Raw genomic sequence first — 114,249 nt, forward strand, 5'->3', positions numbered from 1 at the left:
TTACCTGCCGTCGCGTCGCCGTCGAGCCGCCGCCGAGCTGGCCGACTGGCTGGAGTCCGAAGCGGGCGCGCGGACCCCCTTGGCCGACGTGGCGCGGTCGCTGGCCAAGCGCAGCCACTGGCGTTCGCGCGGCGTCGTGCTCGCCAAGACGCACGACGAGGCGGTCGCCGGACTGCGCGCGATCGCGGCGGGCAAGCCGGGCCCCGGCGTGTTCACCGCCGACGCGCCCGCCGCCATGGGCCCGATGTGGGTGCTGGCGGGCTTCGGTGCGCAGCACCGCAAGATGGGCAAACAGCTCTATCTGGAGAACTCGATCTTCGCCGAGGCCGTCGACGAGGTCGACGAGCTGGTGCAGGACGAGGCCGGATACTCGGTGCGCGAGATGTTCCTGGACGACAGCCAGGACTACGACGTGGGCACCTCACAGGTCGGCATCTTCACCATCCAGGTCGGTCTGGCCGCGCTGCTGCGCGCGCACGGAGCGGAACCCGAGGCGGTGGTGGGCCATTCCATGGGCGAGGTCGCTGGCGCGTACATCTCCGGTGGACTGAACCTGGAAGACGCCGTCCGTGTGATCTGCGCCCGCTCCCGCCTGATGGGCGAGGGCGAGCAGATGATCAGCGACGACGACGTGCGCAACATGGCTCTGATCGAATACAGCGCCGAGGACGTCGCGAATCTGCTGCCGGAATACCCGGATGTCGAGGTCGCCGTGTACGCGGCGCCGACCAACACGGTGATCGGCGGCCCGCAGGAGCAGGTCGCGGCGATCGTCGCGCAGGTGGAGGCGGCGGGCAAGTTCGCTCGTGTGCTGCAGACCCGCGGCGCGGGCCACACCTCGCAGATGGATCCGCTGCTCGGCGAGCTGGCCGCGGAATTGGCCGGCATCGAGCCGACCAGGCTGAAGACCGGCCTGTACTCCACGGTGCACAAGGAAGAGTTCTTCCGCCCCGGCCACGACCCGATCCACGACGAGGCCTACTGGGTCAAGAACATGCGCCACAGCGTCTACTTCACCAACGCGGTGAAACTCGCGGTGGACGCGGGCCACACCACGTTCCTGGAGCTGGCGCCGAATTCCGTCGCGCTGATGCAGGTGCTCGGCACCACCTTCGCCGCTGGCGTGCACGACGCGCAGCTCATCCCGACCCTCAAGCGCAAGGAGGACGAGTCCGCCGGCGTCATCGCGGCGCTCGCCCAGCTCTACGTGCACGGGCACAAGGTGGATCTGCCCTCGCTGCTGAGCGCCGGTGCCTACGCCGACATTCCGCGAACCACGTTCCTGCGCAAGGAGTACTGGCCGAAGGCCAGGATGTCCGCGGGTGGCAACGGCCGGATTCCCGGTGCGCACGTCGCTCTGCCGGACGGCAGGCACGTCTGGGAGGTGCAGGCGTCCGCGGTGACCGATCTCGCCGCGCTGGTGCATGCCGCCGCGGCGCAGGTGCTCAGCGACGTGTCGCTGGGCGCGTCGATCCCGCACGCGTCGATCCCGGCCGCGGGCACCCTCACCACCACGCTCACGCCACACCCCGGCGGCGCCTCGGTGCAGGTGCACGGCAAGGAGGGCGAGAGCTTCCGCCTGGTGTTCGACGCCGTGGTGACCTCCGGCGCACCGCTGCCCGAAACCGGGGTGGCCGAGCCGGTTCCCGCCGTGGCCGCGGTGACGCAGAGCGACGCAGACATCGAGATCGTCGAGACCTTCGGCGAGCGCTGGGATCCGAACGGCACGCAGACCGTCGAGGAGCGGCTCGCGCTGATCGTCGCGGAATCCATGGGCTACGCGGTCGAGGACCTGCCGATGGAGATCCCGCTGATGGAGCTCGGCTTGGACTCGCTGATGGCCATGCGCATCAAGAACCGGGTCGAGTACGAGTTCGACATCCCGCAGTTGCAGGTCCAGGCCGTGCGCGACGCGAGTTTGCACGAGGTCGGCAAGGTGCTGCGCTACGCCATCGAGCACCGCGACGAGGTGCAGGCGATGGCCGACCAGCAGGCCGCCGAGAAGGCCGCGGGCGGCTCCGGTGAGCTGACCGTGGACCCCGACTTCATGGCCGCGGCCCGGGAGGCGCTGGCCACCGGAGCCGACCCCCTCGCCGCGGTGAAGGACACCGCGACCGCATCGCCGGATGCGGGTACGCCCGGCACAGCTGCACCGGAAAGCGCTGTGCTCGAGACTGATTCGGCTCGCGCCACGGATGCCGCGCCCTCGGAACCGTCTTCCGAAGGTGACTCGGCTCCGGCCGCGCGACCGGTTGCCGAGCCCGCGCCGGTCGCGGCGGCTCCGGCTACACCGGCCGCGGTCTTCGGCGGCCAGCCGTCCGCCGACGCCGAGGACGACGTCCCGCCGCGCGACGCCGCCGAGCGCCTGACCTTCGCCACCTGGGCGGTGGTCACCGGCAAATCCGCCAAGGGCATCTTCAACACCCTGCCGATCCTCGACGAGGACACCGCGGAGAAGCTGGCCGCGCGCCTGACCGAGCGGGTCAAGGCCGAGGTCACGGTCGACGACGTGCTCGACTGCGAGACCATCGAGCAGCTCGCCGACATCGTCCGCACGCTGCAGGACAGCGGCGCGGACGTGGATGGTTGCGTCCGGCCGCTGCGTGCGCGTGCGGAGGGCTCGAACGCCGTGCCGGTCTTCGTGTTCCACCCATCGGGCGGCAATACGCTCGTCTACGAGCCGTTGCTGAAGCGGCTGCCCGCCGACACCCCGATGTACGGCTTCGAACGGGTCGAAGGGTCGATCGAGGAGCGGGCGCGTCAGTACCTTCCCGAGTTGCGCAAGATTCAGGGTGACGGTCCGTTCGTGCTCTACGGCTGGTCGTTGGGTGCGGTACTGGCCATGCAGACCGCACAGCTGCTGCGTGCCGAGGGCGCGGACGTGCGCGTGGTCGGCCTGATCGACCTGGCCATCCCGACGCAGGGCGAGGACAACAGCCCCGAGGAACGGGTGCGCCGGATCGAGCGCTACCAGGCGTTCGCCAAGAAGACCTACGGCGTCGACGGTGAGTTGGACCGCGAGCAGTTGGAGACGCTGGCGGCGGCCTCCGACGAAGAGCAGTTCAAGATGATCAGCGATCTGATCAAGATCAGCGGCGCGAAGATCCCCGGTGGCGTGCTCGAGCACCAGCGCACCTCATGGATCGACAGCCGCCACCTCGCCCGGACCCAACCGTCCCACTACGACGGCAACGTCGTGCTCTACCTCGCCGATCGCTACCACGACGGGATGATCGAGCTCGAGCCGCGCTTCGCCGACCGCGAGCCCAACGGCGGGTGGGACGACTACCTGACCAACCTCGAGATCGTCCACATCCCGGGCGATCACTTGCAGATCATCGATGAACCGCGGATCGGGAAGATCGGAGCCGACCTGACCGCGAAGCTCGCCGCGATCGAGGCGAAAGGGGCCAAGTGAGCACTACTGCCGAAAAACTCGCCGACCTGCGTAAGCGACTGGAATTAGCGCAGGAGCCGGCGGGTGAAGCGGGGGTGGCCAAGCGGGCGAAGAAGGGGATCCCGAGCGCCCGCGATCGGATCAACATGCTGCTGGATCCGGGTACCTTCGTCGAAATCGGTGCGCTGGTGCGCAAACCGGGCGATCCTTCCGCGCTGTACGGCGACGGCGTGGTCACCGGGCACGGCTTGGTCGAAGGCCGGCCGGTCGCGGTGTTCTCGCACGACCAGACCGTCTACGGCGGCTCGGTGGGTGAGATGTTCGGCCGCAAGGTGGCCGGGCTGCTGGAATACGCCGCCAAGGTCGGCTGCCCGGTGGTGGGCATCAACGACTCCGGCGGCGCGCGCGTGCAGGAGGCGGTGACCTCGCTGGCGTGGTACGCGGAGCTGGGGCGGCGCCAGGAGCCGCTGTCGGGTCTGGTCCCGCAGGTCTCGATCATCCTCGGCAAGTGCGCGGGCGGCGCCGTGTACGCCCCGATCAACACCGACGTGGTGGTGGCGACCGAAGAGGCGTACATGTTCGTCACCGGCCCGAAGGTGATCCGGGAGGTCACCGGCGAGGACGTGAGCCTCGAGGAGCTGGGCGGCGCGCGCAGTCAGGCCGAGTACGGCAACATCCACCACGTCGCCAAGGACGAGGCGGCCGCGTTCGAGTGGGTGCGCGAGTACCTGAGCTTCCTGCCGACCAGCTGCCAGGAGCTGGCGCCGATCGTGAATCCCGGTTTGGAGCCGACGACCACCGACAGCGATCTGGAGCTGAATTCGATCGTCCCGGACTCCGACAACGCCGGGTACGACATGCACGACATCCTGCTGCGGATCTTCGACGACGGCGCGTTCCACGAGGTCGGCGCGTCCGCGGGCCGCAACATCATCACCGGTTTCGCCCGCGTCGACGGGCGCAGCGTCGGCGTGGTCGCCAACCAGCCGATGGTGTACGCGGGCGCGTTGGACGCGCGGGCGTCGGACAAGGCGGCGCATTTCGTGCGCCTGTGCGACGCGTTCGAACTCCCGCTGGTGTTCGTGGTCGACACGCCCGGGTTCCTGCCGGGTGTGGAGCAGGAGAAGATCGGCGTCATCAAACGCGGCGGCCGGTTCCTGTTCTCCTACGTGGAGGCGTCGGTGCCGAAGGTGACCGTGGTGATCCGGAAGTCCTACGGCGGCGGCTACGCCGTCATGGGATCCAAGCAGCTCGGCGCCGACGTGAACCTGGCCTGGCCCACGGCGCGGATCGCGGTGATGGGCGCCGAGAGCGCGGTCAGCCTGATCGGCGCCAAGCAGATCGAGGCCGCCCCGGAGGAGCAGCGGGCGGCGATCCGCCAGCAGATGATCGACTTCTACAACGCCACCGTCGCGACGCCGTGGGTGGCCGCCGAGCGCGGATACATCGACGCGGTCATCGAGCCGTCGACCACCCGGCTGGAGTTGCGCCGGGCACTACAGCTGTTGCGGGACAAGGCGGTTGCCCGCAACCCGCGCAAGCACCACCTGTTGCCGCTGTAGCGATGTGAGAACACGATCGGGCCGCGCCCTTTGGGGCGCGGCCCGATTCGCGTTCGGCGTGCCGAGAGATCAGCTGACGCTTGCGGATTCGATGATGACGTCCTCGACCGGCACATCCTGGTGCATGCCAGCGGAGGAGGTCCGGACGCCCGCGATCTTGTCGACCACGTCGGTGCCTTCGGTCACCGCGCCGAAGACGGCGTAGCCCCAGCCGGACGGGGTCTGGGCGGAATGGTTGAGGAAGTCGTTGTCGGAGACGTTGATGAAGAACTGGGCGGTCGCCGAGTGCGGATCGTTGGTGCGCGCCATCGCGACGGTGTACTTGGTGTTCTTCAGGCCGTTGTTCGCCTCGTTCTGAATCGGGGCCTTGGTGCCCTTCTGGCGCAGGCCGGGCTCGAAGCCGCCGCCCTGGATCATGAAGCCGGGGATGACGCGGTGGAAGATCGTGCCGTTGTAGTGGCCGGAGTTCACGTAGTCCACGAAATTGCGCACGGTGTTCGGCGCTTTCTGATCATCCAGTTCGAGGACGATCGATCCGTAGTTCGTCGAGAGATTCACCTTGGTCATACCCCCACCTTTCCATCGTGGCCGCCGGAGGTCAGCAGGACGGGGGTCGGTCGGCCGGATCGCGGCGATTTCGGGGCGAATTTTTCTCGCCGATCGGCCCAACATTCCCGCACTCGGCTCCGAACTCTCAAAGAGCCCCGAATTCTCCGGCGTACGCTCTGCCCGCTCGGACATGTGTGCCGCTAGCATTGCGAATCGTGCCCGACGCCGCTACCGCTGTTCTGACGAAACCCCCCGCCGCCCCGGCGGTGAAACCGAACGATTTCCGGACCGCGCGCCTGATCGCGCTGGTCGCCGGGGTGCTCGGCGCGCTGTTCGCGCTGGCGACGCCGTTCTTGCCGGTCACGCAGACGACCGCGGTGCTGAACTGGCCGCAGGGCGGCACGCTCGGCAACGTGCAGGCGCCGCTGATGTCGCAGGTCCCGATCGACCTGACAGCGACGATTCCGTGCGACACGATCGCCCAGCTGCCCGAGCGGGGCGGCATGTTGCTGGCCACCGCGCCGCCGCAGGGTGACCGCGCCGCGCTGGAGGCCATGTTCGTGCGGGTCTCGGAGAACTCGGTGGACGTGGTGGACCGCAACGCGGTCGTGGTGTCGGCCGACCGCGCGCGGATGGGCGAGTGCACGTCGCTGAGCATCAGCTCGGACGCCGATCGCACCTACGCGGTGTTCAACGGGCTCACCAAGCAGGTCGAGCGGCCGGTCGAGGGTGGGGCGCCCGAGACGGTCACTGCGCCGGTGGAGGGCCAGCTGAGCGGCGACCTGCGGCCGCAGGTGGTGGGCGTGTTCTCCGACCTGAAGGGCGCGGCGCCCGCCGGGCTGGGATTCCACATGACCGTGGACACCCGCTTCTCCTCCAGCCCCACCGCGATCAAGCTGATCGCGATGCTCGCTGCGGTGCTGTGCACGCTGGTGGCGCTGGCGGCGCTGGCCCGGCTGGACACCAGCGACGGGCGCGGGCACCGCCGGTTCCTCCCGGCGAACTGGCTGAAGCCGACCTGGGCGGACGGCGCGGTGGTCGGCACGCTGCTGCTGTGGCATTTCGCTGGCGCGAACACCTCCGACGACGGCTACATCCTCAGCATGGTGCGGGTGGCCCCGCACGCGGGCTACATGGCCAACTACTTCCGCTGGTACGGCGTGCCGGAGGCGCCGTTCGGCTGGTACTACTACGTGATCCAGGTCTTCTCGGAGATCTCCACCGCCAGCCCGTGGGTGCGGCTGCCCGCGCTGGCCTGCGCGATTCTGTGCTGGCTGGTGATCAGCCGCGAGGTCGTGCCGCGGCTGGGCCGGGGCGTGCGCACCAGCAAGGTGGCGCTGTGGACCGGTGGTCTGGTGTTCCTGGCGTTCTGGCTGCCGTTCGACAACGGTCTGCGCTCGGAACCGATCGTCGCGCTCGGTGCGCTGCTGACCTGGGTGTCGATCGAGCGGGCCATCGCGACCGGTCGCCTGCTGCCCGCGGCGGTCGCCGTGCTGGTGGCGGCGTTCACGCTGGCCGCCGCGCCGACGGGTCTGATGTGTGTGGCGGCGCTGCTCGCTGGTATCCGGCCGCTGGTGCGCATCGTGGTGCGCAGGCACCGGCGGTTCGCCGCCGAGGGTGTCGGTCGATGGGGTTCGACGCTGCCGCTGCTCGCGCCGATCGCCGCGGCCGGTGTGCTCGTGCTGACGGTGGTCTACAGCGACCAGACTTTCGCCGGTATCCAGGAGGCCAACCGGGTGCGTCAGGTGACCGGGCCGAACCTGGCCTGGTACGAGGACTATCTGCGCTACTACTACCTGTTCGTGGAGACCGTCGACGGCTCGCTGTCGCGCCGCTTCGCGTTCCTGGTGATGCTGCTGTGCCTGTTCACCACCATGCTGGTGCTGCTGCGGCGCAGGCAGGTGCCTGGCATCGCGAGCGGGCCGACCTGGCGGCTGATGGGCGTGGTCTTCGGAACGATCTTCTTCATGATGTTCAACCCGACCAAGTGGACCCACCACTTCGGCGCGTACGCGGGTATCGCGGGCTCGCTGGCGGCGGTCACCGCGGTCGCGGTCTCGGCGAGCGCGCTGCGGGCACGCAAGAACCGGGCGATCTTCCTGGCCGGCTTGCTGTTCGTGCTCGCGGTCGCCTTCTCCGGCATCAACGGCTACTGGTACGTGTCCAGCTTCGGCGTGCCGTGGTTCGACAAGCGCGTGTCGCTGCACGGGTACCAGTCGAACACGTTGATGCTCATGCTGTTCGGCTTGGCGCTCGCGCTGGTCGCCTGGTACGCGCTGCGAGAGGACTACACCAAGCCGCAGCCGTCGGCGAAGACGGCCCGGGGCAGGCGGATTCGCCGGTTCGCCGCGATCCCGCTGACCGTGGTCGCCGCGGCGATGGTGGCGCTGGAGGTGCTGTCGCTGGTCAAGGGCGCGGTGTCGCAGTACCCGGCGTACTCGCTAGCCCGCTCGAACATCGACGCGCTCGGTGGCAGCACCTGTGGCCTGGCCAACGACGTGCTGGTGGAACCGGACCCGAACGGCGGCAGGCTGGAGCCGATCATCGATCCGGCGCATCCGCCGACCGATCCGCTGGCCGGCGTCGACCCGGTCGGTTTCGACCCGAACGGCGTGCCGAACGATCTGTCCGCCGACAGCGTCGAGGTGAAGCCGGGCACCGGCAACACCTCCACCCAGTCGGTCGGAGCGGCGTTCGCCGAGGGGCAGAGCGCGGGCACCGGCGGCGGTCAGGGCGCGCGCGGCGTCAACGGCAGCACCGTCGCCCTGCCGTTCGGCCTGGACCCGGCGACCACGCCGATCCTCGGCAGCTACCAGACCGGTGTGCAGCAGCCCGCGAGCGTCACCTCGAGCTGGTACCAGCTGTCCGCCCGTTCGGAGGACACGCCGCTGGTCGTGATCTCGGCCGCGGGCCGCATCCTCTCCTTCGACGACACCGGCGCGATGAAGTACGGCCAGTCGCTGACCGTCGACTACGGCAAGCGGCTGCCCGACGGCAGCGTGCAGAAGCTCGGCACCTACCTGCCGCGCGATATCGGTCCGTTCCCGTCCTGGCGCAACCTGCGGGTGCCGCTGGATGAGATCGCGCCCGATGCAGACGCGGTGCGCATCGTCGCCAACGACCCGATCCTGATCGGTGACCAGTGGCTGGCGTTCACCCCGCCGCGGATGCCGAAGTTGCAGTCGCTGGGCAGCCTGCTCGGTTCGCAGCAGCCGATCCTGCTGGACTGGGCGGTGGGCCTGCAATTCCCGTGCCAGCGGCCGTTCGACCACCAGAACGGCGTGGCGGAGGTGCCCGGGTACCGCATCCTCCCGGACCGTCCGCTGGCCATCAGCTCCACCAACACCTGGCAGGCCGAGGAGTTCGGCGGTCCGCTCGGGTTCTCGCAGATGCTGGCGAAGTCGGTGACAGTGCCCAGCTACCTGAAGAACGACTGGGCGCGTGACTGGGGTTCGCTGGAGCGCTACGACCAGTACGACCGCAACGCGGTCCCGGCCAAGCTGGACACCGGTACGGCGACCAGGTCGGGCCTGTGGTCGCCGGGCCAGCTGCGGGTGTTCTGACCGCTGACGAACACAGGGTCGCCGCGCAGGCAACAATCCTGCGCGGCGACCCTGCCGTATCCGGCGGTGACGACAGAGATTCGGACGTGCCGATCCCCATCGACGTCGCTTCAGCGAGCTGACTACGGGTGGGAAACCCGCTGCCAGACACAGGGCCGCCGCGCAGACGATTCTGCGCGGCGGCCCTGCCGTTTTGTTTCCGGTGCGATGCCGGGCGCTCAGACCTTCAGGCGAAGACCGAGCTCGCGCCGGAGCACCTCTTGCGAGGGGAGGCGGTTGAGCACACGCAGCACCGCAGGCCGCAGCTCCCGTTGTTCCTCTTCGCTGAGCAGTCCGACAAGATCGCGCAGATCCATATCATCGAATGCCGTTGTCATGAATCTCAGATTAAGGCCAATGGCTCGATTCGTCCTGCGATGCATCGCCACAGGTGGGAGCACGTTTTTCAGACCGTACAACCGGTTTTGTCCACGCTGCTGTCATAGCGCGCCCGCGCGGCGAGCACGTCATCCATCCGCGCCTCCGCCCAGGCTTTGACGGCGCTCATCACCGGCTGGAGGCTCTGGCCGAGCGGGGTGAGTTCGTAGTCCACGCGGACCGGGACCTCGGCGGTGACCCGCCGCTCCACCAAGCCGTCGCGTTCCAGGCCGCGCAGGGTCTGGGTGAGCATCTTCGGGCTCACGCCTGCGATGACCCGATTCAGCTCGGCGTAGCGCCGCGGGCCGTCGGCGAGCGCGGCCAGCACCAGGCTGACCCATTTGTCGCTGATCCGGTCCAGCAACTGCCGGGTGGGGCACTCGGCCACGTACGCGTCGTAGTGCTGTTTGGCCAGGTCGCGGCGCTGCGCCGCAGTCATCGTCGCCATCGAAGTACCTCGACACCCCTAACGCACTCTCAGGTAACTACTACCCAGCAGATAGTAGCTCCTCATAGGTTGGACCGGCATTCAAGAGGAAAGGAACGTCATGCGTGCAGTAGTAGTCCGTCATCCGGGTCCGGACGGCGCGGTGGAGATCGTGGAGGTGCCTGTCCCGCAGCCGGGTCCGGGCACGGTCCGCATCGCGGTCGCCGCGGCGGCGGTCAACCCGGTGGATCTGATGGTGCGGGCGGGTGTCGGCGGCACGCCGTTCGCCGCGCCCCGTGACCAGTGGGGCGTAGGTTGGGATGTCGCGGGCACCGTGGACGCGGTCGGCGCGGGCGTCACGGGATTCACGGTGGGGCAGGCGGTGATCGGTATCAGTGACCGGCTCGACGTGTCGCTCGGCGCGCAGGCGGACTACGTGGTGCTGGAGGCCGGAAATATCGCCCCCGCACCGGTTTCCGTGCCGCCGGTGCAGGCGGCCACCATTCCGCTCAACGGCCTCACCGCGACACAGGCGCTCGCCGCGCTGGAGTTGGCGTCCACCGACACGCTGCTGGTCACCGGCGCGGCCGGTGGGGTCGGTGGTTTCGCCGTCGAACTCGCTGCCGCACAGGGCGTCCGGGTGATCGCCTCCGCCTCACCCGCCGACGAGGAAACGGTCCGCGCGCTCGGCGCCACGGATTTCGTTCCCCGCCAGGCATCGCTCCCCGATGCCGTCCGGGCCCTGATCCCGGGTGGCGTCGACGCCGCGCTGGACGCGGCCACACTCGGCCCCGCGGCACTCGCCGCGGTCCGGGGCGGCGGCCGGTTCGTCTCGGTGAGCGTCCCGGCCACGCCGATTCCATTGCGTGGCATCGACGTGCGAACGGTCCTGGTCCGAGCCGACCGCAACCAACTCGACGACCTCGTCACCCGAGTCGACGCAGGCCGACTCACCCTCCGCGTAGCCGAAACCTTCCCCCTCACCTCCGTCACCGCCGCCCACGAACGCCTGGCCGCAGGCGGCCTGACCGGCCGCCTGGTCCTCCTCCCCTAACCACTCGACGAGTGGCACATGGCTGCGGAGAACTCCGAGATGACCTCTCCACCATGTGCCACTCGCGGACGAGGTTGGGGTTAGCGGATGCGGATGGGGTCGTCGGTGGAGAGGCCGGTGCGGGTTTGGGGGGTGGTGGTGATGGTGGCTGGGTGGGCTTGGGGGTCGTAGGGGGTGAACTTCTCGAGGGAACCCCAGTCGCGGGACCAGTCGCGGTCGAGGTAGCTGGGGACGGTTTGCGACTTCAGCAGCAGGCCGGTCCAGCCGAGGGGGCCGCCGCCGATATCGTCCTGCCAGGCGTTGGAGGCGTCGGAGCCGACGCGGTCGGGCAGGATGCGCCAGTTCGGGATCTCGGCGACGCCGTCCTTGTGGTCGAACGGCCGCTGGCACGGGAAGGCCAGGCCGACGTGCCAGTCCAGCAGCACCGGATCCTGCGACCCGACCACCGAATTGAGCGTGGCCAGTTTGGGCAGCCGGGGTGGGGTGACGGCCAGCCACTGCTTGGGCGTGATGTCGTTGTCGACCGCGACCAATCGCACGGCGTTCACGTCGGCGGGCAGTCGGTCCAGCGGCACGCGCAAGTTGCGCCAGGACGGCGCGGGTCCGATGTCGAGCGGGTCGATGGAACCGAGTGTGCGCACGTCGCCGTTCTGGTCGCGGACGCCGTATTCCAGATGCAGCTCCTGACCGTAGGTGAGCACGCCATCGGCGTCGATCGACCGGATGCGCCCGGCCGCGGTGATCGCGAGCACCTGGTAGGCGGGGTCGTTGCGCATGCTGTCGGTCAGGTCGAGCCGGTACCACTGCGTGATCAGCTTCGCCTGCTGCTGTTCGCCCTCCTGGTAGCTGCCCAGCACCGGGGTCTTGGCCGGGTCGAGGCCGAACGGCAGCGCGACGGTGCTGCCGTTGAGCCCCGCCTGCTCGGTAGTGCCGCCACCCGTGCCCGCGCCGGTGGTCTTCGTGGTCTTGTTCTCGGAGTCTTTCTCCACCGAGTTCGCCCCGCCGCTGACCGTCTCCTCGGCGTCGGCGGTGAGGTCGCGGGCGACACCGTTCGGCGTGAAACCTTTGTTCTGCGCGGCCAAACCGTCCGCGGGTGCGCCGGTATAGGGCTGCAACAGCGAGTCGGCGGTGTCGGTCTCCACCAAGACGTCGTTGGCCAACGCGCACGAATCGCCTTGCACCGTCTCCACGTTCGATTTGGTGATCGAGTACGCGGGATACTGGGTGGCCGCGGCCTTGGCCAGCGAGGCGACCTCGAAGATCACCAGCAGGGCGGCGGCGATGGTCAGCGGAGCCGAGGCCCACCGGTCGAAACGCCGTGGCGCCGCGGTGCTCTCCCGCCGATACGGCTCGCGATAGTGCTGCCAGATGGCGACCAGCAACGCGACGCCGCTGAGCCCAAGGAACAGGGTGGACAGCCCCTTGCCCGCGATCAACGGCGCCTTGTCCCACCACGGGACGCCGTAGCTGGAGACGTACCACCACCCGTTCGGACCGGTGAAGGTCACCGCGAGCAGGAACAGCACCGCGGCGGCGAACAGCGAGCGATTGCGCGGCGAGCGAATGCCCGTGGTGCCCACCGCGACCGCCGCCAGCGCCGCCAGCGACCCGGCCAGCCCGGCGTACACGCCGAAGTGATGTGTCCACTTGGTCGGGGTGAACATCATCAGGAACAGTGACGCGAACACGATGCCGAGAATGCGCACCGACGGGCCGCGCGATGTCCCCGGGATCCGTCCCTTGCGCAGGACCTGCAAGACGCACACCAGCAGGCACAGCAGCATCACCAGCACGCCGAAGCGCCGCGCCAGCGAGCCGTCCGGTGAGAGCATCAACAGCGAGTCCCAGCGGGTGCGCTCGTCGAACCACGCCACGTTCGGGCCCACGATCGTGCGCACCCTGGTGGCCTCCAGCACCGTCGCCAGCGTCTGGTCGGCGAAGATCACCACCAGCACCAGCGTGCCCGCGGCCAGGCCCGGCGCGAGCAGCGCCGCGAATCGGAACACCGTGCCCGCCCGGGACGGCTTGCGCACGTCCACGGGGGCGTTCACCGCGGCCGCGGCGTCCGCCGAACCGGCGGCGGCCGCATCCGCGTCCGGTCCGGTCCGCGTCGGGACGGCCCCGCGCGCACGCTTGATCAGGATCAGCAGCACCGGACGCGAGCCCGCGATCAGCGCCGCGATGCAGATGAGGCCGGTCGGGCCGGCCGCGAGCGAGAACGCGGCGATCAGGACGGCCACCGCGGCGGGCAGCAAGCGGCCGGTCGCGATGGCGCGTTCGATCGAGCACCAGGTGAGCAGCGCGCCCGCCGCGATCAGCGGCTCGGGACGCAGGCCGTTGTCGTAGGGCAGCCAGAACGCGAGGAACACCAAGCCCGCGGTCCACAGCGCCACCTTGTTGCGCCGTACCCGGGCGCCGAGCCGCGGCAGCACTTCCCGGCTGATCACCAGCCAGCAGATGATTCCGGCCGCCAAGGTGGGCAGGCGCATCCACAGGCTGGCGTCGGAGATCCGGGCCATCCACGCCAGCACCTCGTAGGACCAGCCGAACGGCGCTTCGGGCACCGCGAACCATCGGTAGTAGTTCGCCATGTAGCCCGCGTGCTCGGACGCGCGCGCCATGTTCAGGATGTAGCCGTCGTCGGAGGTGTTGGCCCCGATGACGTGCCACAGCGCCAGCGTGCCCAGCACCGCGCCGTCCGCGGGCGTGACCCGCCACCAGTGCGCGGGCAGGAACCGTCGCGGCCTGCGGCCGTCGCTGGTGTCCAGCAGATGCAGTGCGATCAGGGCGATCAGTGTGAACACGGCGGCGGCGATCATCGCGGCCAGCTTGAGCGGCGTCGGCGTGGAGGAGAATCGCGAGTCGATGTCCGCGTGCACCCGCGCGCCGTCGAGGCGACCGGCGTCCAGATCGGTGAACACGCCCACCAGTTGGGGCCGGATGTCACGGCCGACCGTGGCCCGGAAAGGCGTGCCGTCCTGCCTGGATACACCGGTGAGTTCCGCGGTGGTGGCGGCAGCGGTGGACTCGATGGTGAGCGCCGCGCACGACCCGACCTCCGACAGCGGCGCCGACAGCAGCGGGATGTCCCGCAGCACCACCGAGAGCACGCCGTCGGCCACCGAGACCACCAAGCCCTTGGTCGCGGCCTGGCCGGACGCCACCGGAACGGTGGACAGCACGGTGCCCGCCGCGACCGATCCGGTGAGTGAGCAGGGCAGCGTCGCGTCGAACCGCAGGGGCTCGTAGGACACCAACGGCGCCGCGACGCTCGTGGCGCCGGACTCCGGCCAGTCCAGGCTCGCCCGATCCTGCCGTACCGGCAGCAGCGGGGTCAGCACCGCCAAGAGGAAGCCGAGGAGCCCTGCGACGAGGGCGATCAATCGGTTACGGGTGAACGCTCGTGAAGCTCGGTCCGGTCGCACGGTGGTTGATGCTAGCTACCGCTCGGTGTGACCCGGACTACCGCAGCATGTGAACGTCCCACAGCCAGACGTCCTCGACCCGGGTCGGTGCGAATCCGAACAGCTGGGTGACGGTTTCCCGCAGCACGTCGCCGTGCTCGGTCGGCGGAAGCACGACGACGTCGGCATGCCAGAACCGCAGGTCGGTCAGCGCGCGGGCGCGGGTGTCCGCATCGATCCGCGGCACCACGCCGGTGTCGCGCGCCTGCACCAGCAGCGCGGTGGTGGGGCGGGTCTCCGGGCCGTAGATCCCTTTCTTGGTTGTGCCGGTCGGGCCGACGAAGTAGCCGCCCGCCAGCGGGAAGGCGAAATCGGCTTCGGCCTGCCAGCGCAGCGCCCGCGCGTCCGGCGGTCGCGGAGGCGGCACAACGACCACCGAGCCAGTTCCGACGTAGCGCCGGACCGTGCGGTCGGCGAAGAAATCCGGTGTCGGCGCCCGCTCGATCACCGGGAGGATGGTGGGCGTCAGCGGCAGCAGGGCGCAGATGACCGCGGTGAACCAGGCCAGCGGTTTCCAGTCCGCCTCAGATTGCCGCCAGCTGGTCACCGCGCGCTCGGTGGCCAGCGCGAGCACCGCCGCGATGGCCGGGATCGCGGCCATGCTCAGCCTGCTCTCCAGCACCGTGTTCAGCAGCGGTACGTGTTCGGCCCATCGCCACGGCAGATCGATGCCGGTGGGCTGCTTGCCGATGGTGACCACCCCGCCCAGCGACAGCACGCCGAAGACCGCGATCACCATGCTGGCCGCCCGCACCACCCGGTCACGCCACAGCAGCACCACCGTGACGACGACCAAGAGCAGCAGCGGCCACCCGAAGTACGCGTTCTGCTCAGTGGGATTGATCGCCACGTTCTTGCCGGGAGCGAAGACGCCGCCGAGCGATTCGGACGGGAACTGCACCAGCGCCTCGAGGTCGTTGCCCATCGGACCGTGGTCGATCGAGCGGTAGCTCTGCGGGCCGAAGAACTGCCACCAGAGCGGAATCTCGGTGAGCGCCAGTGTGATCACCGCGGCCAGGGCGAGCGTGGGTGCGATCCCGCGCACCACGCGCAGCCCTGCGCGCGGTGTGCGCAGGTGATAGACCACGGCGAACAGGCCGAAGGCGAGGGCGAAGATCAGCAGCGGTTCTTCGCCGAGCGCGATTTGCAGCGCGACCAGCAGTCCCAGCGCCAGTGCGTTCCGAATCCGTTCGTACGGCCGATCCGGTCCGATTCCCTCCGCCTGCCGCGCCATCCGGATCACTCGTCCCGCGATGACCGGAAGCAGCGGCAGGACGACGAAATTCGGGTGCGCGTTCGCGTGCGAGATCATCCCGGGGGCGAAGCCGCAGAACAGGCCGCCGATCACCGCCGCGACCCGCGCGTCGACGAGTTCACGGCCGAACAGCCGATACCAGGCGAACGCCGTCCCGGCCAGGCCGATGGTGAGCACCAGCACGAACGTGACGGTGGGCCCGAAGAGCAGGGTGACCGGTGTGAGCGGCACGCCGACGCCGAACATGGCCGTGTTGGCCATCATGTTCACCCCGGCGGGGAAGTTCTGCAGATCGGTGCCGAGCGGGTTGTGCAGATGGGCTACCGCGTGCGCGGTGACCGCGAAGAACCATTCCCACATCGTCTGGTCCTGACCGCTTTTGATCAGGTACCCGCTGTCGGTGTTGCGCCACTGACTCGATAGCACGGTGGCCGCGAGCGCCAGATAGCCGACCGCGACGAGCAGGTCGGCGCCGCCGAACCGGATGCGACCATCGCGGACGGACCGGGGGAGCAGGCGCGGGCGCGCGGGTCCGGTGAGCATCCGTTCTGCTGTGACGACCGCGACCGCCGAGTCCGCCAGTTCGGCGGTTTCGACGTCCTGTGCCTGTTTCACCCGCACATCTCTCCTCACCAGCGCTGAAGCAGCCGCCCGCCGTAACCGACCACGCCGCGCGTGGACTCACAAACGGAGGGGTTATCCACTGCGCGGCGGGTTCAACCTCCGCGCGTCGGCCGGGCGCGTGGCGTGGAACCGGTCAGCGGCGGACGGTGACGAGGGTGAACGGGCCGATATCGGTCGTGGTGAAGCGCGGGTCGGCGAACAGCTCCTTGGGGAAGCTCACCGTGTAGCGCGCCACGTTCGGGTCGTTCGGGTAGACGTCCTTCGCCAGCCGCAGCGTGTAAGCGTCGCCACTGCGCCGGAACAGGAAGGCGTCCGGCGCGCGCCACGGACTCGTCGCCAGTGCGTCGTGCAGCTCCTGCGGCGTCTTCAGCTTGCTCCACCGCTCGATCGTCGTGGCGCGGCCAGCGAAATCGGCGAGCGGGTTGGCGTAGTGCGAGGTGAGTGCTTGGAAGCCGAAGTAGGGGTAGAAGGACAGGAAGCTGGTGTCGGCCGTGAGCACCACGGTGTCCGAGCGCGGGCGTCCGGTCTGCGCGGTGAGGGCCGCGTCCACGTCACGGTAGAACGAGACGGCCGAAGGCGCCCGCTGGTCGGCGCGGCGTCCGTCGCCGTCGGTGTCGGTGTAGGCGGTGGTGATCTCCGCCGCGAGGACGTGCGGGATGTCCTGGGTGAACGCCAGCGCACCGACCGTCGCGACGACGATCACCACGAGCCGGAACCGGGCGGGCTCGTTCAAGGCCTGGTAGATCGCCCGCGCGCCCTCCACGAACCCGAACGCGCCCGCGACCGCGAGCAGCACCAGCAAGACCGGCTCCAGCCGGAACGACAGCAGCGTGGTGCCCGCCGCCGTGGCCGCCATGGACAGCAGCGTCCACAGATAGATCGCGGCCACCCCGATCCCCAATGCCTGCGCCCGCCGCGACGACGCTGCGCGCAGCACCAGCCACACCGTGCCGATCAGGCAGAGTGCCCCCAGCAGGGAGAAGTCGAACATCGGCAGCGGCAGCTGCGAACCCCCTTCCGGCAGGTAGTGCAGCGCGGTGCCGGAACTCGCGGTCGTGGTGCGCAGCGCCTTCGCGAGATACGGCGCCCACACGACGAGCGCGACCACTCCGGCGATCACCCCGATCACCACCAGACGCACCAGCGGCGGCACCGCCGCGCGCCAGGAACGACCGGCGCCGCTCGCGGCGCTGGCACGGCGTGGACGGTCGGCGGCACGCTGTTCCCGCGCCGCGAGCACGGCCGCCAGCAGGCCCATCAGGCCGACCGCGAAAGCGGCCACAAGGAAGTAGAGGGTGTAGAAGGTGGCCGCCCAGCCGAGAAACAGCCCGGTCCCGATGACCGCGCCCCAGCCACCAGCAGTGCGCTGCTCGGCATCCCCCGGCGTCGTGCCCGACCGGACGTCCTCCAGCGGCCGGTACAGCGCGCCCCAGGCCAGCACGAGCGCGGGCGGAAGCAGCAGCACGATGACGGCGCTGTAGGCCTCCGGCGCGGCGTAGGCCACCGTGACCGCGGTGCTCGCCGCCGCGACGCCCGCGGCCCAGTCCGCACGGATCAGCTTCGACCACAGCACCAGCGCGACGACCGCGGCCACCGCGAGGAAGCCGATCGCGTACGGCTTGAAGATCTCCCAGCCGTCCATCCCGAGCAGATTCGCCACCCGTCCACCGATCCAGAACCAGCCAGCGGGGTAGAACGACGGCAGATCCGCGTACGTCATGTCGCGCAGTGCGGCGGAGTCGGTGAGCCGGGTGAGGAACTCGGTGCGGAACTCCTGATCCACCGAGACGCCGAACAGATACAGCTCGGTCGCCGCCAATGGCATGCCCAGCGTGACCGTGACGAACGACGAGATCCCCACCCAGGAAAGCAGTTTCGCGACCCAGGGCCATTTGCGCAGCCGCAGCAGCGCGATCGCGACCGCGAGCAGGACCGCCGCGCCGACCTGCCCGACCGTGGTCAGCGCCCGCGTGACGTTCGAGGAGTTGAAGGCGGGCCACTGCACCATGGAGAACGCCAGCAGCCCGACGGCGGCCACCACGATCGCCACGACCGCCGCGAGCGTGGCCTCCGCGAGCCCGGAGGCGATCTGTCGCACCAGCAGCGCTGTCCGTCCCGGCACCGGGGCGGGATCAGTGGGGCGCGACGGCGCCTGGCCCGTCGCGGTGACCGTGCTCAACGGACCGCTCCGCGCTCGTCGCACTCGATTACTCGCATGGCGCCTCCGGATTCACTCGGGTCGACTCCGTCAGACGATAGGTGCCCGCGTGATCGAGGATCACGCGGGCACTGAGTCCGAGCCCGATCGGCGGATCAGATGGGCAGTCGGCGGAAGATCGAACGCGGGATGTGCCGCAGGATCATCATCACGTAGCGGAAGGTGCCCGGCGCCCAGACCAGTTCCTTGCCCTTCTGCGAGGCCGAGACCGCCAGCAGCGCGACGTCTTCCTTGTCGACGGTGAGCGGGGCCTCTTTGACGTGCGAGGAGAACTTGGTCCGCACCATGCCGGGCCGGATCACCAGCACGCGCGGGCCGTGCGGGCGCAGCGCCTCGCCGAGTCCGAGGTAGAAACCGTCCAGACCCGCCTTGGTCGACCCGTAGACGAAGTTCGAGCGCCGTACCCGTTCACCGGCGACGGAGGACATGGCGATGATCCGCCCGAAGCCCTGCGCCTTCATCTTCTCGCCGACCAGCACGCCGACCGAGACCGCCGCGGTGTAGTTGATCTGGGCGACCTGGACGGCCTTGCGCTGGTTCTGCCACAGCTGTTCGGGGTCGCCGTCGAGGGCGAAGGCGACGATGGCGACGTCCACGTCGCCCCCATCCCACGCGGCGTCGATCACCTTCGGGTGACTGTCGGTGTCCAGCGCGTCGAAGTCGATGACATCGACCTGGCTCGCGCCCGCGGCCTTCAGCTGGGCGACCGCGTCCTCGCGCAGCGGATCGCCGGGCAGCGCCGCGAGGATGATGCGCGCGGGGCCTTTCTTCAGGTACTCCGCGCAGATTGCCAAGCCGATCTCCGAGGTGCCACCCAGCAGCAGAATCGACTGCGGGTTGCCAACGGCATTGATCACTGCAGCTCCAGCCTTCTCGCCATGTCGGACATGAAAACGCCTGTGGGATCGACGCTGCGGCGGACCTTGATCCACTCGTCGATCCGGGGATACATCTGGTGGAACGTCTCCGCGGTGGTCCGCGAGTCCTTCGCGGTGTACAACCGCCCACCGAACTCGAGCACCCGCCGGTCCAGCTCGCTGACCAGATCGTTGAGGCCCCGCTTGATCGGGAAGTCGACGCAGATGTTCCAGCCCGGCATCGGGAAGCTCAGCGGAGCCTGGTTGCCCGGGCCGAACAGCTTGAATACGTTCAGCGCCGAGTAGTGCCCGGATGCCTGGATATCGATGATGATCCGCTTGAACTCCTCGACCGCCTCGGTCGGCACCACGAACTGGTACTGCAGGAAGCCGTTGGAGCCGTAGCCGCGGTTCCACTCCGCGATCATGTCCAGCGGGTGGTAGAACTGCGTCAGGTTCTGCACCTTGCCGGTGTAGTTGCCGCCCATCCGGTAGTACGCCTCGCCGATGGACATCAGCGTGAGCTTGTTCATCGTCCAGTTCGGGAAGATGTCCGGGACGGTCATCAGCTGCGGTGCGTCGAACTTCAGCGGCTTGCTGCGCAGTCGCTTCGGCAGCTCGTCCAGCTTCGCCAGCCTGCCGCGGGTGATGGTGGCCCTGCCCAGCTTGGGCAGCGGGCTGATCACGTCGAACCAGGCGCTCGAGTAGGTGTAGTTCGCCTCGCTGCCGTCGCTGTGCGCGGCGATGGTCTCGTCGAGCGTCGTGGTCTTCACGCCGTCGTTGATGAAGTAGGCGGTCTCCGTCGGCGCCATCTCGATGGTCGCGCGCAGGATGATGCCGGTGAGGCCGTTGCCGCCGACGGTCGCCCAGAACAGTTTGGCGTTGCGCTTCGGCGTGATGTGCTGCACCTGCCCGTCGGCGGTGAGCAGATCGATCGAGCGCACGTGGTTGCCGAAGCTGCCCTCGCTGTGGTGGTTCTTGCCGTGGATATCGGAGGCGATCGCGCCGCCGATGGTCACCTGGCGGGTGCCGGGGAGCACGGGTACCCAGAGGCCGAACGGCAGCGCGGCCTTCATGAGCTGGTCCAGGCTGACGCCGCCGTCCACGTCCACCAGCCGGGTGTCGCGGTCGATCCGGTGGATGTGGTTCAGGGCGGTCATGTCGACGACCAGGCCGCCGGCGTTCTGCGCGTGGTCGCCGTAGGAGCGGCCGAGGCCGCGGGCGATCACACCGCGCCGCAGGTGGGCGGGCTTGCCGTCGTTGTCCTCGGCGACCATGGCGACTGCCTTGGCGATCAGTTCGGGATCGCTGGTCGAGAGCACTTCGGAGGAGGTGGGTGCGGTGCGACCCCACCCGGTCAACGTGCGGGTGCGCGTCGGAAGAGTGAACGCGTTCCCCGCGGCCGGGCCGTCGTTCGTGACGCCGGCGCCGTTGTCGTTCCCGGTTGTCGTGGTGGCGGTCGGAGCTTTCGTGGACATCGGCATAGAGGCTACAGGTATGACGCCGGATCCGGTCGGGCTCGCTGTACCCACGGGTAGTGACGTACACGTCGGCCCGGTCGGCGCTACGCTCGTCGGCGTGCAAGCCGAACCCCACCTGCCGCTTCCGGTCGAGCTGCCGCTGGTCGACGAGCCGGGCGGCACCGATGTCGACCTCAAGACGCAGATCGTCCGGTTCACCCTCACCGGCGGGTTCTCGGCCGTGGTCGACTACGGGCTCTACAGCCTGTTGCTGAACCTGGTCGGCCTACCGGTCAGCGTCGCCAAGTCGATCGGCTTCGTGGCGGGCACCACGACCGCCTACCTGATCAATCGCCGCTGGACCTTCCAGGCCCCGCCCAGCCGCGCCCGCTTCCTGGCGGTCGTCGTGCTCTACGCGGTCACCTTCGCGGTGCAGGTCGGCATCAACGCGGTGCTCTACCACGCCTTCGACGCGGTGTGGTGGCGCCAGCCGCTGGCCTTCGTGGTCGCCCAGGGCACCGCGACGGTGATCAACTTCGTCGTCCAGCGCCTGGTCATCTTCAAGATCGGGACGGATCGATCGGACGCGTCCAGCGGGCGCGGGACCGGGGCCGAAGCGACGGTCAGCGGCTGAGCCGGGACGCGGTCGGCCGCACGGCTCTGCGCTTTGGCGCCGAAGTAGTCCCCGCCCTTGGCGCGCATGTTGTCGGTGCCCCATTCGCGGTGTTCCCGTGCGGCGGGGACCAGGTGCGGGATGTGCTTGCGGCAGTGGATGTATGCCTCTTCGACGTGCACCACCACCCAGTGCTGCGCGACGCGGCCCTGGTGGTTGGCGGGTAGGTCGGGCACGGCGGCGCGCAGCGCGGGGTCGGCGACGATGCGCGCCGAGCCGTTGATGTGCAGTCCGATGAGATCCCGCACGAAATCGATCAGCAGAATGCCGACGTGCGGGTTCTCCAGGATGTTGCCGAGACTGGCCATCACGCCGTTGCCGCGGTATTCCGGGTAGGCGATCGTGTGTTCGTCGATGACGTGGAGAAAACCGGGCGGTCCGGCACGAAAACTCGCGTCGCATTCGCCGTGTTCGTCCGCTGTGGCGATGAAGGCCATCTCCATGCGGCCGATGAATTCGATCATCGCGGCATTGAGCCGGTCCAACATCTGATCGTCGTAGAAGCGCTGGGCACGGTCCTGGGTGCCGTACCTTTCCTGCAGTTCGCGCTCGCCGACACTGCCGTTGTGTGTACCTCGCATCGCCGCCCCTCTGATCGTCGGAATCAGGATCCACGAGGCTCGACGTTGAACCGCGGTCGCACCGGAAATCCCGTCCATTTTAGATGAATACCGCACGGCAAAACTTCGAAATCAACGTTGAGAATGCACTGAATCGACCCGTGGCGCAAGGGTTTCCAAAAATTAGCTACAAAGCCGACCGTCCGGAATCTTACGGCGCGATCCTTTTCCGTCCGCTGCGCAGATCTGGGATCTCCTGTGTACCGCGACACGCAACACATCGGCCACACTCCGCTTTTGGAGCGCAGCGAGACCGCGCAATGTCCGTTCGCGGCCCGGCTCGCGTCCCAGTGGCCGACCCGCAAGCGACGAAGTCGCAAGCGGCGGTCGCTCGGACGCGAGCCGCACACCGCGAACACCCAGCGCCGCAGGCGCTGCGAATCACACACAGCTCAAGGTGACCGGGACCCCGTTGAAGACGGCGTTGCCAGACGGTACGTCGACCACCGAATCATCGGTCAGCACATTGGCGTTGACCCCGGCGTGTGCGCGGGCCACGGTTTGCGTCGCGCTGTCGGCGTGGCCCCAGCCGTGCGGCAGACTCACCACCCCGGGCATGATGGCGTCGGTCGGCTCCAGCGGAACCGTCAGGGTCCCGGCGGCGGACTTCACCACGGCGTGGTCGCCGAGTCCGAGCCGCGCCACGTCGGCGGGATTGATATGCAGTGTGCAGCGATTCGATCCGCTGACCAGGGGTGCGATGTTGTGCATCCAGCTGTTGTTGGACCGCAGTTGCCGTCGCCCGATCAGCACGATCTCCGGTGCCGCGTCGTCGAGCCTTTCCCGCATCCGCGCCACATCGTCGAGCAGCGGCCGCGGCGCCAGATCGACCTGCTTGGAGGCCGTCCGCAACACGCCGGGCAGCCGCGGCCGCAGCGGGCCGAGGTCGATGCCGTGCGGGTTGTCCAGCAGTACTTGCAGGTTGAGCGTGCCGCCGTTCCATTCCCCGTACGGACCGAGTCGCAGCATCAGGTCGATGCGCTGTTCGGTGCTGTTCTCGCCGATCAGCTCGCCGCGCCGGTCCGCGAGCCCGGCCTTGTGCAGCAGACCCGCGATGACCAGTTCGTCCACGGCGGTGAGCGGGTCGACGCCGTCCGATCCGTCGTGCGGTCGGCCGGTCAGCGCCGCGGCAAGGCGGGCCAGGACGGCGGGCTCCGAAGGCCGGTCGCCCAACGGCACCAGCGGACGCGAGTAGCGGGCGTAGTTGCGCACCGCGAACTGCAGCAACGCGAAGTCGTAGTGCGGCGATTGCGTCGGCCGCGGCGGCGGCAGGATCACGTCGGCGTGCCTGGTGGTTTCGTTCACATACCGATCCACGCTGACCATGAAGTCCAGCTGAGCGAACGCGGCGTCCAGGCGGGCGCCGCTCGGCGCGGACAGCACCGGGTTCCCGGCGACCGTCACCAACGCGCGGATCTGTCCCTCGCCCGGCGTGGTGATCTCGTCGGCGAGCGTCGCGACGGGCAATTCGCCCATGGTCTCGGGCAGTTCGCGCACCCGGCTGGTCCACCGCCCGGTGCGGAACGGCCTGGTGCGGGGGATGCCGCCCGCGGCAGCCATGGCGAACATCGCACCGCCGGGAGAGTCCAGATTGCCGGTCAGCGTGTTGACCGCGTCGACCAGCCACTGTGTGATCGTGCCGAACTCGGCGGTGCAGGTACCGATCCGGGCGTAGACCGCCGCGGTCGGCGCCGCGGCGAGCTCGCGGGCGAGGCGCACGATCGTCGACGCGGGCACCCCCGTGCGGGCCGCCACCGTTTCCGGGTCGAATGCCGCCGCGGCGGCGCGCAATTCGTCCAGTCCGGTGACCTCGACGCGGACGTCGGTCAGCTGCTCGGCGAACAGTGTGTGCACGATGCCGAACAGCAGGTACGCATCGCTGCCAGGACGAATGAACAGATGCTCGTCGGCCAGTTTCGCGGTGCGCGTCACCCGGGGATCGACCACGACGAAGCGGCCGCCCCTGCGCCGCAACGCTTTCAGCCTGCCGGGGAAGTCCGGTGCGGTGCACAGCGAGCCATTGGATTCCAGCGGGTTCGCCCCCAGCATCAGCAGATAGTCGGTGCGGTCCAGGTCGGGTACCGGCACGGTCAGCGGGTCGCCGAACATCAGCCCACTGGCCACCTGCTTGGGCATCTGGTCGGCCGTGCTCGCGGAGTAGATGTTCCTGGTGCTCAACGCGCGCAGCAGCATCGGTACGTACAGCGCTCCCGCGACGGTGTGCGCGTTGGGGTTGCCCAAGTAGGCCGCCGCCGACTGGTTTCCGTGCTCGGCCACGATGGCGGGAAACCGCTCCGCGATGTAATCGAAGGCTTCGTCCCAGGACGCGGTGCGCCAGGAATTGTCGGCGCGATCGCGGATCAGCGGTTCGGTCACCCGGTCCGGGTCCTCGTCGAGATGGCCGAAGCTGGCCCCCTTCGGGCAGAGGAAACCCTTGCTGAAGGGATCTTTCCGGTCGCCGCGGACCGCGGTGACGTGGTCGTCGGCGTCGAGGGTGAGTTCCAGTCCGCAGACCGCTTCGCAGAGCGGGCAGGTCCGCAGCAGGGTGCGCGATTGCGTGATCGGGGCCATACCCCATCTTGGCGTCCGGCGGTGGAACTGAAAAGAGAACGCTCGATATCCGCAACGCCGAACGACCGGCACCCGGCGGCGCTCTGGGGTGGGGAGCCAGAGCGCCGAGACGGATACCGGTCGCAAACAGGCCGGTCAGCGCGGTCCCGGCCCGCGATCAGCAGGTCTCGGACGCGTTCTTCAGCAGGCGATGGTCAGCTTCGCGCGGCGCGAGGCGCGCGCGGCGCGGACGGCGGCGGCGATCGCGACGACCGGCGGCACCCAGCGGGCCTCGGCGGGCGCGATACCCCAGCAGGCCGAACCGGCCGAGAGCTGGGTGGGCGGCAGCGGGATGCCCGCGCCGTCGCTGTACACGGTGGCACCGGCCTCGCGCAGCGCCTGCAGCGCCATCGCGGCCTTGCGGACACCGGTGACCAGGTGGATCTCGCGACGCTCCGCGCCGGGGATCTCGATCACCGGACCGGACAGGTTGTTGGCGCGCAGGAAGCGGCGGACCTCACCGGCCAGTTCGCCGGTGACCTCGATGCCGGACAGGTCGTCGTCGGTGATCAGGCTCAGACCGTTGGCCGTTTCGGCGACCGTCCACCCGCGCTGGTTGTAGTCCTGCGCAGCGGCGGTCATCTCGGCCGCCGAGACGGAAGTCGGAAACGTGGTGCGCACTGTCTTCTCCATTCCCCGGTAGATCTCTGGGTCCTGCGTTCATGGGTCGTATCGCCAGGGGCCGCCGGGAGCGTTACGCGATCTTCGGAACAAATTTCCGGAGTGTCGCCTAGGTCTCATTTTCGAGAGGATCGACCGTGTCCCGCCGAACGTCCCACGGTGGCTCGCAGTCGTTGCTACGCAGCCACTTTCGGCCGCCGACCTGAACACTCGGTGGGTCGAGGCTGTGAAACTGCTGGGGATGCTGTGATTGATGTTGCATGCGCGAAAACTTCCCGATCGCCCGTGTTCCGGGGCTGGATCGCGCCGCCGCGAACGAGGAGGATGCTCGGCATGAGCGTCAGGCCCGGAGGGGATGAATCGAACGACACCGGAGTGCCTGCCGGCGGCGGGCACGCGGAGGAATTCGAGGTCGAGTCGCGGTGGGTCGCGCGGAAGGTCTCCCGCGACGAGCCCGACGAGGAGCTCGCCGAGCCGTTCGGCAGCCCGCGGGCGTTCATGCGGTGGAGCGAGGCCGCCGCGCGCGCCCTGCTCGACGTGCAGTTCCATCGCCCGGCCACGCGCACGCTCCTGCCGCTCGCCTACGTCCTCGGGCTGGTGTTCGCTTGCGCCGTGCCGATCGCGCTGACCGTCTCGATGTGGCGGGTGTCGGCGGTGTTCGGCGTGCTCAGCGCGCTGCTCGCGGTTCCGCTCGGCCTGACCATCGCGGCCGCCGTGCGCCTGATGCTCGAATTCCTGGTGAACGCCTCGCGTCTGGCGACCAGGGTGGAGCACATCAGCGAGCTGGCCGACGATCTGTTCCAAGCGCTGGCCGATGTGGCGGAGCCGGTCAACCAGCTCTCCGAAGACGTTCGTGCGGTGCAGTTCTGGCGTTTCCGCAAGCGCACCGCGCGCAGGTAGGCGGCGCGAAACACAGTGCGCTGCGGCCGTTTGGCGTCGAAGTGACACCGACCTGGCTGAGACACGCACAGTGACCGGTGTAAGTTGCGCTGTGAACAATGCTGTTCGGATACCCCGGAATATCCACCGAGGGTTCCGAGAGGGTGGGCCGCGCAGCCGACCGGACGTGATCGGTCGCAGCGCGGTCGGTGTACGGATAGAAGGGGGGCAATATGGGCTTATCGCAGGGGACCACCGGTTCGACCATGCCGCGGCGGCAGCTCGGCCGCCAGCTACGCGATCTGCGCAACCGGGCCGGGATGACCACGCGGGTGGCCGCGCAGCAGCTGGAGTGGTCGGAGGCGAAGATCTGGCGGATCGAGACCGGGCAGACCTCGCTGCGCGGTCTCGACGTCGAGGCGATGTGCAAGATCTACGGCGCGCCACCGGAACTGCTCGAACCGTTGACGGCGTTGGCGCGCGACACCAAGGCCAGGGGGTGGTGGACCGCCTACGGCGACGTCATCCCGGAGGGGTTCGAGGTCTATATCGGGCTGGAGGAGGCGGCCGCCCGGCTGTCCACCTATGAGAACGAACTCGTGCCGGGTCTGTTGCAGACCGAGGGCTACACCCGCGCGGTGCTCACGGCGGCGCATCCGGAGCTGTCCGCCGACGCGGTGGACCGCCGGGTGCGGCTGCGTCAGGCCAGGCAGGCGCTGGTCACCCGCGCCGACGCGCCGCTGCGTTTGGATGCGCTGATCAACGAGGCGGTGCTGCGGCGGCGCATCGGCGGCCCGGCGGTGACCGCCGAGCAGCTCGACCACCTGCGCCGCATGTGTGATCTGCCGAACGTCCGAATCCGCCTGGTGCCCATGGATTCCGGGTATCACGAAGGGATGAGCGCGGGCCGGTTCGTGCTGCTGGAGTTCCCCGAGTTCGGTTCCGGCGAGCTACCCGAACCGCCCGTGGTGTACGTGGAGGCGTTCACCGGATCGATCTACCTGGACAAACAGCATGAGATCACGCGCTACCGCGCGGCTTTCGCGAGTATCGATGCGGTGACGGTCGACGCGCGCGCGGGCATCGAGGACCTGCGAGCGGCGCTCGGGTAGCGCCGCGGGTCAGCACTTCGGCGGGCCCGGCAACTCCCACGTGTCGTTCAGGACGGCCCGATGGGTGGGCAGTGCCTGCTCGTGGACCTCGCGGCCCTTGTCGGTCAGGCAGACGAACACGGCGCGGCGGTCTTCGGCGCACATGGTGCGCCGTACCAGGCCGTCGCGCTCCAGCCGGGCCACCGCGCGCGACAGCGCACTCTGGCTCAGATAGATGTCGCCCGCCAGATCGCTCATGCGGTAGTCGCCGCAGTTGGCGTCGACCAGCCGGTCCAAGGTCTCGAATTCGCTGAGTCCGATGCGATGCCGGCTCTGGAGCGCTTTCTCCAGCGCGCAACTCACCGCCGCGTGCCGGTCGAGCAGCGCGCGCCACTCGTCGACCAGCCCGGCTGGCGCGTCGGTGCGCCGGGCCGTGTGCACCGTGGACGGCTTCGACATGGCCCCATCCTAGTGACTCGCGCCATCCTATGCAACCGCATTAAATGTGTTGGCATTTAATGCATGCGCATGTAATGTCCTCCGCATGACTTCACCAGCAACGCTCTCGGCCGCCCCGGCGACCGATCCGACCAGATGGTCCACCCGGCTTTGGGGCATGCTGATCACGCTGTGCATCGTGCTGTTCCTCGACGGTCTCGACGTTTCGATGATCGGGGTCGCGCTGCCGTCCATCGGCGCGGAACTCGATCTGTCCACCTCCACCCTGCAGTGGCTGGTCAGCGGCTACGTGCTCGGTTACGGCGGTCTGCTGCTGCTGGGCGGACGCACCGCCGACCTGTTCGGGCGGCGGAAGGTCTTCCTGATCGCGCTCGCCGTCTTCGCGATCGCCTCGCTGGCCGGTGGTCTGGTCACTTCCGGCCCGCTGCTGATCCTCACCCGGTTCGTCAAAGGCCTCGCCGCCGCGTTCACCGCGCCCACCGGCCTTTCCATCATCACCACGAACTTCGCCGAGGGACCGGCCAGGAACAAGGCGCTGTCCATCTACACCGTGTTCGGCGCGGGCGGTTACTCGTCGGGTCTGCTGTTCGGCGGTCTGATGACCGGCGTCGGCTGGCGCTGGACCTTCCTGCTTCCGGTGCCGATCGCGCTGGCCGCGCTGGCCGCCGCCTACGTGCTGGTTCCGAAGGACAAGCCCGCCGAAGAAGGCGGCCACGACCTGTTCGGCGCGCTGCTGTCCACCGCCGCGATGCTGCTGCTGGTCTACACCGTCGTCTCCGCGCCGGAAGCGGGCTGGGCTTCGCTGCGCACCATCGGCTCGTTCGTCGCGGTCGCGGTGCTCTTCGCCGGATTCCTCGCGACCGAGCGGCGGGTGCGCTACCCGCTGGTGCGCCTGGGCATCCTGCGCAAGTCCTCCCTGGTGCGGGCGAGCCTCGCGATCATCGCGGTGGCCGGCTCCTACTTCAGCTGGCAGTTCATCGTGACCCTGTACCTGCAGGACACCCTGGGCTGGTCGCCGCTGAAGCTGGCGATGGCGCTGCTGCCGGTGGGTCTGCTGGTCGTGCTGTCGGCGTTCTTCTCCGACAAGCTGGTCGACCGGTTCGGCACCGGACCCGTGATCGCGATCACCATGGTCGTGATGGCCGTCGGCTACCTGCTGTTCCTGCGGCTGGACACCACGCCGTCGTACCTGACCATGCTGCTGCCCGCGGTGCTGCTCATCGGCATCGGCTGGGTCGGCTTCCCGGCCATCAACATCCAGGCCACCAACGGCATCGATGACGACGAGCAGGGTCTGGCGGCGGGCGTGTTGCAGACCGCCATGCAGGTCGGCGCGGCCATCGTGCTCGCGGTGACCACGGCGATCATCTCCTCCGGCGCGCACGCGGACATCTCGGCGGCGGGGATGCTCGACACCTACCGGCCCGGCCTGGAGTTCGTCGCGGGCGTGTCCATCGTCGGCGCGCTCGTCGCCCTGCTGGCCTTCGTGCCGAAGTATCGGGGGCAGCGGCAGGCGGCCGAGGCGAAGGAGCTGGAGCTCGTCGCCTGAGCGCCGCACGCCGAGCGCCGTCATCGCACCGGTGGCGGCGCTTCGGCGTTCCCGGCTGCCTCGCCTTCGCTCAGGAGAACGGCGGGGCCACAGTGTCTTTCGCGGAGCGGATGAAGGTGAGCTCCTTGCCGTCGCGACCCACCCGCGGCCACTCGATGCCCAGCGTGGGGTCGAAGGCATCGATGTCTCGGTCGAACTCGGGCTGGTATTCCAGCGAGCACAGGTAGGTGACCGTCGACCCGTCCTCCAGCGAGAGGATCGCGTGCCCAAGGCCTTCGGACAGGAATACCGACCGCCGGTCGACGTCGTCGAGCAGCACGCTGTCCCAGCGCCCGTAGGTCGGCGAGCCGCGGCGCAGGTCGACGACCACGTCGAGGAACGCGCCGCGCACACAGGTCACGTATTTCGCCTGACCCGGCGGATCCTCGGTGTAGTGGATGCCGCGCAGCACCCCGGCCGCCGAGACCGAGCAGTTCACCTGGCGCAGGTCGAATGCCCGCCCGGTCGCCTTCTCGAACTCCGAGGCCTTGAATCCCTCGAGGAACATGCCGCGAGCGTCGCCGTGCTGGCGCGGGGTTATCACCCACGCGCCGGGCACCGCGAGTTCTCGGAATTCCATGCTCACCAGTCCCGTCCGCGTTCGAGCAAATCGAGCAGGTAGCGACCGTAGCCCGAGCGGACCAGCGGTTCGGCGAGCGCGCGCAGCTGCTCGTCGTCGATGAAGCCCATCCGCCAGGCCACTTCCTCCGGGACGCCGATCTTCAGCCCCTGCCGCTCTTCGATGGTGCGCACGTAGTTGGCCGCGTCCAGCAGTGAATCGAAGGTGCCGGTGTCCAGCCAGGCGGTGCCGCGAGCGAGCACGTCCACGCGCAGCCGATCCTGTTCCAGGTAGGCGCGGTTGATGTCGGTGATCTCGTACTCGCCCCGCGCCGACGGACGCAGCGAACGGGCGATCTCCACGACGTCGTTGTCGTAGAAATACAGCCCGGGAATCGCGTAGTTCGAGCGGGGCGCCTTCGGCTTCTCCTCGATGGACACCGCGCGCCCCTCGGTGAACTCCACCACGCCGTAGGCCGTCGGATCCGATACCCAGTAGGCGAAAACCGCGCCGCCGTCGATCCCGTGGAAGCGGCTGAGGCTGGTGCCGAGCCCGGGGCCGTGAAAGATGTTGTCGCCGAGCACCAGCGCGGCGCACTCGGTGCCGATGTGGTCGGCGCCGAGGACGAAGGCCCTGGCCAGGCCATCCGGCTCGGGCTGGACCACGTAACTCAGGTCGAGGCCGAACTGGGCGCCGTCACCGAGCAGCCGCACGAACGCGTCGGCGTCTTCCGGTGTGGTGATCACCAGGATGTCCCTGATCCCCGCGAGCATCAGCGTGGAAAGGGGGTAGTAGACCATGGGTTTGTCGTAGACCGGGACCAGCTGCTTGCTCACCCCGCGCGTGATCGGGTGCAGCCGGGAGCCGGTGCCGCCCGCCAAGATGATTCCGCGCATGGTTGGAGTCTGCCAGTTTCGCGGCGCCGGGATTCGATGAGGTTCCGAGTAGTCGTCAATTCGATTACGGGCGTTTCACTTCCCCCTGCTTCAGGCGATTCTGTTGCGTAGGTCACTATGCAGGGTGTTCGGAACGGACACCGTGTGAGATGTCAGCGCCGACAGCTCGCCTGGGCGACCTCGGTCCGGTCGTGACTCGGCGCGCCAGTGTGAGGTAGGTGCGCGATGTCCGACCTTGATGCCCAGTTCGGACGGCATGCGGTGGCGGCCGCCGAGCCCGGTGCGGTGATGAATCCGGACGGACCCAGCGCGCAATCGCGCTTGCTGTTGGCGGCGTGCATGGGTGTGGTGCGCCCCGTCCTGCGGACGTTCCCGGTCACCAGGGCGACCATTCCGATCGGCGCCGCCACGGTGAACGGCCTCGCCTGGCTGCGGCCCGAGCCGCGTGGCATCGACCGAGAGCAGGTATCGCTCAATGGCTTCCACTTGGAGATCATCCGCCCGGCAGGCGCGGCGCGTGCGCTGCGGCACGGAGCGCTGCTCTACACGCACGGCGGCGGTTTCGCGATCTGCAACACCCGCAGTCACCGGCCGATCGCGGCGAGCCTCGCGCGCCGCACCGGACTCCCGGTGGTCAACGTCGAGTATCGCCAGTTGCCCGGTCGGCGCATCGAACAGTCGGTGCGAGACTGCCTGACCGCCTACCGATGGCTGCTGCGTCACGGTGCGAATCCCGCCCGGATCGTCTTCGCGGGCGACTCGGCGGGCGGATACCTCGCTTTCGCGACGGCACTGCGCGCGTTGGCGGCGGGACTGCCCGCCCCGGCGGGGCTGGTCGGGTTGAGTCCGCTGCTGGATCTGGACTACGGCGCGAAGCGGGACTACGTGAACGTCACGCGCGATCCGTATATCCCGCTGTCGGCGTTGGAGGCGGTGGTACGCATCGGCGCCGAGGTCGACGGTGTCCTCGATCCGGCCCTGTCACCGGTGAACGCGGCGCTGTCCGCGCTTCCTCCGGTGCTGTTGATCGCCGCCGAGGACGAGGTGCTGCGGTTCGACTGCGAGCTGATGACGCAGCGGCTCACCGCGGCGGGCGTGCCGAACGCGCTGGAACTGTGGCGCGGCCAGGTGCACGCCTTCATGAGCATGGCGCCGAACCTGCCGGAGAGCAGGGCAGCGCTGGCGCGGGTTTCCCGGTTCGTGCGGGCCCGCATCGAGGACGACCAGCAGGCTCGGACGGCCTGACCGCCCGGCCTCTCCGAGGCGAGCCCCGCCCCGCATCCGGACGGGACGGGGCTCGCGTCCGTCCGGGGTCGTTCTCCGCCCTGCGAGGTGCTCGCACGCGCGATTAATTCCGGATCGAAGTTATCCGACCGGGATAAGGCAGGTCAGCGGCGTGCAAATGGTCTTCGTTCCATATTTGTTCAGTATTTGTTCATCTTTGTCATAGCCAGGCTGAATACGCCAAGCCCCGCCACGGTCGCGCGGCGGGGCTTGGCGTTGTGCTTTCAGTTGTGCGCGTTCAGCCGTCGATTACTTCGCCGGGGCGAACGGCTGGTTGATCGTGGTGAAGTATTGGATCGCGGCGCCGATCGCCACCGGGGCGGTGATGAACAGCTGGCCCGCGACGGTGCCGAGAGCGCCGACGGCGATGATGCCGCCGAAGCAGCCGATGACCGCGGCCGGGATGAACGGGCCGAACAGGCCGATGATGGTCGCCGAGGCGACGGTGGCGCCGGCGATGCCGCCGAGCACGCAGCCGACGGCCGCGCCGCTCAGGCCGCCGACCAGGGTGCCGATGGCGGCGCCGGTCGAGATGGTGTCCTTCATGCGGTTGAAGGCCGCGACCTCACGGTCGTACTCGGACTTCCACGGCGCCTTGTCCTCGAACGGCAGCGCGACCGGCTTGTAGACCGCCTTCGACATGTCGAGCTGCGGGGTCAGGGTGGCGGTGCGGTCGGAGATGTCGGCCGCGATCGGGAACTCGAAGTCGTCCACCCGGAAGGTCAGCGGGGTGCCCGCGACGACGTCGCCGTTGGCGGCCTTGACCTTGAAGACACCGTCCTCGACGACCATCGAGCCGGCATCGGTGGTGATGATGGACTGGGTGTCGGTAGCGCGTGCGGTGAAGTTCACCGCGCCGCTCTCGGCTTCGGTGGCCGGAGCCGCGTTGACGGTGCCGGCGGTGACGCCGAGGGCGGCGATCAGCAGTGCCGAGGTCGCGGCGAATTTCCTCATCAGCATTTTGTTTGGAACCTCGATGTGAAGCGTTCGGAGGGGACTAGACGAGCAAAATCTAGACCAGCTAACGAGTGGTGAACCCGTTGTGACTGTTTATTCAAATTTTGTTCACCGCGCGGACCCGCGGCTTGGTGGGGTTGTGGAAATGTGGGCGCTGACCGGGGTTTTCCGCGCCCAACGAAACCGGCGGTTCTCATCGATGGGAAACGGATGAGACGAAGGTCACAGATTGAAAACCTGGAATGTCGCGCGGCGGGACAGGTTTCGAGTCCGTCGTCGGCGTGACCGTACCCCACGTAGAGTCATGGGGTGCGATTGCTCGTCACCGGCGGAGCCGGATTCATCGGCGCGAACTTCGTCCACCAGACCGTGTCCGACCATCCCGACACGACCGTCACCGTTCTGGACGCCTTGACCTATGCCGGGAACCGGGCGTCGCTGGATCCGGTGGCCGACCGGATCGATTTCGTGCACGGCGACATCGCCGACCTCGACCTGGTCGACGAGCTGGTCAGCGGTGTCGACGCGGTGGTGCACTTCGCGGCGGAGTCGCACAACGACAACTCCCTCGCCGAGCCCTGGCCCTTCGTGCAGACCAATATCGTCGGCACCTATTCGCTGCTGCAGGCCGTGCGCCGCCACGATGTGCGCTACCACCACGTGTCGACCGACGAGGTGTACGGCGACCTGACTCCGGATGCCCCGGCGTTCACCGAGACCACGCCGTACAACCCCTCCAGCCCGTACTCGGCCACCAAGGCGTCGAGCGATCTGCTGGTGCGCGCGTGGACCCGCTCGTTCGGTGTCCGGGCCACCATCTCCAACTGCAGCAACAACTACGGGCCCTACCAGCACGTGGAGAAGTTCATCCCACGCCAGATCACCAATCTGATCGACGGGGTGCGCCCCCGCCTCTACGGCGCGGGGAATCAGGTGCGCGATTGGATCCATGTCGATGACCACAACCGCGCGGTGTGGGAGATCCTCCAGCGTGGCCGGATCGGGCAGACCTATCTGATCGGCGCCGACGGGGAACTGGACAACAAGTCGGTGGTGCGGCTGATCCTGGCGGAGTTCGGCCGGGATCCCGACGACTTCGACCACGTCACCGACCGGCCCGGTCACGACCAGCGCTACGCGATCGACGCGACGCTGCTGCGCACCGAACTCGGCTGGCAGCCGCGCTACGCGGACTTCCGCGCCGGACTGGCGGCGACCATCCAGTGGTATCGCGACAACGAGTCCTGGTGGCGGCCGGTGAAAGCCGACACCGAGCGCGCCTACCGTGAGGCCGGCGAGCGGACGCTCAGCGCGGCCGGAGACTGAAACGCTCGGATGAGAAACCCCGCCCGGCGCGGATGCGCGGGCGGGGCTCCAGTTCGTTTCAATGGTGCGCCGAGTTGTGGATTACTTGGCCGGCGGGGTGAACGGCTGGTTGATCGTGGTGAAGTACTGGATCGCGGCGCCGATCGCCACCGGAGCGGTGACGAGCAGCTGGCCCGCGACGGTGCCGAGGGCGCCGACGGCGATGATGCCGCCGATGCAGCCGAGGGCCGCGGCCGGGATGAACGGGCCGAACAGGCCGACGATCGTGGCGGCGGCGACGGTGGCGCCCGCGATGCCGCCGAGGACGCAGCCGACGGCCGCGCCGCCGAGACCGCCGACCAGGGTGCCGATGGTGGCGCCGGTCGAGATGGTGCTGGTCAAGCGGGACCAGGCGGCCTGCTCACGGTCGTACTCGGACTTCCACGGCGCCTTGTCCTCGTAGGGGAGGGCGACCGGCTTGTGGACCGCATGGGCCCGATCGAGTTGCGGGGTCAGGGTGGCGGTGCGGTCGGAGATGTCGGCCGCGATCGGGAACTCGAAGTCGTCCACCCGGAAGGTCAGCGGCGTGCCCGCGACCACGGCGCCGTTGGCGGCCTTGACCTTGAAGACACCGTCCTCCACGACGAGGGAACCGGCATCGGTCTTGATGATGGACTTGGTGTCGATGGCATGTGCGGTGAAGTTCACCGCGCCGTTGTCGGCCGCGGTGGCCGGAGCCGCGTTCACGGTGCCGGCGGTGACGCCGAGGGCGGCGATCAGCAGTGCCGACGTCGCGGCGAATTTCCTCATCAGCATTTGTTCGGTACCTCGAGAACTGTTCGGGGAACTAGACGAGCAAAAACCTAGACGAAGAGTGGCTAAATCGTAATGTGTCCGTGATTGACTATTAATTGATCTTGTGCATTGAAAGCCGTCGAATTCCAACGCCCGCTTGAGATTCCGCGCTAGGTAACACGCCGTTCACCCGTGATAATGTGATGCATATCACAATGATCTTCGTTCGCATTCTGCGAACCAGCACTCCGGTCTGGCATAAGAGCAGGTCATCGGTATCGAGACACGGTTTTGTCCCGGACCCGACGATTCCCTCCACGCATGGCGAGGGCGGCGCTCGCCCTCCCCGTGCCTGAAAGTACTCGGCCGAGCTGCCGAAGCAATCGGGATCGGTCCTCGACGCTGCTGCGCACCGCACAGGCTGGCATCCACGCCGACTTCCGCACCGGACTCGCGGCGGCCGGATATCGGGACGACGAATCCTGCTGGCGGCCGGTGGAATCCGGGACGTAGCGCGCCCATCGCGCGGCAGGAGAGCGGACGCGCAGCGTGGGCAGAGAACGAAACGGCCGAATGACCTTGCCGCTCAGCCCCACACGATGGTGTAGTACTTCGCCGCCGCCGCGATGAGCGCCGCGCTCGTCGTCACCAGCACGGTGACTGCCGGACCCAGAGTCGGGGTCTTCCCCGCGGTATCGGTGAGCCGCAACGGCATCCAGCGCAGCAGCACCGCGAACGCGATGATCGCCAGCGGCACGAAGTAGCGGCCCTGCACGCCGTCGATGATGTAGTAGCCGACCGGCGTGAACGACATGTACAGCGTCACGTAGATCATCGCCACACTCGCCGCCACGGTGAGCGCGACGATCAGCGTGCGGCGGAAGGCGGGGGCGTCCATCCGCTCGGCGACGCCCAGGCTCACCGCGAACGCGAGCAGGCAGGCCAGCATCGAGAGCGCGGGCACGTCGACGTAGGCGAAGCCGAGCTCACCGAAGAACTGGCTGAACCAGCGCTGATCGCGCAGCGCGATGCTCTCGCCGAACACGTGCGCGAACTCCGGCGGGTCACGGAGGATGCCGCTGAGCTGATCACCGGGGCGCACCGAGTGCCACTGGTGCTGCGGCCGCATCAGGCCCATGCCGTCGCCGGTCGGCGCCGCGATCTTCATCCACACCGCGAAAGCGAGCGCTCCGGCGGCGGCGAAGATCCAGGGGATCCAGCGCTGCCAGCCGCGGAACCCGAAACGCTCGGCGGGCACCAGCACCACGAGCAACGCGAGCAGCACGTACGTCGGCTTGCTCACCGGGAGCAGGATCGTCGCGGCCAGCAGCGCGCCGATCTCCACCCCGCCCAGTCGCTCACCGAGGAACAGAGCCTTCACCAGCAGCGCCGAAACCAGGATGGCCAACGCGTTGGTCATGGTGTCGGCGGTGACCGTGCCCGCTTGGAACACCGCGATCGGCAGCACCGCCACGGTGAACGCCAGCCACTGCACCCGGTGCGCGCGCAGCGCGTACAGGCCGAATCCGACCACCGCGAGGTAGGCCGCCAGCCCGGCGAGCCGGGTGAGCAGGAGCAGGCCGCCGACATCGAGCCCGAACAGTTCGCCGAGCCGGATGCCGATCGCGGCCGGAATATAAGGCACCGGCGAGTAGGCGGCGGTGTTGGTGAACCACACCGGTTCGGTGGCGTCCGAGACCGCGGCGCTGGTCAACTGGTCGTAGCGGGCGGGGCTGTCCACCATGGGGTCCGGCTCGTCCGGGTTGGTGGTGTAGTCCTTCAGGGCGTAGCCCATCAGCACGGTGATGCTGGATGGGACATCGCCGCCGTAGGCGATGCCGCGGTCGTCGTGGATGCGCTGCGGCAGGAATCCGCCGTGCGCGACCTGATAGGCGCGGCCGAACTGGGTGATCTCGTCATGACCCCAGAACGGCGGGGTGAGAACGGTGAACAGAGCGCCGAAGATCGCCGCGAGAACAGTGAAGGCGATCGTGGCGGCGCCGAGACGCTCCACGGCTCGGCGCCCGAGGCTTCGCGCGGACTCCGCCGCCGGTGTCGGCCGGTCGGTCGCCGGTAGCGGCGCGGTGTCGGTCGCGGGGAGCGGCGCGGTGTCCGCTGGAGGGGTCAGATCATTCTCCGGCGTCGCGGTCCGATCCGCCGATGTAGTCAACGCCCGGCTCCGCCGTCGCGGGCGGCATCGCCGTTGTGGGTCAGGCGCTGGTCGTCCGCACCCACCGCCGCGTACCGCAGGTAGACCAAGCGCGCGGCTTCGTGCCTGGAACGCCGGATGCCGTCCAGGATCAGGCCCGCGGTCCAGGCCAGGCTGCCCAGCAGCAGCAGGGTGAAGCCGAGGAACAGGGTCGGGAACCGCGGCACCTCATGGGTGTTGTAGAACTCGACCACGATCGGGATGGTCAGGATGATCGAGACCAGCCAGCTCAGCGTGCCGAACAAGCCGTAGAACGCGACCGGCCGCTCATGCCTGGCCAGCCCGATGATCAGGGCGAGGATCTTGAACCCGTCGTGGTAGGTGCGCAGCTTGCTCTCGCTGCCTGCGGGGCGGTCCCGGAAGCCGACCGGCACCGCGGTCTGCGGCACCCGCAGGTGCAGTGAATGCACGGTGAGCTCGGTCTCGATCTCGAACTCGCGGGAGACCGCGGGAAAGCTCTTCACGAAACGGCGGGAGAAGACCCGGAAGCCGGAGAGCATGTCCTCGACGTTCTCGCCGAACACCTTCCCGACCACGCCGTTGAGCACCTTGTTGCCGGTCTCGTGTCCCGCGCGGTAGGCCGAGGCGCCCTGGTCCTGTTTGCGCACGCCGAGTACGTGGTCGTAGGGGCCGTCCAGCAGGGTTTTGATCATCAGCGGCGCGGCCGACGCCTCGTAGGTGTCGTCGCCGTCGATCATCAAGTAGACATCGGCCTCGATGTCGGCGAAGGCGCGGCGCACCACGTTGCCCTTGCCCTTGGTGTGCTCGTGCCGCACGATCGCACCGGCCTCGCGGGCCCGCTCGGCGGTGGCGTCCGTGCTCAGATTGTCGTAGACGTAGACGACGATGCCGGGCACAGCGGCCTGTAGGTCGGCGACGACCTTGGCGACCGAAGCCTCTTCGTTGTGACACGGAACCACGGCGGCAATACGAAGCTCGGTGGAGTCCACCCCGGTCAATCCTCGCGATCGGTGCTGAATGTGGGAACACGGGGAGGGTACAGGGAACCCACCGCCGATGCGTGGCCGACCTCACCCGGTGTGGGAGCGGAATTTCCCCTCGCGCCCGGTTCGGCCGGGCTGCGGTACCGTCGGGCCGTGCCAACCCCTGAGTCCACCGCACCCGCCGCCGAGCCCCTGACGCAGGAGACCGGATCGCTCGTACGCACGGTGCTCACCGCGCTGCGCCGAGGGGGCGCATTTCTCGTCGTCGGCGCGATCGGTTTCCTGGTGGACGCGGGCACATACAACCTCCTGGTTTTCTGGGGCGGCGAGGGCCTGCTCTATCACTACCCACTGCCGGCCAAAATCATCGCGATCGCGGTGGCCACGGTGGTGACCTACTTCGGCAACAAGTGGTGGACTTTCGCCCACAAGCAGACCGACAATCCCGGGCGCGAATATCTGCTGTACGCGGTGTTCAACGTCGTCGCGATCGGCCTGCAACTGGGCTGCCTCGGCTTCTCCCGCTATGTGCTCGACCTGTCCACTCCGCTGTCGGACAACATCTCCGGCACCCTCATCGGGCAGATCGTGGCGGTGGTGTTCCGCTACTGGGCCTATGACAAATTCGTCTTCACCGGGGTTCGCGAGGGCGCGGGCAACACCGCGGACAACGAATCGGCGAACGTTCAGCAATAGTTCCGACAAGGGACGGCGCGGCTGCACGCCGGGCAGGCGGGCAGGGCGGTTGATATCCTCACCCCCGCCGTGAAGGCATCCAGGGGCGTGTCTGTCCCGTCCGGCACAATGAGAATTTCGAGGATTTCATGGATCAGTCGGCTACCCAGGCCGTTACCGAAACAAACGATCGCTCGACGGCCGCTGACGCGCCTGCCGCACTGCGCGCCGACCATCGGGCGCCGGACCGTCTCGTGTTACAGCGCGGCATCTTCACCGGGCCGTCGGCCAGAGTGAGCGACGAGCTGTACGCCGTCGTCAAAGGCGGCGCGCATCGGGAACGCCTGACGATGCGGCTGGACAAGGGCGCGACCGCGCACACCAATACCTACTTCGGCCGGTTCGCCGCCAGCTACTGGCAGCGCTGGACCACGGTCACCGAAGTGCGGGCCACCATGGTGCTCGACGTCGTCGCGAAGGCGAAGATCCGGCTGGTCGCCTCCGACATCGCGGGCCACCGCAGGATCATCGACAACGCGCAGGTCGACGCGAGCGGCTCGGTGACCCTGACCGCCCCGCTCGACCAGTACGTCGACGGCGGCGCGCTGTGGCTGGAATTCGACGCCATCGGCGGCGCGCTCGGGATCGCGGAGCTCACCTGGACCGCCGTCGCGCCGGAGCACGTGCGACCGGTCGCGATCGCCATCTGCACCTTCAACCGGGCCGAGGACTGCGCCGAGACGGTCGCCGCGCTGTCGTCCGACCCGACCGTGCTCGCGGCGATCGACGCGGTGTACGTCGTCGACCAGGGGACCGATCTGGTCCAGGATCGGCCGCGCTACCAGGAGGTCGCGCCGGTCTTCGGGGACAAGCTGCGGTACATCCGCCAGCCCAACCTGGGCGGCGCGGGTGGTTTCACGCGCGGCCTGTACGAGGTGTCCGCCGTCAACGAGCACGCCGACGTCATCCTGATGGACGACGACATCCTGTGCGAGCCGGAGACGGTGCTGCGGCTCAACGCCTTCGCCAACCTGACGGTGGAGCCGACGTTGGTCGGCGCGCAGATGCTGTTCCTGCTCAACCCCGACTACCTCAACGTCGGCGCCGAGGAAGTGCACCTGCACCGGCTGCGGCACGGGCAGCGGGTGCCCAAGGCGCTGCGCAACACCAGCATGCTGAAGAAGAACCAGGAGCGCCGCGTCGACGCGGGCTACAACGCCTGGTGGACCTGCCTGATCCCGGCCGAGGTGGTCGCGAAGATCGGGTTGCCGATCCCGATCTTCTTCCAATGGGACGACGTGGAATACGGCATCCGGGCACGCGAGCACGGTTTCGTCACCGTCACGCTGCCCAACGCCGCGGTGTGGCACGCGGACTTTTATTGGAAGGACTACGACGACTGGGCGCGCTACTTCAGCACCAGGAACTCGCTGATCGTCGGCTCGCTGCACGCGGATCTGGACGCCAAGGAGATCACCCGCAAACTGTTCCGCGAACTGTCCGAGCAGTTGGTCGCGATGCAGTACGGCCTGGTGCACACCACGTTGCAGGGCATCGAGGACTTCCTGAAGGGGCCCAAGGTCTTGCAGGACGGCGGTATCGAGGCACTCGCCGCCGCGCGCACCAGCCGGGCCGACTACCCCGAGACGATCAAGCACCCGGCCGCGACGCCGCCGGTCCGCTCCGCCGACATCCAAGTGCGCCGCGCCGGTGGGGAGCCAAGCCGCGCGCTGCTGGTGCTGATCAAGCGTGCGATCAACCAGTGGTTCGGCCGCACCCAGCACGGCGTCATCGGCGTCACCAGGGAAGACGCCTACTGGTGGCATGTCTCGCTGTTCGACCACGTGGTGGTCACCGACGCTTCGCAGTCCGGCGTGCGGGTGCGCAAGCGGGACAAGGCCCGCGCCCGTCAGCTGCTGCGCCGCACCCTGCGCGTGTTGCGCCGTCTGCGCCGCGAACTGCCCGGCTTGCAGGCGCAGTACCGCGCCGCCATGCCGGAACTCACCAGCCGCGGCAACTGGGAGCGGTTGTACGGGATCGCGAATTCCAAAGGCGACAGCTGATTTGGCCTGGGTGGCCGCACACCTCGCCAGGTGTGCGGCCACCGATGCTCACAGGAAGAGGTCGGTGGTGAGTTCGGCGTCGCCGGGGGTGACGCGGTACTTGTCCAGGTCGGTGATGCCGTGCGCCGCGAGGACGTCGTCGTCGATGAAGAAGTTGCCGGTGGTCTCCTTGCTCGGCGAGGTGAGCACCAGGTAGGCGGCGTCGGCGTAGATGTCGGGGGTGCGCGAGGTGGCGATCATCTGCTCGCCGCCGAGCAGGTTCTGCACCGCCGCGGTGGCGATGGTGGTGCGCGGCCACAGCGAGTTGACGCCGATGCCGTCGCCCTTCAGCTCCTCGGCCAGACCCAGTGTGGTCAGCGACATGCCGTACTTCGCGATGGTGTAGCCCAGGGCCATGCCCGCCCACTTCGGGTCCAGGTTCAGCGGCGGGGACAGGGTGAGGATGTGCGGATTGCGTCCGGCCTTCGCCGATTCGCGCAGGTGCGGGATGCTCAGTTTGGACAACAGGAAGCTGCCCCGGCAGTTGATGTCCTGCATCAAGTCGTACTTCTTCATCGACAGCGCGTCGGTGGGTGACAGATCGATCGCCGAGGCGTTGTTCACCACGATGTCGATGCCACCGAACCGCTCGACCGTCTGGCGTACGGCCTCGGCCACCGACTCGTCGACGCGGACATCGCCGACGAACGGCAACACCTGCCCGCCCGCCTGCTCGAGTTCCGCGGCGGCGGTGTGGATGGTGCCGGGGAGCTTGGGGTGCGGCTGATCGGTCTTCGCGATCAGGGTGATGTTGGCGCCGTCGGCCGCGGCCCGCTTCGCGATCTCCAGACCGATGCCGCGGCTGCCGCCGGACATGATCATCGTCCGCCCCGCTAGCGGCTTGGATCCCGATTCCGTCATGTGACCTGCTCCTTCGTGTGTACCGCAGGCGGGACGCCCGCGGCTTCGCGCGCTTGCACACTAAGCGTAAACCTCGCAGGTATGCAATCAGTTGCATAGGGCGTGCGAAGAGAGGGCACCGGTTGACCGGTGCCCTCTCGGGTTCAGAGCGCCGCGAGCGTCAGGATGTTCAGCAGGATCAGCAGGCCGGTCAGTGCCCAGACGATGTACAGGAACACCATGCCCGGCGCCTTCTGCGGAACCGGGCCGATCGCGCCGTTGAGGAAGATCACCACGGGCGCCTTGTAGTAGAAGCGCGTGGCCTGTCCCTCGGTGATCGGCACCGTCACGGTGGCCGGGCCCATGTCGAACAGCCACGGGGTGGTGACCCGGACGTGGTACTGGCCGGGGCCGACCGGAATGTGGTTCGCGCCCCAGCGGGTGTTGGGCACCTGCTGGCCGTTGACCAGGATCTTCGGCTTGGTCAGCGCGAGCAGGAACGCCCAGCCCGAGTACGAGGCATCGATGGTGATGCCGGGCGGATCGGCGGGCTGGCCGTAACCCTGCTGCGGCCCGAACTGCCGCGGCTGACCGAACTGCTGCGGTTGTCCGAACGGCGCGGGTTGACCATACGGCTGCGGCTGGCCGTACTGCGGTGCGGGCTGGCCGAATTGGGGCGCGGGCTGCCCGGCCTGCGGTTGCACGAGGTGCGGTTGGCTCGGATGCTGCCCCGCGGGCGCCGGCGCGTACTGCGCGGGCGCCTGCGGGGGCGGGTACTGGCCGACCGGCGGCTGCTGACCGTACGCCGGCTGTCCGGGCCATTGCCCGGGCTGCTGGCCATGAGGCGGGTACCCGCCGGGGTGAGTCATCTATCCCTCCCAGATAGCGAACAGTGCGAGGGCGACCCTACCGTGCCTCGGGGCGATCAGCGCCGCGAGTTCCGCTCCCGGAACATCTTGCGATGCTGCTTGGTGATGTCCCGCCAGGCTCGCTCGCGTTCGGCCTGCAACCGCTTGTCGGTGCGCGCTTGCATCCACTCGTTCTCCCGCGCCAGCTTGCGGTAACTGTCCAGCCTGCGCTGGGTGAGCTCGCCGTTGTCGATCGCGTCCCGCACCGCGCATCCCGGTTCGGCGCGGTGTGCGCAATCGCCGAAATGACACTGCGCGGCAAGGGATTCGATGTCGCTGAACGTCTTCTCGATGCCTTCGCCCGCGTCCCACAGCCCGACGCCACGCAGCCCGGGTGTATCGATCAGCGTGCCGCCGCCGGGCAGCGGCCGCAGCTCCCGGTGCACCGTGGTGTGCCTGCCCTTCTTGTCCACGTCGCGGACCGCGTTCGTGGCGAAGATCTCCGCGCCGAGCAACGCGTTGGCGAGGGTCGACTTCCCAGCACCGGAGGGTCCGATCAACGCGACGGTGCCCTCCAGCATCGCGACGAGCACATCGAGCCCGGCGCCGGTATCCGCGCTCACCGCGAGCACGGCCGCGCCCGGCGCGACCGCGCGCACCTCGTCGAGCGGGAGATAGGCCGCCGCGTCGGACTTGGTGAGCAGCACGATCGGCGTAGCGTCGCTTTCCCAGGCCAGGGTGAGCATGCGCTCGATGCGGCCGAGGTCCACGTCGCCGTCGGCGGCGGTGCAGATCAGCACGGTGTCGACATTGGCGGCCAGTACTTGGCCCTGCGATCGGCCGGACACCGACGACCGCATGATCGCCGACCGGCGCGGAAGCAGTCGCCGCACCGCGCAATCGCTGTCGATGCTCACCCAATCGCCGGTGCACAGGCCGCTGACTTCGGAATCAGCGCGTGGGCAGCGCGCGCGAGCGAGCCCGCTCGGCGTGGCCACGTCGCATTCGCTGCGGTCCATGCGGATGATCCGCGCGGGCGCACAGCCTTCCTCGATCAGCGAGGCGTAACGGGTGGAAACGGCTTCGGTCCAGCCGTAAGGGACGAGAAGGTCGTAGTCGACCATGATGGAAGGAGTCCTTCGTCGGGCGCCGAACCCGACCAGGGTTCAGCTGAGGGAGAATGAGCAGGAGTTTCGTGTGGCCGCAGGCGTAACGCGCCCGGACACGACAATCCGCACGTTCCTCGTCACGGTCCACACCTCCTTGCCTCTCTCGCAGTCGACCTACCTTCGCACCAACAACTCACCCGCGCAACCGAATTTCCGGCCGCACGAGTCGGCGACTAGTCGGGCTTGCCGAATTGCTCGTGGCGGCCGAGGGAGCGGAGGTGGAACCACTCGCGCAGGCCCGCCGGGTCGCGCCGAGTGACCAGGAAGAACCAGGAGAAGCGGATCCACTCCTGGGGCAGCAGTTTCCGCATGCCGGGCTGGGACATCAGATAACCGCGGTTGCGGTAGGTGAAGTAACGCTTCACCGGGTCGTCGGGGTACTGCGTGTGCATCCGGCCGCCGAGAATCGGTTTGAACTCGGCCGCACCGTTGGGATGCAGGTACGCCGTCTGCAAACAGGTGCCGAACGGCAGGCCGGAGCGCACCAGGCGGCGATGCACCTCGACCTCGTCGCCGCGGACGAACAGGCGTAGGTCCGGCACGCCGATCACGTCGACCGCCTTCGCGGAGATCAGCGCGCCGTTGAACAGCGAGGCGATCCCGGGTAGGAAGTCCTCGTCGCCGAGTTCCGACCGCAGCCGCCGCCACACCACGCCCCGGCGCAGCGGGAACGCGAGACGGTCGGGTTCATCGATGTCGCAGACCACGGGCGACACCTCGACCAGCCCGTGCCGGTTCGCGCAATCCAGCAGGGTGGACAGCACGTCGGGACCTTCTGGCCTGCCGTCGTCGTCGGCGAGCCACACCCAGTCCGCGCCGATGCTCAGGGCGTGCAGCATGCCGAGCGCGAACCCGCCCGCGCCGCCGAGATTGTGCGCCGAACCCAGATAGGTGGATTCCACCGGTTGGTCGCGGACCAGCGCGGCGACCTCCGCTTCGTTGCCGTTGTCGACCACGATCAGGTGATCCACCGGCCGGGATTGGGACGCAACGACTTTCAGCGACTCGGCGAGCAGCTCGCGGCGCTTGTGCGTGACGACGACGGCCACGATGCGCGCGCCCGAGCCGGAGCCCGGTGCCGCGGAGTCCTCGGCGCCGCTCGGGCCGCCGACGCCTTCCTCCGGCGCGGAGCCGACCCGGGCCTGCGCCCCTTCGTCGATCGGGGTGTCCTGCCCGGTCGGCTCACTCATGCCTGATTCCGCTCCAATTCTCGCTCGGTTCCCGCGGCCCGTTCGGCCTCCATTTCGCGCAGCACGGTCGCCACGTGATTCCCCGCATCCGGCCCCTCATAGGCTCGCACCACTTCTTCGATACCGCCACGCAAGCGGATCTGGCCGTGGTCGATCCACAGCGCGGTATCGCACAGCTGCGCGAGGAATTCGTTGGAATGGCTGGCGAAAACCAGGATGCCGGACCGCGCCACCAGCGACTGCAACCGGAGCCGGGCCTTCTTCATGAATTCCGCGTCCACCGCGCCGATGCCCTCGTCCAGCAGCAGGATCTCCGGATCGATCGAGGTCACAACGCCCATCGCGAGCCGGACCCGCATACCGGTGGAATAGGTGCGCAGCGGCATGGACAGATATTCGCCCAGCTCGGTGAATTCGGCGATCTCATCGATTTTGGAGAGCATCTGCTTGCGGGTCTGCCCGAGGAACAGGCCGCGGATGATGATGTTCTCGTACCCGGAGATCTCCGGGTCCATCCCGACGCCGAGATCGAAGACCGGCGCGACCCGCCCGCGGATGCGGGCGCTGCCGCGTGACGGCTCGTAGATGCCCGAAAGCAACCGCAGCAGCGTCGATTTGCCCGCGCCGTTGTGTCCGACCAGGCCGACCCGGTCGCCCTCACGCAGCGAGAGCGTGATGTCCCGCAACGCCTCGACCACGACGACGTCGGACTGGTTGCGTCCGATCGCGCCGCCGGCCTTGCCGAGGAACGCCTTCTTCAACGACCGCGATTTGGCGTCGAAGATCGGAAATTCGACCCACGCCTCCTGGGTTTCGATACTCACACGGCTCATGGGGCGCTCCTATACCCAGTACGGTACGCGCGAACGGTACTGCTTCATGGCGAAGATCGCCGCGATCCAGCCCAGCAGGGTGATCGTGCCGACGACCAGCCAGTGCCGCAGTTCCTGCGGTTCGCCGAGCAGGGGCGCCCGGACGATTTCGAGATAGTGGAAGGTCGGCACGAGCTCGGCGAGCTTGGCGCGGTCACCGGTGCCGACCTGCGATTCCAGGGTCTTGGTCGTCCACATCACCGGCGTGAGCACGAACAGCATCAGCGTGGTGCTGCTGAGAATCGGCGCGATATCGCGGTAGCGGGTGCTGAAAATGCCGAACACGATCGACACCCACGCGCAGTTCAGGAAGATCAGCGCGATCGCGGGAATGGCCAGCAGACTCGCGGGCCCGAGATGGCGCCAGACGCCGAACGCGGCGAGCATCACCAGGTAGATAACCATGTTGTGGGCGAAGAACAGCAGCTGCCGCCACACGAGCCGGTAGACGTGCACGCTCAGCGCGGAAGGCAGCTGTTTGATCAGGCCCTCGTTGGCGATGAAGACCTCCGAGCCTTCCAGGATGCTCGCGCTGATGACGTTCCAGATGATCAGTCCGACCGTCACGTAGGGCAGGTACTCCCGCAGCGGCTGGCCGAGCAGCGCCGCATAGAGCACGCCCATCGCGATGGCCTGCAGGCCGGTGGCGATGGTGATCCAGAACGGGCCGAGCACCGAGCGGCGGTAGCGCTGCTTGATGTCCTGCCAGCCGAGCGACAGCCACAGCTCGCGCTGCGCGAATCCGCCCGCGAAGTCCTGGAAGGCGCGCCGGAACGTCTGCGAGTCCGGCACGATCTTCGCCACGGTCGCCCCGGCGCGCGCGGCCTCGGTCTCGGGCGTGGTCGCGCTCACCGCATCCTCCCGCGCCGCGTCGTCGCCGGAGCGCACGTCGTCGTTCGTGGAGGTCGGGGAGGTGTCGTCTGTACGCGCTTGGTCATCGGAACCAACTGAGCTCTCTTCAGGACGCGCCGCACTCGGGTCGGAAACGGAGTCGGGGCGAGCGGCAGCTGCGGGCACGGTGCACGAGACTACCCCTGCGGCTCGGCGCCGCCGCGTGGCACACGCGCGTCGCCGGTCTCACAGGTACTGGCCGGAACCGCCGGTGACCTGACTCGAATGGCCTGCGCGCGGGTCGGCGGCGTGGATGCCGGGGGGAAGGGCGCCCTGACGCATCTGCTCGAGCTGGGCGCGTGCGGCCATCTGCTGGGCGAACAGCGCGGTCTGAATCCCGTGGAACAGGCCCTCCAGCCAGCCGACCAGCTGCGCCTGCGCGATCCGCAGCTCGGCGTCGGACGGGACGGCGTCGTCGGTGAACGGCAGGGTGAGCCGCTCGAGTTCCTCGCGCAGTTCGGGGGCGAGCCCCTGCTCCAGCTCCCGGACCGAGGAGGTGTGGATCTCCTTGAGCCGATTGCGGCTGGCCTCGTCGAGCGGAGCCGCGCGGACCTCTTCGAGCAGCTGCTTGATCATGGTGCCGATCCGCATGACCTTCGCGGGCTGCTCGACCATGTCGGCGAGCGATTCGCCGGAGTCGTCGCGGTCGTCGGAGTCGTCCTTCTTATCGTCGGTCACCACCTGCGCGGTGTAGGGCGTGTCCGATCCCGGCGCCGCCGGGATGGCCAGCGGCCTGCCGTTGGGGCCAACGACGACGATGTGGTCCGGTGCCTCATCCGAGTGCGTCATGGTCCCTATCATGTCGCGTCCGCCGCGAACGCGCTAAGGCGGTGCTCCGTGGGCCCGGTGCGTGGAGCGCCAGGCCAGGGGTTGCCCGGTCGACGCCGCGGCGTGGCCTCGGCGTTCTATTCTGTTCGGGTCGTGTGGTTCGGATCTGTCGAAAGTCGGTCACCATGCTGAGTCCCAGGTCGCTGTGCTCCCACCAGGTCGCGGAGGGGAACGCGGTTACACAGGCTCGCCCGCTGCCCTTAGAGTGGCCAACATGACTTACGACGTCGCGAGGGTTCGGGGCCTGATACCGTCCCTGGGCGACGGCTGGATCCATCTCGACCCGCAAGCGGGCATGCTGGTTCCGGATGCGGTATCCCGTGCCGTCTCAACGGGTTTCCGAACTTCTTCCTTTTCGCATACCGGCCGCACCAGCGCCGCGGTGCGCAGCGCGGCGATTCTGGACGCCGCCCGCGAGGCGGTGGCCGACTTGGTCGGCGGTGACCCGGCGGGCGTCGTGCTCGGCCCCGACCGCGCGGTCCTGCTGGCCTGGCTGGCCGAGTCGCTGAGCTCCCGGCTCGGGCTCGGCACCGGCATCGTGCTGTCCCGGCTGGACGACGAGGCCAACGTCGCGCCCTGGCTGCGCATCGCCAACCGATACGGCGCACATGTGCGCTGGGCCGAGGTGGAGATCGAGACCTGCGAGATGCCGTCCTGGCAGTTCGAGGAGCTGATCGGCCCCACGGCGCGACTGGTCGCGCTCACCGCCGCCTCACCCATCGTCGGCTCGGCGCCGGCCGTGCGGGTGGCCGCGGATCGAGTGCACGAAGTGGGCGGCCTGCTGGTGGCCGACGCGTTCGGCGCCGCCCCTTACGCGCTGATCGACATCGACGATTTGAACGCCGACGTGGTCGCGCTGAGCGCACCGGCATGGGGTGGTCCGCAGATCGGCGCGCTGGTCTTCCGCGACCCGGCGTTCCTGGACCGGATCCCGTCGATGTCGCTGAACCCGTATGCGAAGGGCGCCGAACGACTGGAGGTCGGCGGGCATCAGTACGCGCTGCTCGCCGGGCTGACCACCTCGATCGACTTCCTCGCCGGGCTCGACGAGCGGGCGCGCGGAACCCGGCGCGAGCGCTTGGAAATGTCCATCACGTCGCTGCAGGACTATCACGACGAGCTGTTCGAGCACTTGATGGCCGTGCTGAACGCGATCCCGAACCTCACCGTGATCGGCCGCGCGTCCACCCGCATTCCCACCGTCAGTTTCACCCTCGCCGGTATGCAGGCGGAGAAGGTCGCGGCCAAGCTGGCCGACCACCGGATCGGTACGGTCAGCGGCGTGCACGGCGGCAGCAGGCTGCTGGACGCGCTCGGCGTCAACGACGAGGGCGGCGCCGTGACCATCGGCCTCGCGCCCTACACCACCAAGTTCGAGATCGATCAGCTCGGCAGGGCGTTGTTGTCGCTGGAGTGAGCGGGCCGAGCGGAGGCTGAGGCAGCCGCGTACAGGGCGCAGGCGAGGCAGCTGCTCAGAGTTCTTTCACCCGCAGCACCACTTTGCCGAACGCCTCCCCGGAGTCCAGCAGCCGATGCGCTTCGCCCGCCTCCTCGATCGGCAGCTCGGCGGCGACGACCGGGACGACGGTGCCGTCGGCGATCAACGGCCACAGGTGCCTGCGAACCTCTGCGATGATCTCGGCTTTGCCGCCGACGCCGGTCGCGGGCCGCGCCCGCACGTTCGTCGCGTGGACGGTGCCCCACTTAGCCAGGAGCGCGGCCAGATTCAGCTCCGCGCTCACACCGCCCTGCATGCCGATCACCACGAGTTTGCCGTGGGCGGCCAGAGCGTCGACATTGCGGCCGAGATAGGCCGCGCCCATGTTGTCCAGGATGATGTCGGCGCCGGGGCCGCCCGCGCCCGATTGCTCGGCGCGCACCGCGGTGACGAAATCGTCCTCGCGGTAGTTGATCAGCACGCTCGCCCCCAGCTCCGCGCAGCGCGCCAGCTTCTCGGCCGACCCGGCGGTCACCGCGACACGCGCGCCGAGCGCCTTGGCGACCTGGATGGCGTGTGTGCCGACACCGCCTCCGCCGCCGTGGATCAACACCAGATGGTTCGCGCGCAGGCCTGCGGTCATCACGAGGTTCGACCACACGGTGGCCGCCACTTCGGGCAGTCCGGCCGCCGCGCCCAGATCGAGGCCGTCCGGGACCGGAAGCACCTGGGTCGCTGGCACCGCGACCCGTTCGGCGTAACCGCCGCCGGACAGCAGCGCGCACACCCGATCGCCGACAGCCCAGTCACGCACCCCGTCGCCGAGTTCGGCGATGACACCGGAACATTCCAGGCCGATGATCGGGCTCGCGCCCGGCGGGGGAGGGTAGTGGCCTCGGCGCTGCAGCAGGTCGGCCCGGTTGACACCGGCCGCGGCCACCTCGATCAGGACTTCGCCGTGTCCTGGCGTCGGATCGGGCGCCTCCGCCCAGGACATCGTCTCGGGTCCGCCGAATCCGTTCAGGTCGATAGCACGCACCGTGCCATACTGCTCCGCCGGTGCGGATCAGCGCGCGCTGACCCCCGCCGAGCGGCCGGTACGCCGCGCAGCGGACCGCAATCCGGCAAGCAAGCTGCGATGACCGGCGTCACAGACTACCGTTCCGGGCATGAGCGGCGGCTTCATCAATTTCCAGAACGAGATCTACCTGGGCGGTCTAGGTGGAGCGGTGCCCGAATTGCCCATGACCGCCGCGGGTTTGGAGTCGCTCGCGCAGCAGCGCCTGGACCCGGCGGCCTTCGCCTACGTGGCGGGCAGTGCCTCGGCGGAGCGCACGGCCGCGGCCAACCGGTCGGCCTTCGATCGATACCGCATCCTGCCCCGGATGCTGCGCGGCGCGACCGGGCCCGGTGCCAGGGACCTCTCGGTCGAGGTGCTCGGGACCCGGCTGGCGGCTCCCGTGCTCACCGCACCGATCGGTGTCCTCGAGCTGCTGCACGAAGGCGGTGAGGTGATCGCGGCCGAGGTGACCAAGGAGCTGGGCATCGGCACGGTGCTGTCCACCGCGGCCTCCTCGACCATCGAAGAGGTCGGCGCGGCGGCCGGTGCGTGGTGGTATCAGCTGTACTGGCCCGCCGACGACGAACTGGCCCGTTCCTTCGTCCAGCGCGCCGAGCGAGCGGGCGCTTCGGCGATCGTGGTGACCGTGGACACCCCGACACTGGGGTGGCGTCCACGCGACCTCGAACTGGCGCACCTGCCGTTCCTGCACGGCAAGGGCATCGCGAACTACCTGTCCGACCCGGTCTTCCGCGCCAAGCTCGCGGCCGCGCCGGAGGAGAGCGAGGAGGCGATGCGGACGGCCATCCTCACCTGGGTGGGCTTGTTCGGCAACCACACGCTGCGGCCCGCCGATCTCGCACACCTGCGGGAGTGGACCGACCTGCCGATCGCGGTGAAGGGCATCCTGCACCCGGAGGACGCGCGGCAGGTGGTCGATGCGGGCGCCGACGCGGTGGTGGTGAGCAATCACGGCGGACGCCAGGTCGACGGCTCGATCGCGGCACTGGACGCGTTGCCCGCGGTGGTGGCCACCGTCGGCGACCGTGCCGACGTGCTGTTCGACTCGGGTGTGCGCACCGGATCCGACGTGCTGGTCGCGCTGGCGCTCGGCGCGAAGGCGGTGCTCTACGGGCGGCCCTGGGCCTACGGTCTCGGTCTGGCCGGTGCCGCGGGCGTCCGGCACGCGCTGCGGGTATTGCTGGCCGACTTCGACTCGGCGCTCGGACTCTCCGGCTGCGCCGACCTGGCCGCGGTGGGCCGCTCGCTGCTGTCCACGGTGCGCTGACCTGCGGCACTCGCCGATTTGCGCAGTTCGCCGCGCATAGAATGACCATCGTGCATCCCGAACCGAGCGGTCGAGCGGTGGCCGAACCGCGGTGGCTCACCCCAGCGCAGCAGCGCGCCTGGCGCGCGTACATGGACGGTCACCAGCGCCTGATGACGGCACTGAACCGTCAGCTGCAGCGCGACAGCGACCTGACCATCGCCGAATACCGCATCCTCGTCCTGCTCTCGGAGGCCCCTGACCGCTCGCTGCGAATGAGCGAGCTGGCCGACGGCGTGCTGTCCTCGCGCAGCAAGCTCACCCATCAGATCCGGCGGCTGGAGGCCCAGCAGATGGTGCGCCGCAACACGTGTCTGGAGGACGGCCGCGGCGTGCTCGCCGAACTCACCGACGAGGGCATGCGCCGCCTGGAGGCCGCCGCCCCCGGCCATGTCGAGGCCGTCCGCCGCCACTTCATCGATCTGCTCGCCCCGGCCCAGCTCGACGTGATCGGCGAGGTCTTCGGACGCGTCGACGAGGAAATCGGCAAGCACCCCGGCTGAGCGGTCCGCTACGATCAGGTCCCTGGAGACGTGGCAGAGCGGCCGAATGCACTCGCCTTGAAAGCGAGCGTCGCGAGAGCGACCGGGGGTTCAAATCCCTCCGTCTCCGCTCCACTCATGGCCGGTCCATGCTCACGGAGAGCGTGAGCCGGGCTCGTTTCGCCATGTTGTGGGGGTGCAACCCCCACACCCCGCCCGGCGGGCTTCGCCCCCGGATCCCCGCCTATGGTCCGGCTACCACAGCTGCCGCGCCTGTCGGGCTGACCATAGTTACGCCTGCCTATGGTTGCGTTGACCAGTGTTCGAATCCCGTTGGGCCGTCAGCGCGCATTCCCGGAAACGCTTGAGGCACAGGGTACGACCAGTCTGGGCGGTGTGCCGCGATTGCTGGAACGGTCGAACGCGCGGCCCCCGGAAATCGCGCTGTCGAGTATCGTTGACGCGATCTGCTTTTCGAGATTTCGAGGGGGGTCGCGATCGCTGTATGGCGGTTCGCCGGAGTGGAACGGCGCTGGCAGGAGGGTTTCGCCACGCGATGAGCGCGACGAACGGACTTCGACACGGCTATGGCCTCCGGCCCACCCATGGCGGCTCTGGCAGGATGGTTCGCATGCTGTCTCGCCGCGGGGTGCGGCGTTGGGTTTCCAGCGCCTTGGTCAGCGCCGCACTGGTTTCGGGTGTGGTGGCGTTCGGCGCTCCCCAGGTGACGGCGGCCCCTGGCGCCGCACCGCCGGTGAACACCGGCTCCTCGGACGGCCCCGGCCCGGCCGAGCCGACCAGTAAACAGCCCTCGACGCCCAGGATCGACCGCATCGAACCGATCAACGACCGATGGCTTCGGGTCTTCGTCGCGTCGCCGTCGATGAGCCGGGTGGTCGAGGTGCAGGTGCTGCTGCCGCGCGACCGGTCCCGCCCGCGCCCGACCGTCTACATGCTCGACGGCCGCAGCGCGAGCCCCGACAGCAACAACTGGACCGAGCTCGGGCACGCGGATCGCTTCTACGCGGACAAGGACGTCAACGTGGTGCTCACCGTCGGCGGACCGGCCAGCTTCTACACCGACTGGCAGCGTCCCGACCCGGTGCTCGGCACCAACATGTGGGAGACGTTCCTCGCCAAGGAGCTGCCCCCGCTCATCGACGCGAAGTTCGACGGCAACGGCGTCAACGCGGTCATGGGCGTCTCGATGGGCGCCGAGGCCGCGATGATGCTCGCGTTCCGTCAGCCGAAGCTCTACACCGCGATCGCCGCGCACAGCGGGTGTTTCTCGATGGGCACCGATATCGGCCAGGCGCAGGCCCGCGCGGTGGTGGCCACCTACATGGGCGAGCCGGACAACATGTTCGGCAAGCAGGACGATCCGGCCTGGCTGGCCCACGACGTCACGTTGCACGCGGACGCGTTGCGGGGCAAGACGATCTATCTGTCGGTGGGCAGCGGCATACCCGGCGTGCACGACGTGCCCGGCACCCCGAACGTCGACGTGGCCAGCGCCATCGGGTTCGGCGGCCCGCTGGAGGCCGCGACCAACGCCTGCACCCGACGGCTCACCGACCGGCTCCGTTCGCTCGGCATCCCGGTCACCGCGCACTTCCGCGCCACCGGCACGCACTCCTGGCCGTACTGGGAGGACGAGCTGGCGCTGTCTTGGCCGACGATCGCGGGCGCGATCGGCGTCCGCTAGCCGAGGAACCGCTCGAGTATCGCGGGATCGGTGGCGAAGCCGAGGAACAAATCGTTCTCGTGCGGGTCACCGACCGTGACGCGGACCCCGTCGCTGCCGTAGGGCCGCACCAGTACTCCCGCCGCCGCGCTCGCCTCGCCGAACTCGGCGCCGCGCTCGCCCAGCGGCAGCCAGACGAAGTTCGCCTGGCTCGGCGGCACCGGATACCCGGCGGCCACCAGTGCGTCGCGCATCCGTTCGCGCTCGGCGACCAGAACGTCGGTGCGATCCAGCAATTCGTGCCGCGCCTCCAGCGAGGCGATCGCCGCCGCCTGCGCGAGCCGGTTGACGCTGAACGGGATGTGCACCTTCAGCAGTGCCGTGATCACGGCGGGATCGCCCACCGCGTACCCGACGCGCAGCCCGGCCAGCCCGTAGGCCTTGGAGAAGGTGCGCAGCACAACCACATTGGGCCGGGTCCGGCCGAGTTCGACGCCGTCCGGATGATCGGCCAGCCGGAGGTATTCGTAGTAGGCCTCGTCCAGCACCACCAGCACGTGCGACGGGACCGCGTCCAGGAACCGGACCAGTTCCGCCTTGCCGACGGCGGTGCCGGTGGGGTTGTTCGGGTTGCAGACGAAGATCAGCTTGGTCCGTTCGGTGACCGCCGCGGCCAAAGCGTCCAGATCGTGCACTTGGTCGGCGGTGAGCGGTACCTGCACGGCGGTGGCGTTGCCGACCTTGGTCACGATCGGGTACGCCTCGAACGAGCGCCACGCGAACAGCACCTCGTCGGACGCCGACGCGCAGGTGATCTGCACCAGCTCCTGGCACAGGGCTACGCTGCCGCAGCCGACGGCGATGTTGTCGAATCCCACCCCGAGGAACTCGGCCAGCGCCGTGCGCAGCTCGGTCACCTGATTGTCCGGATACCGGTTGACCAACTCCGCCGCCTCGGCGATGGCCTTGGCGGCGGCGGGCAGCGGACCGAAGGTCGTTTCGTTGCTGGCCAACTTGACCGCGCCGGGATGGCTGCGGCCGGGGGTGTACGCCGGGATCGAATCGAGGTCCGGCCGGATCTGCGCTGTCACACTCCAACCCTAATCCGCGGCACAGATAGCCCGGTCAGCGTACCGGAAATTCTCTGGGCTAGCGGCCCCCACGTGCGATTTTCTACCGAAGAACCGCAACTCGCCCTACGCTGGTTTCATGTCGGGCACCTACGACGATATGGCCCCGCTACGGGGAAGCGACCTGCAAGACGAACGACCGACTGCCCGTGGGCAGGTGCCCATCACCGTGGTGGAGCCCGAGGGCAATGCCCGCGGCGGGATCGTGGTGCTGCACGAGTCCAGGGAGTTGACCGGCGCGCTGCGCGACCTGATGAACGCCCTGGCCGGGGAAGGGTGGACGGTAGTCGTCCCCGACCTCTTCCACCGGGCAGACGGCGAACCGGGCAGCGGAGTCTTCGGCGACGAGCTGTTCGACGACTTCGACGCCTGCTTCGACTGGCTCACCCGGCGCGGGGTCTTCCCCGACACCATCGGCGTGCTCGGTTTCGACTCCGCCGGGACGGCCGCGTTCCTGGTCGCGACCAACCGCCCGATCGGGGCCGCGGTCAGCGTCGCGGCGCGCGGCATCGTCGAGCCGCTCGCCGCGCAGGCCGACGCGCTCGTGCGGGCCGCCCCCAAGCTGCAAGCGCCCTGGCTGGGCCTGTTCGGCGAAGACGACCCGGCCACCCCGCCCGCCGAGGTCGAACAGTTGCGCGACGCGACCGCCCGCGCGGACGTCGCCAGCCTGGTCGTCACCTACCCCGGACTGCACCACCGCGCCGACACCGCCGACGAGGACACCGACACCGTCGATTCGCAGACCAGAATCTTCGACTGGTTCGACAGCAACCTGCGCTGACCAGCCGTTTTGTGATCTGGACGGTAGCTCCTGTAACCTTGCTGCTCGGCGGTTCGAAAGGACCGGTGCCCTCGAAGAGAAGGCTCCAGGAGGCGTGCCAGAGCGGCCGAATGGGACTCACTGCTAATGAGTTGTCCCTTCACGGGGACCGGAGGTTCAAATCCTCTCGCCTCCGCCACACCCGGGAAACCGGGTACAACTGAATAACACCTGCGCCCGTAGCTCAACGGATAGAGCATCTGACTACGGATCAGAAGGTTAGGGGTTCGAATCCCTTCGGGCGCACATAAGAGAAGGCTCCTTCGCTCATCGCGGAGGAGCCTTCTCGCATGTCTCGAGCAAGGAATCCATGCCCGTTACCGTCCGCGTCTCTGGCGACCAGAACGGTGCAGCCATGCTCTGCGGTGGCAACTGCGGCTACCTGCGCGCCCGCGCACGGCTACCTGCGTCGCACGCATGGCGTGCGGGTCGGTCACTGGCTGGGCAGCCGGGGAGCCTTTCAGCCCCGACGCCGCGTAGTACCGGACAACACGAACGCCCCGCCACCGTCGTCTAGGCGAAGGGGCGGGGCGTTCGGGCTTCCGTCTGCGGGCGCTTGAGCTCGCCATCAGTTACGCCAGCGGTGAAGGCTAGTGCCTCGTCCAGATAGCTTCCGCTGTAACCGCCGGTATGGACAAGTCCGCGAAGGTAGTCGAAAGGCGGCTGGCCACGGCGTGTCGCACCGCCATTCGACTAACCTCGCCGCGTCACCGAACTCGAATACCAACCTTTCTGGACGGAGCACTAGTTCAAGCTGAGTGTACGTAGGCAACCAAGGTTTCCCGCATGTCTCCCGCAACCGAGGAATCCGGGAAGTGCTCTGCCAGTAGGCTTTCCAACTGGTTGAGACGCTTGCGCACCCACGAGAAGTGAGCGCTGATCGGGTTCTCCAACACAGGCGATACTGCGGCAATGCTGCCGTCCAAGTCTCCGAGACGTGCGCTCGCGGATGCCAAATAGATCTGAGACAGCATCTCATCACCGGGGGAACGCTGCACTTGCCACGCGTCGATTGCTTCCTCAGACGCCTTCACAGATTTCCGGAGCGTCTTCTCATCGTCTGCCCACATGAGCGAGAACCCACGGTAGTAGATCTGTTTTGCTGGCGTGAATGTGAATAGGCCGGGTATTTCGTCGGGTCCCGCTGCGTCTCGTGCACGCTCTGCCTGGTCGAGCAGTTCCAGCGCACGTGCCGAGTCGCCGAGGTTCGCGACCGATGCAGCCAAACCACACAAGAGCCGGGGTTCGGCGGTGCCGGTCGAGTGCGTGACGTACTTCAGTCCGTCCGTTGCCGCGTCTCGTGCGCGTTCGAAATCCTTCACGAACCGGAACGCCAACGCTTGTGTGCCGCGCGCCCATGCCCTCAACTGGTCGTGGTCGGCCCGGTCGCCCAGTTGGAACGAGGCTTGCGCGTGAACGCGTGCCGTGTCCGCCTGCCCAAGGTCGAGCGTCAGATACGACAGCACTCCACACACGCGGCCAAGCGCTACGTACAACTCCCGTATCTCGTCTGGCCGGTGCGCGCCCAACTTGATACGTCGCATCAACTCCGCGCGAATGTCCATCGCTCGGCTCAGGGTTCGGTCATATGACTCGAACCGGGCGTTGCGGGCTACGTCGATGATGCCGGATTGCATATCGTCCAGCGGCACCGCGTCCGGTTCGGCTAGAAGCGCTTCGGACTCTCGCCGCGCCTGGTCGAGCATCCGCAACGTGTCATTGCGTCGCGCGTGATCCGCTTGGTCCGCATCCCACGCCGAAACCAAGACGCCACTTGCGTTGAGCGCACGGTCAACGCGTTCGGCCCATCCGCGATCCTTCGGCCAACGTCGGCCCGCTTCAATGTTCGCGAGCTGGGAGTAGTCGCAGAACGTTGCCCCTGCAAGTTCGCGCAAGCTGAGTCCGCGTTCGGTCCGTAGCTGCCTGAGCGTGCGGCCGGTCCTGTCTGGTTCCATCCCGCACAATCGTTGCTCCACCGACGACATCTCACACCCACCCGTGTGTCTTCAAATGTGGACCTGTCGCTTTGAAAACAGCTTAGTCCTGCACAGATGCACTCGCTCATGCTGATGTTGAGATTGCGCCCGGTAGGGGAGTGCGGAACCGCAGACACCGCAAGCCATTCCATCCTCGGGTACCGGTCAGGGGGTCGCCGAGGACCGGGCGCACCCTAAGCCTTCCGATACAAGTAGGGGTCTTCGTGGGCCACATAGCGTTTGGGGACACCCCCGTGTCTCGATGCCACTTCTACCGGCGAGTGTGTGACCTACCTGCGGTGATCGACCCGCCCGAGCTGGGTCGGATCATCATGCGAACGTCCCATGTGGGGGCGCTGACCATGCCCGCACCGTTAGGGCGTGCTGTCCTGCACCGGATGCGGCACCGCAGAGACGCGTTAGGGCCGATCGTGGCGCACCCTCGCTCGAACAGATGGACCTACCTTGTGCGGCCCGATGTACCGGACGACACAAAGCTTTTCGCGGAGATGTTCCGGCTCGACGTGTCGATTGTTCGGGAGGGCGGCACGGTCGCATTGCCTTCTCCCACGGCTGAGTCCGGTGCTGTCAGGCATTGGATAGAGACACCCCGGGACCGGTTCCGCCCGTCTGGGATTGTCGTGGTCGGGCACATACGCGCCTGCGGTGGTCCAGGTAGGCGTTGGGCGGTCGCTCATGTCTGACTGCACGGTTCCGCTGTCTCAGTGTCGATGGTGGGCGACGGCGGACGGGAAACCGAACGGGCAGCGTGGTTTCGTGACGCACGTCCGCTGCCCGGACAGCCGACATTGCCTGCGCCTGGTCCCGCTGGTCGACGGCAGGATCGGGGAGCACGACCGCAACGTCGGCGGTGTCTGCCCGTGGATCGGGGTCCGGGTGGTTGATGACCGGAGGGAAGCGCGATGACTTCTCCGCTGCCGCACGATCCGGATGTGCATCTGTCGGTGTTCCTGCACGGCGCCCGGTTCGACTTCGCTGACTGCCGCCCTGGTGTTCGTTCAAGAGCATCGGGAACGGCACTACGTCGACGCCGTGAACGTGCTCCCTGATAGTGCTGAGGGCTGGCCAGAGTGCCGTGTGAACGGCTGTATGTCGAGCGATGATGGTTCCTTGCCCGGTGACCGTGCACGCGCGACACTGACCTGTTCGGACCATGACGAGAAGCGAGGTAGACGTGGGGAATGACGAGCAGTTGACCATGGATCTCGGCGTACCCGTCGAGCAGACCGAATGGGGGAAATGGGTCGACCCGGACCGCCGCAAGGCACAGGCCCGGAAGTTCATGGACTATGCAGGCATACGTGATATTCCTGCGGAACCATGGCCGGAAGACTCGGCGGAGGTGAAACGGCTCAACCCAATTGTCGCGGACCTGTTCCCGGATATGGCTACCGCGATGGCTCCCGAGAACGCCGACATGGCCGACGCATTCATTTGCTTCATCGGCGAATGCTTCATCAAGTTCGCGGGCGCTGAATGGGTCGACTTCGAATGGTTTGGCCGTGAGAATTCTTTCTACGACCACGTGAACCCGGCTTTGCTTTGCGACACAGAGGACGAAGACGAATTCACGGTATGGGGGTTGATGGATGACATGATCGGTTATCATCCCGAAGGATACGACGGCATGTTTTCGTATGTAGCGGCAGCACTGCGCGAGTACGCTGCCGACCACGAGGAGAAACGCCGCGAGCAGGCCCCGCCCGTCACGTAACGATTCACCATCCGATACCCATCACCTTGATGTTCCACGCACCGGGGGGTGTGTCAAGTTATGCCGGATGGATACGACAGAGACCGCCACAACTACGACAACAATACGCGTGGCAGGATATTCGAGAACGGTGCATACCGGTATTTCCGCGACCGCGAGAATGGCTATGTCCAAGGCTCACGAAAATTCACCACCGTAAAAGGTCGAATCCAATTCGACAAATTGAAAGACGACCGGGGCAAAATCTTCAGTATCGAGGAAAAATCAGGGAAGATCGAGGGGCCAAAAGATCAAAAGCAACTGGAAGCGTTGCGAGTTCTACTCGATAAGAATCCGAATCACCAGCATGTGTTGCGATCTGTCGAGGGCGAGCCGATATCGAAACCAGCGCAGGAGCTTATCGCCGGACTGATCCGAGACTTCCCGAACCAGTTCACCCACCAGATCATCCCCCGACACGTTGCCCGCGAGATTTGGGCGATCGGACTGCAAAGAGAAGCGGGTCAACAGCAAGAATTGCCCGGTGTCGGGGAGAAGGCGCGGCAGGAAAAGGCTCAGGAGCTACAGAAGCGGCGGGATGAAATCGCGTTGTTGGCGCGAGCGCGTGCGCGAGCCGAAAAATTCTGGAAGATGCTGCGGTTCCGGGAAGGTGCCACGCGTGGCAAGGCGGATGCACCCCAGAAGATCGAACGTGATCGGCAAGCGCGAGAAGAAGCTGAGCGAGCCAGACAAGCACGCGGAACCGATGAGCGTGCACGGGTTGAACGGGCGGCTGCCGAACGGGTGGCGCTGGAATTCCCGGTGCCCGATCAGTTTCAGGAACGGGAACCCGCCGACACAGGGGAACAGGCGGCCCGAGAGGCTGCCGACGCTGCCAGCCTGGAGCGCGCAGCAGCCGACGTCCGCGCGGCGGAGGAGAAAGCGCGCGAGGCAGCGGAGAAGGAACGCGCCGAAGAACTTGCACGACTTCAAGCCCGGGGAATGCCCCCGGAGGTCGTGAAGCTTCTCGGTCTAGGGCAGGCGCAACCCCCGTCAGCGGCGGTGCGGGAGCCACCTGGTAGCGCGCCGGGCGTTGTGCGGGGCGGCACCGGGCATGGACTGGACCGCTCACGGGGAGTTGCTCGCGACCGATAGCCGACTCCCGTCGCTGCTCACAGCCCCGGCGTTGCCCGCCCGGTTAGTTCGGGCATGGATGCAATCGTTCAGTGGATCCGGACGGATGCGATGGGAAGTAACCGGTACGCGGCTTCTTCGAGTTCCACTGGTGCGAGCAATATTGGGCACTGATGGAAGTTCCATTCTCCCCGGGCGCACAAAAGTAGAAGGCTTCGCTCATTGCGGGGGCCTTCGTATGCGACTGACTGGGTGTCGGCCCAGCGGTGCCCCAGCGGTTCATGGTCCATCCGACGGCTACCCAGTGATGTGCAACGGAGGCGACTCCGGGAAGACGACCGGCAGCTCGGTCATGGCCCGGTGGAACGGCCCGGGTCGCCAGACGAGTTGCTCGGGTGGCACGGCCAAGCGCATTTCGGGGAGGGCGTCGAGGAGTTGGTCGATGGCGTCTTGGACGATCAGGTAGGCCACGGACTTGGCTGGGCAGGCGTGGGGGCCGGTGCTCCAGGCCAGGTGGGAGCGGTTGCCGGTGCGGTCGCCGCCGCGGATCTCGGGGTCGTTGTTGCATCCGGCCAGGCTGATCAGCACCGGCTGGTGGGCGGGCAGCCAGGTGTTGTCGATCAGGATCGGCTGTCGTGGGTAGGTTGCGCAGAAGTTGGCCAGCGGTGGGTCGTTGAACAGCACCTCGTCGAGGGCGTCACGTGTCGACAGGCTTCCGCCGAGTACCTCGCCGCCGAATCGGGCGTCGGTCAGCATCAGCAACAGGGTGTTGCTGATCAGGTTCTGCTGCGGTTCGATTCCCGCACCGTAGAAGCTGATCAGCTGGGAAAGCATCTCCGTGTCATCGAGGTTGGCCGGGTGATGCGCGAGCCGGGAGGTGACGTCGTCCGCGGGTTCCGCGCGCCGCAGCTGGATCAACTCCGTCAGCGCCTCGCTGAGCATCCGCATGCCGCGGGCGGCCTCGACGGTATCGAAGAGGGCGGCCATGCCGGTGGCGACCCGCTGGCCCAGTTCGGCGGAGCAGCCGACCATCTGGTTGAGCGTCTCGAAGACGAGCGGAAACGCGTACTGCGACACCAAGTCGGCCGCACCGTCCTGGCAGAAGCCGTTGATCAGCGGGATCGCGATCTTCTCGACCGTCGAATGCAGGGCGTGCAGGTCGATCCCGTCGATGGCCGCGATGTAGGTCTCCCGATAGCGAGCATGCGCTTCACCGGTGTTGCGCAACGCGTTCGGATGCCACTCCAGCATCGGCTTGATGGGCGAGTCGTCGGGAATGCTCTTCTGCCAGGTGCGCGGATCGGCCGGAAAATGGTCCGGGTCGTTGAGGATCCGCAACGCGGTGCGGTACCCGATCACCAAGGTGGCGGGCACATTCGGCGCCAACTCCATCGGAACCAGCGACCCGTGCTGCTGGCGCATCTGACGGTAGCCGCTGTGCGGATCAGCGGCGAATTTTCGGCTACGCAGACAGACTTGCGGGGTATCGGTGCTGATGGGCGAGCCCTGGACGGGGCAGGTACGGGGAGCGGACGTTGGGGACTGCGCTGTGGTCATAGGCGTGACTCCTGGTTGGCCGCTGTTGCGCACATCACGCTAGATGGCCGAGCCGGTCGAACCTACCGTCGGAAACGACATATTCGGTACTGAAAGCGACACGGATGCTGCCCCTGGCTCGCCCGCGCCGTCGACATGCATATCCGCCCGCGTCAACGCCCGATCGAGAGGAACCCCGATCCGCTAACGCTGAGAGTTATGTCGTTGCTCCGGACGCAGTGCTTACTTCCACGCGGGGAGGGTGGGGAGCTTGCCGGTCAGGTCCGAACCTGTGCTGCGGCCGAGGAGCCAGGCGGCAAGGGAGGATGCGGGGCCGGTGATGGTGTTGGTGGCGGGGGAGGGGCCGATGGTGGCGGTGAAGTCGGAGTCGGTGGCGTGCAGGGCGAAGGGTTCGAGAGGGTTGTCGGCGGTGAGGCGGGTCAAGTCGCTGGTGGCTTGGGGCAGGATTCGGGCGACGAAGGAGGCGGGCCAGTTGGCGGGTCGGTAGCCCGCGTTCAGGTCGACGTGGTGGATTTCCACCTCCTGCAACCGCATCCACGGGATCTCGGTCGCGGGAATCGGGCGGCCTTGGCGGGTGCGAACCTGTGCCTGCCAGGCGGTGTCGGTCAGTGAGCGCGCGAGACCGAGCCAGCGGGTCGCGGCGGCTTCGTTGTCGGCCAGCTGCTCGGCGAGCGGACGAGGCGCTCCCGCCTCGATATCGCTGTCGCGCAGAAAAGCGCTGGCGTACTGCGGGATTTCGACGCCCGTGTGGGCCCACAGCAGCAGGTTGACCAGGCTGTCGGCATTGCGGGCCAGGTGGGCGAGAACGTGGCCGCGGGTCCACCCTGGCAGCAGGGACGGCCCGGTGACCGCGCTGTCGTCGAGTCCGCGGATGGTGTCCAGAAGTCGTGCGGTCGCCTCGGCGACGGTATCGAGCTGCACGGGGGTCTGCGAAGCGGCGGCGGTCACGTTCCCGACCTTAGCGACAGCACACCCCGCCCGCCGCGTACGACGGGCTGTACCCAGCCGCTGCCTATCCACGAGTGGCACATGGTTACGGCAAAACGCGAGTAGACCCCTCCACCATGTACCACTCGCCGCGAGCGGGAGAGCCGGTGGCCACTGGTCTCCGGTCGTGTGTTCCGGTCGAGCACGACGATCGCGTCGGATTGGGGTTACGCACTGTCGGAGAAGACGGGATGTGCGGCCGACCCCTCGCCCTACTCGGCGACGATCGCGTCGGCCTCGATCTCCACCAGCAGCGCCGGGGTGATCAGTGCCTTGACCTCGTACATGGCCGTCGCGGGCCGGATGTCGCCGAACACTTCGGCGTGCGCCTCGGCGACCTCGGGCCAGCGCGTGATGTCGGTGACGAAGATGCGGGTGCGCACGACGTCGGCCAGGCTCGCGCCCGCCTCCGTCAACGCGGAACCGATTCGGCGCAGGGTTTCCCTGGTCTGCTCGCGGATGTCGTCGCCGCCGAAGGCGGTGCCGCCGGGGCCAGAGGCAGTGGTACCGCTGACCGCGATGACATTGCCGACCCGGACCGCCCGCGAGTAGCCGACGATGGCTTCGAACTCCGAGCCCGAGGAGATGTTCACGCGATCAGTCATGTCCGACAGCATCGCACGGGCCGCCGCCGGGGCCGCAAGTCAGCTCGGCTCGGTCCACTCTCTGGCCTCCACGATCACCGCGGCGGCCAGCGCCAGCAACCACAGCGACATCGCGCCGACCTGGATGCGCTGGGCGATTCCGAGGGCGTAGTTCCCGGGCAAATTGTCGGCGACCAGCATCCACACCGTCGCCGTCGCACCGATCACCAGCGCGGCCAGTCCGAACTCGCGCAGTATCCGCCAGCGCCGATAACGGAACGCGGCGAGGCTGAACGCGAATGCCGCGACCGCGATCGAGGTGACCGCCAGCGTGCTCGTCAGCGCGTGCGGCTGATGCAGCTGCGGGAACAGTTCGCTCGGCCTGCCGCACCCGGCCTCGCCAGGGGTGCAGTCACGCAGCGGCAGCAGTACGTCGGCGATGGTCGACGCGCCGAAGCAGAACAGCGCCACCCAGCCGATCGTGGTGAGCCTGCGGCGCGGGAACAGCAGCAGCCCCGCGATCGCCGCGGGCATCAGCGCCGCTCCGGTGATCATGTCGGCGGTCGCGAACACCAGCCGGTACGGCCTGCCCTCCGCGTCCAGTTCGCTGAGGAAGGAATTGACCGGGTCGAGCTCGATCCGCAATACGAACTGCAGCAGCCAGGACGAATAGCAGAGTCCCGCGAGCGCGATCGCCAGCGCGATAACCATCGACACCGGTCGCACGCGCTGGTCGGCGGTCTTCGGGCGACGCGTCACCACATCATTGTGCTGCCTGCCACCGCGACGCAGGCACGGGCCATTGCCACCGCGCACACAGTCTCTTGTCAGGTTCGCCGGGCACGCTGGAACCCACGTGCCATTCGAGGAGGTTCTCATGCTCGGCTTCGCGACTGCCGCCGCAGGAATCGCGGTCATGACGGTAATGGTGGTGTCCGGCTACCTGGCCGCCCACGCTCCACGGTCACTCGTGCGGGTGCGGCGCCGCTGACGTCAGCGCCGCCTGGACGCGGTCGGCCGCGCTCACCGCGTCCTCGTGTTCCCACACCCGCACCACCTGCCAGCCCGCCGCGATCAACGCCGCGTCGGTGGCTCGGTCCCGCGCCACGTTTCCGGCCAGCTTGGCGGCCCACCATTCGGCGTTGTTCTTCGGGTCGGTGGCGTGCTGTGGGCAGCGATGCCAGAAGCAGCCGTCCACGTAGACCGCGATCCGTCGGCGCGGAAACACCAGGTCGGCGCGGCGGCGCTGCCCGCGGATCGGCGCTCGATCGACGAAAAAGCGCAGCCCGCGCCGGTGCAGCTCGCGGCGCAGCGCGAGTTCCGGATCCGTTCCGGTGCGCCGCTGGCGTGCCATCCGCGCGCTGGTGGCCGCGTCCGTAGCGGGTCGCCGCGTCATGCCGCCCAGCCGCCCATCCGGTCGAGATGGCTTTCCACGTCGGCGAGAAAACCGGGTGGAAAACGCAAGCTGCCCATGCTGGTTCGGCGGAGGAACCCGGCGGTGGCGCGGGCGGACAGCAGTTGCGCGCCGGTGAGGAAGTGGGTCAGGTCCTCGTAGGGCTCGTGCACCGGCCAGGTGGACACGGGTACCCGATAGGCCGCGCCGGCGCGGCCCCACGCGGCCACCGGCCACGGCGTGCCGGGAGCGAGCCGATGATCGCCGGGGATCGGGTCCAGCGGCGCGGCCAGCCGCGACCCGACCCAGGCGGCCATCCGGACGCTCACCGCGTTGCCGATCAGCTTCCAGCGATGTCCCTTGCGCACGCCGGGCACGTCGGTCGCGGGTGCGGTCCAGCCCGGGTCGAACCCCTGCAGGCGTTCGGCATCGGCGATGCCGGGCGTGACGATCTCACCGGACGGCAGCCGCACCGCGGGCGGGCTCGCGATGCCGAGCGCCGATCCACCCTTCAGCGTCGGCACCGCGTTCACCGCCCAGCCGAGCCCGCGCACCCCTTCGGTCCAGTAGAAGCCGCACGGATCGAGCGCGGGATCGCCGACCGTGCGGGGACCGGCGTCCTCGCCGAACAGCACCTGGCGCGGGTCTTCGGTGCGTGAGGCCAGCATGAGCACTCGCTGCCGCCGCTGCGGCAATCCGAACGCGCGCGCGTCCACCACCCGGTAGGCCCAGGTGTAACCGAGCTCGTCGAGCGCGCCGGTGATGTGCCGCATCGCCGCGCCTCGGCCGAGTTGCAGCATGAACGGCACGTTCTCGATCAGCAGCCAGCGCGGACCGCGTTTGCGTCGCACCAGCCGGAACACCTCGTCGACCAGACCCGACCGGGTGCCGGTGATGCCGGCGGTGCGTCCGGCCTGGGACAGGTCCTGGCACGGGAATCCCGCCGCGACCAGCTCCGTTCCCGCCGGGATTGCGCGCAGCCGGGTGATGTCGGAATGCAGTGGCACATCGGGAAAGCGGGCCGCGAGCACGCCTTGGGCGCCGGGCTCGATCTCGCACAGCAGTTCGGTGTGCCAGCCGTGCCTGCCGAGACCGAGCTCGAGTCCGCCGATCCCGGCGAACAGCCCGACCATCCGCGCGCCCGTCAACGACCTTCCCTTTCTCGCGTCCACACCGGACGCCGCCCGCGCGTCCAGTGCACGGGAGCAGGTTACTCGAGTCGTCCGAGGCGATCGCCGAACAACGCGACCAACGTCGCGGGCACCTGGTACGGTCCGCGTGTCACGCAGTGCTATTGGTGCGCTTTTTCCAATAATCACAGGACCGGTCGCGCGATGGGTGATGATCGGCTGTTCCGCCTGCGCTCCAGTGCCATGCGCGCGGGCCGCCGCACGATCCTGCTGGCGCGCTCGCGCAGTGCTTTTGCTCCACGACGTTTTCCTCGAGCGACGCTAGGGAAAGTGAGCGAACATGCAGACTGCTTCCACCAAGAACGGGAATTTCCGCCCTGTCGTGGTCACCAGTCTCTCGGCGACCACGTCCATCGCCGGTGACGTGGACTCCACGTGGAAGGGTCTGCTCAATGGCGAGAGCGGCATCGACCTCTTGGACGACGGCTTCGTCGACCAGTTCGAGCTGCCGGTGCGGATCGGCGGTCATCTGAAGGTCACGCCCGCCATGTGCCTCGGTGCGGGCGAGACGCACGGGCTGGCCTATGTGGAGCAGATGGCCATCGCGCTCGCTCGTGAGGTCTGGCGCAACGCGGGAAGCCCGGAGGTGGACAAGAACCGTCTCGGCGTGTCCATCGGCACCGGTCTCGGCGGGGCCGAGGCGATCATCGCCGCGCGGGACAAACTGAACAACGGTGGCTACCGCAAGGTTTCGCCGTACTCCGTGCAGTCGGCGATGCCGAATGGGGCCGCGGCGTGCGCCGCGCTGGAGATCGGTGCGCGCGCTGGTGTGTCGACGACGGTGTCGGCGTGCGCGTCGGGTTCGGAGGCGATCGCCAACGCCTGGAAGATGCTCGTCATGGGTGACGCCGACATGGTGGTCACCGGCGGGGTGGAGGGCTCGATCCAAGCCGTCGCGGTCGCGGCGTTCACGATGATGCGCGCCATGAGCACCCGCAACGACGCGCCCAAATGCGCGTCGCGCCCGTTCGACGCCGACCGCGACGGCTTCGTCTTCGGCGAGGCGGGCGCGCTGATGGTGCTGGAGACCGAAGAGCACGCCAAGGCGCGCGGCGCGACCCTCCACGCGCGACTGCTCGGCGCTGGCATCACCTCCGACGGGTTCCATCTCGTCGCGCCCGATCCGGAGGGCTCCGGCGCGGCGCGCGCGATAACGCGGTCGCTGCAGACGGCGGGTCTGACCAGAAACGACATCACGCACGTCAACGCGCACGCGACGGGCACGCCGGTGGGCGACACCGCGGAGGCGCGCGCGATCAACAAGGCCATCGGCAACCACCCGTCGGTCTACGCGCCGAAATCGGCCCTCGGCCACTCCATCGGCGCGGTCGGCGCGCTGGAATCGGTGCTCACCGTGCTGAGCCTGCGCGACGCGATCGTGCCGCCCACACTGAACCTGGACAATCAGGACCCCGAAGTGGATCTGGATGTCGTCAGCGGCCGACCGAGGACCGGCCGTATCGATTACGCCGTGAACAACTCCTTCGGCTTCGGCGGGCACAACGTCGCGCTGGCCTTCGGCCGATACTGACCGCGGGTGACCGGGACACCTGCTAGCCTTCCCGACGCTTCGTTATCGACCTGAGTTCGGTGTCACTGCACGGCCTGAGCGCCTGTGCGTTGGAAAAGGATAAGGCGATGATCGACGAAACCTTCGACGACTATCTGGACGATCAGGGCAACATCAAAATCAGGGGGAACAAGACCCTGATCGACTTCGTCGACAAGCACTGCGCGGAGAACGGCGACGACCTCGCCTACCGCTACATCGACTACTCGCGCGAACGCGACGGTGAATACCTCGAGCTCACCTGGCGCCAGTTCGGTGTGCGGCTTCGGGCGGTGGCGGCCCGCTTGCAGCAGGTGACGCGGCTGGGCGACCGGGTGGCGATCCTCGCTCCGCAAGGGCTGGACTACGTCGTTTCGCTTTTCGCCGCGGTGTACTCGGGCAACATCGCGGTCCCGCTGTTCGATCCGGAGGAACAGGGCCACACCGATCGGCTGCGTGCGGTGTTGAGCGACTGCACACCCGCCGCGATCCTCACCGTCGGCTCCGCCGCGGGCGGTGTGCGGAAATTCTTTCGACATCTACCGGCGAAGGAGCGTCCGCGCATCATCGCGGTGGAGGCGATCCCGGACAGCGTCGGCGCTGCCTGGAAGCGGCCGGATATCAACATCGACAGCGTCGCCTATCTGCAGTACACCTCGGGGTCGACCCGGACGCCCGCCGGGGTGGAGATCACCCACCGGGCGGTGGGCACGAACCTGTTGCAGATGATCGACGCCATCGGCGTGACCGAGCATTCGCGCGGGGTCACCTGGCTGCCGCTGTTCCACGACATGGGCCTGCTGTGCGTGATCCTGCCGACCGTCGGCGGCGGATTCATCACGATCATGTCGCCGAGCGCGTTCGTGCGCCGCCCCTATCGCTGGATCAAGGAACTAGCGGCGGCGTCCGACGGCGCCGGAACGTTCGCCGCGGCACCCAATTTCGCGTTCGAGCATGCGGCGGCGCGCGGGAAGCCGAAGCCTGGTGAGGACTTGGACCTGTCCAATGTGATCGGGTTGATCAACGGCAGTGAGCCGGTCTCGGTGTCGTCGATGAAGAAGTTCAACGACGCGTTCGCGCCGTACGGACTGCCGGAGACGGCGATCAAACCGTGCTATGGCATGGCCGAGGCGACGCTGTTCGTGTCGGCCACCAAGGCCGAGGACAAGGCGAAGGTGGTCTACGTCGACCGCGCCGAGCTGAGCGCAGGGCGGATGGTCGAGGTGGCGCCGGATGCCGACAACGCCATCGCGCAGGTGTCCTGCGGTTACGTCGCACTGTCGCAGTGGGCGGTGATCGTCGATCCGGAGCGCGGCACCGAACGCAATGACGGTGAGGTCGGCGAGATCTGGCTGCACGGCGAGAACATGGGCATCGGGTACTGGGGCCGCCCGGAGGAGACCGAGTCCGTCTTCCGCGCCAAGCTGGCGGCGCGGCTGCCTGAGGGCAGTCATGCCGACGGCACGCCGGAGGACGCCAACTGGATGCGCACCGGCGACTTCGGCGCCTATATCGACGGCGAGCTGTACATCACCGGCCGGGTCAAGGATCTGGTCATCGTGGACGGACGCAACCACTATCCGCAGGATCTGGAGTTCTCCGCCCAGGAATCGAGCCAGGCGTTGCGTCCCGGCTTCGTGGCGGCGTTCTCGGTCCCGGCCAACGAACTGCCCGCGCTGGTCTTCGAGCAGGACAGTCACTCGGGACTGACGTTCGACGCCGAGGACACCTCCGAGCAGCTGGTGATCGTCGCCGAACGCAATACCGGCGCGGGAAAGCTGGAGCCCGAGCCGGTCGCTGATACGGTGCGCGCGGCGATCGCGCGGCGCCACGGCGTCACGGTGCGCGACGTGCTGCTGGTGCCCGCGGGTTCGATTCCGCGCACATCCAGCGGCAAGATCGCGCGCCGCGCCTGCCGGGCGGCCTATCTGGAGGGCACGCTGCGTGGGGGTCATCAGCAGCAGGCGTTCCCGGACGCGCCGCAGGAGTGGGAGTCCGAATCCGCGGTCGTCGTATAAAAGGCGCAGCTCGAGGCCGTCCGTCCGCGCCGGGCTGGGCAAAGGGCTGAGGCAGCCGCGGAAAGGGCGCAGGCGAGGCAGTCGCCTAGATCCGGATCTCGGTGTGGTACTCGAATTCGCGGACGTCGGCGCCCACGATCTGGGCGGCGAGGTCGCTGGAGGTGCCCGCGCCGCGGAAGCGCTCCATCGCGGCGCGGTCGGCCCAGCGTTCGTAGATGTTGACCCGATCCGGCTCGATCAGATCCGCGCCGAGATCGAAGTCCAGGCACCCTTCGGCGGCGCGGGCCAGCCGCACCACCTCGCGGCAGCTGTCGAGGTAGTGGTCGCGATCGGTGACGCGCAGGTATCCGGCGACGATCAGCACGCTACCGAGTCTAGGTTCCGATGCCTTGACCTCGAGGGAACTCGAGGTTGTTGGCTCGGTGGATGAGTCACGATCCCATCCGCGACCGCATCGTGCAGCGCGGTCGCGTGCCAGCCGGAAAATCGGTTGGTCGACGCAGGCTCCGGTGCGACCCTGAGATGTCGGACCTCGATGCGAACATCGCCGAGGGGCCCGTTCCACGTCGCCAGTCAGATAGCTGAGGGGGAGTTTTGTCTGTCGCACTGGATATTTCATCGGCCGAACCGGAGGCCGACAGACCGGAGCGGTCCGCCACCGCGGGCCGCGGACATTCGCTGCGGCGGTTCTGGCCGTACCTGCGTCCGCACGTCGGGATGCTGCTCGCCGCGAGCGGTCTCGCGATGCTCGCGAACCTCACCTCCATCGTGATTCCACTGATGATCGCGCGGATCATCGATGGTCCGGTCGCGCATCGCGATCTCGCCGGCGCCATCGGTCCGGTGGCCGTTGTCTTGCTGCTCGGTCTGGCGGAGGCGGGCGGCGTGTGGGGACGCCGCTGGCTGATCGCCGCGCCGGCCACGCGCTTCGAGATCACCTTGCGCGCCAAGATATTCCGCAAGTTGCAGGCGCTGGCGATCGGCAGGCACGACGCCTGGGAGTCGGGTCAGCTGCTGTCGCGTGCGGTGGACGACCTGTCCACCATGCGGCGTTTCGTGTCGTTCGCGGGGCCGTTCCTGCTCGTCCACACCGTGATCATCCCGGTCGGGTTCGTCGCGCTCGTCGCGCTGAGCTGGCGAATCGGCCTGATCTTCGCGATCGTGTCGATCCCGTTGGTAGTCATCTGTGTTCGTTTCGAACGCCGGTACTCGGTGGCCTCGCGGCGTTCCCAGGATCAGGCCGGTGACCTGGCCACCACCGCCGAGGAGTCGGCGCAGGGTGTGCGGGTGCTGAAGGCGTTCGGCCGCGGCGTGTTCTTCGGCCGCCGGTTCACCGCCCAAGCGCGTGAGCTGCGGGAGACCGAGATGGTGAAAGCGCGATTGGACGCGACGCTGTGGTCGGGCATGGTGAGCTTGCCGCAGCTGGCCATCGCGTTCGCGCTCGGCTACGGCGGTTACGCGGTCGCGCACGGCACGATGACGCTCGGCACGCTGGTCGCGGGCATCACGCTGGCGACTTTCCTGCAGTGGCCGATCATCTGGACCGGCTTCCTGCTCGCCGAGCTGAACGACGCGCGTACCGCCGCCGACCGGTATTGGGAGATCATCGATACGCCGATCGACATCACCGACCCGGCCGAGCCGGTCGACCTGCCGGAGCGGGTCGATGGCGAACTGCGTTTGACGGGTGTACGTTTCGCCTTTCCAGACGCCGAAAATGCGGTGCTGGAAGATGTCTCGCTGAAGGTGCGTCCCGGCGAGACGGTGGCACTGGTCGGCGCGACCGGCGCAGGGAAGACGGCACTGCTCAACCTGATTCCGCGCCTGTACGACGTGACCGGTGGCGCGATCACCATCGACGGCATCGACATCGCCACGATGCGGGTCGCCGACCTGCGCTCACTGGTGTCGGTGGCGTTCGAGGACCCGGTGCTGTTCTCGGCGAGCGTGCGGGAGAACGTAGCGCTCGGCGATCCGTCCGCCACCGACGCCGATGTGCGCCGCGCACTGGAGGTGGCCCAGGCGACCGAGTTCGTGGACAACCTGCCCTGGGGATTGGACACCAGGATCGGCGAGCAGGGCCTGAGTCTGTCCGGTGGTCAGCGCCAGCGGCTCGCGCTGGCCCGCGCGGTGCTCACCGGTGCGGGAAAGCGCAGCCGGATCATGGTGCTCGACGACCCGCTGTCCGCGCTGGACGTGGAAACCGAGGAGCGGGTGCAGGCGCGGCTGCGCACCGTGCTGGCCGACGCGACGACGCTGCTGGTCGCGCACCGTCCGTCCACGGCGGCGCTGGCCGATCGGGTGGCGGTGCTCGCCGACGGCCGGATCGTCGCGGAGGGAACCCACGACCAGCTGCTGCGGACCAGCAAGAGATACCGAGAACTGATGGGAGGTGAGTAGCCATGAGCACCGAGACGATCGTTTCGAAAGACGAATCGGCGCAGGATGATTCGGGCCGAAAGGACGAGGCGGCCGACTGGCGCGGTATCGCCAGCGAGGATAAGGAGATCACCGAGACCGGAAACCTGGTGCTGGCCGGTCGGTCCCGGCGGCTGCTGGTCGAGCTGGTCCGGCCCTACCGCAAGCTGGCCGCCCTCGCGCTGGTGCTCATCGTGGTGGACAACATCGCCATGGTGTCGGCGCCGCTGTTCATCGCGCACGGTTTGGACACCGGCATCGCGCGCGGCGCCGCCGGCGACTGGGCGCCGCTGGCCTGGTCCGTGGCCGGGTACCTCGGGTCGGTGCTGGTGGGCGTGCTCACCACCTTCTCCTTCCTCCGGGTGTCCGGCAGGCTGAGCCAGAGCGTGCTGTTCGACCTGCGGGTGCGCTCGTTCACGCATATGCAGCGCCTCAGCGTCGCCTTCCACGAGAAGTACACCTCGGGCAAGGTGGTCGCCCGGCTCACCGGCGATATCGAGACCCTGCAGGATCTGCTGGAGAGCGCGCTCAACCAGGCGTTGAGCGCGATCCTCTCGGTGCTGACCATCGCGGCGTTGCTGATCTACCTGGACCAGGTCCTCGCCGCGATCGTGCTGGCCGGCTTCGTCCCGCTGGTGCTGGTCACCCGCTGGGCGCAGCGCAGGCAGCGGGCGGGCTACCGCCGCACCCGCGGCGCGATCGCGAAGGTGGTGGTGCAGTTCGTCGAGTCGATGGGCGGCATGCGAGCGGTGCAGGCGTTTCGCCGCGAGCAGCGCAACGAATCGGTGCTCGCCATCGAGGACGCCGAATTCCGCGAGGCGACCACCGCGGCCATGCGCGGCATGGGCGATTACGCCGGACTGACCAAACTGCTCGGCAACCTGACCACGGTGACCATCATCGTGGTCGGCGCGTGGCGGGTGATCGAGGGCGACCTCGCGGTCGGCGTACTCGCGGCCTACCTGCTGTATCTCAACCAGTTCTACGGTCCGCTGGACGAACTCGCCCAGGTGTTCAACGCCTACCAGTCCGCCGCGGCGGCGCTGGAGAAGATCTCGGGCGTGCTGGAGGAGCAGCCCTCGGTGCCGGAGCCAGCGAAGCCGGTGGCCTTGGGCAAGGCGTCCGGTGCGCTGCGGATGGACCAGGTGTGGTTCGGGTACGGCGCGGATTCGCGTCCGGTGCTGCCCGAGTTCACCCTGGAGATCCCGGCCGGTCAGGTGATCGCGCTGGTGGGCGCCACCGGGGCGGGCAAGTCCACGCTGGCCAAGCTGCTGACGCGGTTCTACGACCCGTCCGGCGGCACGGTCACCCTGGACGGCGTCGACCTGCGCGACCTGTCCGACGCCGATCTGCGGCGCAACGTGGTGATGGTCACCCAGGAGTCCTACCTGTTCTCCGGCTCGGTGGCCGACAACATCCGGCTCGGCAGGCCCGAGGCCACCGACGCGGAGGTGTTCGCCGCGGCACGTGCGGTGGGTCTGCACGACTTCGTGCGGGCGCTGCCCGAGGGCTTCGCCACCGACGTGCGCAAACGCGGAGGCAGGCTCTCGGCGGGTCAGCGGCAGCTGGTCGCGTTCGCGCGGGTGTTCCTGGCCGATCCGGCCGTGATCGTGCTGGACGAGGCCACCTCGAGCCTGGACATCCCGAGCGAGCGGCTGGTGCAGCGGGCGTTGGAGACCGTGCTGCGCGGGCGCACGGCGGTGATCATCGCGCACCGGTTGTCCACGGTGGCGATCGCGGACCGGGTGCTGGTGCTCGAATCGGGCCGGATCGTCGAGGACGGCGCACCGGACGCTCTGATCGCGGGTACCGGCCGGTTCGCGGGCTTGCACGCCGCGTGGCGGGAGTCGCTGGTGTGATGCGCGAGGTATGCGGGTGTGGGCTGAATGTCGCTTACGGTAGATACGTGACGACCCAAGCCTCCGACCCCGAGAGCCGCGCCGAGAGCCCGCAGGAATCCCGGTGGCCGGCGATCCTCACCTGGCGCGCCCACGACGCGTCGCGGATGGAGTCGGTGCGGGTGACGCTCAACGGCAACCGCATCCGAGCCGCCGGGCGCATGATCGGCGGCGCGTGTGCGGAACATCCCGCGTTCAGCGCGTCATATGACCTGGTCACCGACGAGAACGGCGCCACGAAGCGCCTCTCGCTGCGTACCACGACGGCCGCCGGTGAGCGGCACGCCTCGATCGCACGCGACGAGGAGAACTACTGGCTCATCGACGCGGGTGGCAACCACGTGCGCTCCACCTTCGCGGGCGCGCTGGACGTGGACGTGGTGCTCAGCCCGTTCTTCAACACCCTGCCGATCCGCCGCTACGACCTCCAGCACGCGGTCGAGGACGTGCAGGTCCCGGTGGTCTACGTCCGCCTGCCCGACCTGCTCGTCCAGGAGGCCACGCTGATCTACAGCAGCGCGGCCGACGGCATCAGCGTGCTGTCCCCGGTCTCCAGCGCGACCGTCACCGTCGACGCCGACGGCTTCCTGCTGGACTACCCGGGCCTGGCCGAGCGCATCTGACCGGACCCGACGACCGAGATATCGCGCTCGCGAGCCGTGCGCTGCGCGTTTCGGATCGTCGGCTGTGCGCGCCGGTATGAACGCCATGCCGAGACACGGGAGGTGCAAGTCGACAGCGGGCTCGTATACGTCACTCGACGAGGGAAGGGCGCGTCAGTCGGCGGGCGTTCAGTTCAGCACCTCACGTTGTCCTTGCAGGCGGTGGTGGTTGTGCCGGGCTGAACGGGTTCCAACCGCGCGGTTCAGCCCCCTCAGGTGAGGATGCCGCCGCGCTTCTCGGCTGCGTGAGTTTCCCGCCAATTCTGTCGTCGCGGCGGGTAACCATCTGACCGCGCCGTTCAGCCCAGCCGGGTGATGACGCCGCCACGGTTTCCAGCCGCGCGCAAGTCCTCCAGCCAGTTGGGAGCACCTGGCCGGACATCGGTGACCTCCCAGCGCCGCGCCGATTCGTAGCGTTGTCGTGCGTCGTGGCCCGCTTCGACCAGGTCCGCGAGGGATTGCTTCTCACGCAGGCTCTCGCGCGCCGAGCCGAGCACTCGGAGTGTTTCGTCCAGAACTTCCAGCAGCGCGGCGGAATTCGGTTCGCAGATCGCGCGCACCAGATCCGGCGCGGTACCGGCGACCCGAGTTCCATCGCGGAACGATCCGGCCGCGAGGCCGAGCGCGAGCTCGCCGCCCGCGGCGCCAGCCGTGGCCAGCGCCTCGGCGAGCACATGCGGAAGGTGGGAGATGCGGGCCACGGCGCGATCATGCTCCGCGGCCACGACCGGGACCACCACGGCTCCGCAGTCCAGGGCGAGCCGCACTACGCGGCTCCACGGTTCGGCGTGCGTTCCCTCGTCCACGCCGACAGCCCACACCGCGTCGCGGAACAGTTCCGGATCGGTCGCGGCCCATCCGGATTCGGCGGTGCCCGCCATCGGATGACCGCCGACGTACCGGTCGGCCAGACCGTGCGCGCGCACGGCCGCCGCGACCGGCGCCTTCACGCTCACCACGTCGGTGAGCGTGCAGCCCGGCGCGTAGGTGGCGATCGCGGAGAGCATCCGCTCCACCGCGGGCATCGGCACCGCGACCACGATCAGCGCGTCCGTTTCCGCGGCGCGTCGCAACGTGGCGGTCAAGTCTTCGGTGACGTCGAATCCGTCGGCGCGTGCGGCCCGCGCACCCGAGGCCGAGCGGTTGTATCCCCAGCAGGCATAGCCCGCGGCGACGGCCGCGCGCAGCAACGACCCACCGATCAGGCCCGTCCCGAGGACACACACGGGTGCTTTCTTCGCCGAAGTCACCGGAACAGATTGGCATACGACTTCAACATTTCAGCTCGAGCAGACTACCGTTGCGGCCATGGCAGCACAGCGCTCGGGCACGAACAGGGCGGCGTCGGAAGATTTCGACGACGTGGAAGGGTTCGCAGTGGCGGTTGTCCGCGAGGAAGGCAAGTGGCGATGCAGCCCGCTGAGCCGGGCCGCGCTCACCGATTTGTCCGCCGCGGAAAACGAACTCAAGGCTTTGCGCAGCTCCGGGGCGGTATTCGGCCTGCTCGACATCGACGACGAGTTCTTCATCGTGCTACGGCCCGCGCCCAGTGGCACCCGCATGCTGGTGTCGGACGCGACGGCCGCGATCGATTACGACATCGCCGCCGACGTCCTGGAGGCGTTGAACGTCGACATCCCCGACATCGACCCGGACGAGCTCGACGACGTCGAGCCGTGGGAGGAGGGCGACCTCGGTGTGCTCGCCGATCTCGGCCTGCCCGAGCCGGTGCTGAGCGTCATCCTCGCCGAGACCGACCTCTACCCGGATGAGCAACTCGGCATGATCGCCCAGCGGCTGGGCTTCGCAGGCGAATTCTCCGCGGTGCTGGACAAGCTGCCGCGCTGACGTGCCAGTTCTGCCGGAGGCGATTCCGTCGGACGTCGAGATGATGCGCGTCGCCCTCGACGCCGCGGCCGCCGCGGGGGAGCGGGACGTACCCGTCGGCGCGGTGGTGTTCGACTCCACCGGAAGGGAACTCGCCCGCGCGGCGAACGCCAGGGAAGCGCTCGGTGACCCGACCGCGCATGCCGAGATCCTGGCGCTGCGCCGCGCGGCCGCGGTTCACGGCGACGGGTGGCGGCTGGAAGGCGCTACCCTCGCCGTCACGCTGGAACCGTGCACGATGTGCGCGGGCGCGCTGGTGCTGGCCCGGGTCGGCCGGTTGATTTTCGGCGCGTGGGAGCCGAAGACCGGTGCCGTCGGCTCGCTGTGGGACGTGGTTCGGGACCGTCGGCTCAATCATCGACCCGAAGTGCGCGGCGGCGTGCTCGAGGCCGAGTGCGCGGCGTTGCTCGACGAGTTCTTCCGCGCCCAGCGCTGAGCGCGGCGTCATCCCAGGTCACCAGGCGATTTAGCGATCCGGCGACGGTCCGGTATGGTTGTCGGCGGTGGCGTGTCCGAGCGGCCTAAGGAGCACGCCTCGAAAGCGTGTGAGGGGTAACCCCCCTCCGAGGGTTCAAATCCCTCCGCCACCGCTGCACTCGTGCCCGGCTCATGCTCATGGAGAGCATGAGCCGGGCTCGTTTCGTCATATCTTGTGTAGGGTGCAACACCCACAACCCGCCCGTCGTCGGGCTGGGCAGAGTTCGAGTAACGTCCCGTAGATTCGCGCTGGTGAGTGGTTTGCTCCGCCGGACGAGGCGCTATCAGCCGAAGGAGGCCACGCGGTGACCGGACCAGACCATCACTACTGGATGAACCGGGCTATCGAGCTCGCGCGCCTGTGCCCGGTGGTCGAAGGCGCGTTCTCGGTGGGCGCGGTGATCGTCGCCGACGGTATGGAGATCTCCGCCGGGTACTCCCGTGAGACCGATCCGAAGGAACACGCCGAGGAGGCCGCGCTGAACAAGCTCGACGCGGCCGACCCGCGATTGGCGCGGGCCACGCTCTACAGCACGCTGGAGCCGTGCTCGGAGCGCGCGACCAAGACCCGCCTGCCTTGCACCGACCGGATACTGCGGGCCGGTATCCCGGTGGCGGTGATCGCGTGGCGGGAGCCGTCGACGTTCGTCGCGAACTGCGTCGGTGTGGAAAAGCTCCAGCAGGCGGGCGTCACGGTGATCGAGCTGCCCGAGCTGGCGGAGGCGGCGATGTCGATGAACCGGCACCTCGACCTGTCCTAGCGCTCACTGGTCGTAGTCCCAGTACTGGAGCCATTTCGCCGAAGCGAACAGCAGCAGCGTCAGCGCGTAGAGCACGACGATCACCGCGGCGCCGGCGGCGCTGATCCGCCAGCCCGCGCCGTCGATCGGATCGAGCCAGCGCCGGAACCGCGCCGCGACCGCAGGGGACAGAAAATAGCTCATCAGCCCGACACTGACGATCTGGCTCAGCCACATCGCCAGCCACGGCTGCGCTCCGATCCGGTCCAGCACCGGGCCCAGGAATCGCGACAGCGTCATCACCGTCGGATACAGCACCAGCAGCACCAACATGGCGGTCTTCCACGTCGGCGTCATCCGGGTCGCGCCGTCGACCGTTCGCACGGTGGACCCGAACGGCGTGGTGTGTGCCGCCACGGTGAAGTCCTCGGTCAGTTTCGCGCGTAACTCCGGCAAGGCGGCGGCGCGTTCCTCCGAGCGCATCCAGTCCGACAGCTGGCCTCCCGTCCGGAATCGCAACACCGAAAACCAGCGCCCGTTATGGCCGGGCGGGAAGAGGGCCGCGCCCTCGAATCCCGGGAACTCCGAACTCACCGCGACGAGTCGCGCTTCGGTCGCCGCGAATTCGGCTTCTTTGCCGCGGGTCACGCTGTGCCGGAATACACCGATCCCCGGTGGCGGCATTTCTCCGTCGACGATGATCAGGTCCGAGCTCTTGCGACGAAATCCGAGCGACTCGCCTTCACCCAGCCAGCGTGCTCGCTCCGCGGAATCCAGGAAATGGTGCAGCAGTCGTTCGGACCGAAACGTGACGCTGAAACCCGGCTCCAGCAGCGGATCCTCGGTCATCGCAATGGAGGCACTCATGAATCCCTCGCGACTTTCGGCGATTTCGGTCATCCGTGCCAGCCAGGATCGAAAACCCGCGTCGTCGGCGGGGCGGTGGAAGACAGTGACGGCGGTGGCGGCAGCGTCCATGGACGGCTTCTAGTGGAGGTCGATGCGGCGACCCCGCACGTAGACCGCGGCGATCGCGGGCTCGCGGAGACCCATCAGCAAAGCGAACAATGTCTGATCCCGTGCCAATGCGGGCTCTTCCGAACGAATCCCGTATGCCAGCGCGCTTTCCAGCGACGGAACCAGAGCTGGGTTGACGACGACGAAATCCGCTTCCTTGCCGATGTCGAAGTTCCCGAACCGGTTTTCCATGTCGAGGGCCCGGGCCCCCGCCAGCGTGCCGGTGAAGAGCATTTCCGCCGGGTGCATCGACACCCCGTCTTCGCCCGGTTCGGAGATGTGCACCTTGAACGCCGCCGACAACACCTGGGGGATCAGCCATTCGTCACCGCCGCCGAAATCGGTGCCCGCGGCCACCGTGACGCCCGATGCGATCGTGCGTTTCCACGGCATCGTGCCGGATCCGAGGAACTGCTGAGACACCGGGCAGTGCGCGATCGACGTGCCGGTCTCGGCCATCCGCCGCAGTTCCACGTCCTGGCAGTGCACACAGTGGGCGAGGATGCTGCGCCTGCCGAGCATGCTCTTGCCGCCCTCGGCGGATCCCGGCAGGAATTTCCCGTCGTAGGTGTCCAGGTAGGTGGCCACGTCGTATGCCTGCTTGGTGCTGTCGACCTCTCCGGTTCCCGGACGGTTGTTCTCGTTGAGATGGCTGTGGAAATAGACGCCCCGATCGCGCACCGAATCGTACAGTTCACCAAGGCTTTTCAACGTTTCGCGGGTGACCGCGAGTGAGAACCGCGGGACGACCGCCACGTGCAGCAATGCCGTGCCCACATCGCCGGTGTCGGCCGCGTGCCATTTGTCGATTTCCTCGCTCGTCAGGCGGATGGCATCGTCCTCGGTGGTGATCAGCGACGCCGCCGATCGTTCCCCCGTCGTCTGGATGCCGCGGCCGCCGACCATGCGCAGACCGCGCCGCTGGGTCTCGGCGAAGAGTGCGTCTTGCGCGTGGGGAAAAGCCGAGCCGAAGACCATCGCCGCCGTGGTGCCCGCCGCGATGCGTCGCTCGCAGAATTCCACCGCCGCCCGTTGCGCGAATTCCGGTTCGGCATAACGGGATTCCGAGGGATAGATGCATCGTTCGAGCCACTCCAACAGTTGGCCGCCGCCGTATGCGTCGCCTGCGAAAGTCTGCGGGAAATGAATGTGGGTGTCGACGAACCCCGGCAGAAGGAAGCCGGGGCGATGATCGAACACATTTTCGCCGCGGTAGTCGGCCGGAATATCGGTTCTGCTGCCGCAGTATGCGATGCGCCCGCCGTCGTCGATTATCAGCGCCCCATCCGGCACGGCGACCAGCGCGTCGGCGACTTCGCCGGTAACGGGACTACCGGCGATGTGGAAAATGTGCCCCAAGTGGACTTGGCTCACTCTTCGAGGAGACCATAGATCAACTCCGCTCGGCAGCGGATCGGGCGAAATGCAATCAGACGCCGCGGGAGAACAACGTCACCGGCGGGGGCATGCGATAGCCGACGAGTTTGATGAATCGTGCGCTCAGGGGGCGTTGCTTCTCGTCCAGGGGACCGGCTCCGACGGTGTTCATCATCCGGTTGATCACATTGAAGCAGGTGCCCACCCAGACCGCCTCGTCGAACGCCTCCTCGGAAACGCCCGCCAGACGCACCAGCGCGGCGTCCTCGGCGGTCAGCCCGTCCGGATCACGGGCCATTTTCGCGAGGAAGCCGAGCATGGCGCGCGCTTCGGGGCGCAGCGGGGAATCGGCGCCATCGGCCAAGGCGCGGGTCACCACCCCGGCATCGGCGTACGCGCCCGCGATGGCCTCGTGCGAGGTCGCGCAGAACGGGCATTCGTTGGCCTGGGAGGTGTGCGTCGCGAAGATCTCGCGTTCGGCGACGGTCCAGTACGACGGTCCGCGCATCGCGTCCTGGATCAGATCCGACAGCGGCGAACCGAAGAACCGATGCCGGTAGAACAGCACCTTCAGCACCGCGGGCACCTCGACCCCGCTGAACCGCCGCATCGTCCACAGCACGAACCTGGTCGGCCGGTCGTGCCCGGATTTCACTGCTTCCAGCCACATTTCAGCGTCCCTCCCAGGCCAGGCGCGCCGCGCGGTAGCGGCGGTCGGCCGCCCCGTAGGCGGCAACCGCGGCCGCCTCGAAGATCTCGTCGTCGCTGTGCCCGGCCGCCTTCAGCGCCGCGATGGTCTGCTCGGTGACCCGGTAGGACCGGTTCGCGACCAGATCGGCGAACGCGGCCAGTTCCGGCGCCGCGTCCTCGCCCGGCTCGGCCGTGCCCGCGGCTTTGGCACGCAGCGCCCGGCGGACCTCGCTCGACAGCCGCCCCGGCGCGGACTCGAGATGCTCACCGAACCGCCGCCACTTCTCGCCCATCGAGCGTCCCATGGCCTCATTCTGGCCCACCATCGCCGTGACCGCTCGCTATCCGGCCGCCTCGCCTCAGCTCGGCCCGGCGGAGGACTTCGGTCGGCTGCGCCTGTTATGGCAGGCGGGTCAAGGCGACTCGCTACCCGCGCTGATCCTTGCGCAGCACGACAGTGCGGCGGTCGAGGTCGAGGCCGACCAGCGGCGGCGCGCCTTGGTCCTGCTCGTCACGCAGCATGGACACCGATTCGCGGTGATCGAGTTCCAGGCGCTTGGTGGCGTAGAACAGCGCGGTGAACTCATCGGTGAACGTGCCGGAGATGGGGGTGCGGCGGCGGCGCCTGCGTCGTTTGTTCACGGTCAGTTCGTAGACCGCGACGACCACCAGGAGGATGACCCAGCCGGGAATCGACCACTGCAACACCGATGCCATGCATACCGAAGCTACCAGCGGTCCTCGAGGTTGCCCGGCTGGCGAACCGCTCGAGAAATGTCCTTCCGGGGGCGGATATTCGGGGCGATCGGGGGTATACGCCGGATACGGAAATGCGGGAAGGACGTGACGCGAATGCGCCGTCGAACAGTCCGCGTGGGAATGATGCGCGAGAGAACCATGAGAATCGGAAGTATCATCGTTTTGATCTGGTTGCTGATCGGCGTGATCGCCGCGGCACAACGCCACTATTTCGACACCGGGCCGGTGAACTGTGCCGGTTTCGGCACGATCGTCGTCACGGTCATCGCGGGACCGCTCAACTACATGGGCGTGAACCCGAAGGTCGCCGATTGTGATGTGCCGCAACCGAGCCCGTAGTGCAGCCGACTGGGTGACGAGTGATGGCCGGATGGGTACTCCACCGGGCTATAACATGCTGGAACGCTTATGATCAGCAGTTCGAAAAGGTAGCTGTCGGGAATTCCGGGTATCCCGCTCGCGGGGCGCACGGAAGGAACCGATGAGATGCGCGACCAGGAACCTCGCATGCCGGCCAGGCGCGGAACAGGCTCCCGAGTTCTCGGGTTCCTGCTACTGATGTGGCTGGCCATTGGGCTGCTCGCGGCCGCTCAGCGGCACAGTTTCGACAGCGGGCCCCCGATCGACTGCGCCGGATGGGGCACGATCGCCGTGACGTCGCTGGCCGGGCCGCTCAATTACGTGGGCGTGAATCCCAGGGTCGGCGCCTGCGAACTGCCGGAGCCCAGCCGGTAATCCCCACGACTCGCCGCGTCCGAGCCGGGAAACGAACTCGGCCCCGCCCCCGAGGTCCGGGTGCGGGGCCGAGCGAACAGTCCTCGGATCAGCTGACGCCGACCGGTACCTTCGCCGTCTCGGCCGAACGCCGCTGCAGCTCACGCAGCTTCGAGCCTTCGACATCGATGTCGGGCAGGATCCGGTCGAGCCACTTCGGCATCCACCACGACCACTTGCCCATCAGCACCAGCAGCGACGGGATCAGCACCATGCGGACGATGAACGCGTCCAGCAGCACGCCCGCGGCCAGCGCGAAGCCGAACGACTTCGCCGTCACGTCGCTCTCCAGCAGGAACGAACCGAACACCGAGATCATGATGATCGCCGCCGAGGTCACCACGCGCGCGCCGTGGTGGTAGCCGGAGACCACCGCGTCCTTGGCCGACTTGCCGTGCACGAACTCCTCGCGCATCCGGGTCACCAGGAAGACCTGGTAGTCCATCGCGAGGCCGAACACCAGGCCGATCAGCATGATCGGCAGGAAGCTGACCAGCGGATGCGGGTCCTCGATCAGGCCGAGCTTGCCTTCCTGGAAGATCAGCACGGTCGCGCCGAAGGTCGCGCCCATCGAAAGCAGGAACCCGAGCGCGGCGGTGAGCGGCACCAGGATCGACCGGAACACCAGGATCAGCAGGACGAACGCGGCGCCCGCCACGATGGCCAGGTAGGGCACGATCTTGCTGAGCAGCACGTGGTCCACATCGGCGTAGATGGCCGTGGTGCCGGTGATGCCGTATTCGATGCCGTACTCGGCCTTCAGCGCGCCTTCGGCCTCCCTGGCGTCGCGCACCAGGTCCTTGGTGGCCTGGTTGTTGGGTCCGGACTTCGGCACGCCGTCCAGCAGCACGCCCTCCTGGTCCTGGCTCCACTGCGGCTCGGTGACGTAGTCCATGTCGGGGTACGACGCGAGCTTGTCACGCAGCGCCTTCACCGCGGCTTCCCGGTTCTCGGCGGGCACGCCGCTGAGGTCCGCGGCCACGTTCAGCACGCCGTTGCTGCCCTCGCCGAAGCCTTCGGTACGCAGCTCGTAGGCCTTACGGATGGTGGAGGTCTTCGGCATGCTGTCGTCGCCGGGCAGGCCGAGGTTCAGACCGGCCGCGGGGGCGGCGAGCGCGCCGAGCACCGCGACGCTGAGGATCAGCGCGGCCCAGGGCGCCCGGCCGATCAGCCGGCCGAATCGCATGCCGTTGGTGACCGAGGTGTCGTCCTCGGGGTCGTGCTGGGCCACCACGGGCAGCTTCGGCTTGAACAGGAAGCGCCCGAACGCGCCGAGCAGCGCCGGCATCAGTGTGATGGCGGTGAGCACCGCGAAACCGGCGGCGATCGCGCCACCCAAGCCCATGAAGGTCATGAACTCGACACCGACGATGCCCAGGCCCGCCAGCGCGATGATGACCGTCAGACCGGCGAACACCACCGCGGAACCGGCCGTGCCGAGCGCGGTCCCCGCGGCCTCCTCCGGCGAATCCTGCACCGCCAGTTCGTGCTTGTACCTGGACACGATGAACAACGCGTAGTCGATGGACAGCGCGATGCCGATCATCGAGGCGAGGAACGTGGTGAAGCTGGGGACCTCGATCACCGAGGTGCCGAGCATGATCAGCGAGGTGGCCGCGCCGAGGCCGACGATCGCGGTGACGATCGGCACGAACGCGGCGACGATGGCGCCGAACGCCACGATCATCACGACCAGCGCGACGCCCATGCCGATGATCTCGGATTTGCCGCTCGGCCCCTCCTGCTTCTGCGCGATCGAGCCGCTCATCTCGACCGTGAGTCCGGCATTGCGGGCGTCGGCGGCCACGTCGTACGCGGCGGCGCGATTCTCGTCGGTGACGTCGGTGAACGACTTGATCGTGAACGGGACGTTGATCACCGCCACGGTCTCCGGCGCGGTCTTGCTGAGCACGTTCAGCGGTGCGCCGCTGCACTGCGCCGGGTCGGGGCTGGTCAGGCAGCCCATCTTCTCGGCCGCTTCGACGGGGTTGGTGATCGGCTTGCCGTGGTCGACGATGTCGAGCTGGTCGAGCTTGGCGATGAACGCTTCCAGCGCCGCACGGTTGGCCGGGTCCGTCAGCTTCTGTCCCTCGGGCGCGGCGACGACGTAGGTGCCGGTGACCGCGTCGAACTTGAACGCGGCGGACGCGCCGGGGAAGTGCTTGTCGAGGATGTCGTTGGCACGGGCGGACGGCAGGTCCGGCATGCTGAAGTCGTTGGTCATCGGCTTGCTCAACTGTGCGCCCAAACCACCGAGGAGCACGAACAAGACGAGCCAGACGGGAAGGACTATCCATTTCCGGCGGAAAGCGAACTTTCCCCATCTATACAGGTAAACGGACACGAGGGATTACTCCTAGCGATGACTGGGACCGTGCTGGTTCTGCCTGTAGACAGCACTCGCGGGGCGCCCTGCATGTCCCCGCCTCCACTGACGCTTTCTGCCTACCGTGCGGTAGGTAGACTACCCAGGAAGTAAGCGGAGGTACAACCTCTATTTTATGGGCGGCGTACGCCAGGCGGGCGAGTGATGAGAGGATCGTCGAATGGTTGTCCGTGACACACCCGGCGCTGTCTCCGCAGGTGGAGGCACTAAAGCCGCGATTCGCGACGCCGCGGTGAAGCTGTTCGGAGCCAAAGGATTCGAGCAGACCAGCCTGCGCGAGGTCGCGGATGCGGTGGGAATCACAAAGGCGTCGCTCTACTATCACTACGCTTCGAAGCTCGATCTGCTGCTGGCGATCATCGACCCGATCGTCGATCACATGCGGTCGGTCGTCGACGAGCTCGACCACGTGCAGCACGACGCGGACGGCATCCGCCAGGTCCTGCGGACCTATCTGCGCGGTCTGATCCATCACCGCGACGCCGGTGCCCTGGTCGTGCGCGACACGGTGGCGATCATCAACGCCATGGCCGACCGCTATCCGGACCTGATGGACGCCAGTCAGGTGCTGCGCACCTGGCTCGCCGGTCCGGACGCCACCGAGGAGGCGCAGCTGCGCGCCAGCGCGGCGCTCGAGGTGATCGGCGTGGCGCTGATCTCCAAGGAACTGGTGCCGGGCGCGGACGACTCCCTGGTCGAGTCGTCGTTGCTGGACGCGGCGACCTGTGTGCTCGGCGTCGGTGGCGCCGCGTAGATTCGAGCTACCCACCTCCGGACGCCAGGAGTCACCGCTGTGCACATCACCGCGAAGGTCGATTACGCGGTGCGGACGCTGCTCGAGATCGCCAGTGCGCCGCCGCTGAACCAGTCCGTGGCCGGGCGCGGCGCGCCTGTGTTGCAAGCCGCTCCGGTGGTCAAGGCCGAGGCCATCGCCACCGCCCAGCGGATCCCGCCCAAGGTGCTCGAGTCCGTGCTCGGTGAGCTGCGCCGCGCCGAGCTGGTGATCAGCAGACGCGGTCCGGACGGCGGCTACTGGCTGGCCAGGCCCGCCGCCGAGATCTCCATTGCCGACGTGATCCGCGCGATCGAGGGCCCGCTCGCGTCGGTGCGCGGTGCGCGGCCGGAAGACGTGCGCTACTCCGGCTCGGCCGAAGCGTTGCAACGGGTGTGGATCGCGCTGCGGGTCAACATCCGTGCGGTGCTGGAGAACGTGACCATCGACGACATCGCCCGCGACGCGCTGCCCGGATTCATCGAGGCGCTGACCGAGGACCCGGGCGCCTGGGCGCGAAGATAATGCCGGACGGAAGGGCATTCATGCTGGTCAGGAAACCCCGCGACGTGTCGCGCCGATTGCCGGTAGCCTGCGTTTCATCATGCTGATCAGACTGCTCCGCACATATCTGTACCCCTACCGCGCCCAGCTGGCGGGGGTCGTTGCGCTGCAGCTGGTTTCCGTGATCGCGATGCTGTACCTGCCGAGCTTGAATGCCGACCTGATCGACAACGGCGTCACCAAAGGCGATCTCGGCTACATCTGGACCACCGGTTTGTGGATGCTCGCCGTAACCGGCGTGCAGATCGTCGCCTCGGCCGCGTCGGTCTATCTCGGCGCGCAGGCGGCGATGGGTGCGGGCCGGGATCTGCGCGGCGCGGTGCTGCACCGCGTCGGCACGTTCTCCGCCCGCGAAGTGGGGATGTTCGGCGCGCCCTCGCTGATCACCCGCAATACCAACGATATCCAGCAGGTTCAGCTGCTCATCGTGATGTCGGCGACCATCCTGGTGATGGCGCCGATCATGTGCGTTGGCGGCATCGTCATGGCGTTGCGCGAGGATCTCAGGCTGTCCTGGCTGCTGTTGATCGCGGTGCCCGCTCTGGGTCTGTCCATGGCCGTGCTGATCTCCAAGATGGTGCCCGGCTTCCGCGACATGCAGGCCAGGATCGACGAGGTGAATCGGGTTCTGCGCGAGCAGATCACCGGTATCCGGGTGGTCCGGGCGTTCGTGCGGGAGCGCCAGGAGACCTGGCGATTCGGGCTGGCCAACACCGAACTGACCGACACCGCGCTGCGCGTCGGCCGGTTGATGGCGCTGATGTTCCCGACCGTGATGCTGATCAGCAATGTCACCGCCGTCGCGGTGATCTGGTTCGGTGGACGCGAGATCGACGCCGGGCACATGCAGATCGGCTCGCTCACCGCGATGCTGTCCTACATCATGCAGATCCTGATGGCCGTGATGATGGCCTCGTTCCTGGCCATGATGGCGCCCCGCGCCGCGGTGTCCGCCGACCGGATCGGCGATGTGCTCGACACCGAATCCTCGGTCCATCCGCCGCGACTTCCGCAGCCGTTCACCGCCGACCCGGCGGTGGTGGACTTCCGGTTCGCCGAGTTCGCCTTCCCCGGCGCGGAGAAGCCGGTGCTGAAAGCCATTCGGTTCCAGGCGCGTCCGGGCACCACCACCGCGATCGTCGGCTCCACCGGTTCGGGCAAGACCACATTGGTCAACCTCATTCCCCGGCTGATGGACGTCACCGACGGCGCGGTCTACGTCGGCGGCACCGACGTCCGCCACATCGACTTGGAGCTCTTGCGCTCCCAGATCGGGCTCGTGCCGCAGAAGGCGTATCTGTTCTCCGGAACGATCGCGAGCAATCTGCGCTATGGCAATCCGGACGCCACCGACGAGGAACTGTGGCGCGCCCTGGAGATCGCTCAGGCCGCCGATTTCGTCCGGGAGATGCCGCAAGGGCTGCAGACGCCGGTCGCGCAGGGCGGGACGACGGTCTCCGGCGGCCAGCGTCAGCGCCTGGCCATCGCGCGAGCGCTGGTGAAGAAGCCGAGGGTGTACCTGTTCGACGACTCGTTCTCCGCGCTCGACGTCGCCACCGACGCCAGGCTGCGGGAGGCGCTGAAACCGGAGACCGCCGATGCCTCGGTGCTCATCGTGGCCCAGCGCATCGCCACCATCCGGGACGCCGATCAGATCGTGGTGCTCGAGGACGGCGCGATGGCGGGCATCGGCACGCATGAGCAGCTGATCCGGGACTGCTCGGAGTACCGCGAGATCGTCGAATCGCAGCTGAGTGCCGAGGAGGCACGATGAGACCGGGAATGCCCAGTCCGGGTGCGCCGGACGCCAAAGCGAAATCGTTCGGGCCCTCCCTGAAACGGCTGCTGCGCAGGCTCGCTCCGGAACGGGTCTACGTCGCCCTGATCGTGGTGCTGGTCATCACCTCGGTGGTGTTGAACACCCTCGGCCCCTACATTCTCGGCAAGGCGACCAACCTGGTCTTCGACGGCGTGGTCGGCAAGCAGCTCCCGCCGGGCGTCACCAAGGATCAGGCGATAGAAGCGTTGCGGGCCAAGGGCGACGACACGCTCGCCGACATGCTCAGCGCCATGGACGTGGTGCCCGGCGTGGGCGTGGACTTCGACGCGGTCGCCCGGGTCCTCGGGCTGGTGCTGGTGCTCTACCTCGGCGCCGCCGTCTTCGGCTGGCTGCAGGGCTACCTGCTCAACATCGTGATCAACCGGACGGTGAAGCGGCTGCGCAGCGACGTCGAGGACAAGATCCACCGGCTTCCGTTGCGCTACTTCGACTCCGCGCCGCGCGGCGACGTGCTCAGCCGGGTGACCAACGACGTGGACAACGTGTCGCAGAGCTTGCAGCAGACCATGAGCCAGCTGTTGATCTCGGTGTTCTCGGTGCTCGGCATCCTGATCATGATGTTCTGGATCTCGTGGATGCTCGCGGTGATCGCGCTGCTCACCGTGCCCGCCGCCATCGTGGTCACCGCGCAGATCGCCAAACGCTCCAAGCCGCACTTCGTCAACCAGTGGAAATACACCGGCCTGGTGAACGCCCAGGTCGAGGAGGCCTACACCGGGCACGAGGTGGTCACCGCGTTCGGGCGCAACCGGGAGGTCGGCAAGGAGTTCGACAAGCGCAACGAGGAGCTCTACCAGGCCAGCTTCAAGGCACAGTTCATCTCTGGGCTGATCATGCCCGCGATCATGTTCCTCGGGAACGTGAACTTCGTGCTGGTCGCGCTGGTCGGCGGCCTGAAGGTGGCGACAGGCACCCTCTCGCTCGGCGAGGTGCAGGCGTTCATCCAGTACTCCCGGCAGTTCAGCCAGCCGCTCACCCAGCTCGGCGCGATGGCCAACCTGCTGCAATCCGGCGTCGCCTCGGCCGAACGGATCTTCGAGATCCTCGACGCCGAGGAGCAGACCCCGGATCCGGTGATGGACGATGCCCGTCCGGTCGATCGCGGCCGGGTGGAGTTCGAGGCCGTCTCGTTCCGCTACGAACCGGACAAACCGGTGATCGAGCGGCTCTCGCTGGTGGCCGAGCCAGGGCACGTGGTCGCGATCGTCGGCCCGACCGGCGCGGGAAAGACCACGCTGGTGAACCTGCTCATGCGGTTCTACGAACTGGACGCGGGCACCATCACCGTCGACGGGGTCGACATCACCCAGATCACCCGCGACCACCTGCGCTCGCGCATCGGCATGGTGTTGCAGGACACCTGGCTGTTCCGCGGCACCATCCGGGAGAACATCGCCTACGGCAACCCGAACGCCAGCGAGCAGGACATCCTCGCCGCGGCGCGCGCCGCCTACGTGGACCGCTTCGTGCACGCGCTGCCCGACGGCTACGACACCATCATCGACGAAGAGGGATCCGGCGTCAGCGCGGGCGAGAAACAGCTGATCACGATCGCACGCGCGTTCCTGGCCAAACCGTCCATCCTCATCCTGGACGAGGCCACCAGCTCGGTGGACACCCGCACCGAGCTGCTGGTGCAGCACGCGACCGCCGCACTGCGCCGCGACCGCACCAGTTTCGTCATCGCCCACCGCCTGTCCACCATCCGCGACGCCGACCTGATCGTCGTCATGGAATCCGGCCGGATCGTGGAACACGGCACCCACGAACGCCTCCTCGAGGAGCGCGGCGCGTACTACCGCCTCTACAACGCCCAGTTCGCCGCGGCGGTGTGATTTGGCAGCGCCTGCGGCGCTGCGTGTTCGCGGCCCATCTGTGGCTCGTGTCCGAGCGACCGCCGCTGGCGACTTCGTCGCGGACGCGGCGGCCGCTCGGACGCGAGCCGGGCCGCGAACGAGCAATGCTCGATCTCGCTTCGCTCGAAACCGGGAGCTGGGCCGATGTTGTTGCGTGGAGGGGCATGCGGGACGCCTGGTTGTTCGCTTGCCTGGATAGAGCTGAGCCGCTGGCCAGGCATTGCTTCGCAGTCAGGGGTGCCAGCGCCACGTGGCTGTTCGCTTGCCTGGATTCGGGAGTCGGGGGTGCCAGCGACGGCTGGTTGTTCGCCTGCCCGGATGGAGCTGAGCCGCCAGTCAGGTCTTGCTTCGCTCGAGAGTCGAGGCGTGCCGTGTGCTCGCGTTGCCGAGTAGCGGCAGCAGCAGCGGTTCGCGGTGTGGTGGGCTTTGCGGCGCTGGGTGTTCGCGCCCTGGTCGGTGGCCTGGTGTGGCCGGTGTCCGGGGAACTGCGAGGATAGCGGGGTGTCCGGTCCCGAATCGTTCTCCTTCACCGTTGGTACGCGTCTGGACGGCCGGCACGGCCGGTCCGGTCTGATCGATACGCCGCACGGCTCGATCGCTACGCCCGCGTTCATTCCGGTGGGCACCAAGGCGACGGTCAAGGCGGTGCTGCCGGAGGCCATGCGCGATCTCGGCGCCCAGGCGTTGCTGGCCAACGCCTACCACCTGTACCTACAGCCGGGCGCCGACGTCGTGGACGAAGCCGGTGGACTCGGCGCGTTCATGAACTGGCCCGGGCCGACCTTCACCGACAGCGGCGGGTTCCAGGTGATGTCGCTGGGCGTCGGGTTCAAGAAGGTGCTCGCGATGGAGGCCGTCGACGTCCGCAGCGACGACGTGATCGCCCCCGGCAAGGAACGGCTGGCCACCGTGGACGACGACGGCGTCACCTTCCGCTCGCACCTGGACGGCTCCGTGCACCGGTTCACCCCCGAGGTGTCCATGGGCATTCAGCACCAGCTGGGCGCCGACATCATGTTCGCCTTCGACGAGCTCACCACGCTGCTCAACACCCGTGCCTACCAGGAGCAGTCGGTGCAGCGCACGCACGAGTGGGCGCAGCGCTGCATAGACGAACACGAGCGGCTGACCACCGCACGCTCGCACCGCCCGTACCAAGCGCTGTTCGCCGTCATCCAGGGCGCGCAATACGAGGACTTGCGCCGCAAGGCCTGTCGCGGTCTCGAATCCATCCGGGGCAGCGCGGGAACGGGGTTCGACGGCTACGGTATCGGCGGGGCGCTGGAGAAGCACAATCTCGGCGCCATCGTCGGCTGGTGCTGTGACGAGCTGCCCGAGGACAAGCCGCGGCACATGCTCGGCATCAGCGAGCCGGAGGACGTCTTCACCGCCATCGAGAACGGCGCGGACACCTTCGATTGCGTGAACCCGTCCCGGGTCGCTCGCAACGCGGCGATCTACGTCGACACCGGCCGGTTCAACATCAACACCAGCCGTTTCCGGCGCGACTTCACTCCGATCGACGAGACCTGCGACTGCTACACCTGCGCCAACTACACCCGCGCGTACATCCACCACCTGTTCAAGGCCAAGGAGATGCTCGCCTCCACGCTGTGCACGATCCACAACGAGCGGTTCACGGTGCGCCTGGTCGACCGCATCCGGCAGAGCATCGAGGGCGGCTACTTCGACGAGCACAAAGCAGAAGTATTGGGCCGCTGGCGGCGGAATGGTGGTTGATCTGTAGACCTGACCAACGGCTCACCCGTGTCGGGCTCGCGTCCGCGCGGCCGACGCGTCCGCTGCGAAGTCGCCAGCGGCGGTCGCTCGAACGCGAGCCACAGGTGGGCTGCGAAACAACCACTGCTCAGGCTTGTAGCGGAGCGACTTCCGTTGGGGCGTAAGTAGGTTCGCGCTTCTTCAGGAATGCGATCACGCGATAGGTGATCGGGAGCACCACTACTTCGACGAGGGTCTTCCAGAGGAAGCCGACGATCACGTAGTTCACGAACTGCTGCCAGGTGTCGATGCCGATGGCGCCCGCGGCGATCGAGCAGAAGAGCAGCGTGTCCGCGAACTCGCCGACGATGGTCGATCCGATCAGCCTGGCCCACAGGTACTTTTCCTTGGTTCGCTCCTTGATCAGCACCAAGGTCGCGGAATTCAGCAGCTGTCCGACGAAGTATCCGGCCAGCCCTGCGAGGACGAGCCGGGGCGTCGTGCCGAGAACCGTGCGGAACGCCTCCTGGTTCTCGTAGAAGCTCGCGGCGGGCAGTCGGATCGCGATGGCGAAGCACACCACCGTCAGCAGCAAGGCGGCGAAACCGTAGTAGATCGCGCGCCGGGTGGCGCGGAAACCGTACACCTCGCTCAGCACGTCGCCGAGGATGTAGGCCAGCGGGAACAGGAAGAAGGCGCCGTCGGTGGCGATGGGCAGGATTTGCAGCGGCCCCAGCGACACCGAGCGATCGCCGAGGAACTCCACCCCCTTGGTGGCACAGATGTTGGAAATGATCAGGGTCGCGGTGAACAGGGCCACGATCGGTGCGTAGTACCCCCGCGCCACCTCGGCGAATGCCGCGTGGTTCGACGCGGGGCGCCCAGGCCCGCCGTGTTCTTCAGTGGTATTCGACTCACTCACCCGCATCATCAAACCAGGTTGTGGAATACGCTGTAGCAATGACGAATCCCGGGGACTCCGACGAATGGTGGAAGCAGTACGGCGGCCAAGGCGTGTCGCCGGAGTCCGGTGGGCAGAGCTCGCTGCCGCAGTACCCGAGCGCCGAGCAGCCGTCGGGTTATCCCTCGGCGCCGCAGTACCCGGTGCAGCCGCCGTCGCAGCCGATGACGCCGCCTCCGCAGCCGCAGTACCCGTCCTACCAGCAGCCTGCGCAGCCGTATCCGCAGCCGAGCTACGGCTACCAGAGTCCCTACCAGCCCTACGGCGCTCCCGCGCAGGGCACCAACGGCATGGCGATCGGCGCGCTGATCTCGTCGCTGGTCGGGTTCGTCACCTGTGGGCTCGGCTCGATCATCGGCGTCATTCTCGGCGTCGTCGCGCTGAATCAGATCAAGCAGTCCGGCCAGGAGGGCCGCGGTATGGCGCTCGCGGGCATCTGGATCGGTGTCGGTGCGTTCGTGCTGGGCCTGCTGTATTTCGTCGTCGTGATCGTCGTTGGGGTCTCCAGCGCGTAGCCGCCGGGCTGGAAAAGCATCAGGGGCGCACCCGAATGGGTGCGCCCCTGCGCATTTCGGACGACCTACGCGGCTCAGGCCTTGATGACCTGGGTGCCGCCGGCGAACTTGTCGTGCCAACCTTGCTTGTTCGGGTCCTGGGAGATGGTGATGATGATGTAGATCACCAGACCCAGCGACACGAGACCGCCGACGCACGGGATGATGTTCGCCGCGATGAACAGGTTGCGCTTCAGCGAGGTGACCGGGTCCACATTGCCCGCGCCGCCGGGGGCGACCACCTTCAGGCCGAGGATCTTCTTGCCGAGCGTGGCGCCCTGCGAGGTCTCCAGGCCGACGAAGTAGCCGAGCTGCACCAGGGTCCAGACCAGGCTGAGCCCGATGGTCAGGCCGAAGGAGTCGCTGACCAGGGCGTACAGGATGAAGTACGGGATCAGCAGAATGATCGCGTCGATGACGCGGGCGCCGATGCGGGTGCCGAGGTCACCCGGCTGACCGCCGTAGTTGTTGAAACCGGGCTGCTGCGGGTACTGACCGTAGGGGTCCTGCCCGTACTGCGGCTGCTGACCGTACTGCGGCTGCTGGCCGTATTGCGGCGGCTGCTGCTGCCCGTACTGGGGCTGCTGCCCGTACTGCGGGGGCTGCTGCCCGTACTGCGGAGGCTGCTGGCCGTGCTGCGGAGGCTGGCCGTACTGGTCGCCGCCCTGCGGGTACGGCTGCCCATACGGCTGCCCGCCCTGCGGATACTGGTTGGGGTCGTACCCACCGCTTGTCATAGTTATTTGTCCTCGTCGATTGATCAGTAGTTGGACCGATGCGTACGTTACGGACATCCGCTGTGTTGCAACAACCCATTCACATCGAGTGTCCACGGTTCGCGGGGCAGTAATAGCGGGTCGAAATGCGTGAGTAGCTCGGCGGACGAGCTCGCGGTGTAGCCGAGCGAAGCGGCGAGTGCCGCGACGACATCGCCGGGTGTGTTGCCGAGCGCCCGCCGGTCGGTAAGCGTCACGGCGCCATCCCGTTTCGCCAGCCGCCGTCCCTCCGGGTTGAGCACCAGCGGCACATGGGCATAGCGCGGCACCGGAAGACCGAGCAGGGTCGCGAGGTATGCCTGTCGCGGTGTCGACGGCAGCAGATCGTCGCCGCGCACCACCTGGTCGACGCCCTGTGCCGCGTCGTCCACCACCACCGCGAGGTTGTAGGCCGGGACACCGTCGCCGCGGCGCAGCACCACGTCGTCGACCGGGCCGCGGTAGCGGCCGTGCAGGTCGTCGTGCACCTCGAACTCGGTGGCCGTCGCGCGCAGGCGCAGCGCGGCAGGGCGGCCCTCGGCGCGCAGGCGGGTGCGTTCCGCCGCGCTCAGTTCGCGGCAGGTGCCGGGATAGGCGCCCATCGGCCCGTGCGGCGCTGTCGCTGCCTTCTGGATTTCTTTTCGCGTGCAAAAACATTCGTAGGTCAGTCCGGCGGCGGTGAGGCGTTCGATGGCCGCGTCGTAATCCGGCAGCCGTTCGGATTGGCGCACCACGGGGCCGTCCCAGTCCACGCCGATCGCGGCGAGGTCGTCCAGTTGCCGCCGCTCGGCGCCGGGGCGCACCCGATCCAGGTCATCGATCCTGAGCACGAAGCGGCGGCCGGTGGAGCGGGCGAACGCCCAGGCGAGCAGCGCCGTGCGGAGATTGCCCAGGTGCAGGTCACCGGACGGGCTCGGCGCGTACCGGCCCGCGCCCGGCTCAGCCACGGGCTCCGCTGGTGAACGAGGAGATGCGCATTCCTGCCATCGTAGGAGCGCGGCGATCAGCCGCGCAGACGCGGCCTCAGGTCGGCCTCGGACAGTTCTTCACCGGCATCGAGCGCGGCGAGCAGAGATCCCGCGTGGGCGATCAGTCCGGCGAGGTCGATACCGTAGGGCACGCTATCTTTTTCCGGACTATAGGCGGTCAAACGGGACACCGCGCGGGCGAGGAGTGTACGCGCCCCCTTGGGATTTCCCCGTTGTATGTGGGTCAGACCGACAGCGAACTGCGCCAGGGCCTGCCACAGCATCCGCTCGGCGAACGGTCCGTTCTTCCATGCGGCCTCTAAAACCTCATGTGCGTTGAAAGCTAGTCCGTTGTCCAGCAGTTGCTGGGCGAAGGTCAAGGTTTGCTGGGGTGGCAGATCTAGATCATCCGGAATTCGGGGGACTCCGGTGCTGCCCGGCGGCAGTGGGCGCCCGAGGCGGTCGCGCGGCCGGGCGTTACGGGCGCGACCTGCGTCGTCGCGATCGCGTTCGACCATAGGTTCCATCATGCACGGCCGCGGCGGAGCCGTCGACGCGGGCCCGGGCGGTCGCCGAATTGTCGGCCGATAACAGAGCAATCACATCCGCTAAAAACATTGTGGTACGCCAGTGCGAAGAATGGCTGCCAGCGCCTGGCAATGTTTCCGCAAACCTCTTCCTTCGCAAACCTGTGTGGCTGCGATGATTGAATAGGCAAGAGACGGGCAAACTTTCGATGGACCTGCTAGTGTGGGCCCGCGGGGACAGGCCCCGCGCGAGGTTAATTTCCTCTCGAACTCCACGTGCGATATCAACGCACCGGGAAAGTGCGCTCTACCAAGGGCGCACTGCGGGATTCGGCTTTCAGCCGAGTTCCGAGGCTAGCTGGAACAATGTCAGGAGAAATCTATCTCGCTCTCGACGCAGCAAAGGAGCTAGTGCCGTGGAAGTTGATTTGGCGGGCGCTGTGTGGCGCAAGAGCACATACAGCGGCCCGGATGGGAACTGCGTAGAAGTCGCTTTCCTCGGGGATGGCAATGTCGCGGTTCGTGACACCAAGGACAACGGACGGGGCCCGGTCTTGGCCTTCGTGCCGAGCGAGTGGGATGCGTTCCTAGTGGGGGTCTCGGCGGGGGAGTTCCGGCGCGGATAAACCGCACTGGAGCAGCCTGAGCCAGGCAAAGCGGGCCCCGGGTCGCATGGACTCGGGGCCTTCGCGGTTTTCCGTGGACGATTTCCGGCGCCGTCCGATCATCAATGGGCGGATCCGTTTCCGCGGCCGTTCACCCGCTCCTGGATCCTGCGTAGCACGGCGAGTTGTTTGCGTTCCTCTTCGTGTTCGGTCGCGAAGTGCTGCTCGCTCTCCTGGCGCGGGTCCGCGCGCAGGAAGCTGCCGGTGCCCGGCTTGCCTGCCGCGCCCAGCTTGCTCATCTTCTTCGGGACCGGAGCGCCCTGATACGCCAGCGGAATCGGGTGACCGTGCTCGTCCACCGGGCCGAGCGGCTGGTGGATCTCGATGTACTCACCGTGCGGCAAGCGCTTGATCACACCGGTCTCCACACCGTGCTCCAGCACCGCGCGGTCGCTGCGCTGCAAGCCGAGGCAGATGCGGTAGGCGAGGAAGTAGGCCAATGGCGGTCCGAGTAGAAGCCCGATCCGGCCCACCCAGGTCGTCGCGTTCAGCGAGATGTCGAACTTGTAGGCGATGATGTCGTTGACGCAGGACAGGGTCAGCACCACGTAGAACGCGATCGCCATCGCGCCGATCGCGGTGCGGACCGGCACGTCACGCGGGCGTTGCAGCAGGTTGTGGTGCGCGGCTCGGTCGCCGGTCAGGCGTTTCTCGATCCACGGGTAGGCGATGAGCAGGACGAACACCAAAGTCATGATCACCGCGACCCAGAACACCGCGGGCACGGTGTAGCGGCCCAGATACAGCTCCCACGGCGGCATCAACCGCGCCATGCCGTCGGTCCACATCATGTAGAAGTCCGGCTGCGATCCCGCCGACACCTGCGAGGGGTTGTACGGGCCCAGGTTCCAGATCGGGTTGATCTGCAACAGCCCGCCCATGAGGCCCACGGTGCCGAGGGTGAAGGCGAAGAACGCGCCTTGATCCGCGGCGAACACCGGCACGATGCGGGCGCCCACCACGTTGTTCTCGGTGCGGCCCGGGCCGGGGAACTGGGTGTGCTTCTGGTACCACACCAATGCGATGTGTGCGGCGATCAGCGCCAGGATGATCCCCGGAAATAGCAGCACGTGCGCGATGTACAGGCGCGGGATGATGATGTCGCCGGGGACATCGCCACCGAACATCAGCCAGTGCATCCAGGTGCCGATGATCGGGATGGAAATCGTGATGCCCGAGAACGCGGCCCGCAGGCCGGTGCCCGACAGCAGGTCATCGGGCAGCGAGTAGCCGAAGAAGCCCTCGAACATCGCCAGGATCAGCAGCAGCGAGCCCATGACCCAGTTCGCTTCCCTCGGCTTGCGGAAGGCGCCGGTGAAGAAGATCCGGAACAAGTGCACGATGATCGACGCCGCGAACAGCAGCGCCGCCCAATGGTGCACCTGGCGGACGAACAGACCGCCGCGCACCTCGAAGGAGATGTTGAGCGCCGTCTCGTAGGCCCGCGACATCGTTACGCCGCGTAGGGGCTGGTAGGAACCGTCGTAGACGACCTCCGTCATGGAGGGGTCGAAGAACAATGTCAGATACACACCCGACAGCAGCAGGATGATGAAGCTGTAGAGCGCGATCTCACCGAGCAGGAACGACCAATGCGTCGGGAAGACCTTGTTGATCGACCGCTTCACGAACGCCGCGGCCTTATACCGCTCGTCCGCCTCATGGGCTTGCGTAGCGATCGCGCGAGCTAGATCTGTAGCCATGGCCGACACCCCGCCCTGGGTGAGAGTGGTATCTGTTCCTACTACAGACGGTAGCAGAGCTTGGCGGCGGAATCGATGGGGTTTCCCGCCCGGTTGTGGAACAAGATCATTCACATTTACTTCGGGCTTGCCGGAAGTGGACGCGTCCGAGTCGATATCGTTTTACTGGTGAGCGCGATGGCACCGCAGGACGCGACGATGTACTGGTTGTCCCGACGCACGCGCAACGATCTGTTTCTGCTGTATTGCTTCGCGGATTCTGGACAATCGACCGAAGAACTGCGCGCCGCCGTCGCCGAACGTAGCGAACGGATCGCAGACCTGCGGGTGCGCCTGCGCGAACTGCCCGCGGACATCGATTACCCGTCCTGGACGCCCGGTGAATTCGCCGCCGAGCAATTCGTGGAACACCAACTGGCGGAGCATTATTGGTCGCGGTTGCTGGACGCGCTCGGCGATGTGCTCGGCACCGGAGTGGACGCGGCCGTGCGTCCGTGGCGGTTGCATGTGTTCCGCGGGATCGTCGACGCACCGGGGCCGGGGAACGGGCCCGCCCTGGTTGCGGTGCTGCAGATGTCGCATGCGCTCGCCGACGGACGACGCGCCTCGGCGATCGCGCGCGCGTTGTTCAGCGAGTCCGCGGTGGACGAGGATGCCGCGTTTCGGGGCGGTCATCGAGCGGGGTTGATGCCGGGAGGTGGCGGTGTACTGGCCGATTCGGTCCTGGGACTGCTGCGTATGCCTGTTCGGCTCGCGTCGACCGCGGTGCGGGGTTACCAAGCCTTTCGGGCGCAGCAGCGACTCGCAGAGTTGACCGAGAGGGGCGAGCTTCCCCCACCGGGAGCGGGTTTCCCGGCCAGCCTGGTGAATCGGTCCAGGCCCGAGGGGATTTCGCGGCATGCGGTCCGGATGCTCGTGTTCCCGGCCGGAGACCTGCGGGTGCCCGGTCGCACCGTCACCGTTGTCGTCCTGACCGCGGTGTCGTTGGCGCTCGCTCGCTACCTGGCCGACGATGAGGAGCCCATGCGACGGCTGGGCGCGCAGGTGCCGAGCGCGCTGCCGGAGTCGTCGCCCAGGCGTGGCATCCGCCCGCGCAACAATTACCGCAGCCTGGGCGTCGACCTGTTCACCGACGAGCCGGATCTGCGTCTGCGCGCCGACAAGATCGCCGCCGCGCTCGCCGAGCGACGCCTGCGCGCTCAGCACCCACTCTTGTCCGCCCAGGACCGGGTCACCGCGACCATCCCCGCCCCCTTGCTGCGCCGCGACGTCGACCGCTATCCGATCGACACCGTCCCGGACTCGATCGCGGGCCACACCGTCGTCTCCAGCGTCCACCGCGGCCCCGCCGACCTGGTCTTCGGCGGCGGCCCCGTCCGGTTCACCGCGGGCTTCCCGGCTCTGGGCTCCGTCATGCACCTCACCCATGGCGTGCACGGCCTCGGCGACACCGTCACCGTTTCCGTGCACGCGGACTCCGCGGTCGTCCCCGATGTCGACGCCTACGCCGACCTGCTCCGCTCCGGCGTGAAAGAAGTCATCGCCGCACTGTGAGTGACGAGCCTGCCTCCGCCCGCGAGGATCAGGCTCGGGCGAGGGCCGGTACCGACGTGGCCTGCGCGAGTTCACTGGAGACCTTGATCTCGAGTTCGATCCGCGTCGCGCTGATCACCGAGCGCTCCTCCTCGACCGTGTTCTCGATCGCCCGCGACCACAGCGCCTGGATTTCGGAGATCTCCTCGCCGGTGGCCTCGCCGTCGAGTTCGATCCCCCGCCGCTGCAGGGTGATGTTCAGCGCCGCGCCGAGCGTGCGCATCAGATCTTCGCAGCGATTGGGCAGCTTGCGATGCGCCACGACGCGCAGGCTGCTGATGAAACCGACCGACCCGGAGATGGTTTGGCGCAGTTCCTCACCCACCTGGTCCAGCTCGTCGTCCGCCCACCGGTCACAGTGCATCAACCGCTGACGGACCTCGCTGGAGATCGCCAGCACGGAAGACACCGAGGCCAGCACGGATTCCCGCCTCCACCTGTCGTGTTCCCGGCGATCCGCCGCCGCGTTCGTCAACTCCACATTCCGTTGCGCGGCATCGAGCGTGACCCGGTTCCGCTCGTCCGCGGCGGTGACCGCCGCACGGTTCGTGCGGTTGTTGACCAGCACACCGACCAATGCCGCAAGGGCGACGACGAGGGAACCGAAGAGTGGAAGCCACTGAGTCACGGGGAGATCATCGCATCGTAATCGGAAGTCGCACAGTCTTGATCGCACGATTCCGAATCGCTGCGGCACCGAGCCTTCCCGGTCCACCGAGGTCGGCAACGGAACCACCAGTCGTCAGCCCCGTGCGGCACCTTCCGGCCACACGACATCGACCGGCACGCCACGTTCACGCGCGAGTTCCACCACGCTCGCGGTGCCGGCCTTCTGTCCGTCCTCGCCGTCCCACACCGCCACGAGCCGATCCACCGACCCCACCACGGCATCGTTCGCCGCCTCGTACGCTTCCCGGCCCGCGTTATCGAATTCCATCACCCGCACCTGCGCAGCCCGGCTGATCAGGTCGTCGAACGACTCGGCGTGGTCCGGCTTCACCTTCGTTTCACGGTAGTTCCGTGACGGCAGCACCACCTCGAGCTGACCGCCCGCGTCGAGCACCGCTTGCGCGAACACGGAATCCGCGCCGCGCGCGAGGCAGCTGACGCCGACCAGGCTGCTCGGGTCGTGCTCGTCGAGTAGCGCGCGCACCGCCTTGTAGACCAATGGCGCTGTCGCCTCGGTGATGTTCATATGCCCTGTGACACCGATTCGCATACCGATTGCTCCTATGTGGTGGCGGCGATGAGTGGATGCATCCATTCCTGGAGGTCGGCGGTCCGCGCGCGTTGACGTGGACGATCCGTCATTTCCCGCTGCTCAGGGCGGGGTGTGCCAGCAGCGCCTTCCAGGCGGTGCCCCAACCGACTGTGTCCGGCTCGGCGTCACCGCTGTCGACCACCGTGACGCCCCACTCGGACAGCTTCCCAACGGCATCTCGCAACGCCGGGAAACGCAAAAGCTCCGGCTTCGCGTATGGCACGGCCACCACTGGAAGTCCGCGACCCACGGCCTCGACCAGCATCCCCACCGGCAGTGTATCGGCGATTCCCAGTGACCATTTCGCCAACGAATTCGCTGTGATCGGCGCGGCAATTACCGCGTCGGGCGGTGGCAGCACATCGAGCGTGCCGGGCTCCTTGAACTGGGACCGCACCGGATGCCCGGTCAGGGCTGCCAGCGCATCGGCGTCGATGAATCGGTAGCCGTTGGGGGATGCGATCACGCATACGTCCCAGCCGTCGGCTTGGGCGTATGCGACGAGCTCGCCGACCTCGTTCGCTGGCGTCGCGCCGGTCACGATCACGTACAGGACGGGGCTTCGCTGATCGTTCATACCGCCATCGTGTCAGCTTCCTCTGTCCCTGCGTCGGCTAGGCAGGAACAGCACCGACCCGCTTTGCGAGCCGACCCAGGTCACCGGTCGTCATCGAACGGCGCGCGGCGCGCATCATGTGCCCGACCAGTTCGCGCACGACGGCCATCGACCGTACATTCTGTGGCGCGATGTGTTCGGCGCGCAGCAGGGCATTCAGAGCCGCCGGGTAGTCGTGACAGAGGGCGTGCGCGCGGCCCAGTTCGACGAAGTACTGTGCTCGCCTGCTCGCCGCGGCGATAGCACCGGGCGGCAGCTCGGCGGCAACTTCGAGAACCCGGACCGGATCGCGTTGCTCCAACGCTACCGACATCCGCCACACCATCACGTTGTCCGTGCCGAAGGTTGGATTGCGGAGAATCGACCAACCTGGCTGCGCACCGGCAAGCCGCCCCGCCACCTCGTCTGCGGCGTCGAAGTAGGTTTCCGCTTCCTTGCCTGCTGCGGCGGCCGCAAGAGCGCTCTGCAGGTGCAGCATTCCGAACGTCTCCAGTTCTCCGAGCGTACGGGCTTGCTCCTCCAGCCGGTCGATTGCGCGCGTCGCGCATGTCAATGCTGCATCCACTGAACCGGGCCGCGATAACAAGACCTGGCTGCGCGCGAATGCCGCAGCGGCGTCAGTGGCAGCATCACCGGTATTTCGAGCGGCCTCCTCAACGATCTGCGTCGCCGTCCATGCCTGCGCGGTGTACCCGCGCACACGCAACGCGATAGCGGCGTCGGAAGCGAGCCCCGCCAGAAGATTCCATGCCCGATCTGCGTCCGCGCCAGTGTCATCCATCGTATGGCGGAAGCTTTCGGTCAGTAGCGGACCAAGCATCGAGCTCAATACGGCGAAGTCCCATTCGATGAGTGCGGTGCTCACCCGCTGTCCCGCATAGGCAAGTTCGTCCAGGGTCATCGGTGGCCCAGTTGGTGTCACGTTCCCGGCAGCCCACAGCGCAGTCTCGATGTCGGCGACCGCGGCGTGGAACGACACCGCCGCTGGGTCGGTCTCGTCAGCTGGGTGACCTGTGAGGTCACCAACCCGGACACCGAGCGCATCAGACAATGCGTACAGCAAGCGACGGGAATCAATTGGACGATCGCCAGTCTCGTACTTGGCGATCGCGCCTCTACTCACACCGACTCGATCGGCCAGCAACTGCTGCGACCACCCACGGCGACGGCGAATGGCACGTATCTGCTGTCCGATGAATCGACCATCCCCGTACTGAAGCTCGCTCATGTGCACATTCCCCTCAGCGGCACGTGAAAGCCCGACGTTGGTGATTGTCCCGCAGCGGAACAGTTTCAGCTGCCGAAGGCGCAAACCTGATGAGCAGCACAATGCGCCAGGTCTCGCAGGTCGGTCCGGTGTCGGTGTGCATTCGAACGCCTACCAGGAAGCTGCCATGCATATTTCGCAGGACACTCGGGACCTGTGGGCCGCGCGGTACCGCGATTGCGCGGCCGAGCCCACCGATCTCGATCTGGACCGCGCCCGATTCATCCTCGCCGAGCACGCCGCCCATGGCGACCGATGCCTGCCATACCTCGCGGCCATGGCCTACTCCTTCGGGTCTCAGGGATAGCCGATCGGAACATGAACGCGACCAATGACTCTCGGCACAGCGGAATAACTGCCGAACATATGAAGAGGGGTCAGGGGATACCGGACTGGCATCAGCTCTGCGCCGCATTCCGCGGCACGGTCGGCCACAACCCGGGCGACCACCTGATCACCCGATGGGCGCAAAGCCTCGCGCATCTACACCGCAGTCGCCGCATCAACCCAGCACGTACCACTGAGTCGATTGCCGCCGTGCCGATCTCGTGGCGCTGATCAACCAGTGGGTCAGCAACCACATACAGCCGGTCCACGGCCGCGCCGAACTCGTCGGCCCGACAGCGGACGCCCTCGCGTCGGCCTACGTCGCGGCCGAGTTCCTGCTGGTCCACACCGACGTGCCCGAGGAAACCATGCATGCAGCTTGGTCGACGGTCGGATACCTCGCTACCCAGTGGACCGACCTCGTCACCGAGGTGATCGACGGGCAGCCGTGCATACGCGACTACCCACGGGGCCACCAGCGATGATGCTCACCGCAGTACTAGCGATGATCATGGCCGCGGCATGGGTTGCCATATTCGCAGTCGTCCTTCTCGTCGCAGGGATGCTGACCGGTGGACCGCCGAGCGGACCGCGTGTCAGCGAGATCGACGACCGGCTCAGCCACGAGTCTCCGATCCGACCGCTCACGGTCGAGCAGGCCACCCAGCAGTGGCCCCGGCATTTCGGATGCCGCCTCAGCTACTGCGCACGCAAATGACTGGACCGAGGTACTCGTCTCGTAGATGGGAGACTGGATAATGGCGGAGCCGATCGTCCACACGCCCATGTACGAGCAGCTGCTCGCCGACGCCGAACGGCTCGCGCGCGACCGCGGCGACGGATGGGTCGGTGTCGAGCACGTCTTGATCGCTGCCTTCTCCGACCCCGACGCAATCTCGACCGTTGAGCTGCGCGATCGGATGGGCGTCGATCCCGCCGAACTGATCCGCCGGTTGGCGCAAATCATCGATGCCCCGGTCCCCGGCCCGGGCGAGTACCGGGTGCGCAGCCTGGACGGCACGACCGTAATTCGGTCGGTCGATGGCTAGCCAGGTCATTCGGTCAGCGGCTCTCTGCCATCCCGTCGTCAGCGGGCCGCGCAACGGGTTTCTAGGGGAGGTACTTGTTACGCAGAACGGCCCGGGTTGGAAGCGGGAAAAGCTTCTGACCCGGGCCGTTGTGGCGGAGGATAGGGGATTTGAACCCCTGAGGGCGTTAACCCAACCCGCGTTCCAGGCGAGCGCCATAGGCCACTAGGCGAATCCTCCGTGGAGCAGCATACCGGTAGGGCCGGGCTGGTCGCCAAATAGGGGCGGAGAATGGGGCGAAGTGCCTGGTGGGGCGGGGTAGTGGACCCCGGGGGATGGACCTGTGGGTAGGAGCGGCTACACTGGCCGACGGATCCCGCGCGGCGCGCATCCTGTGAACCCCCCCAGGGCCGGAAGGCAGCAAGGGTCAACGGGCTCTGCCGGGTGCGCGGGGTCCCCTTTCAGAGGGCTCGCGCGGACAGGTGGTCCGCCGTCGGATAACGCCTCCAATTCCGGGCAACGCACGGGTAACGTGAACACCGTCCGCGGATGCACGTGCGTCTGCACGGACACCATGTTCGGCCGCCGCCGCACATCGGTCCGGCCAACCCATCGTCCCTTCGCTGCTTGAAAGGCTGCCCAGGATGCCCCGGCAAACGCAGATCGGTTTGATGAGCCATGAGGAACTCGTGCACGAGCACGACACCCAGACCGCGAACTACGCGACGCTCAAGACCGAGAAGCTGACGCTGGACCTGACCCGGGGGAAACCTTCTCCGGAACAACTCGACCTGTCCGCCGCGCTGCTCGAACTGCCCGGCGAGGGGGATTACCGCGACGGCACCGGCACCGATTGCCGTAACTACGGTGGCCTGCACGGCCTCCCGGAACTGCGGGCGATCTTCGGCGAGCTGCTCAACGTCCCGGTGGACAACCTGCTCGCGGGCAACAACGCCAGCCTCGAGCTGATGCACGACGTGATCACCTACGCGATGCTGTACGGCACCAACGACTCCGAGCGTCGCTGGGCCGCCGAGGACACGCTGAAGTTCCTGTGTCCCGCCCCCGGCTACGACCGGCACTTCGCCATCACCGAGGCGCTCGGCTTCGAGATGATTCCGATCCCGATGCGCCACGACGGCCCGGACGTCCACGCCATCGCCGAAATGCTGGCGAACGACCCGCAGATCAAGGGTCTGTGGGCGGTGCCGAACTACTCCAACCCGACCGGTGTCACGTTCTCCGAAGACGTTGTCCGCGAGCTTGTCTCGATGCCCGCCGCGGCGCCGGACTTCCGGCTGTTCTGGGACAACGCCTATGCGGTGCACCCGCTCACCGATACCGCTGCCCCGGTCCTCGACGTGCTCGGCATGGCCGCCGCGGCCGGAAACCCGAACCGTCCGTTGGTGTTCGCCTCCACCTCGAAGATCACCTTCGCCGGCGCTGGCGTGAGTTTCATCGGCGGTTCGACGGCCAATCTGGACTGGTACCTGAGCCATGCGTCGAAGAAGAGCATCGGCCCGGACAAGATCAACCAGTTGCGTCACCTGCGTTTCTTCCAGGACGCCGACGGGGTGCGCGCGCACATGCAGAAACACCGCGCCATTCTGGAGCCGAAGTTCGCGCTGGTGCTGAAGATCCTGGAGGACCGCCTCGGCGCGTCCAAGGTGGCGTCCTGGACCGAGCCGAAGGGCGGCTACTTCATCAGCCTGGACGTGCTCGAAGGCACCGCGGCACGGGTGATCGCGCTCGCCAAGGACGCGGGCATCGCGCTGACCGCGGCGGGCTCCGCCTTCCCGTACCGGAATGATCCGGAAGACAAGAACATCCGCATCGCTCCCAGTTTCCCGAAGCTCCCCGAGCTGGAGAAGGCGATGGACGGCCTGGCCACCTGCGTGCTGCTCGCGGCCACCGAGAAGCTGCTCGGCAAGTAATCCAGACCGAACACGCGATCGCGCCCGGCACGGACTTCGTGCCGGGCGTTCGCATTCTCCGCGCAGCCCGCAGAGTCTCTCCCCGCCACCCCGGCCGGAGGGTGCCTGGAGAGCGCAGCCGGGCGATGTATGTCCGCAGCCCCGCGGCGGGCTGAGGGACCGAAGAGCGGGCGCAGTGGGGCGTGGTTTATCCACAACCTCGCGTCGGGCTCCCGCGAGGGCAAGGCAGCCGCCGCGGGACGCGGCCGTGCGCAGCCCCGCGCCGGGCAGAGTGGCAGCCGCAGAACGGTCCTGTCGGGTAAGTCCGTCGAGCCGGGCCGCGCGACGGCGAAGCAGCCGCTTATCCGGTCTCCAGGAGCGACTTGAGTTGCGCGAGGTCGGCGCGGTTCGCCCGGCGGATCGCCGCCTCGAGCAGGGGCGCGGCGAGTTTCCCCAACCCGCTGGGCTCGCCGCGGTTGCGCAGCGTCATGCGGGTGCCGCCCGACGGGGTGTCCGCCCAGGTGTAGGTCGTCGCCATTGGGAACGGGCCCTCCGAGGTGCGCATCACCAGCCGCTCGCCGGGCACGTAGTCCACGACCTCATAGGTGTAGGTCAGCCGCCGCCCCAGGAAGTGGGCGACGAACGCGATCCGCGCGCCGACCCGCAGCGGCGGCTCCGTCTGCCAGGTGGCACTGCGGATGCGCGAGTACCAGGCGGGAGCGTGGGCCGGGTCGCCCGCGAAGGCCGCGACCAGCTCGCGTGAGCGGTCGATCTCGACTTCGGTCAGGACGTCGACGGCCATCGGGCCGGTTCAGTGTGGTTTGTGGGCGAGGACGGCGAACATGGTGACCGAGAGGTGGATGTCGCCGCTGGCCGCGCCCGCCTCCAGGTCGGTGAGCAGTTGATCGCGCTCCGCCTCGGTGATCGCGCCGCGGGCGACGGCCATCGCCGAGATCCTGGTGACCAGCGAACCGGCGCCGACGCTGCGGTCCTGCACCAGGGCTTGCGAGCCGACGTCGTCGACCACCAGACCGGCCTTGGTGAGCAGGCCGGGGATGCGGCGGCCGGACAGCGGGTTGGTGGTCGCCGACACGAGCGTGTCGATCACCTCGCGCACGACCCGCCGGTCGCCGGGGTGCATGATCGCCGTGCCCCAGTCGCTGTCCACCACCACGACGCGTCCGCCGGGCCGCAGCACGCGCGCGATCTCGTTGGCCGCGCGGGCGGGGGCGGTCAGGTGCTGGAAGACGCGCTCGCACAGCACGGCGTCGAAGCTGTCCGAGCCGAACGGCACGCCGTAGGCGTCCCCGGAGTGGAACCTGGCCGTCGAGCCCGCCTCGGCGGCCCGGCGTTCCGCGGAAGCGAGCAGGTGCGGGTCGGGTTCGACGCCGACCGCGCTGCCGTCCGGGCCCACGGTTTCGGCGAAGGCGATGACCTCCGTGCCGGTGCCGGAGCCGATGTCCACGGCGTGTTCGCCGGGCCGCAGCGCGAGCGCTTCATGCGCCCAGCTGCGCAGGCGGCGGATACCGGGTAGCGCGGCCTGCAGGTCGCGCACGTCGACAAGTTGGTCCTGACCTGCTCGGTCGAACCGGTCTGGGCGCAATCCGTAGGTGTTCATGGGCCCGTGTCCATCCCTGGCCGTTGCCGTCGTGTCTGTCGGTGTCGCCGTCATCTGAGGCATGGCCTGGAGCCTACGCGGCGTGTCGTCTACCCGCGCGTAGGCCATGTGACCAGAGTCACTCGCGTGCGTATCGTCGACGAACCGGGCGTTCCCGCAGCGTCGGCACCGGTGGGATGATCGAACCGGTCCGGAGTACACCGAGCAGGAGGTAACCGATGAGTCGCGCGCTGTGCCTGGCGCAGGACGCCGAGGCGGACAAGCTGCTGGCCGAAGATCACTTCGCCACGCTGCTCGGGATGCTCCTGGACCAGCAGTACCCGATGGAGCACGCGTTCCGCGGCCCGAAGAAGATCGCCGACCGGATGGGCGGGTTCGACATCCATCGCATCGCCGAGGCCGACCCGCAGGAGTTCGAGGACCTCGCCGCGACGCCGCCCGCCATCCACCGCTACGGCCGTTCCATGGCCCGGCGCGCCCAGGAACTGGCCCGCTACGTCATCGAGCACTACGACGGCAAGGCCGAGAACATCTGGACCGCGAGCGACCCGGACGGCAAGGAGGTGCTGCGCCGCCTGAAGGACCTGCCCGGGTACGGCGAGCAGAAAGCCAAGATCTTCCTCGCGCTGCTCGGCAAGCAGCGTGGCGTGCGGCCCGAGGGGTGGCGCGCGGCGGCGGGCGCATACGGCGAGGAGGGCTCGCGCCGCTCGGTTGCCGACGTGACCGACGCCGAATCCCTCGCACAAGTGCGGGAATTCAAGAAGCAGGCGAAAGCGGCCGCCAAAACGACCTAGCGTCGTTGCCGTAACTCGCAGGTTGCCTATTTGAAATCTTCCTGCGTTTTTCCCTCGTTTGTCCGGAGTTTCTGCCCGATGCTTTCGGCTGGAACAGCTCCACCCGAGATGAGGGATTGCAGGACATGAGGATGAGGAAGCTCGCCGTGCTCGCGGCGCTGGTGACCGTGGCGACCGGAGTGGCCGCGGGGACGGCCGGTGCCGCGCCGGCGGAGGAAAGTGCTGAGAGCGCGATCAATTTCACCGCGCACGCCACCGATACCCAGTCGATCATCGAAACCGACGCAGGTTCCCTGGTCGTCGAGGACGAGGTGTTCAAGGTCAAGGCATCCAACGGTACCGTGGTCGCGGCGACACCGCTGCGGTTTCAGCTCGACGATTTCGAATTCCCGATCGCCGCGCAGGTTTCCGGCCGCAGCGCCACCCTGACCCCGATCTTCGACCGGGAGCACGCGGTCTACAAGCCGGTCGCGCTGCCGTATGAGGACAAGGCGCCGTGGAAGACCGAGTACGACCGTGAGGTCGCCGCCTGGACCCGTCTGACCAGCACGATCAGCGCGGGCGCGACCATCGGCACGCTCGTCGGCGGGCTCGCGGGCGGCGCCGTCGGTTGCGTGCTCGGCGGCATCGCGGGCGCGACCGTCGCCTCCGCGGCGATCGTCGGCCTGTTCGGCGCGTTCATCCCGGCCGCCGCGATCGGCTGCCTCGGCGGCATCATCGCGGTCGGTGCGCTCGGCACCCTCGCGGGCCAGATCCTGATCACCGCTCCGGTGGCGATCGGCGCCGCGATCCAATACTTCACGACGATCAATCAGCCGTTCGTCGCGCCGAAGTAATCCGTCGCGCGAAAAGACCCCGCCCCGAGGGCCTCTCGGTGGGCCGGGGTCTTTTTCGTGCCCGCACGACCTGGGGAAACAATGTGCGGGTGCGCACAACGGCGCGTCGGGGGTTGGTGCGTCGCGGATATCGGTGTTAATTTTAATGACATGTCTGCCAGCCGATGGAACCTCCCGCGGGTCACTTACGTGACCGCCGCGCTGGGCCTGCGGCTGCCTTTGACGCGCGAACTGTGTCGCCTTTCTTGCTGCAGCTGAGCCCTTTTTCCTGCTCATTTGCTGCCTCGCCGCCCATGTAGGCATGTCCCGTTGGATAACGGGACTTCAGCAAGGATCTGCACAATGTCCCTTCCCACCCTTGAACGATCCGTCTCCAGGGTTGCCAACGGCCGTGTCCGCGTTCAGCGTCCTGTGGTCGCTCCCGAGCTCCGGATCGGTGACAACCCGGCGGCAGCGGTCCTGCGCGCCGCGACCGGCGGCCCCGTTTCCCGCGACAATGCCGCGCGCACAACGGGTTTGAGCATCGCCACGGTGAACCGCCAGGTTTCCGCGCTGCTCGCGGCGGGCCTGCTGCGCGAGCGTCCCGATCTGACGGCCTCGGGTGCGGTCGGGCGCCCCCGCGTCCCGTTCGAGATCGATCATGACGCCTACCTGACCATCGGCATTCACATCGGCGCCGCGGTCACCAAGATCGTGGCCGCCGACCTGCGCGGCCGCATTCTCGGCGGGCTGGCCATCGCCACCCCGCAGACCGGGCAGGAGTTCGCCACCACCACCGTCGCCCGCAGCGCGAAAGCGTTCCTGCAGCGCTGGCATCGGCGCAAGGCGTTGTGGGCCGGGGTCGCGATCGGCGGCCGAGTCGACCCGCTCACCGGTGTCGTCGATCATCCGAAGCTGGAATGGCATGGGGCCCAGATCGGTTCGGTGCTGGGCGAGGTACTGGAGCTGCCGGTGTCGGTGGCGCCGCACGTCGAGGCGATGGCCGCTTCCGAGCTGTTGTTGCCCACCGGCGAGCCGAAGGACCGGGCCAAGATCGAGCGCGGCAGCAGCCTGTACTTCTATGTGCGCGAAACCGCCGGTGTGGCGGTGACTTTGGACGGTCGCGTGCACACTCCGAGTAACGGCCCTGGTTCGATCGCGCACTTGCCCACCGGCTCGAACGTCGAATGCACCTGCGGGCGTCGCGGCTGCTTGGAAGTGACCGTGGGCGATCGGTCACTGCACTCCAGGGCGGTCGGCCGCGGCATCATCCCGGCCCACAACGGAACCGGTGGCTCGACCATCGCCGATCTGTACCGGGCGGCGGAGGCGGGTTCGGAACCCGCGCGCGAACTGCTGGCCGAGCGAGCCACCATCCTCGGGCACACCGTGGCCATGGTCCGCGACATGCTCAACCCGGATCGGGTGGTCCTCGGCGGCCAGGCCTTCACCGCCTACCGGCCCGCGGTCGCCCATGTGGCGCGCGCGTTCAACCAGGGCTCCACGCTGCCGCCGACCGATATCCGGATCAGCGGATTCGGCGGGAAGGTGCAGGAATTCGCCGCGGTGGTGACGTCGCTGAGCGTCCTCTACGCCGATCCGCTGGCCGCCATCCGGCGAACCGCGTCCGGCGACTGAGCGAGAGGAGAAAGGGCGACCGGCCACGTGGCCGGTCGCCCTTTCTCGTGTGTGCTCGCCGAACGCTAGCGGTGCGGATCGCCCGCGCTCGCGAACAGTCCTTCCAGCGCGGTGATGAAGAACGGGAAGTGGCTCGCGAAGCGCTGGAGGTTGCGCTCGCGCTCGAAGCCGGCGAACCAGTACAGGCCCGGTTGCGCGTCGGCCGACGGATCGAGGTCGCGGAAGACGCGGATCCAGTTGTCGACGCGTCCGCCGATCACCGTGAACGGCAGGGCGCGGGAGAACACCGTCTCCTGGTCGATCGGCGGAATCTGTTCGCGCCGAGTCGCTTCCAATCCGCGTTGCAGCGCGCGGATCTGCCGGGTGAGTTCCAGCCCGCGAGTCGTGCGGACCGGTAGGTATTTCGGCAGCAGCAAGGTCGCGACGCCACCGAGGGCGATGGCGATGCCGACCAAGGCGTGCCCGGAGGTCAGGGCGAGCGCGACGGTCGCGGCGATACCCGCGACGACCAGCGCACCGCCCAGCCACACCGCGAGGCCGGGGCGGCGGCGATCGAGGAAGTTGCCGCGAGCGACGGCGTCGGCGAGCAGCGCGGTGCGCACCGGCTCGGCGGCGACCCGGCCCGGCTTGCGCAGCTCGGCGAGCGTCACCGCGTCGGTGCCCGCGGGCAGCAGCGCTTGGTAGACGGCTTTCTCGTAGTCGCGCAGCTGGTCGTCGGGGGCGTTCACGCGGGTGATCCGCCAGTCCTGGTCGCTGAGCGGAGCGAGCCGGATGTACCGACGCACCGCGAGATCCACCACGGTGGCGGCGATGTCGACCGGGTCGACGTGCCCGTCCAGCAGCAGGCCCGCCTCGCCGGGCAGGACGCCGTCGGGCGAGGTGAACTGCACGCGGTCGTTTTCCCGCAGCAGCGGATCGATCACATCCGAACCGTCGCCCGTGGCCGCGTCCTGACGACGTGCGCGCAGCACGAACGCGGCCAGGCCGGCCAGAGCGAGCAGCAGGACGCCGAACGCGACGAGTACCTGGGCGGTGATCGCGAAGGGACCCGTGGCGCCGCTGTCGCGCACGTCGGCGTTGCTCGGCACGGTGCCGGGCGGCAGTTGCAGGGTCAGATCGATCGCGTCGCCCTTGTGTAGGTCGGTCTGCTCCAGGAACAGCACTCCGTCGGCTTCGACCTGGACGTCGGCGCACGGCCGTGAGTTGCCGGGCGGGCCGAGTTTGCAGTCGACGATGCCCATTTCGAAGCTGGGGCTGATCAGCGTCGCGCTGATCGCGGCGATATCGGCGTTGAGCACGCCGAGCCAACGGAACACCTGGGTGCCCGGCGCGTCGCTGACCGTGTTCCGCACGGAGTACCTGAAGGTGGATTCGCCGGGCTTCGCCTCGATGGTGAACTGGTCGTTCGCCACCGTCGCGGTACCGGCGCCTTCCGTATCCACGTCGGTGACCTGGAAAACCCGCTCGGCGTCGTCGCTCACCTTCAGCCGCAGCGGAAGCGACATCCGGAAGGAGCCGTCCGGCGGCACCGCCACCTGCTCGACCACCTCGAGGACGCCCTCGCGGTTCAACTTCAGATCGGCGGTGATGGTCACACCGCTCGGTGCGGGCTCCGTGTGGGCGACCGGGGCCGACGCCAGCATTCCCGCGGAGGCGAGTAGCAGCGCGCCTACGGCGGCCCCCCGAAAAGTCAGCATGGCTGCCTACTCTAGACAGCTTGCTATTCTGCGTCAGCGGCTGTCGGCTATCACTGAGACGAGGGGTTCGGGGGCGTGACACAACCACCGTACGGACACGGGCCGGTTCCGCATGGCGGGCGCCCGGTTCCGCCGCCGCCCGGTTATGGTGCGCCCTTCGGCTCGCAGCCGGGGTACGGGCCGCCTCCTGGTTACGGCGCTCCGCCGGGATATGCCCCGCCTCCTGGATATGCCCCGCCGCCCGGGTACGGCCCGCCGCCCGCCTTCGGTGCGCCCGGTTATCGCCCGCACGTTCCGCCGCCGATGCCCTACGGTCCGCCTGGACGTCCGCCCTATCCGCCGCCGCGCAAACGCGGTGGCGGCGGCTGGGTGGTGCTGCTGGTCGTGGTCGTGTTCCTGGTCGCGGCGGGACTGGTGCGCAACGCGATCTCCGTCGGACGCGGCGACAGCGACGCGTCCGGCCCGCAGCCGACCTTCACCTTCGACGCCCAGCCGGACGGCTCGACGGGCCCCTCGGAGACCGGCAACAACCCGCTGCTGACCGACCCGAACGCGACGCTCATCCCGGCGCGGTGCGACTACTCCCCGTGGGGAACCCAGGTGGACGCCGCGCGCGAATTCTTCGAAAGCGCAGCCTCGTGCCTGGAAGCGGCGTGGAAACCGGTCCTGCGCAAGGCGAATCTGCCGTTCCAGCCGCCCACGCTGAACGTCAGCGCGACCACGTCCGGCATCACCACGCCTTGCACCGGATCGACGAGCAATTTCGCCGCGTTCTACTGCCCGGCGAACAAGACCATCTACATGCCGATAAGCCAATTGCAGACCGACTACTTCAAGGACAACTGGGTGGTCTATCTGTCGGTGTTCGCACACGAGTACGGACATCACGTGCAGGCGATGTCGGGCATCCTGCGCAGGGCCAACAGCGAGCGGGCCGACGCCGGGCCACGCAGCGCCAAGGGGCTGGAATTGTCGCGCCGAGTCGAGTTGCAGGCCAACTGCTTCGACGGAATGTACCTCTCGTCCTCGGCGGAGGGCGGCTCGCTGACCGATTCGCAGCTCACCCTCGCGCGCAAGGATGCCTACGGCCGCGGCGACCAGGCGGGGGACATGCGCGACCACGGTTCGTCCGAGAACGGCGGGCAGTGGTTCGAGACAGGGCTGGACAAGAACCGTGCGGCACAGTGCAATACGTTCACCGCGTCGGCCAGTTCCGTGAGCTGAGGGGACGACCCCGGTCAGCTCCGGCCCGGACCACACGCACCGTGCTACTCGCGGGCACCGGACGGCCAGTGGCGAAATTCGACCGTGCTCGCCGACGCCACGGGCATCCGCGGCCTGCTCGCGCGCGTACTCATGCGGTTGCTCGGCGAGGCGAACTGGCGGGCGCCGGAACCATTGGCGCGCCTGCACGCCAAGATCGGGTTGGCGGAGGGCGATTCGGTCATTCCAGGGATGGATTCCGGCGCAGCCGCTCTACCCAGGCGGTGACCGCGTCCGGTGTGGGCGGGTCCGCGCCGATCAGGTCGAACACGCTGTAGCCGATGCACGCGGCGCTCATCACGCGCGAGGCGACCGCTTCCGCGTCGCCCCAGGGCAGGAAGGGCTTGGCGATCAGCAGCGAGGCGATGCCGTGGGCGACCGACCAGAGCTCCAGGACGACCGGCAGCGGGTCGCGTGACGCCATCGTGCCGTCCTCCATGCACTTGCGCACGGTGGCCGCGAAATGCTGGAACGCTCCGCTGGTGAGGACTTGGTCCACCGCGCCAGAGGTCTCGGTGGGCGCGGTCGCCAGCCGGTACTGCTCGGGATGGGCCAGCGCGAAACGGACGTAGGCCATGCCTTGGTCGCGCAGCTGGGTCACCGGTGAGGCCGCCGGATCGGTGGCCGCCCGCATCGCCTCGGCCAAGTCCTCGAA

The 114,249-nt window shown here is 67.9% G+C and carries 100 protein-coding genes, 5 tRNA genes, 1 other RNA gene and 1 pseudogene (2 of these 107 running past the window's edge); 51 read left to right on the forward strand and 56 right to left on the reverse strand.

Annotated elements, in window-relative coordinates; all coding sequences use genetic code 11:
• Positions 1-3,418, forward strand: the 3' portion of a protein-coding gene (gene pks13, locus ON34_RS00535; RefSeq protein WP_051021990.1) for a polyketide synthase Pks13. 1,916 nt of this gene lie to the left of the window's left edge; the window shows 3,418 of its 5,334 coding nt (coding positions 1,917-5,334); its start codon lies off the left edge, out of view; its stop codon occupies positions 3,416-3,418.
• On the forward strand, positions 3,415-4,959 hold the full coding sequence (locus ON34_RS00540) for an acyl-CoA carboxylase subunit beta (protein WP_040772707.1): 1,545 nt from the start codon (positions 3,415-3,417) through the stop codon (positions 4,957-4,959). The genes pks13 and ON34_RS00540 overlap by 4 nt, the downstream gene beginning before the upstream one ends.
• Before the next feature lie 69 nt (positions 4,960-5,028).
• Here the strand turns inward: ON34_RS00540 and ON34_RS00545 are convergent, their stop codons facing one another.
• Positions 5,029-5,526 (reverse strand): peptidylprolyl isomerase, encoded by a 498-nt coding sequence (locus ON34_RS00545; RefSeq protein WP_040772708.1) that lies wholly within the window; start codon positions 5,524-5,526, stop codon positions 5,029-5,031.
• 197 nt (positions 5,527-5,723) lie between these two features.
• On the opposite strand from ON34_RS00545, the gene ON34_RS00550 reads away from it, so the two are divergent.
• Entirely contained in the window at positions 5,724-9,071 is a 3,348-nt protein-coding gene (locus ON34_RS00550) for an arabinosyltransferase domain-containing protein (RefSeq protein WP_085996989.1), read from the forward strand.
• A gap of 218 nt (positions 9,072-9,289) precedes the next feature.
• Here the strand turns inward: ON34_RS00550 and ON34_RS36705 are convergent, their stop codons facing one another.
• Together ON34_RS36705 and ON34_RS00555 are read right to left on the reverse strand one after the other, a co-directional pair.
• Entirely contained in the window at positions 9,290-9,448 is a 159-nt protein-coding gene (locus ON34_RS36705; RefSeq protein ID WP_169333839.1) for a hypothetical protein, read from the reverse strand.
• 68 nt (positions 9,449-9,516) lie between these two features.
• On the reverse strand, positions 9,517-9,936 hold the full coding sequence (locus ON34_RS00555; protein WP_040772712.1) for a winged helix-turn-helix transcriptional regulator: 420 nt from the start codon (positions 9,934-9,936) through the stop codon (positions 9,517-9,519).
• A 100-nt stretch (positions 9,937-10,036) separates the two neighbouring features.
• Between ON34_RS00555 and ON34_RS00560 the strand changes: the two genes are divergently transcribed.
• On the forward strand, positions 10,037-10,969 hold the full coding sequence (locus ON34_RS00560; RefSeq protein ID WP_040772714.1) for an NADP-dependent oxidoreductase: 933 nt from the start codon (positions 10,037-10,039) through the stop codon (positions 10,967-10,969).
• 80 nt (positions 10,970-11,049) lie between these two features.
• Here ON34_RS00560 and ON34_RS00565 read toward each other — a convergent pair whose 3' ends face one another.
• From ON34_RS00565 to dprE1, 5 genes are all read right to left on the reverse strand, one after another.
• The gene (locus ON34_RS00565; RefSeq protein ID WP_040772716.1) at positions 11,050-14,394 is read right to left on the reverse strand and encodes an arabinosyltransferase domain-containing protein; all 3,345 of its coding nucleotides are present in this window, start codon (positions 14,392-14,394) and stop codon (positions 11,050-11,052) included.
• Between the two features lie 37 nt (positions 14,395-14,431).
• Positions 14,432-16,303 carry a DUF6541 family protein gene (locus ON34_RS00570; RefSeq protein ID WP_245547824.1) on the reverse strand — a complete coding sequence of 624 codons (1,872 nt, stop codon included), beginning with the start codon at positions 16,301-16,303 and terminating at the stop codon, positions 14,432-14,434.
• Positions 16,304-16,445: 142 nt separating this feature from the next.
• Positions 16,446-18,410: an arabinofuranosyltransferase gene (locus ON34_RS00575; protein WP_051022015.1), complete on the reverse strand. Its 1,965-nt coding sequence runs from the start codon at positions 18,408-18,410 to the stop codon at positions 16,446-16,448.
• 215 nt (positions 18,411-18,625) lie between these two features.
• Entirely contained in the window at positions 18,626-19,387 is a 762-nt protein-coding gene (dprE2, locus tag ON34_RS00580; RefSeq protein ID WP_040772718.1) for a decaprenylphospho-beta-D-erythro-pentofuranosid-2-ulose 2-reductase, read from the reverse strand.
• On the reverse strand, positions 19,384-20,871 hold the full coding sequence (gene dprE1 / locus ON34_RS00585; RefSeq protein ID WP_245547825.1) for a decaprenylphosphoryl-beta-D-ribose oxidase: 1,488 nt from the start codon (positions 20,869-20,871) through the stop codon (positions 19,384-19,386). The genes dprE2 and dprE1 overlap by 4 nt, the downstream gene beginning before the upstream one ends.
• A gap of 94 nt (positions 20,872-20,965) precedes the next feature.
• Between dprE1 and ON34_RS37105 the strand changes: the two genes are divergently transcribed.
• A complete protein-coding gene (locus ON34_RS37105; protein WP_245547826.1) occupies positions 20,966-21,481 on the forward strand; it encodes a GtrA family protein in 516 nt (171 codons plus the stop codon).
• 20 nt (positions 21,482-21,501) lie between these two features.
• On the opposite strand, the pseudogene ON34_RS00595 reads toward ON34_RS37105, so the two are convergent.
• From ON34_RS00595 to ON34_RS00605, 3 genes and pseudogenes are all read right to left on the reverse strand, one after another.
• A pseudogene (locus ON34_RS00595) lies at positions 21,502-22,101 on the reverse strand (pyridoxamine 5'-phosphate oxidase family protein); the annotation flags it as partial.
• A 420-nt stretch (positions 22,102-22,521) separates the two neighbouring features.
• Positions 22,522-24,711 carry a molybdopterin-dependent oxidoreductase gene (locus tag ON34_RS00600; RefSeq protein WP_040772723.1) on the reverse strand — a complete coding sequence of 730 codons (2,190 nt, stop codon included), beginning with the start codon at positions 24,709-24,711 and terminating at the stop codon, positions 22,522-22,524.
• A gap of 180 nt (positions 24,712-24,891) precedes the next feature.
• Positions 24,892-25,371, reverse strand: a complete 480-nt coding sequence (locus ON34_RS00605) for a hypothetical protein (protein ID WP_040772936.1) — start codon at positions 25,369-25,371, stop codon at positions 24,892-24,894.
• A 333-nt stretch (positions 25,372-25,704) separates the two neighbouring features.
• Between ON34_RS00605 and ON34_RS00610 the strand changes: the two genes are divergently transcribed.
• Together ON34_RS00610 and ON34_RS00615 are read left to right on the forward strand one after the other, a co-directional pair.
• Positions 25,705-26,271, forward strand: a complete 567-nt coding sequence (locus ON34_RS00610; RefSeq protein WP_040772937.1) for a DUF4282 domain-containing protein — start codon at positions 25,705-25,707, stop codon at positions 26,269-26,271.
• 212 nt (positions 26,272-26,483) lie between these two features.
• A complete protein-coding gene (locus tag ON34_RS00615; RefSeq protein ID WP_040772724.1) occupies positions 26,484-27,362 on the forward strand; it encodes a helix-turn-helix domain-containing protein in 879 nt (292 codons plus the stop codon).
• A 9-nt stretch (positions 27,363-27,371) separates the two neighbouring features.
• Here the strand turns inward: ON34_RS00615 and ON34_RS00620 are convergent, their stop codons facing one another.
• Positions 27,372-27,800, reverse strand: coding sequence for a MarR family winged helix-turn-helix transcriptional regulator (locus ON34_RS00620; protein ID WP_040772725.1), 429 nt, complete (start codon positions 27,798-27,800; stop codon positions 27,372-27,374).
• Positions 27,801-27,885: 85 nt separating this feature from the next.
• Here ON34_RS00620 and ON34_RS00625 point away from each other — a divergent pair, with 85 nt between their 5' ends.
• Entirely contained in the window at positions 27,886-29,349 is a 1,464-nt protein-coding gene (locus ON34_RS00625; RefSeq protein ID WP_040772727.1) for an MFS transporter, read from the forward strand.
• A gap of 70 nt (positions 29,350-29,419) precedes the next feature.
• On the opposite strand, the gene ON34_RS00630 is transcribed toward ON34_RS00625, so the two are convergent.
• Together ON34_RS00630 and rfbA are read right to left on the reverse strand one after the other, a co-directional pair.
• Complete coding sequence (locus ON34_RS00630; protein ID WP_040772729.1) at positions 29,420-29,968, reverse strand: dTDP-4-dehydrorhamnose 3,5-epimerase family protein; 549 nt, start codon at positions 29,966-29,968, stop codon at positions 29,420-29,422.
• Between the two features lie 2 nt (positions 29,969-29,970).
• Positions 29,971-30,843 carry a glucose-1-phosphate thymidylyltransferase RfbA gene (gene rfbA / locus ON34_RS00635; RefSeq protein ID WP_040772730.1) on the reverse strand — a complete coding sequence of 291 codons (873 nt, stop codon included), beginning with the start codon at positions 30,841-30,843 and terminating at the stop codon, positions 29,971-29,973.
• 225 nt (positions 30,844-31,068) lie between these two features.
• Between rfbA and ON34_RS00640 the strand changes: the two genes are divergently transcribed.
• Entirely contained in the window at positions 31,069-32,088 is a 1,020-nt protein-coding gene (locus tag ON34_RS00640) for an alpha/beta hydrolase (protein WP_083889058.1), read from the forward strand.
• A gap of 288 nt (positions 32,089-32,376) precedes the next feature.
• Here the strand turns inward: ON34_RS00640 and ON34_RS00645 are convergent, their stop codons facing one another.
• Entirely contained in the window at positions 32,377-33,087 is a 711-nt protein-coding gene (locus ON34_RS00645) for a DUF8020 domain-containing protein (protein ID WP_040772731.1), read from the reverse strand.
• A 306-nt stretch (positions 33,088-33,393) separates the two neighbouring features.
• On the opposite strand from ON34_RS00645, the gene rfbB reads away from it, so the two are divergent.
• A complete protein-coding gene (gene rfbB, locus ON34_RS00650) occupies positions 33,394-34,410 on the forward strand; it encodes a dTDP-glucose 4,6-dehydratase (protein WP_040772732.1) in 1,017 nt (338 codons plus the stop codon).
• An 81-nt stretch (positions 34,411-34,491) separates the two neighbouring features.
• Here rfbB and ON34_RS00655 read toward each other — a convergent pair whose 3' ends face one another.
• The 3 genes from ON34_RS00655 to ON34_RS00665 form a co-directional block, all read right to left on the reverse strand.
• Positions 34,492-35,205 (reverse strand): DUF8020 domain-containing protein, encoded by a 714-nt coding sequence (locus ON34_RS00655; protein WP_040772734.1) that lies wholly within the window; start codon positions 35,203-35,205, stop codon positions 34,492-34,494.
• Between the two features lie 565 nt (positions 35,206-35,770).
• Positions 35,771-37,354, reverse strand: a complete 1,584-nt coding sequence (locus ON34_RS00660; RefSeq protein WP_040772736.1) for a DUF2142 domain-containing protein — start codon at positions 37,352-37,354, stop codon at positions 35,771-35,773.
• Positions 37,351-38,343, reverse strand: a complete 993-nt coding sequence (locus ON34_RS00665) for a glycosyltransferase (protein WP_040772737.1) — start codon at positions 38,341-38,343, stop codon at positions 37,351-37,353. Before ON34_RS00665 ends, ON34_RS00660 begins: the two co-directional genes overlap by 4 nt.
• Before the next feature lie 147 nt (positions 38,344-38,490).
• On the opposite strand from ON34_RS00665, the gene ON34_RS00670 reads away from it, so the two are divergent.
• The gene (locus ON34_RS00670; protein WP_245547827.1) at positions 38,491-39,033 is read left to right on the forward strand and encodes a GtrA family protein; all 543 of its coding nucleotides are present in this window, start codon (positions 38,491-38,493) and stop codon (positions 39,031-39,033) included.
• A 128-nt stretch (positions 39,034-39,161) separates the two neighbouring features.
• A complete protein-coding gene (locus ON34_RS00675) occupies positions 39,162-41,075 on the forward strand; it encodes a glycosyltransferase (protein ID WP_040772741.1) in 1,914 nt (637 codons plus the stop codon).
• 48 nt (positions 41,076-41,123) lie between these two features.
• Here the strand turns inward: ON34_RS00675 and ON34_RS00680 are convergent, their stop codons facing one another.
• The 7 genes from ON34_RS00680 to ON34_RS00710 form a co-directional block, all read right to left on the reverse strand.
• Complete coding sequence (locus ON34_RS00680) at positions 41,124-41,975, reverse strand: SDR family oxidoreductase (protein WP_040772743.1); 852 nt, start codon at positions 41,973-41,975, stop codon at positions 41,124-41,126.
• A 143-nt stretch (positions 41,976-42,118) separates the two neighbouring features.
• Positions 42,119-42,823, reverse strand: coding sequence for a hypothetical protein (locus tag ON34_RS36970; RefSeq protein ID WP_040772745.1), 705 nt, complete (start codon positions 42,821-42,823; stop codon positions 42,119-42,121).
• Between the two features lie 56 nt (positions 42,824-42,879).
• Positions 42,880-43,926, reverse strand: a complete 1,047-nt coding sequence (gene rsgA / locus ON34_RS00690) for a ribosome small subunit-dependent GTPase A (RefSeq protein WP_040772747.1) — start codon at positions 43,924-43,926, stop codon at positions 42,880-42,882.
• A 218-nt stretch (positions 43,927-44,144) separates the two neighbouring features.
• Positions 44,145-45,161 (reverse strand): galactofuranosyltransferase GlfT1, encoded by a 1,017-nt coding sequence (gene glfT1, locus ON34_RS00695; RefSeq protein WP_245547828.1) that lies wholly within the window; start codon positions 45,159-45,161, stop codon positions 44,145-44,147.
• Positions 45,158-45,994 carry a galactan export ABC transporter ATP-binding subunit Wzt/RfbE gene (gene wzt, locus ON34_RS00700; RefSeq protein ID WP_040772749.1) on the reverse strand — a complete coding sequence of 279 codons (837 nt, stop codon included), beginning with the start codon at positions 45,992-45,994 and terminating at the stop codon, positions 45,158-45,160. Before wzt ends, glfT1 begins: the two co-directional genes overlap by 4 nt.
• A gap of 9 nt (positions 45,995-46,003) precedes the next feature.
• Complete coding sequence (gene wzm / locus ON34_RS00705; protein ID WP_040772940.1) at positions 46,004-46,885, reverse strand: galactan export ABC transporter permease subunit Wzm/RfbD; 882 nt, start codon at positions 46,883-46,885, stop codon at positions 46,004-46,006.
• A 225-nt stretch (positions 46,886-47,110) separates the two neighbouring features.
• Positions 47,111-47,713, reverse strand: a complete 603-nt coding sequence (locus tag ON34_RS00710) for a bacterial proteasome activator family protein (RefSeq protein ID WP_040772752.1) — start codon at positions 47,711-47,713, stop codon at positions 47,111-47,113.
• 253 nt (positions 47,714-47,966) lie between these two features.
• Here ON34_RS00710 and ON34_RS00715 point away from each other — a divergent pair, with 253 nt between their 5' ends.
• Positions 47,967-49,169, forward strand: a complete 1,203-nt coding sequence (locus ON34_RS00715) for a cysteine desulfurase-like protein (RefSeq protein ID WP_040772942.1) — start codon at positions 47,967-47,969, stop codon at positions 49,167-49,169.
• Between the two features lie 55 nt (positions 49,170-49,224).
• Here the strand turns inward: ON34_RS00715 and ON34_RS00720 are convergent, their stop codons facing one another.
• The gene (locus tag ON34_RS00720) at positions 49,225-50,229 is read right to left on the reverse strand and encodes an NAD(P)H-quinone oxidoreductase (protein WP_040772754.1); all 1,005 of its coding nucleotides are present in this window, start codon (positions 50,227-50,229) and stop codon (positions 49,225-49,227) included.
• Between the two features lie 130 nt (positions 50,230-50,359).
• Here ON34_RS00720 and ON34_RS00725 point away from each other — a divergent pair, with 130 nt between their 5' ends.
• The 4 genes from ON34_RS00725 to ON34_RS00740 all read left to right on the forward strand — a co-directional run bounded on the left by ON34_RS00725 (position 50,360) and on the right by ON34_RS00740 (position 53,764).
• Positions 50,360-51,538 (forward strand): lactate 2-monooxygenase, encoded by a 1,179-nt coding sequence (locus ON34_RS00725; RefSeq protein WP_040772756.1) that lies wholly within the window; start codon positions 50,360-50,362, stop codon positions 51,536-51,538.
• A 41-nt stretch (positions 51,539-51,579) separates the two neighbouring features.
• Positions 51,580-52,080 carry a MarR family winged helix-turn-helix transcriptional regulator gene (locus ON34_RS00730; protein ID WP_051021991.1) on the forward strand — a complete coding sequence of 167 codons (501 nt, stop codon included), beginning with the start codon at positions 51,580-51,582 and terminating at the stop codon, positions 52,078-52,080.
• 24 nt (positions 52,081-52,104) lie between these two features.
• A tRNA-Ser gene (locus ON34_RS00735) sits at positions 52,105-52,189 on the forward strand.
• Positions 52,190-52,690: 501 nt separating this feature from the next.
• Entirely contained in the window at positions 52,691-53,764 is a 1,074-nt protein-coding gene (locus ON34_RS00740; RefSeq protein WP_040772758.1) for an alpha/beta hydrolase, read from the forward strand.
• Here the strand turns inward: ON34_RS00740 and hisC are convergent.
• Complete coding sequence (gene hisC / locus ON34_RS00745) at positions 53,761-54,834, reverse strand: histidinol-phosphate transaminase (RefSeq protein ID WP_040772759.1); 1,074 nt, start codon at positions 54,832-54,834, stop codon at positions 53,761-53,763. The two genes, ON34_RS00740 and hisC, sit on opposite strands and share 4 nt — an antisense overlap.
• A gap of 118 nt (positions 54,835-54,952) precedes the next feature.
• Here hisC and ON34_RS00750 point away from each other — a divergent pair, with 118 nt between their 5' ends.
• The 3 genes from ON34_RS00750 to ON34_RS00760 all read left to right on the forward strand — a co-directional run bounded on the left by ON34_RS00750 (position 54,953) and on the right by ON34_RS00760 (position 55,939).
• The gene (locus tag ON34_RS00750) at positions 54,953-55,654 is read left to right on the forward strand and encodes a dienelactone hydrolase family protein (protein ID WP_040772761.1); all 702 of its coding nucleotides are present in this window, start codon (positions 54,953-54,955) and stop codon (positions 55,652-55,654) included.
• A gap of 88 nt (positions 55,655-55,742) precedes the next feature.
• Positions 55,743-55,832: transfer RNA gene (locus ON34_RS00755), tRNA-Ser, on the forward strand.
• A 34-nt stretch (positions 55,833-55,866) separates the two neighbouring features.
• Positions 55,867-55,939: transfer RNA gene (locus ON34_RS00760), tRNA-Arg, on the forward strand.
• A gap of 503 nt (positions 55,940-56,442) precedes the next feature.
• On the opposite strand, the gene ON34_RS00765 is transcribed toward ON34_RS00760, so the two are convergent.
• Complete coding sequence (locus ON34_RS00765; RefSeq protein ID WP_040772762.1) at positions 56,443-57,678, reverse strand: helix-turn-helix domain-containing protein; 1,236 nt, start codon at positions 57,676-57,678, stop codon at positions 56,443-56,445.
• 768 nt (positions 57,679-58,446) lie between these two features.
• Between ON34_RS00765 and ON34_RS35710 the strand changes: the two genes are divergently transcribed.
• The 3 genes from ON34_RS35710 (at position 58,447) to ON34_RS35715 (ending at position 60,538) form a co-directional block, all read left to right on the forward strand.
• Complete coding sequence (locus tag ON34_RS35710) at positions 58,447-58,596, forward strand: hypothetical protein (protein ID WP_157172133.1); 150 nt, start codon at positions 58,447-58,449, stop codon at positions 58,594-58,596.
• 268 nt (positions 58,597-58,864) lie between these two features.
• Positions 58,865-59,404, forward strand: a complete 540-nt coding sequence (locus tag ON34_RS00770) for a hypothetical protein (RefSeq protein WP_040772763.1) — start codon at positions 58,865-58,867, stop codon at positions 59,402-59,404.
• Positions 59,405-59,464: 60 nt separating this feature from the next.
• Positions 59,465-60,538: a hypothetical protein gene (locus tag ON34_RS35715; RefSeq protein ID WP_157172134.1), complete on the forward strand. Its 1,074-nt coding sequence runs from the start codon at positions 59,465-59,467 to the stop codon at positions 60,536-60,538.
• Positions 60,539-60,814: 276 nt separating this feature from the next.
• On the opposite strand, the gene ON34_RS00780 is transcribed toward ON34_RS35715, so the two are convergent.
• The 6 genes from ON34_RS00780 to ON34_RS00805 form a co-directional block, all read right to left on the reverse strand.
• Entirely contained in the window at positions 60,815-62,074 is a 1,260-nt protein-coding gene (locus ON34_RS00780; RefSeq protein ID WP_040772767.1) for a cytochrome P450, read from the reverse strand.
• Positions 62,075-62,296: 222 nt separating this feature from the next.
• A complete protein-coding gene (locus ON34_RS00785; protein WP_040772769.1) occupies positions 62,297-63,022 on the reverse strand; it encodes a maleylpyruvate isomerase family mycothiol-dependent enzyme in 726 nt (241 codons plus the stop codon).
• Between the two features lie 251 nt (positions 63,023-63,273).
• Positions 63,274-63,666, reverse strand: a complete 393-nt coding sequence (locus ON34_RS00790) for a RidA family protein (RefSeq protein ID WP_174371989.1) — start codon at positions 63,664-63,666, stop codon at positions 63,274-63,276.
• 39 nt (positions 63,667-63,705) lie between these two features.
• On the reverse strand, positions 63,706-64,356 hold the full coding sequence (locus ON34_RS00795) for a DUF998 domain-containing protein (protein WP_040772947.1): 651 nt from the start codon (positions 64,354-64,356) through the stop codon (positions 63,706-63,708).
• 253 nt (positions 64,357-64,609) lie between these two features.
• Complete coding sequence (locus ON34_RS00800; protein ID WP_040772770.1) at positions 64,610-65,041, reverse strand: very short patch repair endonuclease; 432 nt, start codon at positions 65,039-65,041, stop codon at positions 64,610-64,612.
• Complete coding sequence (locus ON34_RS00805) at positions 65,038-66,171, reverse strand: DNA cytosine methyltransferase (protein WP_040772772.1); 1,134 nt, start codon at positions 66,169-66,171, stop codon at positions 65,038-65,040. Before ON34_RS00805 ends, ON34_RS00800 begins: the two co-directional genes overlap by 4 nt.
• A 337-nt stretch (positions 66,172-66,508) precedes the next feature.
• Between ON34_RS00805 and ON34_RS00810 the strand changes: the two genes are divergently transcribed.
• Positions 66,509-67,759 (forward strand): KasA/KasB family beta-ketoacyl-ACP synthase, encoded by a 1,251-nt coding sequence (locus tag ON34_RS00810; protein ID WP_040772774.1) that lies wholly within the window; start codon positions 66,509-66,511, stop codon positions 67,757-67,759.
• 107 nt (positions 67,760-67,866) lie between these two features.
• The gene (gene fadD32, locus ON34_RS00815) at positions 67,867-69,795 is read left to right on the forward strand and encodes a long-chain-fatty-acid--AMP ligase FadD32 (RefSeq protein WP_373291835.1); all 1,929 of its coding nucleotides are present in this window, start codon (positions 67,867-67,869) and stop codon (positions 69,793-69,795) included.
• Between the two features lie 85 nt (positions 69,796-69,880).
• Here the strand turns inward: fadD32 and ON34_RS00820 are convergent, their stop codons facing one another.
• Complete coding sequence (locus ON34_RS00820; protein WP_040772775.1) at positions 69,881-70,159, reverse strand: putative quinol monooxygenase; 279 nt, start codon at positions 70,157-70,159, stop codon at positions 69,881-69,883.
• 230 nt (positions 70,160-70,389) lie between these two features.
• On the opposite strand from ON34_RS00820, the gene ON34_RS00825 reads away from it, so the two are divergent.
• From ON34_RS00825 to ON34_RS00835, 3 genes are read left to right on the forward strand one after another with little or no spacing between them, the layout of a single operon-like run.
• Positions 70,390-72,195: an ABC transporter ATP-binding protein gene (locus tag ON34_RS00825; RefSeq protein WP_040772776.1), complete on the forward strand. Its 1,806-nt coding sequence runs from the start codon at positions 70,390-70,392 to the stop codon at positions 72,193-72,195.
• Between the two features lie 2 nt (positions 72,196-72,197).
• Positions 72,198-74,072: an ABC transporter ATP-binding protein gene (locus ON34_RS00830; RefSeq protein ID WP_040772777.1), complete on the forward strand. Its 1,875-nt coding sequence runs from the start codon at positions 72,198-72,200 to the stop codon at positions 74,070-74,072.
• 47 nt (positions 74,073-74,119) lie between these two features.
• Positions 74,120-74,734, forward strand: coding sequence for a putative glycolipid-binding domain-containing protein (locus ON34_RS00835; protein WP_083889061.1), 615 nt, complete (start codon positions 74,120-74,122; stop codon positions 74,732-74,734).
• A gap of 338 nt (positions 74,735-75,072) precedes the next feature.
• Here the strand turns inward: ON34_RS00835 and ON34_RS00840 are convergent, their stop codons facing one another.
• The gene (locus tag ON34_RS00840) at positions 75,073-76,023 is read right to left on the reverse strand and encodes a prephenate dehydrogenase (protein WP_040772779.1); all 951 of its coding nucleotides are present in this window, start codon (positions 76,021-76,023) and stop codon (positions 75,073-75,075) included.
• 58 nt (positions 76,024-76,081) lie between these two features.
• Between ON34_RS00840 and ON34_RS00845 the strand changes: the two genes are divergently transcribed.
• The 4 genes from ON34_RS00845 to ON34_RS00860 all read left to right on the forward strand — a co-directional run bounded on the left by ON34_RS00845 (position 76,082) and on the right by ON34_RS00860 (position 77,898).
• Positions 76,082-76,621, forward strand: a complete 540-nt coding sequence (locus tag ON34_RS00845; RefSeq protein ID WP_040772781.1) for a tRNA adenosine deaminase-associated protein — start codon at positions 76,082-76,084, stop codon at positions 76,619-76,621.
• Between the two features lie 40 nt (positions 76,622-76,661).
• Positions 76,662-77,096, forward strand: a complete 435-nt coding sequence (locus tag ON34_RS00850; RefSeq protein ID WP_040772952.1) for a nucleoside deaminase — start codon at positions 76,662-76,664, stop codon at positions 77,094-77,096.
• A gap of 66 nt (positions 77,097-77,162) precedes the next feature.
• Positions 77,163-77,250, forward strand: a tRNA-Ser gene (locus ON34_RS00855).
• Between the two features lie 192 nt (positions 77,251-77,442).
• Complete coding sequence (locus ON34_RS00860; RefSeq protein WP_085996986.1) at positions 77,443-77,898, forward strand: deaminase; 456 nt, start codon at positions 77,443-77,445, stop codon at positions 77,896-77,898.
• Between the two features lie 3 nt (positions 77,899-77,901).
• Here the strand turns inward: ON34_RS00860 and ON34_RS00865 are convergent, their stop codons facing one another.
• The 5 genes from ON34_RS00865 to ON34_RS00885 form a co-directional block, all read right to left on the reverse strand.
• Positions 77,902-78,855 (reverse strand): antibiotic biosynthesis monooxygenase, encoded by a 954-nt coding sequence (locus ON34_RS00865; protein WP_040772783.1) that lies wholly within the window; start codon positions 78,853-78,855, stop codon positions 77,902-77,904.
• 9 nt (positions 78,856-78,864) lie between these two features.
• On the reverse strand, positions 78,865-80,268 hold the full coding sequence (locus ON34_RS00870) for an amidohydrolase family protein (RefSeq protein WP_040772787.1): 1,404 nt from the start codon (positions 80,266-80,268) through the stop codon (positions 78,865-78,867).
• Positions 80,269-80,323: 55 nt separating this feature from the next.
• Positions 80,324-80,941, reverse strand: coding sequence for a carboxymuconolactone decarboxylase family protein (locus tag ON34_RS00875; RefSeq protein WP_040772789.1), 618 nt, complete (start codon positions 80,939-80,941; stop codon positions 80,324-80,326).
• Between the two features lies 1 nt (position 80,942).
• The gene (locus ON34_RS00880; RefSeq protein ID WP_157172135.1) at positions 80,943-81,266 is read right to left on the reverse strand and encodes a hypothetical protein; all 324 of its coding nucleotides are present in this window, start codon (positions 81,264-81,266) and stop codon (positions 80,943-80,945) included.
• A 121-nt stretch (positions 81,267-81,387) separates the two neighbouring features.
• Complete coding sequence (locus ON34_RS00885; protein ID WP_040772793.1) at positions 81,388-81,678, reverse strand: DUF6191 domain-containing protein; 291 nt, start codon at positions 81,676-81,678, stop codon at positions 81,388-81,390.
• A gap of 180 nt (positions 81,679-81,858) precedes the next feature.
• Here ON34_RS00885 and ON34_RS00890 point away from each other — a divergent pair, with 180 nt between their 5' ends.
• Both ON34_RS00890 and ON34_RS00895 read left to right on the forward strand, forming a co-directional pair.
• A complete protein-coding gene (locus tag ON34_RS00890) occupies positions 81,859-82,059 on the forward strand; it encodes a hypothetical protein (protein ID WP_040772955.1) in 201 nt (66 codons plus the stop codon).
• A 168-nt stretch (positions 82,060-82,227) separates the two neighbouring features.
• Positions 82,228-82,455, forward strand: a complete 228-nt coding sequence (locus tag ON34_RS00895; RefSeq protein WP_040772957.1) for a hypothetical protein — start codon at positions 82,228-82,230, stop codon at positions 82,453-82,455.
• An 88-nt stretch (positions 82,456-82,543) separates the two neighbouring features.
• Here ON34_RS00895 and ON34_RS00900 read toward each other — a convergent pair whose 3' ends face one another.
• Complete coding sequence (locus tag ON34_RS00900; RefSeq protein ID WP_040772794.1) at positions 82,544-84,838, reverse strand: MMPL family transporter; 2,295 nt, start codon at positions 84,836-84,838, stop codon at positions 82,544-82,546.
• 202 nt (positions 84,839-85,040) lie between these two features.
• Here ON34_RS00900 and ON34_RS00905 point away from each other — a divergent pair, with 202 nt between their 5' ends.
• The 5 genes from ON34_RS00905 to tgt all read left to right on the forward strand — a co-directional run bounded on the left by ON34_RS00905 (position 85,041) and on the right by tgt (position 91,652).
• Entirely contained in the window at positions 85,041-85,634 is a 594-nt protein-coding gene (locus ON34_RS00905) for a TetR/AcrR family transcriptional regulator (RefSeq protein WP_040772795.1), read from the forward strand.
• Between the two features lie 39 nt (positions 85,635-85,673).
• Positions 85,674-86,177, forward strand: a complete 504-nt coding sequence (locus ON34_RS00910; RefSeq protein WP_040772797.1) for an RrF2 family transcriptional regulator — start codon at positions 85,674-85,676, stop codon at positions 86,175-86,177.
• 79 nt (positions 86,178-86,256) lie between these two features.
• Positions 86,257-87,990 carry an ABC transporter ATP-binding protein gene (locus ON34_RS00915; RefSeq protein ID WP_040772799.1) on the forward strand — a complete coding sequence of 578 codons (1,734 nt, stop codon included), beginning with the start codon at positions 86,257-86,259 and terminating at the stop codon, positions 87,988-87,990.
• On the forward strand, positions 87,987-89,891 hold the full coding sequence (locus ON34_RS00920; protein WP_051021995.1) for an ABC transporter ATP-binding protein: 1,905 nt from the start codon (positions 87,987-87,989) through the stop codon (positions 89,889-89,891). Before ON34_RS00915 ends, ON34_RS00920 begins: the two co-directional genes overlap by 4 nt.
• A 522-nt stretch (positions 89,892-90,413) precedes the next feature.
• On the forward strand, positions 90,414-91,652 hold the full coding sequence (gene tgt / locus ON34_RS00925) for a tRNA guanosine(34) transglycosylase Tgt (protein ID WP_040772803.1): 1,239 nt from the start codon (positions 90,414-90,416) through the stop codon (positions 91,650-91,652).
• 127 nt (positions 91,653-91,779) lie between these two features.
• On the opposite strand, the gene ON34_RS00930 is transcribed toward tgt, so the two are convergent.
• Positions 91,780-92,562, reverse strand: coding sequence for a queuosine precursor transporter (locus tag ON34_RS00930; protein WP_040772805.1), 783 nt, complete (start codon positions 92,560-92,562; stop codon positions 91,780-91,782).
• Positions 92,563-92,591: 29 nt separating this feature from the next.
• On the opposite strand from ON34_RS00930, the gene ON34_RS00935 reads away from it, so the two are divergent.
• The gene (locus tag ON34_RS00935; RefSeq protein ID WP_051022025.1) at positions 92,592-93,107 is read left to right on the forward strand and encodes a DUF4190 domain-containing protein; all 516 of its coding nucleotides are present in this window, start codon (positions 92,592-92,594) and stop codon (positions 93,105-93,107) included.
• Positions 93,108-93,181: 74 nt separating this feature from the next.
• Here ON34_RS00935 and ON34_RS00940 read toward each other — a convergent pair whose 3' ends face one another.
• Genes ON34_RS00940 through ON34_RS00950 form a run of 3 tightly spaced genes read right to left on the reverse strand, consistent with a single transcriptional unit; the run spans position 93,182 to position 95,387 of the window.
• Complete coding sequence (locus tag ON34_RS00940; protein WP_040772808.1) at positions 93,182-93,883, reverse strand: RDD family protein; 702 nt, start codon at positions 93,881-93,883, stop codon at positions 93,182-93,184.
• A 47-nt stretch (positions 93,884-93,930) separates the two neighbouring features.
• Positions 93,931-94,848: a tRNA glutamyl-Q(34) synthetase GluQRS gene (gene gluQRS / locus ON34_RS00945; RefSeq protein WP_040772811.1), complete on the reverse strand. Its 918-nt coding sequence runs from the start codon at positions 94,846-94,848 to the stop codon at positions 93,931-93,933.
• Positions 94,849-94,904: 56 nt separating this feature from the next.
• On the reverse strand, positions 94,905-95,387 hold the full coding sequence (locus ON34_RS00950; protein ID WP_040772813.1) for a DUF309 domain-containing protein: 483 nt from the start codon (positions 95,385-95,387) through the stop codon (positions 94,905-94,907).
• Between the two features lie 425 nt (positions 95,388-95,812).
• On the opposite strand from ON34_RS00950, the gene ON34_RS00955 reads away from it, so the two are divergent.
• Positions 95,813-96,022 (forward strand): DUF397 domain-containing protein, encoded by a 210-nt coding sequence (locus tag ON34_RS00955; protein ID WP_040772815.1) that lies wholly within the window; start codon positions 95,813-95,815, stop codon positions 96,020-96,022.
• A gap of 101 nt (positions 96,023-96,123) precedes the next feature.
• Here the strand turns inward: ON34_RS00955 and qcrB are convergent, their stop codons facing one another.
• The gene (gene qcrB / locus ON34_RS00960) at positions 96,124-97,764 is read right to left on the reverse strand and encodes a cytochrome bc1 complex cytochrome b subunit (RefSeq protein WP_040772817.1); all 1,641 of its coding nucleotides are present in this window, start codon (positions 97,762-97,764) and stop codon (positions 96,124-96,126) included.
• A gap of 168 nt (positions 97,765-97,932) precedes the next feature.
• On the opposite strand from qcrB, the gene ON34_RS00965 reads away from it, so the two are divergent.
• Positions 97,933-99,318: a WS/DGAT domain-containing protein gene (locus ON34_RS00965; protein ID WP_157172136.1), complete on the forward strand. Its 1,386-nt coding sequence runs from the start codon at positions 97,933-97,935 to the stop codon at positions 99,316-99,318.
• 28 nt (positions 99,319-99,346) lie between these two features.
• On the opposite strand, the gene ON34_RS00970 is transcribed toward ON34_RS00965, so the two are convergent.
• The 4 genes from ON34_RS00970 to ON34_RS00985 all read right to left on the reverse strand — a co-directional run bounded on the left by ON34_RS00970 (position 99,347) and on the right by ON34_RS00985 (position 102,462).
• A complete protein-coding gene (locus ON34_RS00970; RefSeq protein ID WP_040772821.1) occupies positions 99,347-99,985 on the reverse strand; it encodes a hypothetical protein in 639 nt (212 codons plus the stop codon).
• Positions 99,986-100,099: 114 nt separating this feature from the next.
• Positions 100,100-100,576 carry a hypothetical protein gene (locus ON34_RS00975; protein WP_040772823.1) on the reverse strand — a complete coding sequence of 159 codons (477 nt, stop codon included), beginning with the start codon at positions 100,574-100,576 and terminating at the stop codon, positions 100,100-100,102.
• Positions 100,577-100,664: 88 nt separating this feature from the next.
• Positions 100,665-101,195: a flavoprotein gene (locus tag ON34_RS00980; protein WP_083889063.1), complete on the reverse strand. Its 531-nt coding sequence runs from the start codon at positions 101,193-101,195 to the stop codon at positions 100,665-100,667.
• A 37-nt stretch (positions 101,196-101,232) separates the two neighbouring features.
• Positions 101,233-102,462: a helix-turn-helix domain-containing protein gene (locus ON34_RS00985; RefSeq protein ID WP_083889064.1), complete on the reverse strand. Its 1,230-nt coding sequence runs from the start codon at positions 102,460-102,462 to the stop codon at positions 101,233-101,235.
• A 166-nt stretch (positions 102,463-102,628) separates the two neighbouring features.
• Between ON34_RS00985 and ON34_RS00995 the strand changes: the two genes are divergently transcribed.
• The 3 genes from ON34_RS00995 (at position 102,629) to ON34_RS01010 (ending at position 103,877) form a co-directional block, all read left to right on the forward strand.
• On the forward strand, positions 102,629-102,808 hold the full coding sequence (locus ON34_RS00995) for a hypothetical protein (protein WP_040772828.1): 180 nt from the start codon (positions 102,629-102,631) through the stop codon (positions 102,806-102,808).
• A gap of 241 nt (positions 102,809-103,049) precedes the next feature.
• A complete protein-coding gene (locus ON34_RS01000) occupies positions 103,050-103,313 on the forward strand; it encodes a hypothetical protein (RefSeq protein WP_040772830.1) in 264 nt (87 codons plus the stop codon).
• A gap of 273 nt (positions 103,314-103,586) precedes the next feature.
• Complete coding sequence (locus tag ON34_RS01010; RefSeq protein WP_040772834.1) at positions 103,587-103,877, forward strand: Clp protease N-terminal domain-containing protein; 291 nt, start codon at positions 103,587-103,589, stop codon at positions 103,875-103,877.
• A gap of 131 nt (positions 103,878-104,008) precedes the next feature.
• Here the strand turns inward: ON34_RS01010 and ON34_RS01015 are convergent.
• Positions 104,009-104,096 (reverse strand) — tRNA-Ser (locus ON34_RS01015).
• A gap of 128 nt (positions 104,097-104,224) precedes the next feature.
• Here ON34_RS01015 and ffs point away from each other — a divergent pair.
• Both ffs and ON34_RS01020 read left to right on the forward strand, forming a co-directional pair.
• Positions 104,225-104,319, forward strand: an RNA gene (gene ffs / locus ON34_RS34125) — signal recognition particle sRNA small type.
• Positions 104,320-104,500: 181 nt separating this feature from the next.
• A complete protein-coding gene (locus ON34_RS01020; RefSeq protein WP_040772836.1) occupies positions 104,501-105,790 on the forward strand; it encodes an aspartate aminotransferase type Ic in 1,290 nt (429 codons plus the stop codon).
• Positions 105,791-106,130: 340 nt separating this feature from the next.
• On the opposite strand, the gene ON34_RS01025 is transcribed toward ON34_RS01020, so the two are convergent.
• Together ON34_RS01025 and ON34_RS01030 are read right to left on the reverse strand one after the other, a co-directional pair.
• Positions 106,131-106,571 carry an SRPBCC family protein gene (locus ON34_RS01025; protein ID WP_040772838.1) on the reverse strand — a complete coding sequence of 147 codons (441 nt, stop codon included), beginning with the start codon at positions 106,569-106,571 and terminating at the stop codon, positions 106,131-106,133.
• Positions 106,572-106,580: 9 nt separating this feature from the next.
• Complete coding sequence (locus ON34_RS01030; RefSeq protein ID WP_040772840.1) at positions 106,581-107,387, reverse strand: methyltransferase domain-containing protein; 807 nt, start codon at positions 107,385-107,387, stop codon at positions 106,581-106,583.
• 218 nt (positions 107,388-107,605) lie between these two features.
• Here ON34_RS01030 and ON34_RS01035 point away from each other — a divergent pair, with 218 nt between their 5' ends.
• The 3 genes from ON34_RS01035 (at position 107,606) to ON34_RS01045 (ending at position 110,634) form a co-directional block, all read left to right on the forward strand.
• The gene (locus ON34_RS01035; RefSeq protein WP_040772842.1) at positions 107,606-108,181 is read left to right on the forward strand and encodes an HhH-GPD-type base excision DNA repair protein; all 576 of its coding nucleotides are present in this window, start codon (positions 107,606-107,608) and stop codon (positions 108,179-108,181) included.
• A 125-nt stretch (positions 108,182-108,306) separates the two neighbouring features.
• On the forward strand, positions 108,307-109,017 hold the full coding sequence (locus ON34_RS01040) for a DUF8020 domain-containing protein (RefSeq protein WP_040772963.1): 711 nt from the start codon (positions 108,307-108,309) through the stop codon (positions 109,015-109,017).
• Positions 109,018-109,359: 342 nt separating this feature from the next.
• Positions 109,360-110,634 carry an ROK family transcriptional regulator gene (locus ON34_RS01045; RefSeq protein WP_040772844.1) on the forward strand — a complete coding sequence of 425 codons (1,275 nt, stop codon included), beginning with the start codon at positions 109,360-109,362 and terminating at the stop codon, positions 110,632-110,634.
• A gap of 65 nt (positions 110,635-110,699) precedes the next feature.
• Here ON34_RS01045 and ON34_RS01050 read toward each other — a convergent pair whose 3' ends face one another.
• Positions 110,700-112,331, reverse strand: coding sequence for a DUF2207 family protein (locus ON34_RS01050; protein WP_040772846.1), 1,632 nt, complete (start codon positions 112,329-112,331; stop codon positions 110,700-110,702).
• Positions 112,332-112,406: 75 nt separating this feature from the next.
• Here ON34_RS01050 and ON34_RS01055 point away from each other — a divergent pair, with 75 nt between their 5' ends.
• A complete protein-coding gene (locus ON34_RS01055) occupies positions 112,407-113,555 on the forward strand; it encodes a neutral zinc metallopeptidase (RefSeq protein ID WP_245547829.1) in 1,149 nt (382 codons plus the stop codon).
• A gap of 220 nt (positions 113,556-113,775) precedes the next feature.
• Here ON34_RS01055 and ON34_RS01065 read toward each other — a convergent pair whose 3' ends face one another.
• A protein-coding gene (locus ON34_RS01065; protein WP_040772852.1) for a TetR/AcrR family transcriptional regulator crosses the window boundary here: on the reverse strand, positions 113,776-114,249 show its 3' portion. The gene runs 216 nt beyond the window's last position; only the last 474 of its 690 coding nucleotides appear in the window; its start codon lies off the right edge, out of view — the gene reads right to left on this strand; it ends in the stop codon at positions 113,776-113,778.

This window comes from Nocardia pneumoniae NBRC 100136, from assembly GCF_000308755.1.
GTDB classification, from domain to species: domain Bacteria; phylum Actinomycetota; class Actinomycetes; order Mycobacteriales; family Mycobacteriaceae; genus Nocardia; species Nocardia pneumoniae.

What these genes read in the sequence shown, in the direction of transcription:
- ON34_RS00950 (WP_040772813.1), bottom strand. Translation starts at nt 95,387, where the DNA reads ATGGTCGAACGCGATCGCGACGACGCAGGTCGCGCCCGTAACGCCCGG.
- ON34_RS36705 (WP_169333839.1), bottom strand. Translation starts at nt 9,448, where the DNA reads ATGACAACGGCATTCGATGATATGGATCTGCGCGATCTTGTCGGACTG.
- ON34_RS01050 (WP_040772846.1), bottom strand. Translation starts at nt 112,331, where the DNA reads ATGCTGACTTTTCGGGGGGCCGCCGTAGGCGCGCTGCTACTCGCCTCC.
- ON34_RS00675 (WP_040772741.1), top strand. Translation starts at nt 39,162, where the DNA reads ATGGATCAGTCGGCTACCCAGGCCGTTACCGAAACAAACGATCGCTCG.
- ON34_RS00680 (WP_040772743.1), bottom strand. Translation starts at nt 41,975, where the DNA reads ATGACGGAATCGGGATCCAAGCCGCTAGCGGGGCGGACGATGATCATG.
- ON34_RS00715 (WP_040772942.1), top strand. Translation starts at nt 47,967, where the DNA reads ATGACTTACGACGTCGCGAGGGTTCGGGGCCTGATACCGTCCCTGGGC.
- rfbA (WP_040772730.1), bottom strand. Translation starts at nt 30,843, where the DNA reads ATGCGCGGAATCATCTTGGCGGGCGGCACCGGCTCCCGGCTGCACCCG.
- ON34_RS00730 (WP_051021991.1), top strand. Translation starts at nt 51,580, where the DNA reads ATGACCATCGTGCATCCCGAACCGAGCGGTCGAGCGGTGGCCGAACCG.
- ON34_RS00640 (WP_083889058.1), top strand. Translation starts at nt 31,069, where the DNA reads ATGTCCGACCTTGATGCCCAGTTCGGACGGCATGCGGTGGCGGCCGCC.
- ON34_RS36970 (WP_040772745.1), bottom strand. Translation starts at nt 42,823, where the DNA reads ATGACTCACCCCGGCGGGTACCCGCCTCATGGCCAGCAGCCCGGGCAA.
- ON34_RS00795 (WP_040772947.1), bottom strand. Translation starts at nt 64,356, where the DNA reads ATGGTTATCGCGCTGGCGATCGCGCTCGCGGGACTCTGCTATTCGTCC.
- rsgA (WP_040772747.1), bottom strand. Translation starts at nt 43,926, where the DNA reads ATGGTCGACTACGACCTTCTCGTCCCTTACGGCTGGACCGAAGCCGTT.
- ON34_RS00615 (WP_040772724.1), top strand. Translation starts at nt 26,484, where the DNA reads ATGGGCTTATCGCAGGGGACCACCGGTTCGACCATGCCGCGGCGGCAG.
- ON34_RS00740 (WP_040772758.1), top strand. Translation starts at nt 52,691, where the DNA reads ATGCTGTCTCGCCGCGGGGTGCGGCGTTGGGTTTCCAGCGCCTTGGTC.
- ON34_RS00710 (WP_040772752.1), bottom strand. Translation starts at nt 47,713, where the DNA reads ATGACGCACTCGGATGAGGCACCGGACCACATCGTCGTCGTTGGCCCC.
- ON34_RS00655 (WP_040772734.1), bottom strand. Translation starts at nt 35,205, where the DNA reads ATGCTGATGAGGAAATTCGCCGCGACGTCGGCACTGCTGATCGCCGCC.
- ON34_RS01030 (WP_040772840.1), bottom strand. Translation starts at nt 107,387, where the DNA reads ATGAACACCTACGGATTGCGCCCAGACCGGTTCGACCGAGCAGGTCAG.
- ON34_RS00980 (WP_083889063.1), bottom strand. Translation starts at nt 101,195, where the DNA reads ATGAACGATCAGCGAAGCCCCGTCCTGTACGTGATCGTGACCGGCGCG.
- ON34_RS00915 (WP_040772799.1), top strand. Translation starts at nt 86,257, where the DNA reads ATGCTGATCAGACTGCTCCGCACATATCTGTACCCCTACCGCGCCCAG.
- ON34_RS00630 (WP_040772729.1), bottom strand. Translation starts at nt 29,968, where the DNA reads ATGGAATTCCGAGAACTCGCGGTGCCCGGCGCGTGGGTGATAACCCCG.
- ON34_RS00790 (WP_174371989.1), bottom strand. Translation starts at nt 63,666, where the DNA reads ATGACTGATCGCGTGAACATCTCCTCGGGCTCGGAGTTCGAAGCCATC.
- ON34_RS01045 (WP_040772844.1), top strand. Translation starts at nt 109,360, where the DNA reads ATGTCCCTTCCCACCCTTGAACGATCCGTCTCCAGGGTTGCCAACGGC.
- ON34_RS01010 (WP_040772834.1), top strand. Translation starts at nt 103,587, where the DNA reads ATGGCGGAGCCGATCGTCCACACGCCCATGTACGAGCAGCTGCTCGCC.
- ON34_RS00890 (WP_040772955.1), top strand. Translation starts at nt 81,859, where the DNA reads ATGAGAATCGGAAGTATCATCGTTTTGATCTGGTTGCTGATCGGCGTG.
- ON34_RS00920 (WP_051021995.1), top strand. Translation starts at nt 87,987, where the DNA reads ATGAGACCGGGAATGCCCAGTCCGGGTGCGCCGGACGCCAAAGCGAAA.
- ON34_RS00750 (WP_040772761.1), top strand. Translation starts at nt 54,953, where the DNA reads ATGTCGGGCACCTACGACGATATGGCCCCGCTACGGGGAAGCGACCTG.
- fadD32 (WP_373291835.1), top strand. Translation starts at nt 67,867, where the DNA reads ATGATCGACGAAACCTTCGACGACTATCTGGACGATCAGGGCAACATC.
- ON34_RS00560 (WP_040772714.1), top strand. Translation starts at nt 10,037, where the DNA reads ATGCGTGCAGTAGTAGTCCGTCATCCGGGTCCGGACGGCGCGGTGGAG.
- ON34_RS00620 (WP_040772725.1), bottom strand. Translation starts at nt 27,800, where the DNA reads ATGTCGAAGCCGTCCACGGTGCACACGGCCCGGCGCACCGACGCGCCA.
- ON34_RS00850 (WP_040772952.1), top strand. Translation starts at nt 76,662, where the DNA reads ATGATGCGCGTCGCCCTCGACGCCGCGGCCGCCGCGGGGGAGCGGGAC.
- ON34_RS00985 (WP_083889064.1), bottom strand. Translation starts at nt 102,462, where the DNA reads ATGAGCGAGCTTCAGTACGGGGATGGTCGATTCATCGGACAGCAGATA.
- ON34_RS00995 (WP_040772828.1), top strand. Translation starts at nt 102,629, where the DNA reads ATGCATATTTCGCAGGACACTCGGGACCTGTGGGCCGCGCGGTACCGC.
- ON34_RS00765 (WP_040772762.1), bottom strand. Translation starts at nt 57,678, where the DNA reads ATGTCGTCGGTGGAGCAACGATTGTGCGGGATGGAACCAGACAGGACC.
- qcrB (WP_040772817.1), bottom strand. Translation starts at nt 97,764, where the DNA reads ATGGCTACAGATCTAGCTCGCGCGATCGCTACGCAAGCCCATGAGGCG.
- dprE1 (WP_245547825.1), bottom strand. Translation starts at nt 20,871, where the DNA reads ATGCCGATGTCCACGAAAGCTCCGACCGCCACCACGACAACCGGGAAC.
- ON34_RS00845 (WP_040772781.1), top strand. Translation starts at nt 76,082, where the DNA reads ATGGCAGCACAGCGCTCGGGCACGAACAGGGCGGCGTCGGAAGATTTC.
- ON34_RS00725 (WP_040772756.1), top strand. Translation starts at nt 50,360, where the DNA reads ATGAGCGGCGGCTTCATCAATTTCCAGAACGAGATCTACCTGGGCGGT.
- ON34_RS00865 (WP_040772783.1), bottom strand. Translation starts at nt 78,855, where the DNA reads ATGGACGCTGCCGCCACCGCCGTCACTGTCTTCCACCGCCCCGCCGAC.
- ON34_RS00800 (WP_040772770.1), bottom strand. Translation starts at nt 65,041, where the DNA reads ATGACGCGGCGACCCGCTACGGACGCGGCCACCAGCGCGCGGATGGCA.
- ON34_RS00930 (WP_040772805.1), bottom strand. Translation starts at nt 92,562, where the DNA reads ATGATGCGGGTGAGTGAGTCGAATACCACTGAAGAACACGGCGGGCCT.
- ON34_RS00610 (WP_040772937.1), top strand. Translation starts at nt 25,705, where the DNA reads ATGAGCGTCAGGCCCGGAGGGGATGAATCGAACGACACCGGAGTGCCT.
- ON34_RS00875 (WP_040772789.1), bottom strand. Translation starts at nt 80,941, where the DNA reads ATGTGGCTGGAAGCAGTGAAATCCGGGCACGACCGGCCGACCAGGTTC.
- ON34_RS00555 (WP_040772712.1), bottom strand. Translation starts at nt 9,936, where the DNA reads ATGGCGACGATGACTGCGGCGCAGCGCCGCGACCTGGCCAAACAGCAC.
- ON34_RS00805 (WP_040772772.1), bottom strand. Translation starts at nt 66,171, where the DNA reads ATGGTCGGGCTGTTCGCCGGGATCGGCGGACTCGAGCTCGGTCTCGGC.
- ON34_RS00780 (WP_040772767.1), bottom strand. Translation starts at nt 62,074, where the DNA reads ATGACCACAGCGCAGTCCCCAACGTCCGCTCCCCGTACCTGCCCCGTC.
- ON34_RS00625 (WP_040772727.1), top strand. Translation starts at nt 27,886, where the DNA reads ATGACTTCACCAGCAACGCTCTCGGCCGCCCCGGCGACCGATCCGACC.
- ON34_RS01035 (WP_040772842.1), top strand. Translation starts at nt 107,606, where the DNA reads ATGAGTCGCGCGCTGTGCCTGGCGCAGGACGCCGAGGCGGACAAGCTG.
- glfT1 (WP_245547828.1), bottom strand. Translation starts at nt 45,161, where the DNA reads ATGAGTGAGCCGACCGGGCAGGACACCCCGATCGACGAAGGGGCGCAG.
- ON34_RS00830 (WP_040772777.1), top strand. Translation starts at nt 72,198, where the DNA reads ATGAGCACCGAGACGATCGTTTCGAAAGACGAATCGGCGCAGGATGAT.
- ON34_RS00600 (WP_040772723.1), bottom strand. Translation starts at nt 24,711, where the DNA reads ATGGCCCCGATCACGCAATCGCGCACCCTGCTGCGGACCTGCCCGCTC.
- ON34_RS01040 (WP_040772963.1), top strand. Translation starts at nt 108,307, where the DNA reads ATGAGGATGAGGAAGCTCGCCGTGCTCGCGGCGCTGGTGACCGTGGCG.
- ON34_RS01020 (WP_040772836.1), top strand. Translation starts at nt 104,501, where the DNA reads ATGCCCCGGCAAACGCAGATCGGTTTGATGAGCCATGAGGAACTCGTG.
- ON34_RS00810 (WP_040772774.1), top strand. Translation starts at nt 66,509, where the DNA reads ATGCAGACTGCTTCCACCAAGAACGGGAATTTCCGCCCTGTCGTGGTC.
- ON34_RS00935 (WP_051022025.1), top strand. Translation starts at nt 92,592, where the DNA reads ATGACGAATCCCGGGGACTCCGACGAATGGTGGAAGCAGTACGGCGGC.
- ON34_RS00885 (WP_040772793.1), bottom strand. Translation starts at nt 81,678, where the DNA reads ATGGCATCGGTGTTGCAGTGGTCGATTCCCGGCTGGGTCATCCTCCTG.
- ON34_RS00895 (WP_040772957.1), top strand. Translation starts at nt 82,228, where the DNA reads ATGCCGGCCAGGCGCGGAACAGGCTCCCGAGTTCTCGGGTTCCTGCTA.
- ON34_RS00880 (WP_157172135.1), bottom strand. Translation starts at nt 81,266, where the DNA reads ATGGGACGCTCGATGGGCGAGAAGTGGCGGCGGTTCGGTGAGCATCTC.
- ON34_RS01025 (WP_040772838.1), bottom strand. Translation starts at nt 106,571, where the DNA reads ATGGCCGTCGACGTCCTGACCGAAGTCGAGATCGACCGCTCACGCGAG.
- ON34_RS00975 (WP_040772823.1), bottom strand. Translation starts at nt 100,576, where the DNA reads ATGCGAATCGGTGTCACAGGGCATATGAACATCACCGAGGCGACAGCG.
- ON34_RS00905 (WP_040772795.1), top strand. Translation starts at nt 85,041, where the DNA reads ATGGTTGTCCGTGACACACCCGGCGCTGTCTCCGCAGGTGGAGGCACT.
- ON34_RS35715 (WP_157172134.1), top strand. Translation starts at nt 59,465, where the DNA reads ATGCCGGATGGATACGACAGAGACCGCCACAACTACGACAACAATACG.
- ON34_RS00545 (WP_040772708.1), bottom strand. Translation starts at nt 5,526, where the DNA reads ATGACCAAGGTGAATCTCTCGACGAACTACGGATCGATCGTCCTCGAA.
- ON34_RS00645 (WP_040772731.1), bottom strand. Translation starts at nt 33,087, where the DNA reads ATGCTGATGAGGAAATTCGCCGCGACCTCGGCACTGCTGATCGCCGCC.
- ON34_RS00940 (WP_040772808.1), bottom strand. Translation starts at nt 93,883, where the DNA reads ATGACAAGCGGTGGGTACGACCCCAACCAGTATCCGCAGGGCGGGCAG.
- wzt (WP_040772749.1), bottom strand. Translation starts at nt 45,994, where the DNA reads ATGAGCCGTGTGAGTATCGAAACCCAGGAGGCGTGGGTCGAATTTCCG.